A 112,467-nucleotide genomic window follows, 5' to 3' on the forward strand; every position below is an offset into this window, starting at 1 on the left:
CTCTCGCTCCGCGCGGGCGAAGGCGTAGATACTCGCACGAGAGCCGGGCCGTCGCGCAAGCCCCCTGCTACTGATGCGTATGCATGTCCGGTATGGGCAGCGGCCTTCTCTCGATCGCCGCCGCCATCACGTCCGGGAAGAGGTCGGGCGTGCAGGCGAAGGCCGGCGCGTCCAGGGCGGCGAGCGCCGCCGCGTGCTCGCGGTCGTACGCGGGCGCCCCTTCGTCGGACAGCGCGAGCAGCGTCACGAACTGCACCCCGGACGCCTTCATCGCCGCGACCCGCTTCAGCATCTCGTTGCGGATACCGCCTTCGTAGAGGTCGGAGATGAGCACGACCACGGTGTCCGCGGGGCGGGTGATCTGCGACTGGCAGTACGCGAGCGCCCTGTTGATGTCGGTGCCGCCGCCGAGCTGCGTGCCGAACAGCACGTCCACAGGGTCGTCGAGCTGGTCCGTCAGGTCCACGATGTTCGTGTCGAACACGACGAGCCGGGTGCTGATGGACCGCATCGAGGCGAGCACCGCCCCGAAGACGGAGGCGTACACCACGGACGCCGCCATCGAACCGGACTGGTCGACGCAGAGGATGACGTCCTTCTTCACGGACTGCGCCGCCCGGCCGTACCCGATGAGGCGTTCGGGGACGATCGTCTTGTACTCGGGCAGGTAGTTCTTGAGGTTGGCCGCGATGGTGCGGTTCCAGTCGATGTCGTGGTGGCGCGGCCTGCTGACGCGGGCGCTGCGGTCGAGGGCGCCGGTGAGGGTGGCCCGGGTGCGGCTCGCGAGCCGCTTCTCCAGGTCCTCGACCACCTTGCGCACGACGGCCCGCGCGGTCTCCTTTGTGGTCTCGGGCATCGCCTTGTTGAGGGAGAGCAGGGTGCCCACCAGGTGTACGTCCGCCTCGACGGCCTCCAGCATCTCTGGCTCCAGGAGCAGCGCGGAGAGGCCGAGGCGGTCGATGGCGTCGCGCTGCATGACCTGCACGACGGACGAGGGGAAGTACGTCCGGATGTCCCCGAGCCACCGCGCGACCGACGGCGCGGACGCCCCGAGCCCCGCCGAACGCTCCCGTCCGCGCCCCTTCTTCTCGCCGCCTCCGTAGAGCGACGCCAGCGCCCCGTCCATCGCGGCGTCCCGCCCGGCCAGCGCGCACCCGGTCCCGTCCGCGGCATCTCCCCCGAGCACCAGCCGCCACCGCCGCATCCGCTCCCCCACCCCACCATCGCCACCCGGGCCGGCGCCCTCGTCTGCGGCGCCCTCGTCTGCGGCGCCCGCGTCGACACCCGCGCCCACCGCGGCCCGCCCGACCGCAGCGCCCCTCACAGCAGGCGCGGGCCCTCTTCCGAGACCGGCGGAATCCAGCCCGTCCGGCGTTTGAGGACGAGGCCCGGAGGGCCGATAAAGGGGGGAGCGGGGGCGAAGCCCCCATGGTGCCTGGGGCCCAGACGAAGCACCCGCGTCCACTCCGGTCTCCACGTCCACCATCACGCCACCCCCACAAGCCGGTTCCGACTCCGTCCGGCGCCACCACCGGCGGCACCGCCCTGCCCAGCACGACCCCGCACCTGCCCGTCGCCGAGCCCCAACAGCAGGCCCACCACCGGAAGCACCGCGTCCGCCCGCTCCCGGTCCAGCTCCGCCGCGAACCCGGGCGCGCCCTCGGTCATGAGCGCCGCACCCGACTGCCCCGGCCCCCGGCGCACCAACTCGCCCAGGGTGCGCCGCACCCCTGGCTCGTACGCGGCGAACGTCCGCCGCAGCAACGGCAGTACGTCAACGAAGGCGTCCCCCGAAACCCCCGTCAGCCACGCGTCGACGAGCCCCAGCAGCCGCTCGTCGTGCACGAGCAGCATCCCGCCCCCGGCCCCGCCCCCGACGAACCCCTCGATCCACGCGGCGGCCTCCCCCGGCTCGGTACCGGGCGACAGGGCGAGCCCCATGAACCGCGCGGCCTCCCCCTCGGCGAGCACCCCGTCGTCCATCAACAGCCGCGCACACCGCCCCCGCACGACCCCGGCAACCCGCTCCCCACCAACAAGCCCCCGCAACACCCGCTGCCAACGCCCCCGAACGCCCCCGGCAAGCGGCGACTTCGGCAGCTGCGGCACCCCGGCCTCTGCCTCCACCGCTGTGGGCAATCGTCCCGCAGGGCGAGTGGGGCCTCCCCTGCTCGAGCAAGGTCGAGAGCTTGGGGAAGGGTGGGCACAGCCCACCTCGCCGGGCGCCTCTTCGTCCGACGTCGCCCCAGGCCCACCTGGGCCAGCCCCGCCGCCCTCGGCATCAGCCAGTTCCCCCAGCAACCCCACCGCCACATGCACCCCGTCGACATGCCCCCGCATAGCCGCCGCAGCGTCCGCGTCGAGCCCCGCGCACGCGGGAGCCAGCCCCACGAACACCCGCTCGGCCAGCCCGAGAGCGACCTCCCCCAAAGCCCCAGTGGACGTACCCCGCACATCCCCGTACCGCAACGACCGCACCAACGCGGGCAGCGCCTGCGCCAGATGCCCGACGTCCGCGTCGAGCGCGGCCCGGTCGGCGAGCACCCGCATCACCACGGGCAGCGCGTCCGGCAGGTCGGCCAGCAGACACCGCTCGGCCAGCGAGGTCACGTCGGCCAGCGCAGCCGCCCCCACCGCGTCCGCCTCGGCCTTGGCGGTGGCGGCGCCGACCACCGTGGTCCCCCACACCCCGGCTTCCGCGACCCGCACCGACAGCTCGGGCTCCCACCGCAGCCGCCAGGTCTCCCGGAACGTACCCGTGCTCCCGCGCGACTCCGCCGGCTCCCCCCAGCCGATCCCGAGCAGCCGCAACCGGTGCAGCAGCCGACTGCGCGCCGCGTCCGTCTCCTTGCGCAGGTCGAGCTCCAACTCCCGCTCCAGGGACTCCGGTTTGAGCCGGAGCCTGCGCTGCAGCCGGGTGAGGTCGCGCTGCAGCGGCACGGCCGGCGCCGACTCCGGCACTTCGCCGAGCACATCGCCGACCACCAGCCGGTCGTGCACCAGCGCCAGCGGCACGTCCGACCCCTCGCACATGACGGCCCGCACGGCGTCCATCGTCTCGGTGAGCCCCGGCAGCGGCCGCCCGCGCATCACGGCGAGCGTGTCGGCCAGCCGCACCGCCTCGATGACGTGCGCGGACGACACGAGCCTGTCCTCGTCCCTGAGCAGCCCCGCGACCTTCGTGAGCCAGCGCTCGACGGGCCGGTCGGGCGCGCCGAAGAGGTGGCCGTACCAGCCGGGCGAGTCGATGCCCGCCCCGTACCCGCTGTGCCGGGACAGCCGCCGGTGCGTCCACGGCACCCACGTCATGTCGACCTTGACCTTCGGGAGCCCCTTGAGGACCGCCCGGTCGGCGGCCACGGAGACCTTCTCGCGCAGCGCGGGCACATGCCAGGCCCCGCACACCACGGCGACGCCGTCACCCCCGAACTCCCGCTGCGCAGCCGGCAGTTGGAGCCGCATGTGTGCCTCGCGCAGCAGGTCCCGGTCGTGCCCGCCTCTGCCGTACGCCTCGCGCAGCGCCCCCATCGCCTCGCCGAGCGCGTCGAACGGCGCGAACGCGTCCCCACCGTCCGCCCGGTGCTCGACGACGTCCTCCCACCAGCGCTCCGGGTCGTCGTACCCCGCGGCCCCGGCGAGCGCCGCCAACGGATCGACCCGCACGGCCTCCTCCGCCGACACCGCGGACTCGGGCCCCGCGGCTTCTCCCGCGCCGCCCGGACCACGCGTCCCCGCAGGGGCACCGGCCGGATCCGTCGCACCCCCGTCGTCCGTACGCGAGCCCGCAGGCTCCGCCTCGCCGTCGGGGGCCGACGCCCCGCCGTCCGCGGACCCGGCCTCGTCGTCCGCTGCCCCGGTCTCGTCATCCGCGGGCGCAGCCACCTCGCCGCGCGCCAGCGCATGCGCGGCCGGCAGGTCCATGAAGCGCACCGGGACCCCGCGCCGCACCGCCCACTGGATCGCCACCCACTCCGGCGAGAACTCGGCGAGCGGCCAGAACGCCGAGCGGCCGGGCTCGTCCACGACGTGCGCGAGCAGGGCGACCGGCGGCCGCATGTCCGGCTCGGCGGCAAGACCGACGAGACCGTCCGCCTCAGGAGGCCCCTCGATCAGCAGCACCCGGGGCTCCGCCGCATCGAGCGCGGCACGCACCGCCCGCGCGGAGCCGGGCCCGTGGTGCCGCACCCCGAGCAGCAGCGGCCCGCCCGCCCCAACTCGGGAGGACCCGGCGGCACCGGCGCGCGCGGCCACACCGCGCCCGCGCTCCTCCTCCGTGGCCGTCATGCGCTCACCTCGCGGCAGGCGCGGTAGAAGTCCTTCCACCCGTCGCGCTCGCGCACGACCGCTTCCAGATACTCCTGCCAGATCACGCGGTCCGCCGCGGGGTCCCGCACGACCGCGCCGAGGATGCCCGCGGCCACGTCTCCGGGGCGCAGCACTCCGTCCCCGAAGTGCGCGGCCAGGGCGAGGCCGTTGGTGACCACGGAGATCGCCTCGGCCGTGGACAGCGTGCCGCTGGGGGACTTCACCTTCGTACGGCCGTCCGTCGTGATGCCGTCGCGCAGCTCGCGGAAGACCGTGACGACGCGGCGGATCTCGTCGATGCCCTCCGGTCCGGCCGGCAGGTCGAGGGAGCGGCCGATCTGGTCGACGCGGCGCGAGACGATGGCGACCTCGGCGTCGGCGCTCTCGGGCAGCGGCAGGACGACGGTGTTGAAGCGGCGGCGCAGCGCGCTGGAGAGGTCGTTGACGCCGCGGTCGCGGTCGTTGGCCGTGGCGATCAGGTTGAAGCCGCGGACGGCCTGCACCTCCTGGCCCAGCTCCGGTATGGGCAGGGTCTTCTCCGACAGGATCGTGATCAGCGTGTCCTGCACGTCGGCGGGGATGCGGGTCAGCTCCTCGACGCGCGCCGTCATGCCCTCGGACATGGCCCGCATCACGGGGCTCGGCACCAGCGCGTCACGGCTCGGGCCGTGCGCGAGCAACTGCGCGTAGTTCCACCCGTACCGGATGGCCTCCTCGGGAGTCCCGGCCGTGCCCTGCACGAGGAGCGTCGAATCGCCGCTGACCGCCGCCGCGAGGTGCTCGGACACCCACGTCTTCGCGGTGCCGGGAACGCCGAGCAGCAGCAGGGCGCGGTCGGTGGCGAGGGTGGTGACGGCGACCTCGACGATGCGGCGCGGCCCCACGTACTTCGGTGTGATCACGGTGCCGTCGGGCAACGTGCCGCCCAGCAGATACGTCGCCACGGCCCACGGCGAGAGCAGCCAGCGGGCGGGGCGCGGCCGGTCGTCCTGCGCGGCCAGCGCGGCGAGTTCGGCGGCGAAGGCGTCCTCGGCGTGCGGCCTCAGCGCCTGCCCGGCCTCCTCGGCCACGCCCGGCGCCGCCCCCGCGGACGTGGTGGCCTGCCCGGCCGGCTCCACGGAAACAGACATGGTGATCCCCCTCCAGCTCATGCACGCGACAGCGACGCGGCGCGACGCATGCGGCAGCAACGACGCGGTCTCGCCGACGGCTCGGCCGCGATGTGTTCCACCGTGCACCACGCCACTGACAATCGACCTCGGCACGGCACTGACCTGCGTAGATGACCGGAGCGTGACCGATTGTCAGTGCCGGGACCTACCTTCGACTCATGACTCAGCAGGGGGTTCGCTGGACGGCGGACCAGGTGCTGGCACTGGCACCTGACGCGTCGTCACAAAAGGCGGGAAGCAAGCTCGGCATCGCCGGGCCGTGGTCGCGAGCGGGCAGTTCGGGCGAGGGGGCCGTGTGGGGGCTGTGCAAGGGCAGCGGCAGCAAGCCGTATCAGACGGTGATAGACACCGCCGACGTGGCGGGACCGGCGTACAAATGCAGTTGTCCGAGCCGCAAGTTCCCGTGCAAGCACGCGCTCGGCCTGCTGCTGCTCTGGTCCGGCGAGGAGGACGGCCGGGCGGCCGTGCCGGACGGGGAGGCACCGCCGGACTGGGCGCAGGAGTGGCTGGAGGCGCGCCGCAACAGGGCAGAAGCAAAGCTGAGTTCACCCGCTCCCGGACCCGCCGCGTCGGCTGATCCGGACGCCGCGCGCAAGCGGGCCGAGCGCAGGGCGGAGCGGGTCACGGCGGGTGCGACGGAGCTGGAGCGGCGCCTGTCCGACCTGCTGCGCGGCGGCATGGCGGCGGCCGAGCAGGCGGGTTACGGCCTGTGGGAGGAGACGGCGGCCCGCATGGTCGACGCCCAGGCGCCCGGCCTTGCCGCGCGGGTGCGGGAGTTGGGCGCCATACCGGGCTCGGGCCCCGGCTGGCCCGCCCGCCTCCTGGAGGAGTGCGCGCTGCTGCACCTGCTCACCTCGGGCTGGCTGCGCCGCGACGAGCTGCCCGACGCCCTGGCGGCGACGGTCCGTTCCCGCACGGGCCTGCCCGCCTCGGCGCAGGGCCGCCACCTCCGGGACACCTGGCAGGTCCTCGCGCAGTACGACACGGCGGACAGCAAGCTGACCACGCGCCGCATATGGGTGCACGGCGAGCACTCCGGGCACACGGCCCTGCTCCTGTCGTACGGGGCGGCGGGCCGCGCCCCCGCCCTGGCCCTGCCGGTCGGCCTCGCCCTGGACGCCGAGCTGGTTCCGTACGCCGCCGACCCGGCGTCCCGGCAGCTCCGCGCGGACCTGGGCGAGCAGTTCACGGCGCCGAGCCCGGTCACGGGCCACCCGCCGGGGATACCGCCCGCCGAGGCGGCCGTCCGGTACGGCGAGGCGGTGCGCGACGATCCCTGGCTCGAGTCGTGGCCGGTCACCCTCGGCGGCGTCGTCCCGGTCCCGAACGGCGACGCGGGCTGGCAACTGGCCGACCCGGTCGGCGATCTGGCCCTGCCCATCGCCCCGTCCGCCGTGTCCCGCTCCGGCCTGTGGCGCCTGGTGGCCCTCTCCGGGGGCGCCCCCCTCACGGTCTTCGGAGAGTGCGGCCACCGGGGCTTCACACCCCTGGCGGCCTGGCAGCACGACAGGGCGGAGACCGTGCGGCTGTGACGTCCCGCAAAACCCCGGCAAGGACGAACCCGCGCAGCCCCGGCGAGCGAGAAGAGCGAGAAGCGGGTCCCGGAGTGACGCGTCAAGGCAGAAGCGAACCCCGGAGCGAAGCGTGAAGGCAGAAGAACACCGTGCAGGCAGAAGAACACAAGGAAAGGGAGGAGGGGAGATGACCGCACCCACCGCCGCCCACGCGGAGGCAGCCGGGCGCCACGCCCGCATCCCCTGGGAGGAGCTGGTCACGGCGGCACTCCTGGGCACGGACCGGCGCACCCCGCCGGTCGCCACCCCCGGCAGGGACGCCCCGGCGGCCCTCCTGGACGCCGCCGCCGTACAGACCGTGCGACGCCGGGCGGGCCTGCGCGCCGCCCCCGCGGCGGAGCGCCCCGAGCCAGCGCCCGAGGACGGCCGCCCCGTCGTACCGGCGGCGGCCCGGCGCAGGCTCGCGACGCTGCTCGCCGAGCACACGGGCGCGGGCGGCGGCCGCCGCGGCACCGCACCCGACCTGATGGAGCTGCTGCCCCAGTGGCTGGCCCTGGCCAACGACCGGGGCTTCACCGCGCCCCCGGAGCTCCTGCCCGCCCTCCTGAACGCGGCCCGCGGGCGCACCGACCTGCGCCCCCAGGCCCTGGCCTTCGCGGGCCCGCGCGCCCAGTGGCTGGCCCGGCTCAACCCGGACTGGAAGTTCGCGCTGCGCGCGGCACAGGGCCGCGCCCCCGCGTCCGGGCCGCGGCAGGAAGGTGAGATCCAACGCCGCTGGCAGGAGGGCCTGTTCGCGGAGCGTGTCGCACTTCTCGCCTCCCTCCGGGCCCATGAACCGGACGCCGCACGGGAGTTGCTGTCCAGTACGTGGACGACGGAGCGCGCCGAGGACCGGCTGATGTTCCTGGACTCGCTGCGTACGGGGCTGCGCCCGGCCGACGAGCCGTTCCTGGAGCGGGCACTGGGCGACCGGAGCCGCAACGTCCGCGCCACCGCGGCGGAGCTGCTCTCCGCACTGCCGGACTCGGCGCTCGCCGCCCGCATGGCGGACCGGGCCGCGTCCTGCGTGGCCCTGGACCGCACCGCGGGCACCCCCGCGCTCACCGTGGAGGCGCCGCACGAGTGCGACGCGGGCATGGAGCGGGACGGTGTCGCGCCGAAGCCGCCCGCCGGGCGGGGCGAACGCTCCTGGTGGCTCGGGCAGTTGGTGGAGGCCACTCCCCTGACGTCCTGGCAGAGCCGGCTCGGCGACCGCTCCCCGGCCGACATCGTGGCGCTGCCCGTGGCCGACGACTGGCGGAGCGAGCTGCACGCCGCGTGGTGCCGTGCCGCCGTCCGGCAGCGGGACGCGGAGTGGTCGAGAGCGCTGCTCGGCTCCCCGTCGTCGCCCGACGCCGCGGGCCCGGGGGCGGTGTCCCTCGCGGAGCGCGCCAAGCTCCTCACCACGCTGTCGGCGTCCGAACGGGCCGAGTGGGTCGCGGGGTTCATCGACGCGCACGGCCTGTCGGAGGCGTTCCAGTTGCTCGGGGTGTGCGGGGTGCCGTGGGCGCCCGCGCTGGGCCGCGCGGTGGTGGACGCGCTGAACATCGCCCGTGACGCGGGCAGCTACCCGTGGAGCTTCAGCGGGGTGATGGGCCTGGCGGAGCGCTGCCTGGACCCGGCGGAGGCGGTGCGCCTGGAAGCCCTGACGGCCGTACCGGACGAGCCCGAGGACGCCTCCCCCGGAGCGGGCGGCTACTGGTCGGAGGCCTTCCAGCGCCTCGTCAGCACGTTGCGCCTGCGCGCGGCGATGCGCGAGGAACTGGGCGGTTGAGGCGTGGGGCCGGGCGAGGGCCGCGTGGCGCGGGGGAGCGCACGGCACAGCCACCCCGGCCCCACGGCCGCACCAGCCGCACCAGCCGCACCAGCCGCACCAGCCGCACCAGCCGCACCAGCCGCACCAGCCGCACCAGCCGCACCAGCCGCACCAGCCGCACCAGCCGCACCAGCCGCACCAGCCGCACCAGCGTCAACGCCCTTGCGGCGCCCGAAGTCCCGTCCCCGGGACAAACGACGGCCCGGCCTCTGGGAGCACCAGGGACCGGGCACGACGCCCAGCGAGCCGGGGCCCGCCCCGACCCTCAGGAACCGCGGAGGCCTACGCCTCGGTCGGATGCCGCACGTTCTCGCGCACCCACTCCACGATGGCCGTCGTCGTCGCCCCGGGCGTGAAGATCTCGGCGACGCCCTTCTCCTTCAGGAGCGGGATGTCCTCCTCGGGGATGATCCCGCCGCCGAAGACCTTGATGTCCTCCGCGTCGCGCTCCTTGAGGAGCTCGATGACCCGGGCGAAGAGGGTGTTGTGCGCGCCGGACAGGATGGAGAGACCGATCGCGTCGGCGTCCTCCTGGATCGCCGTGTCGACGACCTGCTCGGGCGTCTGGTGCAGGCCGGTGTAGATGACCTCCATGCCGGCGTCGCGCAGCGCCCGCGCGATCACCTTGGCCCCGCGATCGTGGCCGTCGAGCCCCGGCTTGGCGACCACCACGCGGATCGGACCGGCTGCCACACCCATCACTGCCTCCATGTACAGAAAGCCGTCTGCGGAATTCCGGGAGCTCCAGGAATTCCGCCCGTGCAAGGAAAACCCGCTGTCCCGGCACGGTCACCCCGCGCCGCACCGGCCGGGCAGGTGAACGAACGTTATCTCCAGCATCGCGCAGCCCGCAGTTTCGTGGTGGAGAGCGAGGGGGAAATCACACGGTGGGACACGTTCGCTGCGCGCCGCTCCCGTTTCAGCCGGCAATCGGGCCGGATCCGCCCGGGCACCCGGGCCGCATCCCACCCGCCGCCGGGCCGCGTCGGGGGTCGCGCGAGGGGAGCCGCTTGCGAGGTCGCCGCACCACCGCGCCGTCAGCCGCACGGCGCGGTGGTGTCGGTGCGTCGCCCAGGAGCGCGCCACCGATGGCGCGCCGCACCGCGGGAAGGGCACGCCTCACTTCCGGCTTCCCATGAGAGGTACACGGGGGACAGAGGTGTCTTCCGCGTGCCGACCGGGAGGTCGACATGACGCTCACGAGGGTCCAGCCCTTTCGCCGCTGCAGCTCCTTGCTCCCCGCCACACTGGCGGGGCTCCCGCTCGCGCTGCTGAAGGCGACGGCGCTCGAACTCGCGATCCTCGCCGGACACCTCCTGCTCTATCCATCGGGCATCACGCAGGAGCGCAGGACGGCTCCCCCACCACCCCCACCGGACACCCCGTGCCTGCCCGCGCAGGACAAGCCCCCGGTCCTGCTCCTGCACGGCTTCATCGACAACCGCTCGGTGTTCGTGCTGCTGCGCCGCAACCTCGCCCAGCACGGCAGGCAGCACCTGGAGTCCCTCAACTACTCACCGCTGACCTGCGACATCCGCAGGGCCGCCGAGCTTCTCGGCCGCCACATAGAAGAGATATGCGAGCGCACGGGCCACTCCCGCGTCGACATCGTCGGCCACAGCCTCGGCGGACTCATCGCCCGCTATTACGCGCAGCGGCTCGGCGGCGACGTACGCGTACGCACCCTCGTCACCCTGGGCACACCGCACTCGGGCACCCGCGCGGTGCCGCTCGCGGACGCGCACCCAATCGTGCGCCAGATGCGGCCGGGTTCGGACGTCGTGGAGGAGCTGCGCGAGCCCGCGCCGGGCTGCCGCACGCAGTTCGTGAGCTTCTGGAGCGAGCTGGACCAGATCATGGATCCGGTGGAGACGGCCTGCGTCGACCACCCCGACCTGATCGCGCAGAACGTGCGCGTGTCCGGCATCGGCCATCTCGCCCTGCCCGTGCACCCCGCCGTCGCGGCGGCCATCCGCCAGGCCCTGGACCTCGCGGAGCCCGGCGTGGACACCGCCGCGCCCGCCAACGGCCTGACGGTCGCCTGACGACACACGGCATGGCGGAGCGGTCGGCTCCACCCGGCGGCTCACCAGGAGGCCTCGGCGAGCATTTCGCCGCCATCGACGTCCACTTCGCACCAATTCGATCCTGAAGACGCCGAGTTGGACGGTCCGTCGCCGGCTCATCGCGCCGGACCTGCGCGGCTTCGGCGCGTGACCCCCGTCTTCCGGAACGCGTTTCGTGGCCGTGCACGTCTTCCGGAACGCGATTCGTGCCCCGCCGGCCCGCGATTCCGTACCCCGCCGACGCGCGATTCCGCTTCCCGAACTCGAACGAATCTCGAACACAGAGCCAAAGCTGTGCCCGGGGACCGCCGAAAGGCGGCCGAATGCCCGTTTCCTGCGAGCGGGAAACCGGGCGAAGATTGTCGCGCCCTCATACCGCCGGGTACAGTCGCGGCACTGCTCTGCCAGCCCATGCTGTCGAGGCGAAAGAGAAGTTGGTGAACGACCGTCACCCGCCGGAGCCCCCCACTCCGGGCCCGGCACCCGACGCCGACTACGCGCCCTATGGGTCATACGACCAGCAGAGCGCGCAGCACGTCGGTTACACCGGGTACGACGGTTACGAGGGATATTCCACCGGCACCTTCTCCGCCACCGGTTTCAACGCCCCGGGCGGCTATGACGCAACGGGCGGCTACGACACTTCCGGTTCCGGTTTCGCCGTGCCCGCCTCGGGATTCGCCGCCGATCCGCTCTTCGGCGACATGCCGGGCGCCGGCCACGACACCGGCCAGTGGTCCACGACCGGCCCGCAGCCGACCCTCACGTACGACGCGTACGGCGCGCAGACCGCGTACGACACGGGCAGTCACGACACCACGGCCGCATGGGGCGGCGGGTATCAGCCGCTCGCGGACATCCCGTCCCAGCCGGGCCCCGACTCCACCGCCGCCTGGGGCGCCACCGCCTGGAACGAGGCACCGGCGACCGGCCAATGGCCCACCCAGGCCTTCGACACCGGCGCGTACGACGCCACCGCGTGGAACTCCGGCGGCCACGAGATGTACGACGGCCGGCAGCACGACCCGTACGAGGCGTCCCAGCAGAACGACGCCTACGAAGCCCCGCAGCACGACGCGTACGAGCGCGACACCACGTACGACGCGCAGGCGCAGGACAGGTACGACACCGGCGACGCCCCGCACGCGTTCGCGCCCGACGAGGTGCCCACCGACAGGCTCGGCGGCATCGAAGCGGGCACCGACCACGGGGACCCTGCCGGGCACCCGGAGGTCGCCGCCGCCGACCGCCCGGAACGCCCCCGCCCCTCCCGGTCGGGCGCGTCCCGCGGACGCTCCCGCGGACGCCGCTCCCCCGCCAAGCGTTCGGCGCTGTTCACCGTCGCCGTGCCCTCGGCGTGCGTGATGGGCGTCGCCGGTGTGGCCGCGGCGTCCGTCGGCAATTTCGGCGGCGGGGACGAGGACAAGGACGCACGGGCGTCCGCGCCGGACCCGGCGACCGTGAAGCCGTCCGCCGCGAACAACAAGCTCGACACCCAGTTGGCCAACCTCTCCGCGGACGCGGGCGACTTCGCGGACCGCGCGAGCCGCACGCAGGAGCGCATCGACCTCAAGGCGCAGAAGGAGGCGGCGCACAAGAAGGCCGTCGCGGAGGCCGCGCGCAAGGAGCGGCTGCGGCCCAAGTTCGCGCTGCCGGTCGCGCAGCGCGGCCTGAGCGCCTACTACGGGCAGGCGGGCATCAACTGGATGTCCGTGCACTCCGGGATCGACTTCCCGGTGTCGTACGGCACGGAGGTCAAGGCCGCGACCGACGGCACGGTCTCCACGAAGTACAACAGCGCCTACGGGAACATGGCGATAGTGACCGCCAAGGACGGCACGGAGACGTGGTACTGCCACCTCTCCACGCACAAGGTCGCCAGCGGGCCCGTGAAGGCGGGCGACACCATCGCCTACTCCGGGAACTCCGGCAACTCCACCGGCCCGCACCTGCACTTCGAGGTGCGCCCGGGCGGCGGCTCGGCGATCGACCCGCTGTCGTGGCTGCGCAGCCACGGGCTCGACCCGACGTAGGACCCCCCGACGTAGAACACCCCCCTGTGGGGGCAACTCCAGCCCCCGTCGCTGGAGTTGCCCCTTGAGAGTGTCTCCCGCGGCCCGCGGTGAGTGCTACAGCTTTTCTACCGGCGCATATCGCAGCAGCAGCCGCTTCGGCTTCTCCTCGCCGAAGTCCACCGTCGCCTCGGCGTTCGCCCCCGTGCCCTTCACGCCGACCACCGTGCCGAGGCCGAACTGGTCGTGCGTGACGCGGTCGCCGACCGCCAGCGAGACCACCGGCTTCTCCGACGCGCGGCGCGTGGCGAAGCCCTGCGCGCCGCCCGCGCGCGAGCGCGACGACGACAGCGAGGAGGCGACCGAGGCGGCGGGCCCGGACGACGCGGGCGCGCCGACGGAGCCCGTCCGCTTCCAGTCCAGATGGGCTTCCGGGATCTCCTCCAGGAAGCGCGACGGCGGGTTGTACGACGGCTGGCCCCAGGCGCTGCGCATGGAGGACCGCGTCAGATACAGCCGCTCCCGCGCGCGTGTGATGCCGACATACGCCAGGCGGCGCTCCTCCTCCAGCTCCTTGACCTGGCCGAGGGCGCGCATGTGCGGGAACACGCCGTCTTCCATGCCGGTGAGGAACACGACGGGGAATTCGAGGCCCTTGGCTGTGTGCAGCGTCATCAGCGTGATGACTCCGGAGCCGTCGTCCTCCTCGTCGGGGATCTGGTCGGAGTCGGCGACGAGGGCGACGCGCTCCAGGAAGTCGGAGAGCGACCCGGCGGGGGCGGCACCCTCCGGGGCCTGCGGAGCCTCCGGGGCTTCCGGGGTCTCCGCGCCCTCGGCGGCGGGGTTGGCAGCCTCGGCGGCGGGGTTGGCAGCCTCGGCGGCGGTGTTGTCCTGCTCGAACTCCAGGGCCACGGCGGCCAGCTCCTGGAGGTTCTCGATGCGCGTCTCGTCCTGCGGGTCGGTGGAGGACTGCAGCTCGGCGAGATAGCCGGTCCGCTCAAGCACCGCCTCCAGGACGACGGCCGGGCCCGCGCCGGACTCGACGACGGTGCGCAGCTCCTCCATGAGCGTGTTGAACCGCTTCACGGCGTTCGCCGAGCGGGCCGCCATGCCGTACGCCTCGTCGACGCGGCGCAGCGCCTGCGGGAAGGAGATCTTCTCGCGCTGCGCGAGCGCGTCGATCATCGCTTCCGCGCGGTCGCCGATGCCCCGCTTCGGTACGTTCAGGATGCGGCGCAGCGGGACGGAGTCCTCGGGGTTGGCGAGGACCCGCAAGTACGCGAGGACGTCGCGGACTTCTTTGCGCTCGTAGAAGCGGACGCCGCCGACGACCTTGTAGGGCAGGCCTACGCGGATGAAGATCTCTTCGAAGACACGGGACTGCGCGTTCGTGCGGTAGAAGATCGCCACGTCGCCGGCCTTGGCCTCGCCCGCGTCGGTGAGGCGGTCGATCTCGTCGGCGACGAACTGGGCCTCGTCGTGCTCGGTGTCCGCCACGTACCCGGTGATGCGGGCACCCGCTCCCGCGTTGGTCCACAGGTTCTTGGGGCGGCGGCTCTCGTTGCGCTCGATGACGGCGTTGGCGGCGGTGAGGATCGTCTGCGTGGAGCGGTAGTTCTGCTCCAGGAGGATCGTCGTCGCGTCCGGATAGTCCTCCTCGAACTGGAGGATGTTGCGGATCGTGGCGCCGCGGAAGGCGTAGATCGACTGGTCGGCGTCGCCCACGACGCACAGCTCGCCCGGCTCCTGGTCCTCTCCGGAGGGGCCCACCAGCTCGCGCACGAGGGCGTACTGCGCGTGGTTGGTGTCCTGGTACTCGTCGACCATCACGTGCCGGAAGCGGCGGCGGTAGTGCTCGGCGACGTCCGGGAATGCGCGCAGGAGGTGGACCGTCGTCATGATCAGGTCGTCGAAGTCGAGCGCGTTGGCCTCGCGCAGCCGCGACTGGTACATCGCGTACGCCTCGGCGAGGGTCTTCTCGAAGCCGTCGGCGGCCTGGGCGGCGAAGTCCTCCTCGTCGATCAGCTCGTTCTTCAGGTTCGAGATCTTGGCGCTGAAGGACTTCGGCGGGAACTTCTTCGGGTCCAGGTCGAGGTCGCGGCAGACCAGGGCCATCAGGCGCTTGGAGTCGGCGGCGTCGTAGATCGAGAAGGAGGACGTGAAGCCCAGCTTCTTGTACTCACGGCGGAGGATGCGCACGCAGGCGCTGTGGAACGTCGACACCCACATCGCGCCCGCGCGCGGGCCGACGAGCTGCTCGACGCGCTCCTTCATCTCGCCCGCGGCCTTGTTCGTGAAGGTGATCGCGAGGATCTGGCCGGGGTGCACACCGCGCTCCGCGAGGAGGTACGCGATGCGGTGGGTCAGCACGCGCGTCTTGCCGGAGCCCGCGCCGGCGACGATGAGCAGGGGGGAGCCGGCGTGCACGACGGCCGCGCGCTGGTTCTCGTTCAGGCCGTCGAGCAGCGCCGCCGGGTCGATCGCGGGACGGGGGGCGCCGTCCCTGTAGTACCCGTCCCGGGGTGCGGGCGCGTCGAACTTCCCGTGGAACAGGTCGTCCGGAATGGGCTCCGGGGCGCTGTCCTCGGGCGGCGGCGGGGGTTCTTCCTCGTGGCCCTGCGAGGGCTTGAGGTCCGCCAGGAAGCTGTCGTCAAAGAGGCTGCTCATCGCCTCCCGAGTCTAGGCGGCCCCACTGACAACCCGCCCCGGGTTCCGGCAGGCCGCCCAGGTTCCGGCCATCCCTGCGCTGCGCGCCCGGAGTGTCACGCTGCGCCACGACCGGGGCGGGCCCGCGTCAGGGCGGCGCCAAGGGCTTCGTAAAGTCACGAAAATGTATCGGGCATATCGAACATCAACCTTCCCTCGCGCCGCACGAGTTGGCTAGCGTGCTGCGCGGGCCGCACGTCCCCCCACCGGCGATCCCCGCCGGGCACGCGCGGCCTCCGCCGAGTCCGACGCGTTCGGAGCCGGGGACCCACCATGTTCCTGGGGTGAATCGGTCCCGTACGTAGTACGGGACGGTAGGGCAGCCTTCCGAAATACCCGCCCGAACCCGACAGCTAACCCGGTAGGCGGTCCACGGAAGGAGTCGCCAGCCTTGGCGTCGCACCGCAAGCCGCGCAGCCGCTCAGCCCTCATACGCACGACCCCGGCCCTCGGCATCACGACGGCCGCCCTCACGTCGGTGGCCCTGCTCTCGCAGAGCGCGAACGCCGCGCCGTCCGCCCCCGCCGAGCCCGGGAAGCCCAGCCTCGAAGAGGTCCAGAAGAAGGTCGACGACCTCTACCACCAGGCCGGAGTGGCCACGCAGAAGTACAACTCCGCCAAGGAGCGCACCGACAAGCAGCGCAAGAAGGTCGACCGGCTCCTGGACGACGTGGCCAAGCGCACGGACAGCCTGAACGAGGCCCGGCAGGAGCTCGGCTCCTTCGCCGCCGCGCAGTACCGCACCGGAGGCGTCTCCGAGACCGCCACCATGATGCTCGCCGACGACCCGCAGGGCTTCTTCGACCAGAACCACCTCGCCGACCGGCTCACCAGCCGCCAGAAGAAGGCCGTCGACGACTACCAGACGCAGCAGGCCGCCGCGACCAAGCAGCGCACGAAGGCCGCGAAGAGCCTGAAGACGCTCGGCGACTCGCGCGACGACCTGAAGGCGAGCAAGCAGACCGTCCAGACCAAGCTCACCAAGGCGCGCTCGCTCCTGTCGAAGCTGACCGCCGAGGAGAAGGCGCGGCTCGCCGCGATCGAGAAGCGGAAGGAAGAGGCCGCCAAGCGCAAGGCCGCCGAGCTGGCGCGCAAGCAGGCCGAGGCGGAGCGCAAGCGGAAGGCGGAGGAGGCCGCGGAGCGGCGCGAGCGGGAACGGGAGCAGGGGCAGGACCAGGGGTCCGGGTCGGGCTCGGGTTCCGGTTCCGGTTCGGACACCGGCTCAGGATCGGGGTCGGGCTCCGGGTCGGGCTCGGGCGCCACGGACGGCAGCTACGCCGCCAAGGCCGAGAAGGTCATCGCCTTCGCCGAGAAGCAGATGGGCAAGCCCTACGTGTGGGGCGCCACGGGGCCGGACTCCTTCGACTGCTCCGGCCTCACCCAGGCCGCCTGGAAGACCGCCGGCATCTCCCTGCCGCGCACCACCTGGGACCAGGTGAAGGTCGGCACGACCGTGCCGACCTCCAGCGCCAAGCCGGGCGACCTGGTCTTCTTCTACGACGACATCAGCCACGTCGGCATCTATATAGGCAACGGCAAGATGATCCACGCCCCGAAGCCGGGCGCGAACGTCCGGGTCGAGTCGATCTACTACATGCCGATCCACAGCGTGGTGCGGCCGGCGTAATCGCTGTCTCCGTAGAGGGGCCGACAGGAATCGGCGCCTCTACGGAGAGGGACGACACACGTGCGTGCACGCCCCGGGCCTCGCGAAGATGTCCACGCCACAAACCCCGAACCGCGCGCCACCACACCTGCGGAGGGTGAGCTGGCCCGGATACCCCGGTGGTCGTCACGGTCAAGTACCGCGGCTGGGAGCACGCCCACGCGCGCGTGGCCGACGATTTCCGGCGATCAGGTCGGCGGTCCGACGCTCACGTCCACAGCACGGCGATGAAAATGTTCGCCGTGGTCAGGCCGCCGACCGCCCCGAACATCCCCTTGTCGACCTTCTCCTCGTCCCGCTTCACGTACACGAGCGCGAGGATCACGATCAGCAGCGCGAGCTTGATGCCGATCTTGAGGTTGTTGACCGTGTTGTCGTCGGCCTGGTTGAGGCCGACCAGGGCCACGCCGGTGACCAGCATGGTCAGCGCGCCGTGCAGCATCGCGGGGCTGAACCGTGCCGTGCCCTCACCCATCGCCTTCATCTGGGTCAGGAAGCCGCCCAGGAGCGAGGCGATGCCGATGATGTGCAGGCCGACGAAGAGATGGATGAGTACGTCCATGGGGCGGAGCCTAATTCCCGGTCCGCGGCCGCGGCCGGGCGGGTCGGCCCCGGCCCGCCGACGGCCTTATCACCCCTCACCAGGCAAGCGGGTCACAAGCGCCACATCGGTCACGCACACCGCGAAACCGGTCGCCGAGGCCGCGTCGGGTCGCTCGCATTCGTTCAGCCGTCGCCCCGCATGCGTCGTTAGCGCACATCGGGTCACGAACCGGTGACGGTGAGGTTTAGCGTCCTCGCCAGGTGACCGGCTCCCCACCGTCGTCCGGACCAGGGACGGCAGTCGGCCACCTCCGCCGAGAAAGTCCGGCGGTGTCCCGCTCCCCCTGTGCGGGGCGCCGTCGGACCGGTGCCGCACCGGCCGTACGACGCGGTCGGCACCGGCGACGGACCCGGCCACAAGGAAGGACGTGGAGCCTCCGTGGCAGCGCACCGCAAGCCCAAGCAGCGCTCGCTCAGCGGCCATACGGCCCGTACGGCCGCCACCCTCGCGCTCGCGTCGGCCGCCACCGCGACCGCCTTCGAAGGCACCGGACACGCGGAGCCCAAGCTCAGCCCCGCCGAGGTGAAGGCCAAGGTCGACGAGCTCTACCGCGAGGCCGAGGTCGCCACCGAGAAGTACAACGGCGCCAAGGAGAAGGCCGACGGCGCCGAGCGGGCCCTCGGCGACCTGCGCGACGAAGCCGCTCGCCGGACGGACCGGCTCAACTCCGCGCGCCAGGGCCTGGGTTCCCTGGCCACCGCCCAGTACCGCGCGGGCGCCATCGACCCGTCGGTGCAGTTGGCGCTCTCCTCGGACCCGGACGAGTTCCTCGACCGGGCCAGTCGCGCCGACCGCGCGGGCCACCGCCAGGCGGCCACCGTCAGCGACGTACGGAAGCAACTCCGCGAGCTCGACCAGCTCCACACCGAGGCCGACGACACCCTCGCGGACCTCAAGTCCCGCCAGGCGGCCCTGCGGAAGCACAAGAAGACCGTGACCGGCAAGCTCGGCGAGGCGAGGCGGCTGCTCGCCCGGCTGACGGCCGAGGAGCGCGCCCGCGTGGCCGCCGCCGACGACGGCGGGCAGGGCGGGGCGCCTGATGCCCCCGACAGGGCCTCACGGACCGCCTCCCGCGCCCCCGCGCCCGGCGGGGCGAAGGCACCCAACTCCCGCGCCGCGGCGGCCGTCTCGTACGCCTACAAGGCGCTCGGCAGCCCCTACGTGTGGGGCGCCACGGGCCCCAACGCCTTCGACTGCTCCGGCCTCACCCAGGCCGCGTACCGCGCCGCGGGCGTCTCCCTGCCGCGCACGACCTACGCCCAGATCGACACCGGCCGCCGCGTCTCGCGCGCCGAACTCCAGCCGGGCGACCTGGTGTTCTTCTACTCGGGCATCAGCCACGTCGGCCTCTACGTCGGCGACGGCCAGATGATCCACGCCCCGAACCCGAGCGCACCGGTGCGGCTCGCACCCATCAGCCAGATGCCGTTCTCGGGGGCTGTGCGGGTGGCGTGAGGCGCGCGGAGCGCGGTGGTCTGCGGCTTCAGGCCCGCCGCCGTGCCGGTGCGTCGGGCCGGTCTGCTCAGACCAGCCTGCGCGCCGTCGCCCACCGCGTCAGCTCGTGCCGGTTCGAGAGCTGGAGCTTCCTCAGGACCGCCGACACATGCGACTCGACCGTCTTCACGGAGATGTAGAGCTGCTTGGCGATCTCCTTGTACGCATACCCGCGCGCGATGAGCCGCAGCACCTCGCGCTCGCGCTGCGTCAGGCGGTCCAGGTCCTCGTCGACCGGTGCCGCGTCCGTCGACGCGAAGGCGTCCAGGACGAAACCGGCGAGCCGCGGCGAGAACACCGCGTCGCCCTCCTGGACCCGGAAGATCGAGTCGACCAGGTCGGCGCCGGTGATCGTCTTGGTGACATAGCCGCGGGCGCCGCCCCGGATGACCCCGATGACGTCCTCCGCCGCGTCCGACACCGACAGCGCGAGAAACCGCACCGGGTCCTCCGTGTCCGCCATCAACGGCGCGCACCGGCGCAGGACTTCGACGCCGCCGCCGCCCGGCAGGTGCACGTCGAGCAGCACCACCTCGGGGCGTGTCGCCGTGATGACCGTGACCGCCTGGTCGACGTCCGCGGCCTCGCCGACCACCTCGACGCCCGTGCGCTCCGTCTGGCCGATCTCCGCCTGCACGCCCGTGCGGAACATCCGGTGGTCGTCGACCAGGACGACCCGCACACGGCGCCCGGCCTGGGCACCGCCCGCCGGACCACCCGGCTCGGCGTCGGCCCCCTCGGCCCCGCCCGCCCCAGCGGTCCCACCTGCCCCGCTCGACTCACTGGTCCCGGAGGCCCCGCTCGTCCCACTCGCTCCGGCGGCCGCACCGGCCCCGGCTGCCGGGCTCGCGGGCCCCGTCGTCCCGGTCGGCTCCGCGGGCCCGCCCGCCTCGGTCGCGTCGCTCATGTCGCCGCCGTCCTCTCCATCTCCAGCTCGACTTCCGTACCGCCGCCCGGCACCGCGCGCAGCCGCGCCGTACCGCCGTTGCGCTGCATGCGGCCGATGATCGATTCTCGTACGCCCATGCGGTCGTCCGGCACGGAGTCCAGATCGAAGCCCGGGCCGCGGTCCCGCACGGACACGAAGACCGTCTCCCCCTCGACCTCGGCGAAGACCTGCACCGCGCCGCCCTCGCCACCGTACTTGGCGGCGTTCACCATCGCTTCCCTCGCGGCCTGCATCTGTGCCGTCAGTCTCTCGTCGAGCGGGCAGTCGCCCACGACGACCACCTCGATCGGGACGCCGTGCTTGTCCTCGACCTCCGCGGCGTTGTGCCGGACCGCCTCGGCGAGGGTGTCGGGCTCCTCCGCCTCGTCCTTGCCGGTGCCCTCCGGCTTGTAGAGCCAGGCGCGCAGGTCGCGCTCCTGGGCGCGGGCGAGGCGGCGCACCTCGCCCGCGCTGTCCGCGTTGCGCTGGATCAGCGTGAGGGTGTGCAGCACCGAGTCGTGCACGTGCGCGGCGACCTCGGCGCGCTCCTGGGCGCGGATGCGCATCAGCCGCTCCTCGGAGAGGTCCTGCGTCATCCGCACGAGATAGGGACCGGCGAGCAGCGCGATGCCGACCAGCACGGCGAGCGCCGCCTGCAGTGCCGCCCCGAGGTCGGCGGCGGAGCCGCGCAGGACGAAGATGCCGGAGACTCCGACCCCGACGAGGAGCACGCCGGCCCCGGTCCGGGCGATCGTCAGCGTGCGCCGTCTGCGGCCCACCTCCATCCAGCGGGCCCTGCGGGCGTTGTCCGCCTGGCGCCAGACCAGGGCGACACCGGCGGCGACGAACAGGGTCGGCCAGAGATACGCCTGCGTCGGGCCGCCCAGGTCCACACTGCCGACGAAGACCGTGGCGACGACGACCATCGCGAGCAGCGCGACGATCTGGCCCTTGTCCGGCTTGCGCGCGACGAGCTTGCGGCGGCCGTCCGGCGCCGTCTCCGCGGTCACCACGGCCGGCCGCTGGCCCTGCGCGCCGACGCCGCCGACGCCCAGCGGGACGAAGAACCAGAACGCCGCGTACAACAGCGCGCCGAGGCCGTTCGCCAGGAACAGGCCGATGAAGATGACCCGCACCCAGATCACGGGCAGGCCGAGGTGCCCCGCGAGGCCGCGCGCGACCCCGCCGAGCAGGCGGCCCTCACCGCTGCGGTAGAGCTTCCGCAGCGGCCGCTCGTCTTCGATGGGTACGGCTGCGGCGTCCGGCATGTCTCCGATGTTCACACGCGGGCGCGGGCGGGGGCATCAGGGTCGAGCCCCGAGACTCCCCTGATCTCTGCCCCTGCCTCCCGGACGGCCGGGCACGGGGCGCGCGGTCCGGGTCCGGGCGCCCCGCAGTCGGGTCGGGGACGGAGGCTCCGGGGCCATCAGGGGCGATTTCAGGGTCGGGCCAGGGTTGTCCCGGCTGCCGCTGCCCGCTCGCGGCCGTCACCATGGAGTCATGACAGATCAGCAGCCCGCGCCGGGCCCGCCGGCCCCGCCGCGCGACCACCTGTCCGCCACGGCCGAGGAGCCGGGCGGACGGGAGGCCGTGCGCGAGCGCAAGCTCCGCCGCGACCGCCGGCACCGCAAGCTGGGCGGCGTGTGCGCGGGTCTGGGACGGCAGTGCGACATGGACCCGGTGATCTTCCGCATCGGCCTCGCGGTGCTGGCGATCACAAGCGGCCTGGGCCTGGTGTTCTACGGCTTCGCGTGGCTGTTCATCCCGTATGACGACGAGGAGGAGAACGAGGCGCGGCGGCTGCTCACCGGCCGCGTGGACGGCCACGCGCTGACGGCCGTGTTGTTCGCGCTCGTGGGCTGCGGAGTCTTCCTCACCCTGCTGAACAACAGCAGCGCGCTGACCTTCGCCGCCGTCCTGGCCCTGCTGCTCGCGGGCGCGGGGTATTGGTCACGGCAGCGCGGCGCCCCGGACCCCGACCCGGTGGCGGCCCAGGCCGTGGCGGACGCGCCGCCGGAGGCCAAGGCCCCGCCCGTGACCGGCGGCCCGTCCTGGTGGCGCGACCCCCTCACGAAGGGCGGCCCGCACGAAGAGGTGCCGAAGTACTTCTGGGGTCCGGACCCGATCGCGGTGGAGTATCAGCCGGACGCGCCGCACTCCCCCGCGGGACGCGGGGCGCCTTCGCCGGGGTCGCCCGGCCCGCGCGGACCGCGCTGGATCGGCGGCTGGGTGTTCCTCGCGGCCGTGCTCGCGGGCTGCCTCGGCTCGGCCCTGACCTGGGAGGACCAGCCGCTCGGCACGAGCTTGCAAACCGGCTTCGCCTGCGCGCTCGGCGTGCTCGGCCTCGGCATCGCGATCAGCTCCTTCCTCGGGCGCACGGGCGCGGGCTCGATCGTGCTCGCGGTGATCGTCGCGGCCCTCGTCGCGGGCTCCGCCGCCCTGCCGAAGACCATCACCACGGACTGGATACGCACGGACTGGCGCCCCGCGGCCACGGCGGACGTCCGCCCGAGGTACGAGCTGGGCACGGGCGTCGGCACGCTGGACCTGAGCCGGATCGACCTGCGCAAGGACCAGACGGTGACCACGCGCGCCGAAGTGGGCGCGGGCCGCCTGAAGGTGATCGTGCCGAAGGACGCCGAGGTGAAGCTGCGGGCCGAAGTGGGCGTCGGCGACATCCAGTTGCCGAGCGACAACAGCCAGGACGTGGACATCGCACCGGGCAAGACGCAGACGACGACTCTCGCCCCGCCCCGGGGCGCGAAGGACGGCGGCACGGTCGACCTGCGACTGGAAGTCGGCGTCGGACAGGTGGAGGTGGCACGTGCTGCGTCATGACTTCCAGCCCGGCAGGCTGATGGCGGGCTTCTTCCTGGCCCTGGCCGGCTTGGTGTACGCGGGCGACGCGGGCGGCCTGTGGGACACCCCCTGGTTCGCGATCATCCCGATGGTGATCGGTGGCCTGTGCCTCGCGGCCGCGACGGCCGCCGTGACCCATGGCATACGCAGGGCCCGCGGCCCGCGCGCCGGACGCGGGAGCCCCGCGGACAGCCCGGACGGCCTGGGACCCAGGAGACCGGACAGCCCGGCGGGCCCGGAGGACAAGGCACCGACGGCCGGGCCGGGGGCGGGCTAGGCCAGGGCGCGGGGCGACTTGGCTCGGGGCGCGGGACGACCTGGTCCGGGCGCGGGGCGACCTGGCTTGGGGGCGCGGGACGACCTGGCCCGGACGTAGGGCGACCTGGCTTGGGGGCGCGGGACGACCTGGCTCGGGGCGCGAGACGACCTGGTCCGGGCGCGGGGCGGGCGGCCTAGCCCAGGCCGAGGCCGCCGGCTCTGCGCCGCTCCTTGAGCCACGCGTCGGCGGAGAGGTAGGCCGCGCCGGCGAGGATCAGGGGAAGCCAGGCCATCAGGTACGGGAGGTCGTTGCCGTAGTAGTAGGGCTCTTCGTGCCAGCTCATGGTCAGCCAGAGACTGAGGGAGATGAGGGCGCCGCCGAGTGCGGCGATGCGGGCGAACAAGCCGATCAAGGTGCCGATGCCGACGGCCAGTTCACCGAGGGCGATGGCGTAGCCGAAGCCGACGGGGTTCTTCAGGGCCAGGTCGACGAGGTCGGGGAAGGCCGCGAGGTCGCGCACGCCGCGCATCGTCTCGCCGATCGAGCCGGTGCCGCTCTCCTTCATGAAGGCGCTGTCCGTGATCTTGTCGAGGCCCGCGTAGATGAAGGTGACGCCGAGGAAGATCCTCAGCGGGAGCAGGGCGTACCGAGTGGCGTTGTCGCGCCAGTCGTTCCGTCTGCCATAGCTGGTGTGGCTGTCCGAGCGCATGCCGTGAGCCATCGCTGTCCGCCGCCTCTCCCGCGCCTCGGCCGTTGACCCGTCAACTGACGATACGTACGGGAGGAGGCCGCTGCTCAGTGGTGTGCGGCGGATTCCTCGGCATCTTCCCGGAGACACCACGAGGTTCCAGAGCTCCGGGGCACACGGGAGGGGGACGTCCATGCGTCCATTCGGAGCGGTGCGGGCGGCCGTGCGGCGCGCGGCGGGGGCTGGGCGGCGGGCCGGTCAGTCGGTGACGTCGATCGTGCAGCGGTTGGTCTCGACGCCCGCCGCGGTGATCACTTGGACTTCGACGCGGCCGGGCTCGACGTCGACGGGTACGGGCACGGTCAGAACGGCGTCCGTGGGGTTGGTGAAACCGCCGGGGACGGGCACGAGCGGCACGTGGACGTGGACGGTGCCGATGCGGACGGCCATCCTGGCCAACCGGTCGGCGCTGCCCGCGCCGGGCGGGACGAAGCCGGCGCCGCGGATCTCGATGTCGTCGCCGGTGCGGATCGGGGCGTCCAGGTCGCCCGCCTCGCGGGAGCGGACGACGGAGAGGATGACGGGCCGGCCGCCTTCGGCGTACTTGCCGGCCAGGTACGTCGCGGCCGACACGAGCACCAGCAGGGCGAGGCCCCACGGCAGGTCGGGCAGCTGCTCGGGGCGGCGGGCGAGCCGGACGGCGACGAAGACCACGGCGACGGCGCTGACCAGGACGTACTGGACGTCGGCGAAGTGGCCGCGGCCCGAGTCGTCGGTGAGCAGGTCGGCGGCGCGCGGCCGGTGGGCGCGCACCTTCTGCAGCCGCTGGGCGAGGACGCGCACGCCGACGACGCGGCGTACGAGCACGGCGACGCCGCAGACGACGGCAAGGACGGTCAGCAGGCCCGCGGCCTGGGAGAGCCGGAGGCCGTCGACGAGGTCCTCGCGCGCGTCGTGGCCGGAGGCCGTCGCGAGCTCGCCCGCGAGGACGAGCACGGCGAAGACGACGAACAGCACCCAGCAGGCGGCCACGGCGCGCGAGGTGGAGAGCCGGTTGTCCTCGCCGATGACCGGGGCGATGACGCCGCCACGGGCGCGGTGCAGGTATGCGGCGCCGCTCAGGATCCCGCCCACGACGCCCGCGGCGAGCAGCCCGGCGGTGCGCCCGGCGCTCCAGCCCGTGCCGATGGCGGTGAGCGCCTGGACGAGCAGCAGGACGACGACGGCCGCCCAGACGGTGGCGAGTGTGCGCGGCCAGAGCCGGCCGAGCCAGGCCTCGCCCTCGGCGCGGCTGCGGTCGGCGACGGCCCGCGCGGACTGGGTCAGTTCGTCCGACACCCACTGGCGGGAGGCTCCCGCCGAGTGGACGACGGCCGCGGGCACGCCGTGCCCGGCCGCGAACTCGTCGCGCTTGGCGAGGAATTCGGCCACGGCTCGCCGGTGCCCCTCGCGCGTCCCGTGCGGGCAGTCGCCGCACGTGCAGCCGCCTCCGTGCGCCCCGTGCCTGGCTTCCTGGACCGCCACCGCGTATGCCGCCTTCCCCACCCTTGACCGAAGCCACCGCGGGACGCGCGTCCGGATCTGCGTTCGGTCGCGCGGCCGTGAACTTCCCTGCGATGTCTGGGAATTGTGCCGCACGGACGCCTGTGCGTGGTCCACGGGTCAGGTCAGCACGGGTGGTCCGGTGACACGCGGGTTGACGCGACGCGTACGTGGGTACGCGTGTGCGGCGAGTGGGGCGGGCGGGGGAGGTGAGGGTGACAACGGCGGGAAGGGAAGAAGGGCAGGTGGGGAGGCGTCAGGTGAGGAGGTCGGGTTCGCTGCGGCTGATGTCCTGCCACAGGGACTGGTAGTTGATCCAGGCCACGAGGTCGCTGCCGAGCTGTTCGCGGGTCCCGACGGCTTGCTTGTGCCCGATGAGCACGGGACGGCCGGCGGCGCGGGCGGCGAGCTGGACCTGGCAGGAGCGCTCCATGGAGATGAACCACCAGGCGGCGGCGTCGACGGAGCCGCCGAGGGTGAGCAGCCCGTGATTGCGCAGGACGAGGGCCTTGTGGTCGCCGAGCGCGGCGGCGATGAGGCGCCCTTCCTCGGCGTCGACGGTGACGCCGGTGTAGCCGTCGTACAGGGCGTGGCTCTCGTAGAAGGCGCAGGACTCCTGGGTGATCGGGTCGAGGAGTTCGCCGAGGGCGGCCAGGGCGCGGCCGTGCGTGGAGTGGCAGTGGGCGACGGCGACGGCGTCGGGGCGGGCCCGGTGGATCTGGGCGTGGACGGTGAAGGCGGCCTGGTTGACGTGGTGGCGGCCCTCGACGACCTGGCCGTCCCCGTTGGCGAGGACGAGGTCGCCGACGGTGATGTGCTTGAAGGCCATGCCGAACGGGTTCACCCAGAAGCAGTCGTCGTACTCGGGGTCGCGCGCGGTGATGTGCCCCGAGACGCCGTCCTCGTAGCCGAGGCGCCCGAAGATCCGCAGGGCGCCGGCGAGGCGCTCCTTGCGGTGGCGCCGTTCGTCCTCCGGCGTCTCGTGCACCGGCGGCATCGCGAACTGCAACCGCTCGACGGGTATCGGTGTGGGCGCCTGCATGTGTCCTCCGTCCATGGCCGTACGGAGCGGAAGTTACCGCCGGTCAGCGCAGGACGACAGAGGTCTCTTGTGAAGGGAGTCTGGAGCCGGGGCGAGGGGGCGGCGCAGGAGGCGATCCGGAAAACGCCTCGGGAAGCGATTCAGGAAGCGATCCGGGCAGCGATCCGGCGGGCGAGGCGGAAGGCGGTTCGGGGGCAGCGCGGGAAAGGCGACAGTACGTGTCGGGTTTCGGCGGCAGACTCGGCGCATGACGTTCAACTGGGCGGCCTTCTCGGCCGCGGAACCGGAGCTGGCGGCGACCGTCGAGGACCGCTTCAAGCAGTTCACGCACCACATCTTGGCGACACTCCGCAAGGACGGGTCGCCGCGCACGACGGGGCTCGAAGTGCGCTTCCTGAACGGGGAGTTGTGGCTCGGGATGATGCCGAACTCGCTGAAGGCGCTGGACCTGCGGCGCGATCCGCGGTTCGCGCTGCAGGCGAATCCGGGGGCGGACACGGGGATGGCGGGCGGCGACGTACGGATCGCGGGGCGGGCGGTCGAGGTGCGGGACCCGGAGACGGTCGCGCTGTACGCGGACGAGGTGAAGCCGCCGGACCCGACGGCGTTCCACCTGTTCCGTACGGAGCTGACGGAGGTCGTGCGGACGTACATCGAGGAGGAGAAGTACCTGGCGGTGCAGCTCTGGAAGCCGGGGCAGCCGGTGCGGAAGACCCGGCGGACCTGAGCCGGGGCGGGCGGCGCGCGGGAGGGGGAGCGGACGCGGGCGGGCGGCGCGCGGGAGCGGATGCGCGAACGCCGGTGCCGCCGCCCGGGTCAGGGGCGGCGGCACCGGCGTTCAGGCCAGGGAGCAGGCCGACAGGGCCGTGGCGGCCGCTCCCGCTCGGGCTACTCCCACTCGATGGTGCCCGGCGGCTTGCTCGTGACGTCGAGGACGACGCGGTTGACGTCGGGGACCTCGTTGGTGATGCGGGTGGAGATGCGGGCGAGCACCTCGTACGGCAGGCGGGACCAGTCGGCCGTCATGGCGTCCTCGGAGGAGACCGGGCGCAGCACGATCGGGTGGCCGTAGGTGCGGCCGTCGCCCTGGACGCCGACGGAGCGGACGTCGGCGAGCAGCACGACGGGGCACTGCCAGATGTCGCGGTCGAGGCCGGCCGTGGTCAGCTCCTCGCGGGCGATGGCGTCGGCTTCGCGCAGCAGGTCGAGGCGCTCGCGGGTGACCTCGCCGACGATGCGGATGCCGAGGCCGGGGCCCGGGAAGGGCTGGCGCTGGACGATCTCGTCGGGCAGGCCGAGCTCCTGGCCGACCATGCGCACCTCGTCCTTGAAGAGCTTGCGCAGCGGCTCGATGAGCTGGAACTCGAGGTCCTCGGGGAGGCCGCCCACGTTGTGGTGGGACTTGATGTTGGCGGTGCCGGTGCCGCCACCGGACTCGACCACGTCCGGGTAGAGGGTGCCCTGGACGAGGAACTCGACGGGCTGGTCCCCGGGCGCCTCCGCGACGATCTCGGCCTGGGCCTGCTCGAAGACGCGGATGAACTCGCGGCCGATGATCTTCCGCTTCTCCTCGGGGTCGGACACCCCGGCGAGCGCGGCGAGGAACCGCTCCTGGGCGTCGACGACCTTGAGCTGCACGCCCGTCGCGGCCACGAAGTCCTTCTCGACCTGCTCGGTCTCGTCCTTGCGCATCAGGCCGTGGTCCACGTAGACGCAGGTGAGCTGGGAGCCGATGGCCTTCTGGACGAGGGCCGCGGCGACCGCGGAGTCCACGCCGCCGGACAGGCCGCAGATGGCGCGCTTGGTGCCGACCTGGGCCTGGATCGCGGCGACCTGCTCGTCGATGACGTTGCCGGTGGTCCAGGACGGGGTCAGGCCGGCGCCCCGGTACAGGAAGTGCTCCAGGACCTGCTGGCCGTGCGTGGAGTGCATGACCTCGGGGTGGTACTGGACGCCGTACAGCTTCTTCTCGTCGTTCTCGAAGGCCGCGACCGGGACGACGTCCGTGGAGGCCGTGACGGTGAAGCCCTCGGGGGCGCCGCTGCAGGCGTCGCCGTGCGACATCCACACGGACTGCTCGTCCGGGGTGCCCTCGAAGAGGGTGGAGCCGGACTTCGACACGTGCAGGGGCGTGCGGCCGTACTCCCGGGCGCCGGTGTTGTCGACCGTGCCGCCGAGGGTCGTCGCCATCAGCTGGAAGCCGTAGCACATGCCGAAGACAGGGACGCCGGCCTCGAAGAGGGCGCGGTCCACCGACGGGGCGTATTCGGCGTAGACCGAGGACGGGCCGCCGGAGAGGATGATCGCCGCGGGGTTCTTGGCGAGCATCTCGGAGACCGGCATGGTGCTCGGCACGATCTCGCTGTAGACCCGGGCCTCGCGGACGCGGCGGGCGATGAGCTGGGCGTACTGCGCTCCGAAATCGACGACCAGGACGGTGTCGGGGGCGGCGGGCGGCGCTACTGGCACGGTTTGCCTTCCGGCGGTGAGCAAAGGGTGTGTGCTGCCGATTCTAACGGGGGGCGGGGTGGAGGTGCCCGCGGTGGGATTTCGCCCCCTCCGCCCCTGCCCTTCCCTTGCTTCTGGGGGCTGCGCCCCCTTGCCCCCGCCATCGGCCTTCGGCCTCGTCCTCAAGCTCCCCCAAGCTCTTAAAGAGCAGGGGGGACCCCCTCGACAGGCTGAATAGTGGCCGGGACTGGCTGAGTGGTAGCTGGCGTACACTTCCCGCATGCGTTCGCACTCGACCTTCGTCTTTACCTATGGCATCCGGCCCGCCGGCTGCCATGGTCGAGCTGCTTGACGTAACGCCAAGCGACTTCCCAGGCGCCCCGGGCCGACAAGGCCCGGGGCGTCCTGTCGTTTCCGGGCCGCCGTCGCCCCGGGGCACCGCCACCGGATCAAGGAGCCCACCATGAGTGCCACCACGACGACCGCCCCCTCGACGACCGCCCTCTCGCCGACCTCGACCTCCCCGGCGGAGAAGACCCCGACGGAGAAGACCGGCGCCCGCACCCCCGAGGCCGCCGAGCTGATCGGCGGTGCCCGTGAGCGCATCGACGCGCTCGACGACCGGATCATCGGCCTCGTCCAGGAACGGATGGCCGTCTCCGCGGTCATCCAGGAGGCGCGCATCGGCTCCGGCGGACGGCGTGTGAACCTCTCCCGCGAGATGGAGGTTCTCAGCCACTACAGGGACGCCCTCGGCAAGCCCGGTACGCAGCTCGCCATGACGCTCCTCGAGCTGTGCCGCGGCCGCGTCTGAGCCTCGCCTCAGCACCCGCCTGAGCACCTGCCCGAAGCACCTCCCCGAGCCCCTGGGAAAAGCCCGCGAAAGCCGGAACCGCTGCGCCACGGACCTGAGTTCGGATCTTCTCTCACCCGTACGGCGCGTGACCGGTTCCGGACGGGCTTCGTTGGTCCCGGTGTCCGTGCCAGCCAGGGGCGGGCCGCAAGAACCACGCGTGGCTCCGCTGGAGCGATGAGGCGTACGCATCGCGTGTGCGCCGTGGGACCTCGCTCCAGAGAAGTGACCGGACGGCAGGGGACAGCAGCCCGGTCACCCAGGGAACGGTCGGCTCCGGGGACGCCCGGGGCCGACCGGCCTTCGTCCCCTTCACCTCCGGTTTTCCCGCCCGCTCGGGCGTCCGTTCGCCGCCCGCCTTCCGCTCCGTTCCAAGATGTCGTCGAAACGGTTGCGCGGAGAACCGGCCATCCTCCACGATGCGTAGAGGAGACGGACTTCGGGCGCCGCTCTCCACAACTTGATTGCCAATGGTCTACACCAGTCGCGCGCCCCTTGCGCGCCGGGTCGGCCACCGGCTCCCTCGACCAGCGGCGCACTCCCCCCGGCGCCGCCCCGAGGCACCGACGCTGCCCTGACGTCGGTGCTGACAGCCAAGGGCCCCGCGGATCCGTCCCGCGGGGCCCTTCGCTCTGCCGGTCCAGGCCGGGCGCCCCGGCGCGCGGGCTACTTCACCTTGCCGAGCTGCGCGTCGATGACCGCCGACGGGACCTCGGGCGCGTCGTCCGCCTTGTCCGGCCCCGGGAGGTCCGGGCCGCCTCCGGACTGCTTGCCTTCCTCGTCGCTCGCCACGCCCGCCGGGTCGTAGAAGTTCGTCGCGGCGAAGGAGACGAGGGTCGACCCGTCGCGTACGACGACGACGGTCCGCCGCTTCACGTACTCGTCCTGATGGCTGCCCAGCCGGTACGCCACCGCCTCGTCGCCCTTGTCGGGCGCGGGCACGGACGCGACGCCGCTGTAGCGCATGGCGCCCGCGCGGAACGTCGCGCACTGCTTCGACTTCGTGGCCGCGCGCAGATCCTTGAGCGCCTTGCGTGCGGCGCCGGCGTCGTCGTACGCGAAGAGTTCGATGTCCGTCGAGGCGCTGTCGCGGTGGTCCTTGGCCGCCACCGTGCGGCCGAGGTGGGCTTCCGCCTTCGGCGGGGTGGCGGCGGCGAGCATGTCCGAGAGCGGGCGGCAGGCGGACGGGTTCGCCGGGGCGCCGTCCGACGCGGCCTCGAGCTTCGACTGCTCCTTGGCGAGCACGTCGTAGTCGTAGCGGTCGAGGTCGCCCTTGGCCAGGGCCGATACCGTCAGCTTCCGCGCGGCGGGCGACTCGCCACCGGAGCCCCCGGAACCGCCCGAGCCACCCGAGCCGCCGGACGCCGAGCCGCCGGAGCCGCCGGACGCCGAGTCCCCACCCCCGGAAGCCCCGCCCGAACCCTTCGGCTTCGCCTGTGACGTCGACGACTTGCCGCCGTCGCGGCCCTCGCCTCCGCCACCATCACCGTCGCCACCGCTGCACGCGGCGGTCAGGCCCAGAGCGGCCGCGACCGAGACGGCCACCACGACACGCGACACAGACTTCACGTTCCCCCACTTTCCTCGTGTGCCCCGCGCGGATCACGCCGCGCACACGCCTCGCACGTCCATGCGGAGTCACCCGCACCCCTTCTACGACTGAAGATCGCCGTCCGCGGTTCCCCCGCGCTGGTTCGGAACGCGCGGAGGCGGCGTACGCGGCCTACGAGACGTACGAGACGTACGAGGGCCAAGTGACGGGCAGGACGCGGCACACCGCGGCCAGGCCCGGCTGTCCGGGCCTCACTGCCACCACCAGAACCGGTAAGGACTCAGAAGCGCGATCACGAGGATCATGCAGCCTCCCACGATCACCACGCTGCGCACCTGCCGCCACCGCTCGGACCGTGCCGACGACCGCCGCGCCCCCGTGGGCGTCCCGCGCCACTCGTCGGGGCGCCAGGGCTGCGCGGACTCCTCCTTGCGCTTGCGCCGCTTGCGGCCGACGACGCCCTCGGCCTGCTGCCGGGCCGCCTCCTCGTCCAGGCGGCGCAGCCGTTCGGCGACCATGCGCGCCCGCGCGGACGGTTCCTTCGGCGCGGACGCCCGGATGTCCCGCTCGCTGTCCTCCTCGAACCTGCGCCACACGTCGTCGGGTATCGACGCCTCGTCGTCAGGCTCTCGCTCGGGCTCCTGCGGCGACTGCACGGACACTGTTTTCCCCCACATCCATTCCCGGCCGTCCTTCGGCCGCCCCCGGCCCGGCCCGCCTCACCCACGCGCCGGCCTCATCTCGCTTGCAAACGGGGGAAGTTCTACGACACCCCACGGCGGCCGCACAAGCCAAGTCCCTTCACGACCTCCGAACATGTGACCCAAACCACATAAATTTTCTGTGAGTCCCAGCGCAACCATTCACAGACGACGCAGGTCATCCATGCGTAACAACGGCCACTTCCGCGCCCGCCGCGGAGGCCTCCACCTCCGTACCGCGCGGCGCGCGGTGCGCCGGACTCTCTGAGGTCTTCATGAAGCTTCGCCGTGCTCTGGCCACCGCGGCCGCGACGGCAGCGATCGCCCCGCTCGCGCTGCTCTCGGCACCGGCCGCGTTCGCAACTGGGGACGCGAACACGACGCCGTCCGCGAGCACGACCGAGACTCCCCCGGCGGAGACACCCGGCCCGGAGGACCCCGCGAAGCCGGGCGACGACACGAAGCCCGAGGAGCCCACCAAGCCCGAGGACCCGGCCAGGCCCGGCGACGACACCAAGCCCGGGGACGGCGCGAAGCCCGGCGACACCAAGCCGGGAGACGACGGCGCCAAGCCGGGGGACGACACCAAGCCCGGCGGCGACCCGGCCGAGCCCGGCGACACCAAGCCCGGCGACACCGAGCCGGGGGACGAGGGCACCAAGCCCGGAGACGACGCCAAGCCCACGGACGAGCCCACCGAGTGCCCGGCCGACGAGGACACCGGCGAGGACGCCGAGAACAAGCTGGAGCTCGAACTCTCCGGCCTGCCCGGCAAGATCGTCGCGGGCAGCGGCTGGCACGAGTTCAAGCTGACCGCGGCCAACCCGAGCGACGAAGACCTCGGCGAGGTCGAGTGGCTCGCCGCCGTGGACAACTTCTCGCCGAGCGAGGACGAGAAGGACTGGCTGAGCACCTACGCGCGGATCCAGTTCTACGACCCCGAGGCCAAGGGCTGGAAGTCGATCGTCGACGAGGTCGAGAGCGGCGTCTCCTTCGGCACGACCACGCTCGGCGCCAAGGAGCAGGTCGAGATCAAGCTGCGCCTGAACATCAGCGCGAAGGCCCCGGCGGGCGACGGCTACGCGCTCGGCCTCGGCGGCTATCTGGACTCCGAGCTGAACTGCGTGCACAACGCGTTCGCGTTCTTCGACTTCACCGTCCTGAAGGCCGGCAGCGGGAACGAGAACCCCGGTGAGGCCAAGCCCAGGCCGGGCACGGTCGAGCCGCCGGTCATCGCCGACAAGAAGCCGCAGGGCGGCGCCAAGCAGATCAAGGACATCAAGACGGTCCCGGACGCCGTCGAGATCCCGCCCACCGGCAACCTCGCCGAGACCGGCTCCAGCTCCATGCTGCCGACCATCGGCATCGTCGGCGGCATCGCCGTCGTCGCGGGCGCGGGCGCCGTGTACGTCGTGCGCCGCCGCTCCCACTCGGACGCCTCCGCGTAGGCGACCGACCGGTACGCCGCCGCACCGGCGACGTACCCCCAAGACGCGAAGGACCTGCACTCGGAGGGGGGTGCAGGTCCTTTCGCGTACGTGGAGCGCAGGCGGCGCGACCGGGTCGCGTACACGGCGGCATGCGCCGCCCACTTCTCCGTACGCCACCGACGTCGCCGTACGCGGCCTACTTCTTCGGCGGCACCTCCGGTACCCCCAGGAACGGCAGCCGCAGCGCGCCGAAGGCGTGGGACGGCACCGTCGGGGACTTCGGCTCGACCGGCGCGATCCGCGCGTACGCGGTGCCCTGGGCCGGACGCGGGTCCGCCTCGCCCTTGTTGGGCCAGAACGACATGGCGCGCTCGGCCTGCGCGGTGATCGTGAGCGAGGGGTTCACGCCCAGGTTCGCGGAGACCGCGGCGCCGTCGACGACGGAGATGCCGGGGTGGCCGTAGAGGCGGTGGTAGGGGTCGATGACGCCGGTGTCGGGTCGGTCGCCGATGGGGCAGCCGCCGAGGAAGTGCGCGGTCAGCGGGGTGCCCATCAGCTCGCCGACGTTCGAGCCGGGGAAGCCGTTGATCTCCTCGGCGATGAGGGTCGCGGCCCGGGTGGCCTCGGGGATCTGGCCGGGGTTGGGCGCGCCGTGGCCCTGGCGGGCGGTGAGCAGGCCCTTGCCGATGCCCTTCTCCTTGCGGTACGTGGTCAGCGAGTTGTCCAGGGTCTGCATGACCAGGCCGATGATGGTGCGCTCCGACCAGCGGCGGTTGGACAGCGAGCGGACCGTGAGGAGCGGGTGGCGGGCGGAGTTGGCGAGCCAGCCGGCGACGCGGGCCTTGCCGCCCTTCATCGTGTACGGGACCTGGAGCAGCGTCATGCCGCCCATCGCGTTGGACTTCTTGCCGTAGCGGACGGGCTCGATGTGGGTCGTGTCGTTCGGGTGGATGGACGAGGTGATGGCCACGCCCTTGGTGAAGTCGACCTTGCCGCCGGCGCCGAGGAGGCCGCCGCCGTGCTGCTTGCGGTAGCGGCGGTCGGTCGTCTGGGCGCCCACCAAGGCCTCGGAGTTGGTGCGGGTCAGCTCGCCGAGGCGCCCGGAGATGCGGGGCAGCAGATGACTGTCCTTCATGCGGTGCAGCAGCGTCTGGGTGCCGTAGGTGCCGGCGGCGAGGACGACGCGCCGGGCGCGGAACGTGCGGCCCTTGCCCTTGCGCTTGTTGTCGGTGGGCAGAGTGCCCACCGCGTAGCCGCCGCGCGAGTCCTCGGTGAGGGTGACGACGGACGTCATCGGGTGGATGACGGCGCCGGCCTTCTCCGCGAGGTAGAGGTAGTTCTCGTTGAGGGTGTTCTTCGCGCCGTGGCGGCAGCCCGTCATGCACTCGCCGCACTCGGTGCAGGCGCGGCGCGCGGGTCCGGCGCCGCCGAAGTAGGGGTCGGGAACTTCCGTGCCGGGCTCGGCCGTTGACTCACCGGTGGCGTCCCGTCCGTCACCGAAGAAGACGCCGACCGGCGCCATGTGGAAGCTGTCGCCCGCTCCCATGGCCCGCGCGGCGGCCTTGAGATGGACGTCCGAGGGGGTGGTCGTGGGGTTGAGCCGCACGCCGAGCATGCGCTTGGCCTGCTCGTAGTACGGACGCAGCTCGTCCTGCCAGTCCGTGATGTCCTTCCACTGCGGATCGTTGAAGAACGCCGCAGGCGGTACGTAGAGCGTGTTCGCGTAGTTCAGCGATCCGCCGCCCACGCCCGCGCCCGCCAGGACCATCACGTTGCCGAGCAGATGGATGCGCTGGATGCCGTAAAGGCCGAGCGCCGGGGCCCACAGGTAGTTCTTGATGTCCCAGGAGTTCTTGGGCAGTTGCTCCCGCGTGAAGCGGCGGCCCGCTTCCAGGACACCGACGCGGTAGCCCTTCTCGGTGAGCCGCAACGCGGAGACGGAGCCGCCGAAGCCGGAGCCGACGACGAGGACGTCGTAGTCGTAGCCGTCATCGTCGCCCTGGTTCCGGGCAGAGTTCTCCTGTGCCATTGACTCTCCTCGTCGAGAACTGACGCGCTGAGTGCTTCGCTGGAAGTGCGGTGCCGAATCTGCGGGCCGTCTGTGGCTGGTCGCGCCCACGCGGCGGAGCCGCATATGGAAACAGCCCCGCGCCCCTTTGGGGCGCTCCCGTACCGCAGCGGACTCCACAGCGCCCACCTAGCGCAGGCGGAGGGCCTTCATGAGCCTCAGGCTCGTCGTCATGAACGCCGCGTACCTCTCGTCGTCCATGCCGAAGGACGGTGCGAGCGGGATGAGCCGCTGGTGGGCCACCGTCTGCGCCTCGGTGTACTTGAGGATGCCCTCGGAGCCGTGGCGGCGGCCGAGGCCCGAGTCCTTCATGCCGCCCATCGGCGACTGCACGCTGCCGTAGGCGGGCGCGTAGCCCTCGTTGACGTTGACGGTGCCGGTGCGAAGGCGGGCGGCGAGAGCGCGGCCGCGCCTGCCGTCCTTCGTCCAGACCGAGGAATTCAGACCGTAGGAGGTGGAGTTGGCGAGTTCGACGGCCTCGTTCTCGTCGGTGAAACGGTAGATCGAGACGACAGGGCCGAAGGTCTCCTCGGTGCACACCGCCATGGGCGACTCGACGCCGTCCAGGATGGTGGGCTCGTAGAAGTAGGGGCCGATGTCGGGCCGGGCCGCGCCGCCCGCCACCAGCGTGGCGCCCTTGGCGACGGCCTCGTCGACGTGCCGCTTGGTGGTCTCGAACTGCCGCTCGCCGACGAGCGAGCCCATCTCGGCGCCGTACGCGAGCGACCGCCCGAGGCGCAGGGCCCTGGTCTTCGCGGCGAACCGCTCGACGAAGGCGTCCGCGACGGCCTCGTGGACGTACAACCGCTCGATGGAGATGCACAGTTGACCGGCGGAGGAGAAGCAGGCGCGGACCGCGCCGGCGGCGGCCTTCTCCACATCGGCGTCGTGCAGCACCAGCATGGCGTTCTTGCCGCCGAGCTCCAGCGAGACGCCGACGAGGCGGGCGGCGGCGCCGGTGGCGACCTCGCGGCCGGTGCGGGTGGAGCCGGTGAAGGACACGTAGTCGGCGTGCTTGACGATCTCGGGGCCGATGACGGGGCCGTCGCCGAGCACGACCTGGAAGACCTCGGCCGGCAGGCCCGCCTCGATGATCAGGTCCCGGGCCCAGAGCGCCGTCAGGGCGGTCTCGGTGTCGGGCTTCATCACCAGGGCGTTGCCCGCGACGAGGGCGGGCAGGGCGTCGCCGATGGACAGTTCGAGGGGGTAGTTCCAGGGGGCGATCTGGCCGACGACGCCGCGCGGCTGGCGCAGTTCGGTGACCTTGGTGAGGGTCGGTACGACACCGGTGTGGCGCTTGGGGTTCAGATACGCGCCGGCGCGGCGGCCGTAGTGCCGGGCGGCGACGGTGACGGCCTGGATCTCCTCGTGCGCGTGCAGGCGCGCCTTGCCGGTCTCGAGCTGGATGAGGTCGAGGACCTCGGCCTGGCGCTGCAGCACGAGGTCGTGGAAGCGCAGCAGCACGGCGGCGCGTCGGCGCACCGGCGTGCGCGCCCACGCGACCTGCGCCGCGCGCGCCCGCTCGAAGGCGGTCGCCACGTCCTCGGGTGTGGACTCCGGCAGGTCGGCCAGCTTCTCGCCGGTGAACGGCGCGTGGTTGGCGGTCCGGCCCGAGCCGATCACCTCCCGGGTGAGCTGGGCGACCAGCTCCGGCGTGACCACGTCCGCGGCGGTCCGTACGCCGCTGGGGGCCGGGGCGACCGGGTTCGTACCGAGGGGCTTGGCGGGGGCCTGCGAGTCCGTCATGGACGTGAGCGTATGCCTGAGCGGACGCTTTGGGTACCCATGGGTAACGAGCTTTCACGGAGCAGGCACACATGCCCGCGAGCCGCCCTGATCCTTGCCAGTGCTTGCTGGCGACAAAGGTGCTGATCAGGGCGTTCCTGGGGCTCCTGGGGCCGGAGACGGGCGTGCCGGGCGCCCGTGGTCACGGCTTGGCGATCTCCAGGTTGTCGATCGCCGTCTTCGCGACCTCGCGCCCGCGCTCGGTGAAGTCACTCTTGGCCGGGTAGTCGATCCACAGCTTGTACATGTCGCCGGACGTGGTCCTGTAGTAGAAGACCTTGGCCTCGCGCGGGTACGTGACGTCGGTTTCCTTGTTGGTGTACGGGATCAGGTTCTCGGCGGACTGCCTGCCCTTGTACTCGCCCTGCGTCGTCTTCTTGCCCGCACCCAGCTCGTCCGGGCTGAACGAGCCCACCGAACTCCCGCTCTCCAGCGCCTTGATGTCCTCGTACGCCTCGGCCATCGAGGTGCCCGCGATGTTGTCCAGGTCGTCCTCGGACTTCTTGGAGAGCTCCAGGGTGATGGAGATACCGCCGCTCATGTCCGAGTACGTGACCCAGTGCTCCTTGGGCGTTTCGTCATTCGTGGTCTTGCGATACCCCTCCGGCACCGAAACCGTCGCCCCCAGCGCCTTCTCCTCGCGCTGCTTCCAGCCCTCCGTGTCCGACGAACCGCCGAACGGGTCCACTGCGAGCACCACCCCCGCGGCCACCGCCGCGACGCCCACGACACCCACGGCCACCAGCGCCTTGGGGCCGAGGAACACACCCTTGCCCCGGCCCGGCGCCGGAGCCGCCCCGCCCGCCGCGAACCCGGTCACGACCTGGGTGGCGGGAAGCTGCGGGGGCTGCGGCGGCTTGACGGCCTCTTCGAGGAGGGCGCGGACGCGGGCGGCGTTCGGGCGGTGGGCGGGGTCCTTGTGCAGCAGGCCGTTGATCGCGTCGGCGAGCGGGCCCTGCACGGACGCGGGCGCGGCGGGCGTCGCGTTGAGGACGGACTGGAGCGTCGCGGGCGTGTTGTTGCGGCGGAACGGGGACACGCCCTCCGTCGCCGCGTACAGGACGACGCCGAGCGACCACAGGTCGGAGGCCGGTCCGGGCCGCTGCCCGAGGACCCGCTCCGGGGCGATGAACTCGGGCGAGCCGACGAAGCCGCCGGTGTCCGTCAAGTTGGTCTCGCCCTCGATCTGGGCGATGCCGAAGTCGGTGAGGACCACGCGGTCGTGCTTGCCGAGCATCACGTTGTCCGGCTTCACGTCGCGGTGCAGGATGCCCGCCGCGTGCGCGGCCTCCAGGGCGCCGAGGACTTCGAGGCCGACCCGGGCCGCGTCGCGCGCGCCGAGCGTGCCCTCGTCCCGCAGCGCCGCGCCGAGCGAGCGGCCCTGCACGAACTCCATCACGATCCACGGCTGGCCGTCCTCGACGACGACGTCGTGGACGTTGACCACGGCCGGGTGGTCGAGCCGGGCGGCCGCGCGCGCCTCGCGGCGCATCCGCTCGAAGGCGTTGGCGCGTTCGCGCTCCGGCAGGTGGTCCGGGACGCGCGGCTCCTTGACGGCGACCTCGCGGTCCACCGTCTCGTCCTTGGCCCGCCACACCGTGCCCATGCCGCCGTGGCCGAGCTTCGACAGGAGCCGGTAGCGCCCGCCGACCAGCCGGCCCGAGCCGGGCTCGGCCTGCGTGACCTGGGTGGGCTGCGGCGGCTGCTGCGCGGGCTGCGACGGCTGCTGCGACGGCTGGGACGCCTGCGCGGGCTGAGATGGCTGATTCGGTACGGCAGGCGCGGGCTGTGCGTACGGATTGGGGTACGGCGCGCCGCCACCCTGCTGCGGGGGCTGCGGTGGCTGCAGGCCGTAGCTGGTGGTCTCGTTCGGGCCGTAGGAGGCTCCCCCGTCGTTACTCATGCCCCCATGACTACCGTGCGCGGCGCCTCGGGTTCCAGCCAGGGGGCCCACTTGTGACCGGGGTGATGCACGAACCGGGAACTTCGGGGACGTACGCCAGAGGACAGCGACGTACACCAGAGGACGTCAGCGAGGCACGCCGGGGACATCAAGGCCCCGCGGACAAAGGCCCCGCGGACATCAGCGCCGTACGAACGTATCCACTGCCGTGTCGAAGTACCGCCGCGCCTCCCGCGTGAGGCCCACCGGCGACGACACCCACACGTCGTACAGCCGGCCGCCCTCCTGCCAGCACAGGTCGTACGTGTGCCGGGCGCCCTCGTCGCTGGTGAAGCCGTCCCAGGTGAACTGCCACAGCGCGGCGGGGCGGCCGTTGCGGGTGGTCTCGGTGATCTCGGCGTCGCGGTAGCCGGGGTTGTTGCGCGGGCCCGCGGCGTCCGCGCGGCGCTGGACGCCGAGCGGGCCGCCCGGCTCGGGGGCGCTCTCCTTGATGCCGATGCGGAAGCTGCCGCCGGGTGAGGTGTAGAAGGTGCGCGGGCCGTCCGTCTTGCGGACGTAGCCCTTGGGGACGGCGAGGGCGAAGCCGCGCGGGTCCTTGGCGAGGCGGTAGCCCTTGGGGGCGTCGGGTGTGGAGGGGCGGGTGGTGTCGGGGGTCTTGGTGACCGTCGAGGTCGCCGTGGGCCGCGGACCGCCGGTCGTGGTGGGGGCGTCCGGCGACGCCGAACCGGTCGACGAGGTCCGGCCGCCGCCGTCCCCGTCGCCGTCCTGCCCGAGCAGCAGCGCGGCGGCCGACACCGCGCCGCCCGCCACGGCGGCGACCAGCGCGGCCGCGATCAGCATGGTGCGGCCCTGGCGCCGGCGCGCGTCCCCGGACATGCGCGCCGATACGCCGGGGGGCGCGGCGGACGGCGGCCGCGCGGGCGGGCGGCCGGGCTGTTCGCGCCCGGCGGGCGGATGGCGGCCGGGGAGCCCGGGGATCAGCGACAGGGTGGAGCGGCGGCCCGGCGGCGCGGGCCCGGCCGCCGCGTCGGGCAGCGGTGGCATCACGCCGGTCTCGATGTACGCGCGCAGCAGCCGCTCCGCGCCCGCCGCGTCCAGGCGGCGCCGCGGATCGCGTTGGAGGAGGCCGAGGACGACGGGGGCGAGCGGCGCCGCGGCGGGTGGCGGGCGTATCTCGTCGAAGACAACGGCGTGCAGCACCCCGCCGATCGAGTCTCGGCGGAACGGCGACTCCCCGCTGACCGCCGCCACGAGCAGCGCGCCCAGCGACCACAGGTCGGACTCAGGACCGGTGCGCTCGCCGGACATCCGCTCGGGCGCGGTGTACTCCGGCGAGCCTACGAACGACCCGACCTCCGTGAGCGTCGTCGCGCCCGAGACCTGCGCGATGCCGAAGTCCGTGAGCACGACCCGGCCGGTGGCCTCCTCCAGGAGCACGTTGGCGGGCTTGAGGTCGCGGTGCAGGACACCGGCGGCGTGCGCGGTGCCGAGCGCGCCGAGCAGATCGAGGCCGATGCGGGCGGCGGCGTGCGGGCCGAGCGGCCCCGACCTGCTGATCCGCCCGGCCAGCGAGCCGCCCTCGACCAACTCCATGACGATGCAGGGGCGTTCGTCGTGCACCACTACGTCGTGCACCACGATGATGTGCGGATGCCGCAACTGCGCGACCGCGCGCGCCTCGCGCAGCGTGCGCTCGCGCTGCTGCGCGGCCTCCTCCTCGGAGAGCGTCTCGTCCAGGGGCAGTTCCTTGACGGCGACGCGGCGGCCGAGGAGCTGGTCGGTCGCGCGCCAGACGACACCCATGCCGCCCCGGCCCAGCCGCGCCTCCAGGCGGTAACGGCCGGCGATCACACGGGCGTTGTCACCCAGGCTCCCCATGCGGCCATCATGCCCCACAGGTGTGGCCGCGGATCCTCCCCGATCGGGAAAGGGGCCAGTTCAGGCCCGTGTACGCCGGCGGGCGCCCCCCTTTCTCGTGCCCGTGCCGCCGGGCCCGCCGGTGTCAGTCGCGCCAGCCGCGCAGCACCGCGTCGAACTGCTTCCGTGTCTTGGCCCAGCTCCCCTCGGGCGCCGACATGTAGATGGCGTACTCGACGCCCCCACGGGTGATGTAGGTCTGCTCGATGGCGTGCCGCGGCCCCTTAGTGGTGTCGCTGGAGCCCGCCTTCCAGCTGAACTCCCAGAGGGCGCCGGGCTGGTCGCGGAAGGTGTTGGAGTTCAGGTGCAGGCGCCGGTACCCGGGCAGGTTGAGCTGCTTCTCCAGGTCGAGCTGGTGCGCGTACGGGCTGTCGAAGTCGGGGCTGCGGTCGACGCCGATGCGTACGAAGTGGCGGCCGCCGTCCGGGGTGTAGTCGATCTGGCTGCCGTCCACGCGCCGCTCCCAGCCCTTGGGCAGCATGAGGCTGAAGCCCTCCACGTCGTGCACGCGCACCCAGTCCGCGGGAATCCCACCGACAACGTTGCCCTCCCCCTTGCCGTCCTTGTCCTGACCGCTGCCAGACTCCGCGCGGGTGCCCCCGTCGTCACGGAGCTGCAGATAGCCGAACACCGCGCCCCCGCCGAGCAACGCAGCCGCGGCACACAGGGCGACGACCCGGGGCCAGCGGCGGCGCCCGGTCGTGGCGCCCGTGTGGTGCGGGGCGTGTGCGGCGTACGGGGATGACGCGCCGTACGAAGAGGAGGTGGCGTACGAAGGGGGCGTGCCGTAGGAGGACGGCGGGGTCGACGGGGAGAAAGGGTTCCCCGGGGCGGACTGGGCCGGTGACGCCGACGCGGTCGACGCGATGTGTGTCGGGGAAGTGCCGTACGGGGCCGATGGGGCACCGGAACCGGAGTCGTGACCGGGGTCGTGGCCGTGACCGGAGTCGCGACCGTGGCCGGAAAGCGACGTGTGCGCCGTCCGCGTCGGCCCCTCGTGCACCGTCGTCTGCACGTACGCCTGCGCCGCCCCGGGCCGCCGCCCCTCCGCGGCCTCCGCCAGCATCTGCTCCGCCTCGGCCGCCTCCGGCCGGGCCTCCGGATCCTTGCGCAGGAGTGCCGAGACGACGGGCCCGAGGGCGTCCGCGTACTCGGCCGGAGCGGGCTCCTCCGTCACCACGGCCTGCATCGTGCCGAGCGGGGACGTACGCCGGAACGGCGACCTGCCCTCGACCGCCGTGTACAGCGTGGCGCCGAGCGCCCACAGGTCGGCGGCGGGGCCGGGGTTCGCGCCGCTGACCCGCTCGGGCGCCAAGTAGTCGACGGAGCCGACCACTTCCCCGGTGCGGGTGATCGTCGAGTCGCCCTCGATCGAGGCGATGCCGAAGTCGGTGAGCAGCACCCGGCCGTCCTCGGCGAGGAGCACGTTGCCTGGCTTGATGTCGCGGTGCAGCACCCCGGCGCCGTGCGCGGCGCGCAGCGCCCGCAGCACCCACAGGCCGATGCGGGCGGCCTCGCGCGGCGCGATGCGCCCCTGGTCCCGGACGGCGTCCGCGAGCGAGTGGCCCTCGACGAGCTCCATCACGATCCACGGCCGGTCGTCGTACTCGAGTACGTCATGGACCGTGACGACGGCGGAGTGGTTGATCTGGGCCTGGGCGCGTGCCTCCGTCTGCGTGCGGGTGAGCAGCACCTCACGGTCGGCCTCCTGCACCCACTGGGCCGCCGTCAGTTCCTTGACGGCGACAGCGCGGTGCAGCACCTCGTCCCGCGCGCGCCACACGCGGCCCATGCCGCCGCTGCCGATGGTGTCACCGAGCCGGTACCGGCCGGCGAGGAGCAGGCCCTGCATCTGATTCACGTTCCCCCGCAGTTGGTCTTGACAGGGCCAGGTTCTTGAGGTTTGCCAGAGCCAGATTAAGGAGGGGCGCGCGCTCAGGGAACGGGAGGGGGTGATCGGAGACCGCACTGTGACGCGCGGGGCGGGGGCCCGGCGGGGACAGAGCGGGTGCGGAGCGGGTGCTCAGCGGATACCGAAGGGGCGGAGACGGGTCAGTTCCCGGCCCGGTACGACTTCGACGCCTGCTCGAACAGCCGGGTCACCTCGTCCCGTTCGGCCTCGGGACCGCGCACCTGCACCACGTGGTACTTCCCATCCACGACCATCGCGAGATTGCGTACGAAGACCTCGGCGCCGTCGGTGCCCTGCCAGGTGAACTGGCCCTCGGCCATGGGCCTGCCGCCCACATCGACGTTGCGCAGCCCGCTGGACGTGGCCCAGGAGGAGTCGCGGAACGGCTGGAGTTCGCGCTCGTCCTCCTTCTGGTACTTCATCGGGTCCGTGCCGTAGTCGCCGGTGCTGTCGCGGCCCGGGACGACGAGCAGTTCGAAGCGGCCGTGGGTGTAGAGGACCTGGCCGCGGCCGTTCTTGGGCTGCCGGTCCCAGCCGTTGGCCACCGCGACGCGGAAGCCCTCGGCGTCCTTGCGCACCGTGAATCCGGCGGCGACATCGGGGTCGGCGGTCTGCGGCTGCTGCGAACCGGGCGTCTTCTCCGGGGCCGGCGCGTCGCCGTCGCCCTTGTCGTCCTCGCCGGAACCGCCGCTGCCGCCGGGCTTGCCGTCCGGGCTCGGGCGGCCGCCGTCCGGCGCCGGGCTGACCTCGCCGGCGTTGCCGGTGCGTCCGGTGCCCGCCTTCTCCTCGGACTTGGGCATGAACAGCATCGCGTACGCGACGGCCGCCACGAGCCCGGCGAGGATCACCACGAGCAGGACCCGGCCCAGCGAACGCGGCGTCCCCGCGGCGCGTGGCGCCCGCTCGGGGCGCGACGCCTTCACCGGCCGGGTGTCCGGGCCGCGTTCGCGGCCGCGCTTGTGCTTGTGCCGGCCGTGGCCGTTGCCGGTGGGGACCGGCGCGGGCGGGCGGCGCTTGCGGACGACCTCGCCGCGGCGGCGTACGACGGGCAGCTTGCCGCCGTCGTACGGCGGCGCGGGCACCACGTGTGTGCCCGCGTCCGGCTCCGGCGCCGACCGCACGAGGGAGCGCAGCCAGCCGCTCAGTTCCTCGAAGTCGATGCGCTCGGTCGGGTCCTGACGCAGCAGCGACTCGACGACGGGCCGCAGCGGACCGCACTCCTCCGCGAACGCGGGCGGCTCCGCGCACACCAACTGCACCAGCTCGGCGGTGCTGTCCTCCGGATACGGGGCGTGGCCCTGGACCGCTCGGAACAGCAGCGCGCCGAGGCCCCACAGGTCGGTGGCGGGCCCGATGGGCGCGGCGAGCTGCCAGTTCTCGTGCACCGGCCCGGCCTGCTCCGGCGCCCACCGCTCGGTGACGGCCCCGACGACGGTCATCCGCGCGTGCCGGGCCCGCTCGGCGGCAAGCGCGGTGGCGGGGCCGCGCCGGGCCCGGACTTCCCCGTCGGGCTCACCCCAGCCGCCTTCGCGGGGGCGGGGGTTGGGGTCGGAGTCGGGGACGCCGGGGGCGCCTGCGCCTTGGGGCCGCCCGGGGGCGGGGGCGTGTGTGGGGTGGGCGGGGGCGGGCTGCGTCCGGGTGGGCGGGGCCTGCTTGGCCAGGGTGTGGGCGGGTGCAGCTTGGCCGAGGGGTGTGTTCCCTCCGAGGGATGCGCCCTCTGCGAGGGGTGCCCCCTGTCCGCCCGGAGCGCTCCGGGCTCCCGGGAAGTACGGTGCGCCCGCTGTGCGCTGCACGCCCCGAGTGCCTTGGGCTCCCGGGAAGTCCGGTGCACCCGGCGCGCCCTGAGTGCCTTGTGCGCTCTGCGCGTTCGGCGCACCCTGCGTGCCGGGTGCTCCGGGTGCGCCCTGCGCAGGCACCGCTCCGGCCCTCGGCACGGCCCCGTGCCACGGCTTCTTCTGCCGCTCCCGGACGCCGTACGGATCCGAGATATGCCCTACGGCACCGCCCGGACCGTCATAGGCCCCGCCGTCCGCGTCCGCGTCCGCGCCCTCGGCCGACCCCGACCCCGTCTCCGCGCCCCGCTCGGCCTCGCTCACCCGGGCCGCGGCGCGCGCCGCGCCCGCCCGGTACGCGGCGATGGCCCCGGCCCGCGCCGCCCGCAAGTCCCGCTCGGCGGCCGTGCCGTACGCGTCGTACGCGGACGCCTCGTCGTACGCCGACGTCTCACCCCGCGCCGAAGACTCCCCGTACTCCGCACCGCCGTACTCGGAATCCCCGTACGCAGAGTCCCCGTACTCGGAACCCCCATAAGCGGAGTCTCCGTACTCGACACCATCGGTCGCCCGGGGCGCCCCGGGCCCCAAGGCCCCCACGACGCTCGTCTGTTCCACCTGTTCAACAGGGTCGACCCGGCCGGCCGGGTCGGCCCCCGCGGGCGCCGTGAAGCCCGCGAAGTCGTCCTCCTCGGGCCGCGGGTCGTACCCGCACAGCGCCTCTTCCGCGGCGCCCGCCGCGAGCCCCGTCAGCATCACGCGCCCGTCGTCGCAGACGAGCACCGTGCGCGCGGTGATGTTCCGGTGCACCCAGCCGTGCGCGTGCAGCACGCGCAGGGCCGTGACGACGTCCGCCGCGACCTCCGCCGCGCGGAAGGGGTTCAGCGGCCGGTCGGCGAGTAACGCCGCGAGCGGCCGGGCCGCCACCAGTTCGCTCACTATCCACAGCGAGCCGTCCTCCGCGAACACGTCGAAGACCTGGTCGAGGCGCGGGTGGTCGGGGATGCGCGCGGCGGCCTGCGCGGCCTCGATGGCGCGCAGCACCGCCGGGTCGCTCGGCCTGCGCGTGGCGCGCGCCCCCGCGCGCCGGGCGCCGCCACGGCCCGCGCTCCCGCGCGCGCTCCGGAACCCCTCGGGCAGCCCGCCGGGAAGCACATCGCTCAGATCGCCGTCGCCGTACGCCTCGTCGCCGAGCACCTCCGCCTCGACGATCTCCGGCAACGGCACCTGCCGGACCAGGACTTCCTGGCCGGAGTAGGTGTCGAAGGCACGGGTCTCGGCGAGTTCGTACTCGTCGGCCGGGGGCAGCGGCAGGCGGTAGCGGTCGGCGAGAACCCGTCCCGCATAGTCGTCCACGATGCCTCCCCCATCCGCCCGGTGGTCAATTCCGTTCGTCTTACGGCTCGTTGCGGCTGCTTACCCTCCGCAAGCACTCACGATACGTGCCACAACCGAACCGTATTGAGGGGATGCCAGATCTCACCGGTCGTCGCCCGGCCATCCGGCCGGTCCCGCCCACCGTCACTTCTTCGGCTCGAAGGTCCGTGTGAACGTCCGCCAGGCCGTACGACGCTGATCGCTGCCCCAGTCGTCCGCTTTCGCGGTGTACATCATTCCGTAGCCCAGGCCGCCGTTGACGACGAAACCCCGGTCCACCGAGCGGTACTTGGTGCCGCCGTCCACGTAGGTGAATTCCCAGTCCGCCGTGTTCCAGCCGCGGAAGCCCACCTTCTCTATGCGGATCCGGTGGTACTGCGCCCGGCGCATGAACGATTCCTGGCTCTTCCAGTCCGCCACCGGGTTGTCCTTGGGCATCGTGGTCCAGCCGATGAGCAGCTTCTGCCCGTTCGGCCCGGTGAAGCGGGCGCCCGCGCGGTCGGTCGAGCTGAACTTCCAGCCCTTCGGCAGGCCGATCGAGAAGCCCTGGGAGTGCTTGTACGTCTCCTCGGCGCCGTCGTCCTTGCCCTTGCCGTCGCCGCCGATGGGCGCGCCCTGGCCGTCGTCCTTGCCGGAGTCCGAACCGGAGCTGTCGTCCTGCTCCTTGCCCTTGCCCTTGTCGTCGCCGGAGCCGCCCGAGCCGGAGTTGTCCTTGCCGGAGTCCGCACCGGCGTTGCCGTCCTTGCCGGCGTCCTTCTCCTTGCCCTCGCCGCCGGCGGTCGCGCCGCTGGACGAGGACTTGTCGCCGCCGCTGCTACCGCTGTTGCCGCCCTTGTCGCCCTCGTCGCCGCTGAGCGCGAAGGCGAGGACCGTGCCGAGCACGGCGAGCACGACGACCACCGCGATGATCACCAGTGTGCGCCGGGGCACCACATCCGTGAGGGGTGCCCGGGCGGCCTGTCTAGGCGGCGTGCCGGGCTGTCTCGGCGGCATACCGGGCTGCGCGGGGATCCGCGGCCCGCCGTGTGCCGCGCCCCCGGCGGCGGAATTCGTCCCGGCACCGGCGACCGTTCCAGCACCAGCGCCGACTCCGGCACCGGCGGCTGTCCCGGCGCCCACGCTTCCGGAACCCGTGCCCACACCCGAGGCAGAGCCTGTCCCCACACCGGCACCGGCACCCGAGCCGGACCCGCCGGCCCGCCTCGCGACACCAGCGCCACGCTCGTCCGCGCCGGAGGTACGTCCGCCCGGACCCGCACCGGCCGCCTCGGAAGCAGCCGTACCGGATGCGGTCGGCCCGGATGCGGTCCGCCCGCTCGCCGCCCCGGCAGCGGTGCCCACGGACCCACCGGTTCCACCCGTGCCTCGTTCGCTCACGCCGGTCCCGGTCCCGGTCCCGGTCCCGGTTCCGGTCCCGGCCGAAGCCCCGTGCGCGGCCCCGCTGTTCCCCGCGCCGCCATCACCCGCGGACGGACCGCGGGTCGCGGCGAAGCCACCGGCCGCGGCACCCCCGGCCGCACCGGCACCGGCACCAGTACCCGCACCCGCACCCGCACCCCGTGCCGTCGTCGCCGCGGCAGCCGCCTTCTTGCGGACCGAGCGGAACGCGCCCTTCAGCCGCTCCGCGGCCTCCTCGCCCTTGCGGCTCCCGGAGGAACCGGAGCCGGACGGCGGGGCCTGCGGCGGGATCGGCGGCAGCGGCACGACCTTCGTCGCGTCCGCCGGGTCCACCGCGTGCTTGTCCTCGGGGAGGTCCGGCGCGTTGATCACGTCCTGGAGCATCGCCCGCGCGCCCGCGTCGTCGAGCCGCTGCTCGGGGTCCTTCGCGAGCAGGCCGTAGATGACCTTCTCCAGCAACGGGCCCGCGTTCTGCGGCGGTTCGACCGCCTCGGTCATCACGGCGGTGAGGGTCGCGATCGCCGAGCCCTTGTCGTACGGAGGAACGCCCTCCACGGCCGCGTAGATCAGCCCGCCGAGCGACCACATGTCGGCCGCAGGGCCGGGCTTGTGGCCGCGCGCCCGCTCCGGCGAGATGTACGAGGGGGCGCCGACGAGCATGCCCGTCGACGTGATGGACGGGTCGCCCTCGACCTGGGCGATGCCGAAGTCCGTCAGGACGACGCGGCCGTCCTCGGCGATCAGCACGTTCGACGGCTTCACGTCGCGGTGCAGGATGCCCTCGCGGTGCGCCGAGCGCAGCACGTCGAGCACGGCGAGCCCGACCTCGGCCGCGCGCCTCGGCGTGAGCATCCCGTCCTCGCGGACGGCCTCGGCGAGGGACTTGCCCTCGACGAGCTCCATCACGATCCACGGCCGGTCGTCCTCGTCGACCACGTCATAGACCGTCACGGCGCCGGTGTTGCGGATCCGGGCGATCGCCTTGGCCTCACGCAGCGTCCGCGTGATGAGGCGGCGCTTCTCCTCCTCGTCGATGCTCGACGGGAAGCGCAGCTCCTTCACCGCGACCGTGCGGCCCAGCGTCTCGTCCTTCGCGCGCCAGACCGTGCCCATGCCGCCGCGGCCGAGCACGTCGCCGAGCCGGTACCGGCCCGCGAGGAGACGTGCGCTCTGATCCTGACGAGCCTCGCCCGTCTGCTCCGCCTCCGACATGCGTCCCCTCAACTACCCGCACAACCCGCCCTGACAGAGCCTTCATTGTCCCTCACCCCGGGACCGGTCAACGCCGCGGGTCCGACGTCCCACATCATGGACATTCCCGCCGCGTGAACCCCGGCGCACCACCCCAAACCTCCCTGGCCATACCCCCCTTGACCGCCCCCCTCCGGTCAAACCGCCCAGAACCCCTGGCCGTCGGGCTACAGCGGCACGATGTCCGGCGCCCCAAGGCGTGCCGCGTCCGCCGTCAGGTCGTCCGGCTGGCGCTGGGACTCGCGCTCGGCCTCGACCCGCTTCTCGTAGTGCTGCACCTCCCGCTCGATCTGGTCCTTGTCCCAGCCGAGCACCGGCGCCATCAGCTCCGCGCACTCCCGGGCGCTGCGGGTGCCGCGGTCGAAGGTCTCGATGGAGATGCGCGTGCGCCGCGTGAGCACGTCGTCCAGGTGGCGGGCGCCCTCGTGGGACGCGGCGTAGACGACTTCGGCGCGCAGATAGTCCTCGGCGCCGCCCAGCGGCTCGCCCAGGCTCGGGTCGGCGGTGACGAGTTCGAGCACTTCCTCCGCCAGCGCGCCGAACCTGTTCAACAGGTGCTCCACGCGCACCACATGGAGTCCCGTGCGCGCCGCGATGCCCGCGCGGGCGTTCCACAGCGCGCGATAGCCCTCGGCGCCGACCAGCGGGATGTCCTCGGTGACGCACTCCGCGACGCGCTGGTCCAGGCCGTGCACCGCCTCGTCCACGGCGTCCTTCGCCATGACCCGGTACGTCGTGTACTTGCCGCCCGCGACGACGACCAGGCCGGGCGCGGGGTGCGCGACCGTGTGCTCGCGCGAGAGCTTGCTGGTGGCGTCCGACTCCCCGGCGAGCAGGGGCCGCAGGCCCGCGTACACCCCCTGCACGTCGTCGCGCGAGAGCGGCACCGCGAGCACCGAGTTCACATGCTCCAGGAGATAGTCGATGTCCGCGCTGGACGCGGCCGGGTGGGCCTTGTCCAGGTCCCAGTCGGTGTCCGTGGTCCCGATGATCCAGTGCCGGCCCCAGGGGATCACGAAGAGGACGCTCTTCTCCGTGCGCAGGATGAGTCCGGTGGAGGAGTTGATCCGGTCCTTGGGCACGACCAGATGGATGCCCTTGGACGCCCGGACGTGGAACTGACCGCGCTCGCCGACCATCGCCTGGGTGTCGTCGGTCCACACGCCCGTGGCGTTCACGATCTGCTTGGCCCGGATCTCGTACTCCCCGCCGGCCTCGACGTCCTGGACGCGGGCGCCGACGACGCGCTCGCCCTCGCGCAGGAAGCCCGTGACCCGGGCGCGGTTGGCGGCCTTGGCGCCATAGGCCGCGGCGGTGCGCACGAGGGTGGCCACATAGCGGGCGTCGTCCATCTGCGCGTCGTAGTACTGCAGGGCGCCGACCAGGGCGTCCTTTTTCAGGCACGGGGCCACGCGCAGGGCGTGACGGCGGGTCAGGTGACGGTGCATGGGCAGGCCGCGGCCGTGGCCGCGGGCCATCGACATGGCGTCGTACAACGCGACGCCGGAGCCCGCGTACACCCGCTCCCAGGCCTGGTGCTGGAGCGGATACAGGAACGGGACCGGCTTGACCAGGTGCGGCGCGAGCCGCTCGAGGAGCAGGCCGCGCTCCTTGAGTGCCTCGCGGACCAGCGCGAAGTCCAGCATCTCCAGATAGCGCAGGCCGCCGTGGATCAGCTTGCTGGACCGGCTGGACGTGCCGGACGCCCAGTCCCTGGCCTCGACGATGCCCGTGCTCAGGCCGCGGGTGACGGCGTCGAGCGCCGTGCCCGCGCCGACCACGCCCGCGCCCACGACGAGAAGGTCCAGCTCGTGCTCGGCCATGCCCGCGAGTGCCCCGGCACGCTCCGCCGGTCCCAGAGTCGCTGTCCTCACCGCTGCCTCCCGTTGGTTTTCGGGTGTGGTCGCGCTCACATCATGCCCAGATTCTTGTCGCGCCCGCCGAGTTCGGCCACGCGACCTGTGGAAAACGCGCGCAAGACACCGCCAACACTCCGGCGCCGCAAGGAGTCCAATCCCGCAAATCGGTCATATTTACTCCTAGTCTGACATTGCACTCGCCCATCTTGTCCACAGGGCTTGCGCGATCGCCCCGCTTTGGCTATATCCGCCCGGCTATTGGGAAGGACGGCTCACCGCCATGCCAGCAGACCTCGCCGTCATCGGTCTCGGCCACCTCGGCCTGCCTCTCGCCCAGGCCGCCGCCGCCTGCGGCATCGCCACCATCGGCTACGACCCCGTCCGGGCACCCGACCTGGCCGGGGGCCGCCTTCCGGGCGACGGCACCGAAGGCACCCTCACCGCGGCCGACGTCCGCCGGATGCTCTCGGGGGGCTTCCGGCCGACCACCGACCCCGCCGAGCTCGGCCGCGTCCGCACCGCCGTCATCTGCGCCCCCACGCCCCCGGCCGCGGACCGCTCGCTCGACCTCGGCCAAGTGGCCGACGCCGCCCGCGCCCTGGCCGGGCGCCTGCGCCCGCACACCACGGTCATCCTGGAGTCACCCGCGTACCCCGGAACCACCGAGGAATTCCTGCGCCCCCTCCTCGAAGAGGGCTCGGGCCTGCGCGCCGGCCGCGACTTCCACCTCGCCTACTCCCCCGCCCGCCTCGACCCCGGCAACCGCAGCCACGGCTACGCCGGCACCCCCAAGGTCATCGGCGGCCTCACCCCCGCCTGCACCGAGTCGGCCGCCGCCTTCTACGGCCGCCTCACCGACAAGGTCGTCCGCGCGCGAGGCCCCCGGGAGGCCGAGACCGTGCACCTCCTGGAGACCAACTACCGGCACGTGAACATGGCGCTGGTCAACGAGATGGCCGTGCTCTGCCACGACCTCGGCATCGACCTGTGGGACGTCATCCGCTGCGCCGAGACCAAGCCCTTCGGCTTCCAGGCCTTCCGCCCCGGCCCCGGCGTCGGCGGCCACGGCGTCCCCCTGGACGTGCCAGGACCCGCGCGCGGCGCCCGCCCGCTGCGCATCGTCGAGCTCGCCCAGCAGGTCAACGACCGCATGCCGGGCTATGTGATCCAGCGCGCCGCGACCCTGCTCAACGAGCACGGCAAGTCCGTGCGCGGCGCCCGCGTGCTGCTCCTCGGCGTCACGTACAAGCCCGACGTCGCCGACCAGGAGGCCGCCCCCGCCCAGGAGATCGCGGTCCGCCTCATGGAGCTGGGCGCGGCCGTCAGTTACCACGACCCGTACGTCGCGCACTGGAGCGTTCTCGGCCACCCCGTCCCCCGCGCGGACACCCTCTACGAAGCCGCCGCCGACGCCGACCTGACGATCCTGCTCCAGCACCACCGCACGTACGACCTCCAGGGCCTGGCCGTGAAAGCCCAGCTCCTGCTGGACACCAGGGGCGCGACCCCGGCCGGCGCCGCCCACCGTCTCTGATCCCACACACAACCCCCTGGGGCCCTCCGCTCGCTGCTGCTACCGTGCGGATCCAGTCACTTACCGCACACCAGTGCACTCACGTCCCAGACGCCAGTGCACTCACGTCCCAGGGGGAAACCAGATGACCCAGCCCACGCCTCCAGGCCAGGGCGGACAGCCGTACGGGCAGCAGCCCTACGGCCAGCAGCAGTACGGCGGCGGCCAGCCCGGATACGGCTATCCGCAGCAGCAGCAACAGCCCTACGGCCAGCAGCCGCAGCAGCCGTACAACTCCTTCCCGCAGCAGCCGCAGCCCGGTGGCTTCCCGCCGCCGCCCGCTCCGGCCGCCCGGGGGAACATCGGCCTCGGCGTGGCCGTGGCCTTCGTGGCCGCCCTGGTCGCCGCGGGCATCTACGGGGCCATCATCGGCGCCACCGAGCACGAGATCGGCTGGGCGGCGGTCGGCGTCGGCTTCGTCGTGGGCCTGGTCGCGGGCAAGGTCGGCGGCTCCAACCCGGCGGTCGGCGTCCTCGCCGGGCTCTTCTCGCTCGGCGCGGTGTACATGGGCCAGCTGGTCGGCGCCTCCATGATCATCGCCGACAAGGCGAAGATCGACTTCACCGAGGTGTTCTTCGACAACTTCGACATCGTGCAGGAGGCGTGGAAGCACGAGGCCGACGCGATGACGTACGTGTTCTTCGCGATAGCGGCCGTCGCGGCCTTCGGCAGCGCCAAGCGCGCCGGGCAGTAGCAGGCACGCCGTAGCAGGCGCGCGAAACGGCCTGGGGCCGGCCACCCGAAGGTGGCCGGCCCCAGGCCGTTCAGGTTCCGTACGGCCGTTCAGGCTCCGTACGAGGGTCAGCGGCGGTGCTGCGAGTCCGCCACGGTGACCTCGACGCGCTGGAACTCCTTGAGCTCGCTGTAGCCCGTCGTGGCCATGGCCCGGCGCAGCGCTCCGAAGAAGTTCATCGAGCCGTCCGGGATGTGCGAGGGACCCGTGAGGATCTCCTCGGTGGTGCCGACGCTGCCGAGGTCGACCTTCTTGCCGCGCGGCACGTCCTCGTGGACGGCCTCCATGCCCCAGTGGTGGCCCTTGCCGGGCGCGTCCGTGGCGCGCGCAAGCGGCGAGCCCATCATCACGGCGTCCGCGCCGCACGCGACGGCCTTGGGCAGGTCGCCGGACCAGCCCACGCCGCCGTCGGCGATGACGTGGACGTAGCGCCCGCCGGACTCGTCCATGTAGTCGCGCCGGGCGGCGGCCACGTCGGCCACGGCCGTCGCCATCGGCACCTGGATGCCGAGGACGTTGCGCGTGGTGTGCGCGGCGCCGCCGCCGAAGCCGACGAGGACACCGGCCGCGCCGGTACGCATCAGGTGCAGCGCGGCGGTGTACGTGGCGCAGCCGCCGACGATCACCGGCACGTCGAGTTCGTAGATGAACTGCTTCAGGTTCAGCGGCTCGGCGGCACCGGAGACGTGCTCGGCCGACACCGTCGTACCGCGGATCACGAAGATGTCCACGCCCGCGTCCACGACGGCCTTGGAGAACTGCGCGGTGCGCTGCGGCGACAGGGCGGCGGCGGTGACGACTCCGGAGTCGCGCACCTCCTTGATGCGCTGCCCGATCAGCTCTTCGCGGATGGGCGCGGAGTAGATCTCCTGGAGGCGTCGCGTTGCCGTCTCGGCGGGCAGCTCGGCGATCTCGTCGAGCAGCGGCTGCGGGTCCTCGTAGCGCGTCCAGAGGCCTTCGAGGTTCAGCACGCCGAGGCCGCCGAGCTCACCGATGCGGATGGCCGTGGCCGGCGAGACCACGGAGTCCATGGGGGCCGCGAGGAAGGGCAGCTCGAAGCGGTAGGCGTCGATCTGCCAGGCGATCGAGACCTCCTTGGGGTCCCGGGTGCGCCGGCTCGGTACGACGGCGATGTCGTCGAAGGCGTACGCCCGGCGGCCGCGCTTGCCGCGCCCGATCTCGATCTCAGTCACGTGTGTGGCCCTTCAGCTTTCTTCGGCTCTCACTCGGCCCGTTGTCCGGCACTCGGTCTTCCCGTCCAGTATCACCGACACGCGCGCGTGGGGGCGGCCCCGGGAACCCCGGGGCCGCCCCCACGCGCGCGTGCGCAACGATTCAGCGGGCCTCGACCGGCGCCGTCAGCCGCGCTTGTTGGTGTAGTTCGGCGCTTCGACGGTCATCTGGATGTCGTGCGGGTGGCTCTCCTTGAGGCCCGCGGAGGTGATCCGTACGAAACGGCCGCGCTCCTGGAGCTCGGGCACCGTGCGCCCGCCCACGTAGAACATCGACTGGCGCAGGCCGCCCACGAGCTGGTGCACGACGGCCGACAGCGGGCCGCGGTAGGGCACCTGGCCCTCGATGCCCTCGGGGACCAGCTTCTCGTCGGAGGCGACGCCCTCCTGGAAGTACCGGTCCTTGGAGAAGGACTTCGACTCGCCGCGCGTCTGCATGGCGCCGAGCGAGCCCATGCCCCGATACGACTTGAACTGCTTGCCGTTGATGAACATCAGCTCGCCCGGGGACTCCTCGCAGCCGGCGAGCAGCGAGCCCAGCATGACGGTGTCCGCGCCGGCGACGAGCGCCTTGGCAATGTCTCCGGAGTACTGCAGGCCGCCGTCGCCGATCACCGGGACACCGGCTTCCTTGGCGGCGAGCGACGCTTCGTAGATGGCCGTTACCTGCGGTACGCCGATGCCGGCGACGACGCGGGTGGTGCAGATGGAGCCGGGGCCGACGCCGACCTTGATGCCGTCGACACCGGCGTCGATGAGCGCCTGGGCGCCGTCACGGGTGGCGATGTTGCCGCCGATGACGTCCACGCCGCCGGAGTTCGACTTGATCTTGGCGACCATGTCGCCGACGAGGCGGGAGTGGCCGTGAGCGGTGTCGACGACGATGAAATCGACGCCCGCCTCGATGAGCGCCTGGGCGCGGTCGAAGGCGTCACCGGCGACGCCGACGGCGGCGCCGACGAGCAGGCGGCCCTCGGAGTCCTTGGCGGCGTTCGGGTACTTCTCGGCCTTCACGAAGTCCTTGACCGTGATGAGGCCCTTGAGGACGCCGGCGTCGTCGACGAGCGGCAGCTTCTCGATCTTGTGGCGGCGCAGCAGTTCCATCGCGTCGACGCCGCTGATCCCGACCTTGCCGGTGACGAGCGGCATCGGGGTCATGACCTCGCGCACCTGGCGCGTGCGGTCGGCCTCGAAGGCCATGTCGCGGTTGGTGACGATGCCGAGCAGCTTGCCCGCGCCGTCGGTCACCGGGACGCCGCTGATGCGGAACTTGGCGCAGATCGCGTCGGCCTCGCCGAGCGTGGCGTCCGGGTGCACCGTGATCGGGTCGGTCACCATGCCGGACTCCGACCGCTTCACCAGGTCGACCTGGTTCGCCTGGTCGGCGATCGACAGGTTCCGGTGCAGCACGCCGACGCCGCCCTGGCGGGCCATGGCGATGGCCATCCGGGCCTCGGTGACCTTGTCCATCGCCGCGGACAGCAGCGGGACGTTCACCCTGACGTTCTTCGAGATGGACGAGGCGGTGTCGATGTCACCGGGCGCCATGTCGGACGCGCCCGGGAGCAGCAGCACGTCGTCGTAGGTCAGCCCGAGTGTCGCGAATTTCTCGGGCACTCCGTCGACGTTTGCAGTCATGACACCTTCCCCAAATGGCCTTGATCGGTGCGGATGTCCATGCTAACGGGAAGCATGGCTCTCTCATTCCACGGTGCCCGCGGGGCCGGGGGTTCGTAGGTTTCTACAGCTCCGCTGGGGTTCGCCGGGCGGGGTGCCCTTTCCGGGCCGGGGCGGGCTTGGCACCGCCGGGCTACGCCGTCTCAGTTGCGCGCCGCTGCGACGGAAGAAACAACCCCCCGCGGCGGGAGCCAGCAACCGCCCCCACCCCTCGGCCACGCTCCGCCCCCCCAAAGGGTGGCGAAAGTCTCCCCAGACACCACCGACACACCCCAGCCCACCCGGCACCAGCCCAGCCCGTCCGGCACCTGCCCCAGCCCGCCCGGGCGCCTCCTCGCCCCGCCCAGCACCTATTCAGCCCGGCGCCCGGGCACCCACTAAGCCCGCCCGTCGCCGTCTCGGCCCGCCCGGCACCCACTCGGCCCGCCCGGCACTCTCGCGGCCCACCCCGGCACGTACCCAGCCCGTCCGGCGCCTGAGGACGAGCGCGCAAGCGCGACACACCCCCACCGCCCCGCACCCATCCAACCCGCCCAGGCCCAGGCACCCACTCGCCCCGCCCAGCACCTATCCAGCCCGGCGCCGGGCACGCACCCAGCGCACCCGGCCACCCACTCAGCCCGCCCGGGCGCACACTCATCACGCCCGGCAATCCATCCAGCCCGTCCGGCGCCTGAGGACGCGCGCGCGAGCGCGATGGAAAGGGCGGGTGGGCGGGGGAAAAAGCTACTGCTCGGCCAGCGCGCGCAGGCGGCTCAGGGCGCGGTGCTGGGCCACCCGGACCGCCCCGGGGGACATGCCGAGCATCTGCCCGGTCTCCTCCGCGGTGAGCCCCACCGCGACCCGGAGCAGCAGCAGCTCCCGCTGGTTCTCCGGCAAGTTGGCGAGCAGCTTCTTGGCCCACTCGGCGTCACTGCTGAGCAGCGCCCGCTCCTCGGGCCCGAGCGAGTCGTCCGGCCGCTCGGGCATCTCGTCCGAGGGCACGGCGGTCGACCCGGGATGCCGCATCGCGGCCCGCTGCAGATCGGCGACCTTGTGCGCGGCGATCGCGAAGACGAAGGCTTCGAAGGGCCGCCCCGTGTCCCGATAGCGCGGCAGCGCGAGCAGCACCGCGACGCAGACTTCCTGCGCGAGGTCCTCGACGAAGTGCCGTGCGTCACCCGGAAGTCGGGAGAGGCGGGTGCGGCAGTACCGCAGCGCGAGCGGGTGAACGTGGGCCAACAGGTCGTGCGTGGCCTGCTCGTCCCCCTCCACGGCGCGTAGGACGAGGGCACCGATCACCGTCGTCTTGTCATCGCGCATCGGTCCATGGTGCCTTGGCGCCGACTGATCCGCGGCACCACGTCCATAGTTGTGCACCGAAGCGTTATGAGCGGGTGCGCCGGAACTCATCTCCCGCACCCTCCCCTCCCGCTCGGCCGACTCGTCCCCAAGGAACTCCACACCTCAAGGATGCGGCATCGGCGGCGAAGCGCCACAAGCCGCTCCCGAGGAGGGTGGTGACGGGGCCTCCATGGCCCCGCCCGCCACACGGCGGGCGGGAAACACCATGCCCCCGCCAGGACCCACTCAGCGAACCAGACCCCAGCGGAAGCCGAGCGCCACCGCGTGCGCCCGGTCCGAGGCGCCGAGCTTCTTGAACAGGCGCCTGGCGTGCGTCTTCACCGTGTCCTCGGAGAGGAAGAGCTCGCGGCCGATCTCGGCGTTCGACCGGCCGTGGCTCATCCCTTCGAGAACCTGGATCTCACGCGCGGTGAGCGTGGGCGCGGCGCCCATCTCGGCCGAGCGCAGCCGGCGCGGGGCCAGCCGCCAGGTCGGGTCGGCGAGGGCCTGCGTGACGGTCGCGCGCAACTCGGCGCGCGAGGCGTCCTTGTGCAGATAGCCGCGGGCCCCGGCGGCGACCGCGAGCGCGACCCCGTCCAGGTCCTCGGCGACCGTGAGCATGATGATGCGCGCTCCGGGATCGGCCGAGAGCAGCCGCCGCACGGTCTCCACGCCGCCCAGTCCGGGCATGCGTACGTCCATCAGAATCAGGTCCGAGCGGTCGGCGCCCCAGCGGCGGAGGACTTCCTCGCCGTTGGCCGCTGTCGTCACGCGCTCGACGCCGGGCACGGTCGCGACCGCGCGGCGCAGCGCCTCTCGGGCGAGCGGGGAGTCGTCGCAGACGAGGACGGATGTCATGGCCGTCCTCCGCAGCTGATGCGCGTCACCTTGAGCCTCCAGGCTGGTACAAGTCGTCACCTGTGCGGTTGACGCACTCGGACATCTGCCCGAGCGCTTGTTCTTTCAACCGCCTCCGCACTCTCAACGACGGTCACTCGAAAGAGTTACGGGGTCAGACTGCCACCTTCGGCACTCTACGTGAGGGCGCGGACACGGCACAGAAGGCGCGGACGGATGCGCCCGCCCGCCGGGCGTCGACCGGCTCCCGACCGGCCCAGCCAAGAGCTATGCCCCATTTAGCGGCTTTTCTTCCCTTTTCCTGGTGTCTGTGGCTAGATTCGCAATGAGTCATATTTTCATCTCCTTAGACAGTAGATGTACGGTCATGGGCACCGTATCGGCGTCAGAACGGCAATCAGGAGACACGCAATGGCAGATTTCTCCCGCCTTCCCGGACCGAACGCAGATCTGTGGGACTGGCAGCTCCTCGCGGCCTGCCGCGGGGTGGACAGCTCGCTCTTCTTCCACCCGGAGGGCGAGCGCGGCGCGGCACGGAGCGCGCGCGAGAACTCGGCCAAGGAGGTCTGCATGCGGTGCCCGGTGCGCGCGGAGTGTGCCGCGCACGCGCTCGCGGTACGCGAGCCGTACGGCGTGTGGGGCGGGCTGACCGAGGACGAGCGCGAGGAACTGATGGGCCGGGCCCGCAACCGCCTGGTCACCACGGCGGGCGGCGGCACGGCCCCCTGAAGGAACGTTTCTGCACAGCCCCGCACAGCCCGCGCACAGAGCCCCGCAGGGCCCCACGCGGGCGGGCTCGGTCCCGCTCAGGCGTGCCCGGACACCTCGGCCGCGCTCAGCGAGCCGCGGCCCGCGCCAGGTGGTCGAGCGTGGCCGCGACCGCCGGCACCTGCGCCAGGTCCGGCAGGGTGAGCGCGACGATCTCCCGCCGCACGGCAGGCTCCACCGTCACCGCGCGGGCCCCCTTCGGACGTACCGACTCGATCGCGAGCTCGGGCAGCACCGCGACCCCGAGCCCCGCCCCGACCAGGCCCACCACCGCCGGATAGTCGTCCGTCGCGAAGTCGATGCGAGGCACGAAGCCCGCGCTCTCGCAGACCTCCACCAGCTGACGGCGGCAGCGCGGACAGCCCGCGATCCACGACTCGTCGGCCAGCTCGCCGATCGTCACGCTCGAAGCCTTCGCCAGGCGGTGCTCCTCCGGTACGAGACCGACGAGCCGGTCGGCGAGCAGGGGCCGCACGACCAGGTCCTGCCACTCCTCCGCGGCGGCGGCCCCCGCGTACCGGAAAGCGAGCGCCACGTCGCAGTCGCCCTCGCGCAGCATCTCCACCGAGCGCGGCGGCTCGGCCTCCTCCAAGGAGACCCGGGTGCCGGGGTGTTCGGCGCGCAGAGCGGCGAGGGCGCACGGCACCAGGGTCGAGGAACCGCTCGGGAAGGAGACGAGGCGGACGCGGCCCGCGCGGAGGCCCGCGATGGCGGCGACCTCCTCCTCGGCCGCGGTCAGTCCGGCCAGGATGCCCGCGGCGTGCCGGACCAGGGCCTCGCCCGCCTGCGTGAGGCGCATCTCGCGGCCGGTGCGGATCAGCAGCGGCGTGCCCGCCGACGCTTCGAGGGCCTTCATCTGCTGGCTGACGGCGGGCTGGGTGCAGCCGAGCTCGCGGGCCGCCGCCGAGAAGGAGCCGGTGGCGGCCACGGCGCGCAGGACACGGAGATGACGGGCCTCGATCATGAGTCGATCATAAGCGACACTTGGGACCGGCGCCCAATATTGCGTGGCAGCTTTGAGGAGCGCTCGCTTAGCCTGGCCGTATGAAGCTTCTCTCCGTGAACGTGGGCCGCGCCAAGTCCGTCGACTACACCGATACGCCGGGCGGCAGCACGGGGATCGACAAAGAACCTGTCGACGGACCCGTCCGGGTGACGGCGCCGGGCCCGAAGGGCACGGGCGGCAGCGGCGTCAGCGGGGACACCATCTGCGACCTGCGCCACCACGGCGGCAACGACCAGGCGGTGTACGCCTTCGCGCGCGAGGACCTCGACGAGTGGGAGCGCCTGCTCGGCAGGACGCTGCGCAACGGCGGCTTCGGCGAGAACCTCACGACGTCCGGCGTGGACGTGAACGGCGCGCGGATCGGCGAGCGTTGGCGCGTCGGCCCGGACCTGCTCCTCGAAGTGACCTCCTCGCGCATTCCGTGCCGTACGTTCCAGGGCCACGTGGGCGAGAAGGGCTGGGTGCGGCGGTTCACGCAGACCGTGCTGCCGGGCGCCTATCTGCGGGTGCTCGAGCCGGGCGAGATCCGGCCGGGCGACCAGGTCGAGATCGTGCACCGCCCCGACCACGAGATCACCGTCGCCCTGCACTTCCGGGCGGTGACGACGGAGCGGGCGCTGCTGCCGCGGCTGCTGGAGGCCGGGGACGCGCTGCACCCTGAGGCGACGGCGAAGGCGCTCAAGTACCTCAACCGCGCCGAGACGCAAGGAAACTGACGGTCCGGGGCCGCGCCGGGCGCACGAGGCCGCGCGTCGCGCACACAGGGCCGGGAGCACGAAGTCGCGCGCACAGGGCCGGGAGCGTGGCGCGCGGACGGTCCGGGCCTCACTAGCCTTGGTCCATGACTACGGCTCTCATCACGGGTTCGACCGCGGGCATCGGCGCGGCCTTCGCGCGGCGCCTGGCCGCCGACGGCCACAATCTCGTCCTGGTGGCACGCGACACGAAACGGCTGCGGGAGCAGGCGACCGAGCTGCACGACCGGCACGGCATCGAGGCGGAGGTCCTGACCGCCGACCTCGCCACGGAGGACGGCATCGCGGCCGTCGAGGAGCGGCTCGCCCGCCGTCGCGACGGGGTCGACCTGCTGGTCAACAACGCGGGCTTCGGCAACAAGGGCCGCTACTTGGAGGTGCCTCTCGCCGACGAGCTGACGATGCTGAAGGTGCACTGCGAGGCGGTGCTCCGGCTGACGTCGGCGGCGACGGACGCCATGCGCGAGCGGGGGCGCGGCGGTGTGGTCAACGTCGCGTCGGTCGCGGCGTTCGTGCCGCGCGGGACGTACGGCGCGTCCAAGGCGTGGGTCGTGCAGTTCACCCAGGGCGCGGCGCGGGACCTGGCGGGCTCCGGGGTGCGGCTGATGGCGCTGTGCCCCGGCTTCGTCCGTACGGAGTTCCACGAGCGGGCCGGCATGGGCACCGACAACATCCCCAAGTGGATGTGGCTCGACGCCGACAAGCTGGTCGCGGCGGCCCTCGCCGACCTGGCCCGCGGCAAGTCCCTCTCGGTCCCCGACCCCAGGTACAAGGCCCTGATGGGCGTGGTGAAGGTGACGCCGAGGAAGTTGCTGGGCGGGGTGACGTCACGGACGGGCCGCAAGTACGGCCCGCAGTAGCCCTCTGGTGGAGCCTCAGCAGGAGCGCCCTGAAGGGGCGCGGGGAACTGCGCGAGGACGCACCACAAGCCGCACCCGGCAACGCAACAGAACCCGGCAGACGCGATGCCGAAACGGCTGAGGCCCGACTCCCCGCGACGGGGAGTCGGGCCTCAGCGGCAGCTCAGGTCAGGTCAGTGGGCGTGACCGTGGCCACCGTGACCGGCGTCAGCCTCTTCCTCCGCCGGCTTCTCGACGACCAGGGTCTCAGTCGTCAGCAGCAGCGAAGCGATGGACGCGGCGTTCTCCAGGGCGGAGCGCGTCACCTTGACCGGGTCGATGACGCCGGCCTTGACCAGGTCGACGTACTCACCGGTCGCGGCGTTGAAGCCGAAGCCCTTGTCCAGCTCCGCCACCTTGGTGGTGATGACGTAGCCCTCGAGGCCGGCGTTCTCGGCGATCCAGCGCAGCGGCTCGACGACGGCGCGGCGGACCACGGCGACACCGGTGGCCTCGTCGCCGGTCAGGCCGAGGTTGCCCTCGAGGACCTTCGCGGCGTGCACGAGCGCGGAGCCACCACCGGAGACGATGCCCTCCTCGACCGCGGCGCGGGTCGCGGAGATGGCGTCCTCCAGACGGTGCTTCTTCTCCTTCAGCTCCACCTCGGTGGCGGCGCCGACCTTGATGACGCACACGCCGCCGGCCAGCTTCGCGAGGCGCTCCTGGAGCTTCTCGCGGTCCCAGTCGGAGTCCGTGGCCTCGATCTCGGCCTTGATCTGCGCGATGCGGCCCTCGACGTCACCGGAGTTGCCCCCGCCGTCGACGATGGTCGTGTCGTCCTTGGTGATCGTCACGCGGCGCGCGGTGCCGAGCACGTCCAGGCCGACCTGGTCGAGCTTGAGGCCGACCTCCTCGGCGACGACGGTGCCGCCGGTGAGGGTGGCCATGTCGCCGAGCATCGCCTTGCGGCGGTCGCCGAAGCCGGGGGCCTTCACCGCGACGGCGTTGAAGGTGCCGCGGATCTTGTTGACGACCAGGGTCGACAGGGCCTCGCCCTCGACGTCCTCGGCGATGATCAGCAGCGGCTTCGAGGAGCCGGCCTGGATGACCTTCTCCAGGAGCGGCAGCAGGTCCTGGATGGAGGAGATCTTGCCCTGGTGGATCAGGATGTACGGGTCGTCGAGGACGGCCTCCATACGCTCCTGGTCGGACACCATGTACGGCGACAGGTAGCCCTTGTCGAAGGCCATGCCCTCGGTGAAGTCCAGCTCGAGGCCGAAGGTGTTGGACTCCTCGACGGTGATGACACCGTCCTTGCCGACCTTGTCCATCGCCTCGGCGATGAGCTCGCCGACCTGCTGGTCCTGGGCGGAGAGCCCGGCCACGGCGGCGATGTCGGACTTGTCGTCGATCGGACGGGCGTTGGCGAGGAGGTCCTCGGAGACCGCCTTGACCGCGGCGTCGATGCCCTTCTTCAGGGCGGCCGGGGACGCACCGGCGGCGACGTTGCGCAGGCCTTCCTTGACCAGGGCCTGGGCCAGCACGGTGGCGGTGGTGGTGCCGTCACCAGCGATGTCGTTGGTCTTGGTCGCCACCTCCTTCACCAGCTGGGCGCCGAGGTTCTCGTACGGGTCCTCGACCTCGACCTCGCGGGCGATGGTCACGCCGTCGTTGGTGATGGTCGGGGCGCCGAACTTCTTGTCGATGACGACGTTGCGGCCCTTGGGGCCGATCGTCACCTTGACCGTGTCGGCAAGCTTGTTGACGCCGCGCTCAAGGGCGCGACGGGCGTCCTCGTCGAACTTCAGGATCTTCGCCATGGGAGCGATTCAGCCCTCTCGGAAAACTCGGGTGAACGAACTGCGCCCCTCGCCGCCCGGCAATCAGCGGGGTGACCAGGGGCGCAGCGCAAAGCAAATCTGCAGATGAGGCAGATGAAGCCGGTACGGCTGACTACTTCTCGATGATCGCGAGCACGTCGCGGGCCGAGAGGACGAGGTACTCGTCGCCGTTGTACTTCACCTCGGTGCCGCCGTACTTGCTGTAGAGCACGACGTCGCCGACCTTCACGTCGAGCGGCAGGCGCTCGCCGTTCTCGAAGCGGCCCGGGCCCACGGCGAGGACAGCGCCCTCCTGGGGCTTCTCCTTCGCGGTGTCCGGGATGACCAGGCCAGAGGCCGTGGTCTGCTCGGCGTCGAGCGGCTGGACCACAATGCGGTCCTCAAGCGGCTTGATGGCAACCTTGGAGCTGGCGGTCGTCACGATCCGACCTCCCCCTTCGGAGATCTCGCGGGGTTAACTGATCTGAGGTGGCGACCAGGTCGATCCGTCGTCGCGGGTGCCGGACCTGCCCGTCGCTGTTGGCACTCTCCAGTGGGGAGTGCCAGGCCTGAGACTAGGACGACGATTAGCACTCGGTCAAGCGGAGTGCCAATTGACTGCCGTCGGCTCAGCGGGGCTCGGCGGCGCGGGGCACCGGGGAGCTGTCCTGTCGTGGGCAACGTTTCACGTCCGGGGACGGTTCCGCGCCCCACGGGCGCCCGCAACCGGGGGACATCTTCTCCGCGGCCTTCCGCCCCAGCCTCTCGATCGGGTCCACCGACTGGGCGCATCCGGTGAGCAGCGCCAGGAACACCGCCGCGGCCGCGGCACGCCTCACAGGTAGTCCTCCAGGCGCGCCACCGCGTACCCCTTGGCAGTGATCGTCTTCAGGACCGTGCGGACCATGTCCGGCATGGTGCCCTTCCAGTCCTCGCGGCCGCGGAAGTGCGTGAGGACGATGTCGCCCGGGTGCAGGTCCTTGTCCCATTCGCGCCACTCCATGTGGTCGGCGAAGCCCTCGGACGCCCACAGCGGCACCGCCTTGATGCCACAGGTCTTCGCGGCCCGCAGGGTGTCGCGGTTGTAGTTCCCGTAAGGCGGCCGGAACAGCTCGGGCCGCTTCCCGTACCGCTTCTGGATGACGTCCTGCATCCCGCAGATCTCCCGCCGCTGCCCCTCGTAGGAGAGCCCCGGCAGATAGCGGTGGTTGAGGGTGTGGTTGTTCAGTACGACGCCACGCTTCTGCATCCGCTTGAAGTAGCCGTAGTCCTCCTTGACCAGGTAGTCGCTGAGGAAGGCGGTGTACGGGATCTTCAGGTCGGTCATCATCCGCAGGAACGCCGGGTCCTTCTCGGCGCCGTCGTCGACGGTCAGGAAGACGACCTTGTCCTTGGTCGGGACGGTGGTGAACACCGGCGGCAACTGCGCCTGCCCCTCGACCTCGAAGCCCTTGCGGGTGGTGAGGCGCGGCTTGACGGCGGGCGCGGGCGGCGCGGCCAGCGGGGTCTGCGCGAGCCCCCAGCGTTTGGCCGCCGCGGCCCGCGCGGCCTGCTTCGCCCGGAGGTCGTCGGCGTACTGCCGCATCATCTCGGCGGGCGGGCCGAGCTTCCGCTGCTGGCCGTGCGCGCCGGCGCGCCCGTCGGTGTCGGAGGCGCAGCCGGAGGCGATCGCGGTGGCGACGACGGCGGCGCTGAGGGCCCCGGCGGCGAGCTTGCCCTTCCCCGGCCTGCGCGCAGATTGTTCGTTTTGTCGTACTAGTCGCATGGCGCCGGATCCTCGCAGTACGGGCGCCCCGCGCCGGGCCGACACCGCCGCCGTACCCGCACCTTCCACCGACTGGCCCACAATGGGCGGCGTGAACGATCCGCTTGCCTCCTTCGCCGCGCTCCGCACCGACGAGGGCCGCTCCCTCCTCGAAGCCGTACGGGACGTCGAACCGAGCCAGGAGCTGGCGGCCGCCACCCGGCTGCGCCGCGACCACCCCGCCGAGCTGGTGTCCGCCGCGCTCGCGCAGGCACGCCTTCGGCAGCGGGCGGTCGCGAAGTTCGGCGCCGCGGACGCCGCCCGGATGTTCTTCACCCCGAACGGCGTCGAGCAGTCCACACGCACGTCCGTGGCGACGTACCGCGCGCGGCGCTTCAAGGACCTCGGTGTGCGCTCCGTCGCCGACCTCTGCTGCGGCATCGGCGGCGACGCGATCGCGCTGGCGCGGGCCGGGGTTGAGGTCCTCGCCGTCGACCGGGACCCGCTGACCTGCGCGGTCGCCCGCGCCAACGCTGAGGCACTCGGCCTCTCAGACCTCATCGAAGTCCGCGAGGCCGATGTGACGGACGTCGACACGTCCTCGTACGACGCCGTGTTCGTCGACCCCGCGCGGCGCGGTGGACGCGGCCGGATCTTCGACCCCGAGGCGTACTCGCCGCCTCTCTCCTGGGCCGTCGAGGCCGCCCGCAAGGCGCCGCGTGCCGCGCTGAAGATCGCCCCCGGCATTCCGCACGATGCCGTGCCCGGGGAGGCGGAGGCCGAGTGGATCTCGGACGGCGGGGACGTGAAGGAGGCCGTGCTGTGGTTCGGCACCGGCGCGCCTGCCTCGCACCGGGCCACGCTGCTGCCCTCCGGGGACACCCTGGCGTCCCCCCTCGCCACGATGCTCCCCGACCCGGAAGTCCGGCCCGTCGGGCGTTTCCTCTACGAGCCCGACGGTGCCGTCATCCGCGCCCACCTCGTCGCCGAGGTCGCCGCCCGCGTCGGGGGCGGGCTCATCGACGAGACCATCGCGTACGTCACGTCCGACGCGGCCGTCGCCACGCCGTACGCCGCCGCCTACGAGATCACCGATCAACTGCCCTTCAACGTCAAGAAGTTGAAGGCGTTGCTGCGGGAGCGGGGGGTCGGTGTCCTCACCGTGAAGAAGCGAGGTTCGGCGGTGGAGCCGGAAGAACTCCGCCGCAAGGTAAAGCCCCAAGGGCCTGGGTCAGCCACAGTCTTCCTCACCCGGGCCGGGGGCGCCCCCACGATGCTGGTGGGCCACCCATCCGCGTAACCGCCCTGGGGGCTCCGCCCCCAGCCCCCCGCTCCTCAAACGCCGGAGAGGCTATCTCCCCCACCCACCCGCCCCACCCAGAAGACCAACAGGCAGTCGGCACATCACCCACAACCCACACCCCCTCAGCCCATCCGGCACTGAAGGACGAGCCCGAAGCCCGACCGACGGCAGACCGCCCCACCCACCCGCCCGCCGATTGAGGGCCCCCTCCCAGCCCGTCCGCCACTCAAGGACAAGACCGAAGACGAACAGCACCACCCACCCCACTCCGCCCGCAGGGCGAAAAGGGCGGGCGGGTGGGAAAAAGCCCGTCCGGCGCTTGAGGACGAGCCGCGAAGCGGCGATCGGCGGGGCCCGTCCCACCCGAACGGGACACCCACCCCCATCCCCCTCCCAACCCGCCCGGCATCCATGAGCGAGCGGGTAGGAAATAGCCCGTCCGGCGATTGAGGACGAGCCGCGGAGCGGCGATCGGCGGGGGGGCCGTCCCACCCGAACGGGACATCCAACCCCGGGGGTCCGGGGGCGGAGCCCCCGGTTGCGGGAAGGGGCGGGCTTGGGGAGCCCCCCGCAGGGCTACCCCCCGCACGCCTCCGCCCGCCCCAACAACAGCTCCCGCTCCCGCGCATTCCCCGTAAGGGCGGCCGCGCGCTCGAACTCCGCGCGGGCCTCCGCGTGGCGGCCGAGGCGGGCGAGGAGGTCGCCTCGGACGCTGGGAAGCAAGTGGTAGGAGCGCAGGGCGGGTTCGGCGGCGAGGGCGTCGACGAGGGCGAGCGCGGGCTCGGGCCCGTCGGCCATGGACACGGCGACGGCCCGGTTCAGCTCGACGACGGGAGACGGCGTCCGGGCGGCGAGCAGGTCGTAGAGGGCGGCGATGCGAGGCCAGTCGGTGTCGTCGTACGAGCGCGCGTGGGCGTGACACGCGGCGATGGCGGCCTGAAGGACGTAGGGCCCGCGCGGCCCCCGGGCCACCTCCTCGGCCCGCTCGAGCGCGGCGAACCCCCGCCGGATCAGAAGCCGGTTCCACCGCCCCCGGTTCTGGTCCTTGAGCAGCACGGGCTCCCCACGGGCCCCGGTCCGCGCGGCGGTACGCGACGCCTGGAGCTCCAACAGCGCCGCGAGCCCGTGCACTTCGGCCTCCTTCGGCATGAGGGAGGCGAGCTGCCGGGCCAGCCGCAAGGCGTCCTCGCACAGCCCGGGCCGCACATGGTCGTCGCCGGCCGTGGCCGCGTACCCCTCGTTGAAGATCAGGTAGATGACGTCGAGGACCGAGCCGAGCCGGGCCTCGCGGTCGGGGCCGTAGGGCACTTCGAAGGGGACGTTCTTCGCGGCGAGGGTGCGCTTGGCGCGCACGATGCGCTGGGCGACGGTCGGCTCGGGGGCGAGCACCGCGCGGGCGATCTCGGCGGTCGTCAAGCCACCGAGCAGACGGAGCGTCAGGGCGACCCGGGCCTCGGCGGAGAGCACCGGGTGGCAGGCGGTGAAGACGAGGCGCAGCAGGTCGTCGTCGATGGCGTCCGGGTCCTCGACGAGGTCCGGGATGTCGTCCAGGTGCGGCGGCGCGGCCTCCAGGTCCCGGCCCATCTCCGCGAGTTTGCGCGCATAGCGCTCACGGCGGCGTACGAGGTCGACGGCGCGGTGCTTGGCGGTGGTCATGAGCCAGGCGCCGGGGTTGTCGGGGACACCGGACCGCGGCCACTGCTCCAGGGCGGCCACCAGCGCGTCCTGCGCGAGCTCTTCGGCGATGCCGACGTCTCGTACGATCCGCGCGACACCGGCGATGACGCGCGGGGCCTCCATCCGGAAGACGGTCTCGACGTCGTCCTCGACGGCGCGGCGGGGGTGCTCGGGCGCGTGGTCCACGACCACACATCTGAGCACCCCCACGACGTCTCCGCAAAGGGACGGGGCTCCGCGAAGGGACAGTTCTCCGCAAAGGGACAGGATCAGGCCTGCGCGCCGACCCCCGGCATGTCGGGCTCGGAGATCTCCCTGACCTCCACGGTGATCGTCCAGTACTCCTCGTGGACCTTCAGGAACCGCTTGGTCCACTCGACCGCCTCGGCCTTGTCCTTGGCCTGGACGATGGAGTAGCCGCCGATGACCTCCTTGGCCTCGGTGAACGGCCCGTCCGTGACGGACAGCCGTCCCTTCTCCCAGTGCACCCGGGTGCCCTCCGACGTCGGCGCGAGGCCGGCGGTGTCGAGCAGCACGCCCGCCTTGGTCATCTCCGCGAGCAGCTCGCCCATGCGCTCCTCCAGCTCGGGGCTGGGACCACCGCTCTCCGGCAGGTCGTTCTCGTCGATGCGGATCATCGTCAGGTAGCGCGGCATGGCGTGTCTCCGTTCAGTCGGTGGGCGGGGGCTCTCCCCGCCGCTGTTCTCTTCTCACTGATGCGTCGAACGGGAGGCGCCCGGATCGACACCCTCGCCGAGATTCTTCGAAGATTTCGAAGTTTTCTCGGACGGGTGCGTTTCCGCAGGTCGCGGGCGCGTCGGCGACGGCAACCCGGGCGCGGGCACAGACGTACGCCGCCCGTGCAGCACCGCCGTCGCCAGCGCCGCCGCCACCAGCAGTCCCGCCGCCACGGCGAACGCCGCCGCGTACCCGTCCGCGAGCGCCCCGGGCCCGTCCCCCGCCCCGGTGGCACTCGACGCGACCGTCACCAGGACCGCCAGGCCGATCGAACCGCCCAGCTGGCGCGAGCTGTTGAGCAGGCCCGACGCCATGCCGGTCTCCTCCGCCGCCACCCCCGAGGTCGCCGCCGTGCCGAGCGGCACGAAGCACATGCCGATGCCCACACTGGCCACCAGCGACGGGCCCAGGACGGACCCCGCGAACGTGCCGCCCGCCCCGACCGCCAGCGCGAACCACCCGAACCCGGCCGCGCCGAGCAGCCCGCCCGCCACAAGGAGCACCCGCTCCCCGACCCGCCCCACGGCCCGGGTCGCGACCACCGTCCCCGCGACGACGCCCACGCAGAACGGCAGGAACGCCACTCCGGCGCGCGTGGGTCCGTACGCCATGACCTCCTGGAGGTAGAGCGACGTGAAGTAGAACGCGGCGAACTGGCCCGAGGACATCAGGAGCGAGAAGACGTTCGCGGAGAGCACCGGGCGGTGGGCGAGCAGGCCGAGCCGGAGCAGCGGCCCACGTGCGCGCCGTTCGCCGCGTATCTCGACCGCGCAGAAGGCGCCGAGCAGCGCGGCCGCCGCCGCGAGCGTGCCGGCGGTCGCCGCCGAACCCCAGCCCTCGGTCTCGGTGCGGACCAGGCCGAGCACGAGCACGCTCGTCCCCGCCGTGACCAGGAGCGCGCCCGCCACGTCGAGGCGCGGGGCATCCGCCCTGCGTCGGTCGGCGGGAATGCCGGGCCGGACGGCGGCGAGCGCCGCGAGCACCACCGGGACGTTGATCAGCATCACCGAGCGCCAGCCCACCCAGTCCGTGAGCAGTCCGCCCGCCATGATCCCGACGGCGCCGCCGAGCGCGCCCGACGCGCCCCACAAGCCGAGCGCCCGGGCCCGCGCCCTGCCCTCCGGGTAGTGGACGGTGATCAGCGCGAGCGCCACCGGCGCGAGGGCGGCGGCGCCCGCGCCCTGCACCGCCCGCGCCGCGACGAGCTGGCCCGGGCTCTGCGCGAGCCCGCCCGCGAGGCTCGCCGCCCCGAACACCACGAACCCGGCGACGAGGGTGCGCCGCCGGCCCATCAGGTCGGCGAGCCTCCCGCCGAGCATCAGCAGGCCGCCGAACGCGAGCGCGTACGCGTTGACGACCCAGGTCAGCGACTCGGGCGCGAAGCCGAGGTCGGCGCCCATGTCGGGCAGGGCGATGTTGACGACCGACATGTCCAGGGAGACGAGGAACTGGACGGTGAGGAGGACGGGGAGCAGGAGAGGGCCGCGCGAGGGCGGGCCGCCGGTGGGCGAGTGCGTCATGCGTCGCAGATTATTATACGCGTATAGAAAACGGCTATACGCGTAAAGAAATTAACGCCCCGGGTCGGTCGCCGCGTACGCGGACGGGACAATGACCACGTGGCAGCGCGAGCGAAGGACGAAGACCCCGGCACGGCCGGGCAGAAGCGGCGCGTCGGGCGGCCCCGGCGGATCGAGCCGGAGGCGATCGTCGACGTGGCGCGGCGCATCCTCCAGGAGGAGGGCGTCGCGGCGCTCAGCATGCGGCGCGTCGCCAAGGAGATCGGCGCCACGCCCATGGCGCTGTACCACCATGTGCGCGACAAGGACGAGCTGTTGATGCTCACCCTGGCCGGGACGGCCGCGACGCTGCCGCGCCCCGAGCTGCCCGACGACCCCCGCGACCGGCTGCTCGCCGTGTCCCTGCACATGCACGGCATCCTGCTGCGGCTGCCCTGGGTGGTGGAGGTGCTGAGCCTCGGCGACCTCACCGACAAGGGCGCGATGTGGATGGTCGACGAGATCATCGGCGCGGGCGTCGGCTGCGGCCTCTCCCCCGAACAGGCCGTGCACGCCTACCGCACCATCTGGCACTGCGTGTACGGCGACCTCGCCTTCCGGCACACGATGGCCCGCCGCGCCGAAGAGCCCGACCGCAAGCGGTACTTCCCCGACATGCTCACCGACGCGGACACCGCCGACTTGCCCCACGTCGCCCCGCTGACCTCCCGCTGGGCCGAGCTCAGGGAGGCGTACGACTTCGCCGACCAACTGAGCGCGGTGGTGGACGGACTGCTCTCCCGGGCCACCGGACCCGGCCGCCCGACGCCGTCGCACCCGCAAGCCGATACGCCGTAGACAACGCGGTTGCCACCGACTACACAGGGCCCTGCACGTCACGCACGGCACACCGGCCGTGCACAGACGGAAACCAGAAAACGGGGGCACGCATGGCCGTTTGGGGTCAGGGCGGAACAGGGGCAGGGGCAGGACAGGGCATACCGGGGCGCGTCGCACCGCGCGACGCGCCCGCGCTGCAGTGGGCGGGCGCCGCCGTCCTGCTGTACGCGCTCGTGGCCGTGGTCTGGATCGGCTACGAGGCCGAGAAGGCCACCGACGGCTCGTCCTCCGGCTACACCAGCTACTCCGGGTACTCCTTCAAGGCCCTGTACGACCCCCGGGAATCCCTCACGCTGGTGGCGCAGACCCACTACGACTGGGCGTTCCTCGTGGCCGCCCTCGTCGTCGGCGCCCTCGCGCTCGGGCGGCGCCGGGTGGCGCGCGGGGCGCTCGCGCTGCTCGCCGCGCTCCTGATCTGCCTGTGCCTGCGCGAGGTGGTCGGCCTGATGGCCTCGGACGAGTACGGCGACCGCCTCACCGACATCGGCTACGGCAAGGCGCTGCTCACCTTCCGGTTCACGGGCCTCGTCCTGGGGTGCGTGCTGTGGGCGGTCGTCGCGCGCACCCGCGGCACGGCGAGCGGCGCCTCGAACCCGCCGCCCCTGGCCGCCCCGGCGTACTCGGCGGCCCCGCCCCAGCCCGCGTACGCCGACACCCCGCCGCCACCCGCGTACGCCCCGTACAACGTCCCCTACGCCCCGCCGCCGGGCACCGGCCGCCGGGTGCGGCCGGGCTTCGTGGCGGCCGGCGTCGCGCTGCTGCTGTGCGGCGCGATCGCGCTGGGCTGGCTGATCTACATCCTCAGCCGGGACAACGTCTACTTCATGGGCGGTGCGCCGGACGACGGCCCGGGCGATTTCTTCCGGGCCGTCGCCGACGCCTCACGGGGCTTCCCGCTCCCGCACGCCTTCTACAACCTGTTCATGGTGGCCGCGCCGCTGCTCGTCGGCGTCCTGCTGCTCGCCGGGCGCCCGGCGGCCCGCGGCGCCGCGCTCGCCCTGGCGTTCGTCTCGACCTACTTCGACGTGCGCGCCCTGGTCCCGGCCTTCGACGACGGCTTCGACCGCTACTGGGACTCGACGGTCGCAACGCTCAGCATCCTGACGCCGTTCGCCACGATCCCGCTCCAGCTCGTGGTGGTGATCGCGCTCCTCGCGACACCGGCGGAGCAGCCGGTTCCGAGGCCGTACGGGAGTCAGCCCTCGCCGAGGGACTCGAACCGCCACCGGTGAGGCGTCCGGGCCGCCAACTCCTCCGGCGGATCGGCCAGTTCGGGCAGGTCCGCCTCGGGCGCCGCGTCCCACCACGTGATCACGAGGACCCGGTCCTGCGGGGCGCGGAACGTCTCCCGGCGCAGGGGCGCGGGCGCCAGGTCCTGGGCCCGCGCCCACGCGACGAGTTCGGGCCCCCGGCCCTCGGCCGCCCGCGCCTCCCACATCAACGCGACGCTCATGAGTAGAGGTTGTCCTTGCTGACCTCGTGCACGTGGTCGTGATCGTGGCTGTGGCCGTGCGCCCCGTGGGCCCCCGGCACGTGCGGCTCCGTCACCGGCAGCGACGAGTCCGCCGAGAGTCCCAGGTCCGACGCCGCCCGGTTCCGGGCGACCATCTCCGCGCCGAGCGCGGCCACCATCGCCCCGTTGTCCGTGCACAGCTTGGGCCGCGGGACGCGCAGTCGGATCCCGGCCGCCTCGCACCGCTCCTGCGCCAGCGCCCGCAGCCGCGTGTTCGCGGCCACCCCGCCGCCGATCATCAGGTGCTCCACGCCCTCGTCCTTGCAGGCCCGCACCGCCTTGCGGGTCAGCACGTCCACGACGGCCTCCTGGAACGACGCCGCCACGTCCCGCACCGGCACGTCCTCCCCCGCCGCCCGCTTCGCCTCGATCCAGCGCGCCACCGACGTCTTGAGCCCGGAGAAGGAGAAGTCGTACGCCGCGTCGCGCGGGCCCGTCAGGCCGCGCGGGAAGGCGATGGCGTCCGCGTCGCCCTCGCGCGCGTAGCGGTCGATGACCGGGCCGCCGGGGAAACCCAGGTCCAGCACGCGGGCGATCTTGTCGAACGCCTCCCCCGCCGCGTCGTCGATCGTCGACCCCAGGGGACGTACGTCCGAGGTGATGTCGGTGGACAGCAGCAGCGAGGAGTGGCCGCCGGACACCAGCAGGGCCATCGTCGGCTCCGGCAGCGCCCCGTGTTCCAGCTGGTCCACGCAGATGTGCGACGCCAGGTGGTTCACGCCGTACAGCGACTTGCCCAGCGCGTACGCGTACGCCTTCGCCGCCGAGACGCCGACGAGCAGCGCGCCCGCGAGGCCGGGGCCCGCGGTGACCGCGATGCCGTCCAGGTCGGAGGCCGCGACACCGGCCTCCTTCAGGGCCCGCTGGATGGTCGGGACCATCGCCTCCAGGTGGGCGCGGGACGCCACCTCCGGCACCACGCCGCCGAAGCGCGCGTGCTCGTCGACGCTGGACGCGACCGCGTCCGCGAGCAACGTCGTGCCGCGGACGACGCCCACGCCCGTCTCGTCGCAGGAGGTTTCGATGCCGAGGACGAGGGGCTCGTCACGGGAGTCAGCCATGGATCTCGGTTCCTTGTACGCCGTTCAGCGGGCCAGGGGCCTGGCCGTCGGTGGGGCCGCCGGACGAGCCGTCGGCCGCGGAGTCGGGGGCGCCGTTCACGGACTCGGCCGGGACGGCGGAGGGGTCGGACAGGCGCATCACCAGCGCGTCCACGTTGCCGGGCTGGTAGTAGCCGCGGCGGAAGCCGATCGGCTCGAAGCCGAAGCGCTCGTACAGCTTCTGTGCCCGCTCGTTGTCCACGCGCACCTCGAGCATCACCTCGGTGGCCTCGAAGGCCGTGGCGTGCCGCAGCAGCTCCGTGAGCAGCCGGGCGCCGAGGCCGGTGCCCCAGTGGTCGCGGGCGACCGCGATGGTCTGCACGTCGGCGGCCACCGCCGCGCCACCGTCCGAGTCGGTGCCGGCGACGGCGAGCCCGCCGTAGCCGACGAGGCGGTCGCCTTCGTACGCCACCAGATAGCGGCGCGTGGAGCCGGGCCCGCGCGCGTGCGCGAGCTCGGACCAGAACATGCCGCGCGACCAGGCGTCGTCCGGGAAGAGCTCCTTCTCCAGGGCGAGCACGGGGTCGATGTCCCACCAGCGCATCTCGCGCAGCACGGCGGCGTGGGACAGCGTCGCGGGGGGTTCGGGGGGCACGGTGGTCACTGGGGCGTGACCACCTTGTAGTTCTTGGGGACCTGCGCGTCCGGGCGGCGCAGGTACAGCGGGCGCGGTTCGAGGAGTTCCTCGCCCGCGGCCAGCTTCTCCGCGGCCAGCGAGGCGAGCGCGGCGGCCGTGACGTGCTCGGGGCCGCGCGCGTCCGGAAACGTGTCCGGGTAGAGCGCCGCGCCCGCGCCGACGGCCGGCACGCCCGCGACCTCCTCCGCGATGTCCGCGGGCCGGTCCACGGCGGGACCGCTCACGCGGGTGCGCGCGTCCGCGTACCGCGCCCAGTAGACCTCCTTGCGGCGCGCGTCCGTCGCCACGACGAACGGGCCGTCCTCGATGCCCGACGCGTACGCCAGGCCGTCCAGCGTGCACACCCCGTGCACCGGGACGCCGAGGGCCAGGCCGAAGGTGTCGGCGGTCATCAGGCCGACGCGCAGTCCGGTGTACGGACCGGGGCCGACGCCGGCGACGACGGCCGTGACCGCGTCGAGTCTCAGGCCCGCGTCGGCGAGGACGCGGTGCACGGCCGGGAGCAGCAGCTCCCCGTGGCGGCGTGCGTCGACCTGGCTCGATTCGGCGACGACGGACGTGCCGTCGTGCAGGGCGACGGTGACGGCGGGGGTGGCGGTATCCAGAGCGAGCAAGAGCACGCAAACAGCCTACGGCTCCGGCGCCCGGCGCACGGCCGCCCCGGGCAGCCGCACGCCTGCTGCTACCGTCACCCCATAGCCGTACGTAGGAGAGGTGGCGCAGTGTCCAGGAGCAGCTCGGGATTCGTGGCCGGGCTCACCGCGGCGGCGCTCGCCGTGGTCGGCTTCCTCGCCTACCAGGCCTCCGCGAACGCCCCGGACGACCTCAACGCCCGCCCGGACAAGTCCCCGACGGCCCCGTCGCGCTCCCCCAAGGACAAGGACCCGCTGAAGCTGCCCGCCGCGTCCGGCGACGGCAAGCGCGTCGTGTACTCCCTGGGCGGCGACCGGGTGTGGCTGGTCGGCGACTCCGGCAAGGTGAAGCGCACGTACCGGGTGACGCCGAGCACCGTGGACCCGGCGACCGGGTCGTACACCGTCTCCTCGCGCACGGGGCAGGTCGTCGGCTCGGACGGGGTGCAGATCGAGCACGTCGTGCGGTTCACGTCGGTCGACGGCATAGCGGTCGGGTTCAGCGCGGCGCTCAGCGGCTCGACGCAGAAGCCGGACCCGGCGAAGAAGACGGGCGGCATCCGCTCGTCCCGCGCGGACGGCAACGCGATGTGGGACTTCGCGCTGATGGACACGAAGGTCGTCGTCATCAAGTAGGACGCCGAGGTCGCCGCCATCAAGCAGCGCGCCGACCAAGCCCGCGTACCCCTGGCGACCAGGCCTGCTGTCCCCGCCGAACAGGCCTGCCTACGCGGCGTCGCGCCGCCGCTCCTCGGGCCGGACGGCCTCGGGGTGCTCTGGTGCCGCGGGCGGCGTGGACACCGCGCTCGCGGCGGCGCAGGACGCCAGCAGATCACTCATCGAGCAGCCGGACGGGCCACGGGGGACGGACGACTGCGCCGGCCGCGCCGGAAGCCCCTGCGGCTGAGACTGCGCATCACGTTCTGAAGCCGGCATGGACGCCTCCTGGGGGCTCCGGGGGCATACGTGGTTAGGTAGACCTAACCAGGACCTGGTATCCATGTGACCACGCGCGACGCTTGCCGCGCAACATCTTGCCGACGGCTTGTCGGAAAGTTCGGGTGAAGCGACGAGAACGCGTCGGCCGGGCGGACCGCCGGGCCGGGGTGCACCGGGTCGCGGCGGACCGCCGGGCCGGGCCGCGCTCAGGCCGACAGGACCGTCAGGTCCGCCCCCGCCCAGCGCTCACCGAGCCCGTGCAGCGTGACGTGACGTACCTCGTCCGTGGTATCTCCGACAGCCCGGTGGATGACGACGTGCAGGCGGTCCTCCGAGAGCTCCTCGACCTTGCCCTCGCCCCACTCGACGACGACCACGGAGTCCGGCAGGGACACGTCGAGGTCCAGGTCCTCCATCTCGTCGAGCCCGCCGCCCAGGCGGTACGCGTCCACGTGCACCAGGGGCGGACCGTCGCCGAGGGACGGGTGCACGCGGGCGATGACGAAGGTCGGCGAGGTCACGGCGCCGCGCACGCCGAGGCCCTCGCCGAGGCCGCGGGTCAGCGTCGTCTTGCCCGCGCCGAGCTCGCCGCTGAGCAGGACGAGGTCGCCGGGGCGCAGGATCTTGGCCAGGCGGCGGCCCAACTCGCCCATCTGGTCCGGCGAGTTGACGGTGATCTTGAGGGTGGTGGCGGGGGCCGGGCTGTGCGGTGCTTCCATGACGGCCACGTTAGCCGCTCGACGTGCGCGCTCCGTCCGCCTCCGGCATGGCGCCCGCGCGCACCAGCAGGTCCGCGATGCGGTCGGTCACCGCTTCCGGGTGCTCCAGCATGACCAGGTGCCCGGCGTCGGGGACGAGCACCAATTCGGCGTCCGGCAGCAGGCCCGCGATGGCCTCGCTGTGCTCGCTCGGGGTGACGAGGTCCTTGTCACCCGCGAGGACGAGCACGGGCAGCCCGGCGAAGTGCACGAGGGCCTCGGCCTTGTCGTGCTCGGCGAAGGCAGGGTAGAACTCCGCGACGACATCGATGGGCGTGGACTCGATCAGCCGCTCGGCGAACCGGGCGATCGCCGGGTCGACGTCCCGGGAGGCGAACGAGTAGCGCTTGATGATCCCCGCGAACAGGTCGGCGGTGGCCCGCCGCCCCTTCTCCACCAGGTCGGCCTGGGAGCCCAGCGCCTTCAGGACGCCGGGCAGCACGCGCCGGATGGCGTTCATCCCCGCCACCGGAAGCCCGAAACTGACCTCCGCGAGCTTCCCGGACGAAGTCCCGACGAGAACAACACCCGCAACCCGCTCCCGAATCAACTCGGGAAACTGATCGGCGAGAGCCATGGTCGTCATCCCGCCCATGGAGTGGCCGACGAGCACCAGCGGGCCCTCGGGCGCGGCGGCGTCGATGACGGCCTTCAGGTCGCGGCCGAGCTGGTCGATGGAGACCGGCTTGCCGTCGTGGAGCTGGGTCACGCCGCGGCCCGAGCGGCCGTGGCTGCGCTGGTCCCAGAAGACGCACCGCACCACGCCCCGCAGCGCGGCCCGCTGGAAGTGCCAGGAGTCCTGGCCGAGGCAGTAGCCGTGGCTGAAAACAACAGTGACGGGAGCGGGTGCCTTACGCCCGAAGAGCCGCCGCCTGCGCGGCGACTGCGCCCCCTCACCCAGCCCCGGCTCCACCTCCTCCACCTCGTACGCCAGCTCCGTGCCGTCGTCCGCGTACGCCTTGCCGGGCATGCCGCGCAGCGAGCCGTAGGGCCCCGAGGCGTCGAGGGCGAGGCGGGCCTTCCTGCGGATGCCGCGCCCGACCGTCATCCGCTCGATGGCGACGCCCGCCGCGGCGCCCGCGGCGACGACCCCTATCGCGGCGCCCGCGAGCCCGGCCCGCCGCCAGGTCGTGCCCGCCGACCCGGCCGCCTCGGCCACCGCTTCCACGGCGGCCGCCCCCGTGCTGCCCTCGCCCACGTGCCCGCTCCTCTGCTAGTCGTCCGTCGGCCGGCCTCAGTCGCGGCTGCCGCCCGGCTCCTCGTTCACATAGACGCGCGGAACGCGTGAACCGATGCGGGTCACGATCTCGTACGCGATGGTGCCGGCCGCGCGCGCCCAGTCCTCGGCGGTCGGCTCGCCGCGGTCGCCGGGGCCGAAGAGCACGGCCTCCGTGCCGGCCGCGGGCTCGTCGCCGCCCAGGTCGACGACGAACTGGTCCATCGCGATGCGCCCGGCGGCCGTGCGCCACTTGCCGTCCACGAGGACAGGACCGGTGCCGGAGGCGTGCCGGGGGATGCCGTCGCCGTACCCGGCCGGGACCAGGCCCAGGGTCGTGGCGCCGGGGGTGGTGTAGTGATGCCCGTAGCTCACGCCGTGCCCCGCCGGGGCGTGCTTCACGGAGGCCAGGGCGGCGGCGACGGTCATGACGGGGCGCAGGCCGAAGTCCTGCGGGGTGCCGATCTCGGGGCTCGGCGAGACGCCGTACATGGCGATGCCGGGGCGGACGAGGTCGAGGTGGGTGTCCGGCAGGGCGAGGGTGGCCGGGGAGTTGGCGATGTGCCGCACCTCGGGGCGTATCCCGCGCTCTTCGGCGTACGCCACCATCTCGTGGAAGACATCGAGCTGGCCCTGGATGGACGGATGTCCGGGTTCGTCGGCACAGGCGAAGTGGGACCACAGCCCGGTGACTTTCACGAGCCCAGCAGCCTCAGCGCCCAACGCCTCCCGGACCAACTCGGGCCAGTCGTCCGGCATGCAGCCGTTGCGGCCGAGGCCGGTGTCGGCCTTGAGCTGGACGCGGGCGGTGCGGCCTGCTGCGCGCGCGGCCTCGGTGACCTCGCGCAGGGCCCACATGCCGCTCACCGTCACGTCCAGGTCGGCCTCGACGGCCTCGCGCCAGGGGCCGCCCGGGGTCCACAGCCAGCACATCACGCGGCCACCGATGCCGGCCGCGCGCAGCGCGAGCGCCTCTTCCGGGGTGGCGGTGCCCACCCAGGTCGCGCCCGCGTCCAGGGCGGCGCGGGCGCACGGGATCATTCCATGGCCGTAGCCGTCCGCCTTCACCACGGCCATGAAGGCGGCGTGCGGGGCGCGGGCGCGCAGGGCACGCACGTTGCCCCGCAGGGCGGCCAGGTCGATCTCCGCGCGGACCCGCGGCAGCACAGTCTCAGTCATCGCACCCAAGTCTCTCAGAGCCACCCCATCCCAACGCCGACCGCACCCACCCCCGACACGGAGCCCCAAACCGCCCCACCGACCTGGGCAATCCCCCTTCCCTCACATACCGACACCGTCGGCCTGGGCTGTGCCCACCCGTTCCGCCCTGCGGAACGACTGCCCACAGCAGGAGCGAGCGGCCCGGTCCGGCCAGACGAACCGACCCCACCCACGCCCACAGCGGGGAGCGAGCCGCCGGCCCAGGCCAGACGAACCGGCCCACCCACAGCAGGGAACCGGGCAGCGGGAAGCGGGAAGCAGACCGGCACCCCCACCGGGGCGCGGGAAGCAGTGCCGCAACCCCCACCGGAGGGGAAGCCGCCCACGGACCGGAGGGGACGTGGCGGTATGTCCGCGCGCAGCTCGCCCGGCCACGCCGTCCGTACAGGCAACGCATCCGGCGCCCCAGGCGCGAGCACGGACATACCGCCGCGGCCCCGCCCCACAACCGAACAATGGGCGGCGCAACCCCCACCGAGGGGAAAGCAGCCGAACGCCCCCCCGGCCGCCCCGGCCCTGAGCCCGCCCCGCCCCCCGGGCTACCCGCGTACGTCCCGCCAAGCCAACGGCACCGCGTCCGCCACGTCCTGGGCCGCCACCGGCGCCCCGTCCGCCGCGAGCCGGGCCGCGAGGCCGTGCAGGAACGCGCCCACCGCCCCGGCGTCCCGCGCCCCGAGCCCCGCCGCGAGCAACGCCCCGGCAAGACCCGACAGCACGTCCCCGCTCCCGGCCGTGGCCAGCCACGAAGTCCCCGTCGGGTTGACCCGCACCGCGGCACCCCCGCCCGGCACCGCGACCAACGTGGTGGACCCCTTGAGCAGCACCGTCGCCTCGTACCGCGCGGCCAGCTCCCGCACGGCGTCGAGCCGCCCCGCCTCGACCTCGCCCCGGGACACCCCGAGCAGCGCGGCCGCCTCCCCGGCGTGCGGAGTGAGCAGCGTCGGCGCGGTGCGCGCACGCACGGCGTCGCGGTCGACGAGCCGCAGCCCGTCGGCGTCGATCAGGACGGGCACATCGGCGTCCACGACGTCACGCAGCCGGGCAGCGTCGTCCCCGAGCCCCGGCCCGGCGACCCAGGCCTGCACCCGCCCGGCCTTGGCGGGCGGCCCGGCGGAGACGAGGGCCTCCGGGAAGCGGGCGATGACGGCGTCGGCGGCGGGCCCCACGTACCGGACGGCGCCGGCGCCCCCGCGCAGCGCACCGGCGACGGAGAGCACGGCGGCGCCCGGGTAGCGCGCGGATCCGGCGACGACGCCGACGACCCCGCGCCGGTACTTGTCGCTCTCGGCGGCGGGCACGGGCAGCAGCCGTTCGACGTCGGCGTACTGGAGGGCCTCCAACTCGGGATCGTACGCGGCGAGTTCACCGTCGAGACCGATGTCGACGAGCCGCAGGGCCCCGGCGTGCTCACGGGCGGGGTCGATGAGCAGGCCGGGCTTGTACGTACCGAAGGTCACGGTGGCGTCGGCGCGCACGGCGTCCCCGCGCACCTGCCCGGTGTCGGCGTCGACGCCGCTCGGCAGGTCGACGGAGACGATCAGGGCGCCGGAGTCCTCGGCGGCGCGCACGAGCCGGGCGGCCGGGGGCCGCAGCCCGCCCTTGCCGCCGATGCCGACGATCCCGTCGACGACGAGCCGGGCCCGCGCCACGGCGACGAGCGCCTCCTCTGCAAGGTCACCGCCCCCACCGGAACCCGCACCGCCCCCGGAACCGGAACCCGCGCCCGCGGAACCCGCACCACCCCCACCGGAGCCGGAACCACCCCCGGACCCGGCCTCCCCCACCGCAGCGTCGACAACCCGCCCCCCAGCCCCCCGCAACGCGGCAAGCCCACCCGCGTGCACCCGCTCCGGGGCGAGCAGCACGGCCGTCACCCCGGCCCCGCGCCGCGCGAGCCGGGCCCCGGCGTACAGCGCGTCACCCCCGTTGTCCCCGCTCCCGACGAGGAGCACGACGCGCGCCCCGTACACCTTCCCGAGCAACTGGCCGCAGGCCACGGCGAGCCCGGCGGCGGCCCGCTGCATCAGGGCGCCCTCCGGCACGCGGGCCATCAGCGCGCGCTCGGCCGCCCGGACGCTCTCCACGCAGTACGCAGTACGCATCCCGCAAGTCTCCCCCACCACCTACCCCTCCGCGATGACCACCGCCGAAGCCACTCCCGCGTCATGGCTCATCGACACATGCCACCCCCGCACCCCCAACGCCTCGGCCCGCGCGGCCACCGTCCCCGAGACCCGCACGCGGGGCTGCCCGCTGTCCTCGACGTACACCTCCGCGTCGACCCAGCGCAGCCCCGCGGGCGCGCCGAGCGCCTTGGCGAGGGCCTCCTTGGCGGCGAACCGCGCGGCGAGGGAGGCGATCCCGCGCCGCTCCCCGTCGGGCAGGAACAACTCCCGCTGGACGAAGATGCGTTCACGCATGCCGGGCCTGCGCTCCAGCGACAGCGCGAACCGATCGATCTCGGCCACGTCGATACCCACCCCAATGATCACAAGCACTCCACCATCACTGTCACCGACAACTCACCAGCACCGCACCCGACAACGCACGGACAACGCACCAGAACCGTACGAGCGCCGCCGCAACGCCCTCATTCCACAGTCACGGACTTGGCCAGGTTCCGCGGCTGATCCACCTCATTGCCCCGAGCCACGGCCAGCTCGCAGGCGAAGACCTGCAACGGCACCGTGGTCACCAGCGGCTGAAGCAGCGTAGGCGTCACCGGAACCCACACCACAAAATCGGCGTACGGGACCACAGCCTCGTCGCCCTCCTCCGCGATCACGATCGTGCGGGCGCCGCGGGCCCGGATCTCCTGGATGTTGGAGACGATCTTGTCGTGCAGCACCGAACGCCCGCGCGGCGAGGGCACGACCACGACGACCGGAAGCCCCTCCTCGACCAACGCGATGGGCCCGTGCTTCAACTCGCCCGCGGCGAACCCCTCCGCGTGCATGTACGCGAGTTCCTTGAGCTTCAGCGCGCCCTCCAGGGCGACGGGGTACCCCACGTGCCGCCCGAGGAACAGCACGGTCCCGGCGCCGGCCAGGGACCGGGCGAGCGCGCGCACGGGCTCCATGTCCGCGAGGACCCGCTCCACCGCCCCGGCGATGTCGGCCAGGTCCCGCACCACGCCGAGGACTTCGTCGCCCCACTTGGTGCCGCGCGCCTGGCCCAGGTACAGGGCGACCAGATAGCAGGCCACCAGCTGTGTCAGGAACGCCTTGGTCGAGGCGACGGCGACCTCGGGACCGGCGTGCGTGTACAGCACCGCGTCCGACTCGCGCGGGATCGTGGAGCCGTTGGTGTTGCAGATGGCGAGGACGCGGGAGCCCTGCTCGCGGGCGTGCCGCAGCGCCATCAGGGTGTCCATGGTCTCGCCGGACTGCGAGATGGCGACGACCAGGGAGCGGGCGTCCAGGATCGGATCGCGGTAGCGGAACTCGCTGGCCAGCTCCACCTCGCAGGGGATCCGCGTCCAGTGCTCGATGGCGTACTTGGCGATGAGCCCGGCGTGGAACGCGGTCCCGCACGCGACCACCACGACCTTGTCGACCTCGCGCAGCTCGGCGGCGGGGATGCGCAGTTCGTCGAGGAGCAGCTCGCCGTCCGCGCCGATCCGGCCGAGCAGCGTGTCCGCGACGGCCCGCGGCTGCTCGGCGATCTCCTTGTGCATGAAGGAGGCGTGGCCGCCCTTCTCGGCGGCGGCCGCGTCCCAGTCGACGCGGTAGTGCCGTACGTCGGCGGGCCGCCCGTCGAAGTCCGTCACCACGACCTCGTCCCGGCGCACCTCGACGACCTGGTCCTGGCCGAGCTCGATCGCCGACCGGGTGTGCGCGATGAACGCGGCCACGTCGGAGGCGAGGAACGCCTCGCCCTCCCCCACGCCCACCACGAGCGGCGAGTTGCGGCGCGCCCCCACGACCACGTCCGGCGCGTCGGCGTGCACCGCGACCAGCGTGAACGCGCCCTGCAGACGGCGGCAGACAAGGCGCATGGCCTCGGCGAGGTCCGCGCAGCCGGAGAACTCCTCGGCGAGCAGGTGCGCGACGACCTCGGTGTCCGTCTCGGAGTTCAGCGCGTGCCCGCGCGCGGCCAGCTCCGTCCGCAGCTCCGCGAAGTTCTCGATGATGCCGTTGTGGACGACGGCGACGCGCCCCGCGTTGTCGAGGTGCGGGTGCGCGTTGGCGTCCGTGGGCCCGCCGTGGGTGGCCCAGCGGGTGTGTCCGATGCCGGTGGCGCCCGCCGGGAGCGGCGCGTCGACCAGGGCCTTCTCCAGGTTGGCGAGCTTGCCGGACTTCTTGGCCGCGGCGATCCCGCCGTCGGCGATGACGGCCGCTCCGGCCGAGTCGTAGCCGCGGTACTCCAGGCGTCGCAGCCCGGCAAGGACCACTTCGAGCGCCGACTGCGAGCCGACGTATCCGACGATTCCGCACATGTCGGGAAGCGTACGTCTCTGTTTGCCCCGGAACGCGTACGTCGCGTACGGCGCGTGCGCCCAAGGTGACGCACCCCACCCGCCGTCCCGTTCAAACAGCCGTAACAATGGACTGTGATCTCTTCGGTCTCAGCGCCCGCGAAGGCGCCACGGGGCGCCCACCGGCACAAGCCGGAGGCGACCCCCTACGTCGATCTCACCCGATCCGAGTGGAGCGCGCTGCGCGAGAAGACGCCGCTCCCCCTCACCGCCGCCGAGGTCGAGAAGCTGCGCGGCCTCGGCGACGTCATCGACCTCGACGAGGTCCGCGACATCTATCTGCCGCTGTCCCGTCTGCTGAACCTGTACGTCGGCGCGACCGACGGCCTGCGCGGCGCCTTGAACACCTTCCTCGGCGACACCGGCGAGAAGGCCTCGCAGTCCGGCACGCCCTTCGTGATAGGCGTCGCGGGCTCGGTGGCCGTCGGCAAGTCCACGGTCGCCCGCCTCCTGCAGGCCCTGCTGTCCCGCTGGCCCGAGCATCCGCGCGTGGAGCTGGTCACCACCGACGGCTTCCTGCTGCCCACCAAGGAGCTCCAGGCCCGCGGCCTGATGTCGCGCAAGGGCTTCCCGGAGTCGTACGACCGGCGGGCCCTGACCCGCTTCGTCGCCGACATCAAGGCCGGCAAGGACGAGGTGACGGCACCCGTCTACTCGCACCTGATCTACGACATCGTGCCCGGCCAACGCCTCACGGTCCGCCGCCCGGACATCCTCATCGTCGAGGGCCTGAACGTCCTGCAGCCCGCCCTGCCCGGCAAGGACGGCCGCACCCGCGTGGGCCTCGCCGACTACTTCGACTTCAGTGTGTACGTGGACGCGCGCCCCGAGGACATCGAGCGCTGGTACCTGAACCGCTTCCGCAAGCTGCGCGCGACGGCCTTCCAGAACCCGTCCTCGTACTTCCGCAAGTACACCCAGGTCTCCGAGGAGGAGGCCCTGGACTACGCGCGCACGACCTGGCGGACCATCAACAAGGTGAACCTCCTTGAAAATGTGGCCCCCACCCGCGGCCGCGCCACCCTCGTCGTCCGCAAGGGCCCCGACCACAAGGTGCAGCGGCTGAGCCTGCGCAAGCTCTGAGGGGGCCTGTCAGGCCCGTTAAGGTGCGGGCATGCTGCATCTGCGCCTGATCACTCCGGCGGACAAGACCGACGCCGTGGTGCGCCTCATCGAGAAAACCGCGGGTGCCACGCATCTGGCCGTCGTACCGGGCGCGGCCCGCAACCCCTCGGGCGACATCGTCATGTGCGACGTCGCCCGGGAGGCGGGCGACGAACTGATCGACGGGCTGCGCGCCCTGGAGATCCACAAGCACGGCTCGATCGCCCTGGAGAACATCGACCTGTCGCTGTCCCTGCGGGCCGACAAGGCCGAGGACGAGGCGCCGGGCGAGGGCGCGGACGCGGTCCTGTGGGAGCACCTGACGGACGCCACGCACGAGGAGTCGACGCTCTCCATCACGTACGTCGCCTTCATCACGCTCGCCACGATGATCGCCGCGTGCGGTGTGGTCCTGGACAACGCGATCCTGATCGTGGGCGCGATGGCGGTGGGCCCGGAGTTCGGGCCGCTCGCGGGCTTCTGCACGGCGCTCGTCCAGCGCGCCCCGCGCCTCGCCGTGCGTTCGCTGATCGCGCTGCTCGTGGGCTTCGCGGTGGCGATGCTGGTGACGGTGTGCTTCAGCTACTTCATGGACGCGGTTGCGCTCTTCGACCGCGACGCCGTGGGCGCCGCGCGCCCCAACACCCACTTCATCTACCGGCCCGACTGGTTCTCCTTCGTCGTGGCCGTCCTCGCGGGCGCCGCGGGCACGCTCTCGCTGACGTCCGCGAAATCGGGGGCCCTGGTGGGCGTCGCGATCTCGGTGACGACGGTCCCGGCGGCGGCGAACGCCGCGGTCGCCTTCAGCTACGGCAAGTACAGCCAGGCCCGGGGCTCCAGCGAGCAGCTGCTCCTGAACCTGCTCGCCATCGTCCTTGCCGGTACGTTGACGCTGCTCGCCCAGAAGCTGCTCTGGACGAAGCAGCGCGAACGTTCCGCGAGGAAGCGCGCGCCGGCCTAGGGGGTGTCCGATGGGTCCGGCCGACCATGTTCGGGATGCCCTTTCATCAGGGCCGAGCGGTGTCTGGTGCGTGCAGCTGCAAGGCGGAGGAGGGCGTCGACGCGGAGCGTCGGCAACCGACGACAACGCCGCAGATGCGCGTGCCAGACACCGCGACGTCGGCCGGACCCATCGGACACCCCCTAGCCCGCCCGCGCCCCGACCGGCCTATCCCAGGGCCGACTTCACCACGTCCGCGAGGCGTCCCGCGACCGAGCGGGCCTGTTCGATGTCGGCGGCCTCGACCATGACGCGCACCAGCGGCTCGGTGCCGGAGGGGCGCAGCAGCACCCGGCCGGTGGCGCCCAGCTCGCGCTCGGCGTCGGCGACGGCGGCGGACAGCTCGGCCGAGGTCTTCACCCGGGACTTGTCGACGTCGGGGACGTTGATGAGGACCTGCGGCAGGCGCTCCATGACGGCGGCGAGCTCGGCGAGGCCCCGGCCCGTCTCGGCGACGCGGGCGGCGAGCAGCAGACCGGTGAGGGTGCCGTCGCCGGTGGTGGCGTGGTCCAGGACGATGACGTGGCCGGACTGCTCGCCGCCGAGGGCGTAGCCGTGCTCCTTCATCGACTCCAGGACGTACCGGTCGCCGACGGCCGTCTGCACCAGGGACAGTCCCTCGCGCTCCATGGCGAGCTTGAAGCCCAGGTTGGACATGACCGTCGCGACAACGGTGTCCTGGCGCAGCGCGCCGCGCTCGCGCATGGCGAGGGCGAGGACGGCGAGGATCTGGTCGCCGTCGACCTCGGCGCCGGTGTGGTCCACGGCCAGGCAGCGGTCGGCGTCGCCGTCGTGCGCGATGCCGAGGTCGGCGCCGTGCTCGACGACGGCGGCCGTCAGCAGGTCCAGGTGGGTGGAGCCGCAGCCGTCGTTGATGTTCAGGCCGTCCGGCTTGGCGCCGATCGTGATGATCTCGGCGCCGGCCCGCGCGAACGCTTCGGGCGAGACCCGCGCGGCCGCGCCGTGCGCCTCGTCCAGGACGACCTTGAGGCCGTCGAGGCGGTTGGGGAGCACGCCGATGAGGTGGGCGACGTACTGGTCGAAGCCTTCGTCGTACGTCGTCACGCGGCCGACGCCCGCACCCGTCGGGCGCTGCCACGGAGCCCCGGTGCGGTGCTCCTCGTACACGGACTCGATCCGGTCCTCCAGCTCGTCGGCGAGCTTGTGGCCGCCGCGGGCGAAGAACTTGATGCCGTTGTCGGGCATCGCGTTGTGGCTGGCGGAGAGCATCACGCCGAGGTCGGCGCCCAGCGCACCGGTGAGATGGGCCACCGCGGGGGTGGGCAGCACACCGACGCGCAGGACGTCCACGCCCGCGCTGGCGAGGCCCGCGACGACCGCGGCCTCCAGGAACTCCCCGGACGCCCGCGGGTCTCGCCCGACCACCGCCGTCGGGCGATGGCCCTCGAAGGTGCCCGCTTCGGCGAGCACATGCGCCGCGGCGACCGAGAGCCCGAGCGCGAGCTCGGCCGTCAGATCCGCGTTGGCGACACCGCGCACACCGTCCGTGCCGAAGAGTCGTCCCACTGCTGTCCTCCGAACATTGAGTGTCGGCTGGTTCTTGCGGACGCGGTGATCTCAGCAGCTCCACCGCGCGGCCTCAGCCGCCGCCCAGCCTGTCGAACTTCTACCCCAGATCATGGGGTGCCGATATACGAACGCCCCGACGGCACACAGGGTGCCGCCGGGGCGTTCGGGAAGTACTAGCAGGCAGCGGTGTTTAGCGCTTGCTGTACTGCGGGGCCTTGCGGGCCTTCTTGAGACCGGCCTTCTTGCGCTCGACCGCACGGTCGTCGCGCTTGAGGAAGCCGGCCTTCTTGAGGGCGCCGCGGTTGTTGTCGACGTCGGCCTCGTTCAGGGCGCGGGCGACACCGAGACGGAGCGCACCGGCCTGGCCGGAGACGCCGCCACCCGCGATGCGGGCGATGACGTCGTAGCGGTCGTCGAGCTCGAGCACCTTGAAGGGCTCGTTGACTTCCTGCTGGTGGACCTTGTTCGGGAAGTAGTCCTCGAGCGTGCGCCCGTTGATCTTCCACTTGCCGGTGCCCGGGACGATCCGGACGCGGGCGATGGCGTTCTTGCGACGGCCCAGGCCGGCGGCCGGCTGCGGGTCGCCGAAGCGCGCGGCGTTGGACTCCGAGGTGTACTCGCCCTCGATGGGGCCCTCGGACTCGGTGGTGTACTGCTCGACGTCGACGGTCTCGGCGGTCTCGTCGAGCGGCTGCTCAGCGGTGGTCTCGGCCACGATGCTCCTCAGATTCTTTTTCGTCTTAGGGGGTGGCCGGAACTACTGCGCGACCTGGGTGATCTCGAACGGCTGCGGCTGCTGCGCGCCGTGCGGGTGCTGGTCGCCCGCGTAGACCTTCAGCTTCGAGAGCATCTGACGGCCCAGGGTGTTCTTGGGGAGCATGCCCTTGACGGCCTTCTCGACGGCCTTCTCGGGGTTCTTCTCCAGCAGCTCGTCGTAGCGCACCGAGCGGAGGCCGCCCGGGTAGCCGGAGTGGCGGTAGGCCATCTTCTGGGTCCGCTTGTTGCCGGACAGGTGCACCTTGTCGGCGTTGATGATGATGACAAAGTCACCAGCGTCGACGTGCGGCGCGTAGATCGGCTTGTGCTTGCCCCGCAGGAGGGTGGCGGCAGTCGTCGCCAGGCGTCCCAGGACAACATCCTGGGCGTCGATGACGTGCCACTGGCGGGTCACATCGCCGGGCTTGGGGCTGTACGTACGCACGGTTCGTAGCCTTCGCTTCTTCAGAGGTGGGGTTTCCCTCGGTTCAGCTCGAACCTCGGGAAAGGGTCCTGACAAGGCCACCTCGGACGATGGACGACAGCCTTGGCGGACCTCGGTGACGCAACCGAGTCCTGCCGCTGGTCATCGGCCCGGTGGGCCGGTGTAAGGGCCCCTCACGTGAGAATGAGAAAGCCAATACACATAACGAACAGGCAGAATACCCGCCGTGCCCCGTACGGGTCAAAACGACGACGACGCCGCCCTCGCGGGCAGGAGCCGTCTCCTACCTCCGCCACGCCCCGTACGCCGCGCTGGGCGCCCCCTTTCCCCGCCGCTCCGCGGCGGGTTCTTCCCACCCACCCACCCTTCCCAGTCCTACGACACGCAGTCGGCACATCACCCCACCCACCCTCTTCCAGCCCGCCTCGGCACATTTCAGCCCGTCCGGCGTTTGAGGACGAGCCGCGAAGCGGCGACAGCGGGGGCCATCCCACCTACCCGCGGCCCCACCCTCCTTCTAGCCCGTCCGGCGATTGAGGACGAGCCGCGAAGCGGCGACAGCGGGGGCCATCCCACCTACCCGCGGCCCCACCCTCCTTCTAGCCCGTCCGGCGATTGAGGACGAGCCGCGAAGCGGCGACAGCGGGGGTCCAGGGGGCGGAGCCCCCTGGTTACGGGAAGGGGCGGGACTGGGGAAGCCTCCGGCAGGGCCCACCCACCCGTCACGGACACGACAGCGCCCAGCAACAGCACACCCCCAGAACACCACCCCCGCCAGCACACACAACGTAAACGCGTCCTTGAAGGCCCGCTGAGGCAGCGCCTCCACCCCCACCCACACAAACCCGGGTACCTGCGGCACCAGCGCCACCCAGAACCACACCCCCCGCACCACGGACCCCACCCCCAGGCCCCCGGCCAGCACCAGCGGCAGCACGACCAGCAGATAGTGGTCGTACGAAGGCCGGGACACGAGAAACGCGGCCAGCATCAACGCGGCCGCACTCTCGACAACCCGCCCCGCCTCGGGCCCCCCGCCCTCGGCCCCCCGGGCCCCCGCCCAAGGCCCCCCGGCCAGCCACCGCCGCCAGGCGCACCACACCCCACCACAAGCCGCCGCAGCGGAAAGCAGGGAGGCTAGAACCGCAGGCACCCCCACCCGGGGCAGCACAGCCGCAGGCGACGCCTCGTACAGCCGCACGAACCGATCCTCCCCGCGCAGCAGAAACGGCAGCGTCCGCGTGAAGAACGCCCCGGGATCCGGCAGCACCAGCGCGGCGAGCACCGACACCACCACCGGCACAAGGACCGCCACCCCCAGCGCCCGCCACTTCCGCGCGAACACGAACAGGAGCAGCACCGGCACGAGCAGCGGCTTCACCGCGACAGCAGCCCCGATCACAGCCCCGGCGGCCACCCACCGCCCCCGGCACACGCACAGCAACGCCACCGGCAGCGCCACCGCCGAAGCCACGGTCCAGTTGCCGAGCTCCACGAGGTGGATGAAGGGCGCGAACCCGAGGACCAGCCCCAGCAGCCCGAACACAGCGAACCGGCTCCGCCGGGCCACGCCGTGAATCCGGAGCGCACACGCCCACCCACAGGCCAGCGCAGCCACCACCCCCACCGGCACGAGCACCCGCGCCGCCTCCGGGAACACCGCCTGCGGCACCGCCGCGAGCACGGCCCCCGGGAGATAGAGGAAGTGCCGGTCGGCGTACGGGGACCGCCCCTCCAGCCACGCCTCGGCCGCCCGCACGACGATCGCGTTGTCCATCCCGCCGTCCGGCACCCGGTACGCGATCCGCAGCGCCGCCGCCCCGAGCACGACCCCGAGCACGGCCCACGCCTGCCACCCGGCGGGCCGCAGCAGCCACCCAGCAAGACCCGAAAAGGCGCCTTTATCTGATTTACCCGAATCCATGCGGGTCAGGCTAGGCCGAGATCGCCCCACAACCCCGGCTCAACATCCCCACCGCCCCGTCTAAGATGCGCCCCATGAGCTTTGGGCAAGGGGGACCCCAGTGGGGTCCGGGGGGCCCGCAGACCCCCGACTGGGCGGCGCTCGCCGAAGCGTCCGAGGCACGTGCCCGCCGCCGCAAGTGGCTGCTGATCGGCGGCGGCGCGCTCGCCACGGCCGGCGTCGCCGCGGCCGTCGCCATCGGCGTCGTCTCCGCGAACAGCGACGACGCCTCGGCCTCCAACAAGCCCGCGAGCGAGCTGCCCACCAGCGCGGACATCCCGGGCGCCAGCACGCCCGCCGAGCCGTCCTTCGAGGCGACCACACCCCCGCCCCCGCCGGACCCGAAGGACTACATCTCCAGCGCCAAGAAGGACAAGGCCCCGCTCAGCCCGGAGTCCTTCTTCCCGGGCACGAAGCTGACCTCCGGGGAGCGCGTCTACAAGAAGGGCGCGACGGCCGCCACGAAGAAGTGCGCCTCCGTCGCCCAGCCGGTTCTGGCCAACATCCTGACGAAGAACAAGTGCACCGAGGTGCTGCGCGCCACCTACGCCCGCAAGGGCATCGCGGTCACCGTCGGCGTCGCCGTCTTCGACACCGAGGCGCAGGCCACCCGGGCCAAGAAGCAGGCCGACGAGGGCCTGGTCACGTCCCTGCCCGGCAAGGGCGTCTCCCCGTTCTGCCGTACGACGGTCTGCCGCGGCACGTACAACGCGTACGGCCGCTACGCGTACTTCACGACGACCGGCTTCCTCAACGGCAAGGACGTCACGACGAAGGACCGGGGCGCGTACGAGGTCGGCGACGACCTCGCCCGCTTCACCTTCCACCAGATCAACCGCCGCGGCGAGGCCCAGGCGTCGGCGGCGGCCAACAACCCGGAGTAGCCCCGCCCGCATCCCGGAGCAGCCCCGACCGGCGCGGGCGCCCTCAGCAGCACCCGGCCGAACCGGCGCCCCCGGGCAGCGTCCGCTTGTTGCGCGCCTCCACGCTCCGGGCGGCAAGCAGCTCGTCGGCCGGATAGCCGACCTCCTCCAGCGTCAGCCCGTGCGGCCGCACCACGTGCACGGCCGAGTCCCGCACACCGGCGGCCAGGACCTTGCCCGGCCAGTCCGGCGGCCGGTGCCCGTCCCCGACGAACAGCATCGCCCCGACGAGCGACCGCACCATGTTGTGGCAGAACGCGTCCGCCTTCACGGTCGCCTCGAGAATCCCGTCGGGAAGCCGCTCCCAGCGCAGCTCCTGCAGCGTACGAATGGTCGTGGCGCCGTCGCGCCGCTTGCAGTACGCGGCGAAGTCGTGCTCCCCGAGCAGCGCCTCGGCGGCGGTGTTCATGGCGTCGACGTCCAGCGTCCAGTCGTGCCACAGCACGTGCCCGCGCAGCAGCGGGTCGACGCCGCCGGGGTGATCGGTCACGCGGTACGCGTACCGCCGCCAGATCGCCGAGAACCGCGCGTTGAACCCGGCGGGCGCCTCGGCCACCTGCCAGATCCGCACATCGTGCGGCAGCCGCCCGGCGAGCCGCCGCAGCAGCTTCTCCCGGTGCTCGGCCCACACGCTCTCCGGCAGGTCGACATGCGCGACCTGCCCGCGCGCGTGCACCCCGCTGTCGGTCCGCCCGGCCACGGTCAGCTCGTACGTCTCCCGCGACCGCGTCACCGTACGCAGCGCGTCCTCGATCTCCCCCTGGACGGTCCGCTGCCCCTCGCGCTGCTTGGCCCAGCCGGAGAAGTCCCGGCCGTCGTACGACAGATCCAACCGCACCCGGACGAACCCGGGCTCCACTTCCTCGCTCACACCGCAATCCTCTCAGGCATACGAAAGCGGGCCCGCCCCGAAGGGCGGACCCGCTCACGAAGGCTCAGCCTCAGGCGTCCTTGCTGGACTCCTCGGCCGGGGCCTCGACGGCCTCGTCGGACTTGGCCTCGGTCTCGACCGGAGCCTCGTCCTTCTTCAGGGCGTCTTCCTTGACGGCACGCTTGGTGGCCGCCTCGGCCTCACCGGTGGCCTGCTGGGCCACGGTCAGGGCCTCCACCAGCTCGATGACGGCCATGGGCGCGTTGTCGCCACGGCGGTTACCGATCTTGGTGATGCGGGTGTAGCCACCCGGGCGGTTCTCGTAGCGCGGGCCGATCTCCGTGAAGAGCGTGTGGACGACGCTCTTGTCGGTGATGACCTGGAGGACCTGGCGGCGGTTGTGAAGGTCGCCCTTCTTCGCCTTGGTGACCAGACGCTCCGCGTAGGGACGCAGACGACGGGCCTTGGCCTCGGTGGTGGTGATGCGGCCGTGCTCGAAGAGATCCTTGGCGAGGTTCGCCAGCATCAGCTTCTCGTGCGCGGCACTGCCGCCCATACGGGCACCCTTGGCGGGCTTCGGCATGGTGTATCTCCTAGTGATCTGCCCCGGCCGTATCAGGTACCGGGGTCAGCGGTACCCGCGCCCCGTAAGGGGCGCGGGGCTGTATTGACTTGCGGCTCCGCCGCGTGGGCGCGCCCAGCGACAACGGCCCCGCAGCCAAAACGAACCGTCAGTCCCGAGCTCTTAGTACTGCTCGGTCTCGACGAACCCGGCGTCCGCGTCGTCGTCGGCGCCAAAGGCGTCCGCGGCGGCGGTCGGGTCGAATCCGGGCGGGCTGTCCTTGAGGGCAAGACCCATCCCGTTGAGCTTCATCTTGACCTCGTCGATGGACTTCGCACCGAAGTTGCGAATGTCGAGGAGGTCCGCCTCGGAGCGGGCAACGAGCTCACCCACGGAGTGGATGCCCTCACGCTTGAGGCAGTTGTACGACCGAACGGTGAGCTCCAGCTCCTCGATCGGCAGCGCCAGATCAGCGGCGAGCGCGGCGTCCGTCGGGGACGGACCCATGTCGATGCCCTCGGCGTCGATGTTCAGCTCGCGGGCGAGACCGAACAGCTCGACCAGCGTCTTGCCGGCGGACGCCATGGCGTCGCGCGGCCGCATGGCCTGCTTGGTCTCGACGTCGACGATCAGCTTGTCGAAGTCGGTGCGCTGCTCGACACGCGTGGCCTCGACCTTGTACGTGACCTTCAGCACCGGCGAGTAGATGGAGTCGACCGGGATGCGGCCGATCTCCTGGCCGACCTGCTTGTTCTGCACGGCGGAGACGTAGCCGCGACCGCGCTCGACGGTCAGCTCCATCTCCAGCTTGCCCTTGCCGTTGAGCGTGGCGAGGACGAGGTCGGGGTTGTGCACCTCGACACCGGCCGGGGGCGCGATGTCAGCGGCGGTGACCAGACCCGGGCCCTGCTTGCGCAGGTACATCACGACCGGCTCGTCGTGCTCCGAGGAGACGACGAGCTGCTTGATGTTGAGGATGAGGTCGGTGACGTCTTCCTTGACGCCCGGCACGGTGGTGAACTCGTGCAGGACACCGTCGATACGGATGGACGTGACGGCCGCACCCGGGATCGAGGACAGAAGAGTCCGGCGGAGGGAGTTGCCGAGGGTGTAGCCGAAGCCCGGCTCCAGCGGCTCGATGACGAACCGGGAGCGGAACTCGTCGACGACCTCTTCGGTCAACGAGGGACGCTGAGCAATCAGCATGCTGTGATCCTTCAGTCATGGGCGCCCGCTATTTGACGCCCTACTGCAATGACAAGGGTACGGGCGGTACGGCCCCCGAGGGGTACGTACCGCCCGAATCCTCAAGGCAACCGCGCGAGCGGCACCGAGTCCGACGCGAAAACGTCAGACTCCCGACGCAGAAGCGTCAGACGCGGCGACGCTTCGGCGGACGGCAGCCGTTGTGCGGGGTGGGGGTGACGTCCTGGATCGAACCGACCTCGAGGCCCGTGGCCTGGAGGGAGCGGATCGCGGTCTCACGGCCGGAGCCGGGACCCTTCACGAAGACGTCGACCTTGCGCATGCCGTGCTCCTGCGCGCGACGCGCGGCCGACTCGGCGGCCATCTGCGCGGCGAACGGGGTGGACTTGCGCGAGCCCTTGAAGCCGACGTGGCCGGCGGAGGCCCAGGAGATCACGTTGCCCGTGGGGTCCGTGATCGAGACGATCGTGTTGTTGAACGTGCTCTTGATGTGCGCGTGGCCGTGAGCGACGTTCTTCTTTTCCTTGCGGCGCACCTTCTTGGCAGCGCCCTGACGACCCTTGGGGGGCATCTATAACTCCTACGGGAGGTGGTCGGTCCTGCAGCAACAGCTGTCGATAGACCGCTGAGCGAGGACTACTTCTTGCCCGGCTTCTTCTTACCGGCGATGGCGCGACGCGGGCCCTTGCGGGTGCGGGCGTTGGTGCTGGTGCGCTGACCGCGGACGGGCAGGCCACGGCGGTGACGCAGACCCTGGTAGCAGCCGATCTCGACCTTGCGGCGGATGTCGGCCTGAATCTCGCGACGGAGGTCACCCTCGGTCTTGATGTTCTGGTCCACGTACTCGCGGATCTTGACCAGGTCCTCTTCGGACAGGTCGCGAACGCGGGTATTGCGGTCGACACCAGTGGCGTCCAGGGTCTCCTGGGACAGCGTCCGGCCGATGCCGAACACATAGGTGAGGGCGACCTCAATGCGCTTGTCGCGCGGGAGGTCGACGCCTTCAACGCGTGCCATTCATGGCTCCTGTTGATACTCGGAGGTCTTCAGCAGAACCGCTCCCGACCGCCGTTCCCTTGTCGCCGAAGCCGCTGGGGCAGTCACCGAAAAGAGTTGGTACGAACCGGGTCCCCGGCCTCCGACCGGGGGTGTCGCCCTCCATTACCTGCGAATGGATCTGAAGAGGGACGGGTCCTGCATATGTGCTGTTACGTGCGTCGCGCGAAAATCTGCGAGTGCAGTACGTGCGTCAGCCCTGGCGCTGCTTGTGGCGCGGGTTGTCGCAAATGATCATGACCCGGCCGTGACGGCGGATCACCCTGCACTTGTCGCAGATCTTCTTGACGCTCGGCTTGACCTTCATTGGGTGAGGTTCTCCGGGTCAGTGCCACCACCCCACCGGAGCGGGGTGCGGGCAAGATCTACTTGTACCGGTAGACGATCCGGCCACGCGTCAGGTCGTACGGAGACAACTCCACCACGACCCGGTCGTCAGGGAGGATGCGGATGTAGTGCATGCGCATCTTGCCGCTGATGTGTGCCAGGACCTGGTGGCCGTTCTGGAGCTCCACCTTGAACATGGCGTTCGGAAGAGACTCGACGACAGTGCCTTCGATCTCGATGGCACCTTGCTTCTTGGCCACGCTTCGCCCTTCGAATCGACTACCTTGATCGACTCCGTGAGCGTTACGCAGACATGCGAATGCACGAGAGCCGACGCGTCAGTCTACGTCAGTGCACTCGGAAAGACGAATCGGGTATGCCTGCCCGCCAACGAAGATCCTTAAGCAAGCCGCTGGCCGCCGCCCCGCCGCTGTCAGCCGATGGGGTCTCCCCTGGTCCTTAAGACCTTGGGGAAGGATCCGGCGCCGCCGTGATCCCGTACTCCGCCAGCTTCGCCTTGCCGCCGACGATTCCTCTTGACGCAGCCCTCGCGGGCTCGGCGCTGGCGCGCCTCACAAGCTTCGGACTGCTGCGTCGGACTCCGTCCGCCGGTCCTGACTCAGGCGGTCCTCAGCCCAGCGGGTCCGGAGCTGCCTCGATCCCGTACTCGGCCAGCTTCGCCTTGCCACCGTCGGGCGCCGTCAGGACCAGCGGGCCCTTCTCGGTGAGGGCCACGCTGTGCTCCCAGTGCGAGGACCAGGTGCCGTCCGTCGTGATCACGGTCCAGTCGTCCTCGAGGACCTCGGTCTTCGCGGTGCCGAGGGACACCATCGGCTCGATGGCCAGGCAGAAGCCGGGGACCAGCTTGGGGCCGCGGCCGCGGCGGCGCTCCACGTAGTTCAGCAGGTGCGGGTCCATGTGCATCTCGGTGCCGATGCCGTGGCCGCCGTAGTCCTCGATGATCCCGTACTTGCCGCGGGCCGGGCGGGGCTGGCGGCGGATGTACGTCTCGATGGCGCGGGAGATGTCGACGAGCCGGTTCCCCTGCTTCATCGCCGCGATCCCGGCCCACATCGACTCCTCGGTCACCCGGGAGAGCTCGACCAGCTCCGGAGCGTGACCGCTGCCCACGAAGGCCGTGTACGCCGCGTCGCCGTGCCAGCCGTCGATGATCGCGCCGGCGTCGATGGAGATGATGTCGCCGTCCTGGAGGACCACGTCCTCGCTCGGGATGCCGTGGACGACGACCTCGTTCTTGGAGGTGCAGATGGTCGCGGGGAAGCCGCCGTACCCGAGGAAATTGGGCTTGGCGTCGTGCTCGGCGAGCACCTTGCGCGCCACGTCGTCCAGGTCCTTGGTGGTGGCCCCCGGCACGGCCGCCTCGCGCGTGGCCTTGTGCATGGCGGCGACGACAAGCCCCGCCGCACGCATCTTGGCGATCTGCTCGGGAGTCTTGATCTGCACCATGTCTGGCCTGAGCCTTTCTGAACCTACGGATACGACCTGCGGGGACCTGCAGGGCACCCACAACGATACGGCCGCGGGCAGAGCCTCCGCGCCCCGTCCACAGCTGGGCCGCGGCACCCACCCGGGGTGCCGCGGCCCAGTCACAGCCAAGCTCTGTCAGGCATCCTCGCCCGAGAGCGCCGACATCGCGCGCTTCGTGACCTCGTCCACCTTGCCGAGCGCCGAGATCGTGACCACCAGGCCCTGGGCCTTGTAGTAGTCGATGATCGGCTCGGTCTGCGAGTGGTAGACCTCCAGGCGCTTGCGGACGGTGTCCTCCGAGTCGTCCTCGCGCTGGTAGAGCTCACCGCCGCACACGTCACAGACGCCGTCCGCCTTCGGCGGGCTGTACGTCACGTGGAAGACGTGGCTGGAGTCCTTGCGGCAGATGCGGCGGCCCGCGATGCGCTTGACGACCTCGTCCTCGGGGACCTCCAGGTCCAGGACGGCGTCCAGCTTCATGCGCTCGGACTTGAGCATCTCGTCGAGCGCCTCGGCCTGCGACACGTTCCGCGGGAAGCCGTCGAGCAGGAAGCCGTTCTCCGCGTCGGGCTGCTCCATGCGGTCCTTGGCCATCCCGATGGTGACCTCGTCGGGGACCAGGTTCCCGGCGTCCATGTAGGACTTGGCCAGCTTGCCGAGCTCGGTCTGCTGACTGATGTTGGCCCTGAAGAGGTCGCCCGTGGAGATGTGCGGGATCGACAGGTTCTTGGCAAGGAACGCGGCCTGCGTTCCCTTGCCGGCACCGGGCGGCCCGACGAGGACGATTCGCATCAGCGGAGGAACCCTTCGTAATTGCGCTGCTGGAGCTGGCTCTCGATCTGCTTCACGGTCTCCAGACCCACACCCACGATGATCAGGATGCTCGTCCCGCCGAACGGGAAGTTCTGGTTGGCCCCGAAGCCCACCAACGCCATCGTTGGCACAAGAGCGATCAGCCCCAGATACAGCGAGCCCGGCCACGTGATCCGGTTGAGTACGTAGCTCAAGTACTCAGCGGTCGGGCGGCCAGCCCGGATGCCCGGGATGAAGCCACCATACTTCTTCATGTTGTCCGCGACTTCCTCCGGGTTGAACGAGATCGCCACGTAGAAGAAGGCGAAGAACACGATCAACACGAAGTAGGTGACGATGTAAATCGGGTGGTCACCCTTGGTCAGGTTCTGCTCGATCCAGGTCTTCCACCCGGACTGCCCACCCGCGAACTGGGCGACCAGCGCGGGAATGTAGAGCAGCGACGAGGCGAAGATCACAGGGATGATGCCCGCCTGATTGACCTTCAGCGGGATGTACGTCGACGTACCCCCGTAGGACCGGCGGCCGATCATGCGCTTCGCGTACTGCACCGGGATGCGGCGCTGGGCCTGCTCGACGAAGACGACCAGGCCGACCATGAACAGACCGACCAGGATGACGGTGCCGAACTCGATCCAGCCGCCCGCCAGATCGCCCTGCTTCTTGATGCCCCAGAGGGCGGCGGGGAAGGTGGCGGCGATCGAGATGAACATGAGGATCGACATGCCGTTGCCGATGCCGCGGTCGGTGATGAGCTCACCGAGCCACATCACACAGGCCGTACCGGCGGTCATGGTGATGACCATGGTGATGGTGACGAAGATCGACTGGTCGGGGACGATCTCCGAGGCGACCGGGCAGCCGCTGAACAGCGTGCCGGTGCGGGCGGTGGCGACGAGGCCGGTGCCCTGCAGGATCGCGAGCGCGATGGTCAGATAGCGCGTGTACTGCGTGATCTTGGCCGTGCCGGCCTGGCCCTCCTTCTTGAGGGCTTCCAGGCGTGGGATCACCACGGTCAGGAGCTGCAGGATGATGCTCGCCGTGATGTACGGCATGATGCCGAGCGCGAAGATCGTGATCTGCAGGAGCGCGCCACCGCTGAACATATTGACCAGACCGAACAGGCCCTGGTTGGCATTGGCCGCGTCGATACAGGTCTGGACGTTCTTGTAGTCAACACCGGGAATCGGGATATGCGTCCCGAGCCGGTAGATCACGATGATGCCGAGCGTGAAGAGCAGCTTCTTGCGCAGGTCGGGCGTCTTGAACGCCCGGGCGAACGCGGTGAGCACGGTGCCTCCTGCGACCCCCGCGCTACTGCGTCAGAGGTGACGATGGTGGGTCCGACGGATAAGTACGTAACAGGCAAGACCGCACGACCTGTCGCGAGGACAGACCGCGCGGAAAGTTAACAGTGCACGCCACCTTACCGGCGACCGTGCCCCCCTTGGAACGACCAACCGGGGATGCCCCTTTTGTGGGGCATCCCCGGTCGGGATCGCTCAAGTCATCGAGACGCCTGGGAAATTCAGACGAGCTCGGTGACGGTACCGCCGGCGGCGGTGATCTTCTCCTTGGCGGAGCCGGAGACGGCGTCAACCGTCACCTGCAGCGCCACGGTGACCTCACCCTGGCCGAGGACCTTGACAAGGCTGTTCTTGCGAACGGCGCCCTTGGCGACCAGGTCGGCCACCGTGACCTCGCCACCCTCGGGGTAGAGGGCGGTGAGCTTGTCCAGGTTCACGACCTGGAACTCGGTCTTGAACGGGTTCTTGAAGCCCTTCAGCTTCGGGAGACGCATGTGGAGGGGCATCTGCCCGCCCTCGAAGCGCTCCGGAACCTGGTAACGGGCCTTGGTGCCCTTGGTACCACGACCGGCCGTCTTACCCTTCGACGCCTCACCACGACCGACACGGGTCTTCGCGGTCTTGGCGCCCGGGGCGGGACGGAGGTTGTGGATCTTGAGCGGGTTGTTCTCCGCCATGATCAGTCGACCTCCTCGACCGTCACGAGGTGGCGGACGGTGTGCACCATGCCGCGGAACTCGGGACGATCCTCCTTGACGACCTGCGTGTTGATGCCCTTGAGACCAAGGGAACGCAGGGTGTCGCGGTGGTTCTGCTTACTGCCGATGTACGACTTCGTCTGCGTGATCTTGAGCTGAGCCATGATTACGCACCCGTTCCCGCACCGGCACGCGCACGCAGCAGAGCCGCAGGGGCGACGTCCTCGAGGGGCAGACCACGGCGAGCCGCGATCTCCTCGGGACGCTGCAGACCCTTGAGGGCAGCCACGGTCGCGTGCACGATGTTGATCGCGTTCGACGAACCGAGCGACTTCGACAGGATGTCGTGCACGCCCGCGCACTCGAGCACGGCGCGCACCGGGCCACCGGCGATAACACCGGTACCGGGGGAAGCCGGCTTGAGCAGGACGACGCCCGCAGCCTTCTCGCCCGTGATCGGGTGCGGGATGGTGCCCTGGATACGGGGGACCTTGAAGAAGTGCTTCTTGGCCTCCTCCACACCCTTGGCGATGGCGGCCGGCACCTCCTTGGCCTTGCCGTAACCGACACCCACGGTGCCGTCACCGTCGCCCACCACGACCAGCGCGGTGAAGCTGAAGCGACGACCACCCTTCACAACCTTGGCGACGCGGTTGATCGCGACAACGCGCTCAACGTACGCGGTCTTCTCGGCGGCAGCTGCGCCACCGTCGCGACCCTTCCGGTCCCGCCGCTCGCCGCCACCGGCACCGCCACCGCGGCGCTGGGGTCCAGCCATTGGAATTACCTCTCTCTGTTTCCGCTAGCTACGCAGTGACACTTGGTCGCTGCGCGACGGACGACTCAGAACTTGAGTCCGGCTTCGCGGGCGGCGTCCGCCAGAGCGGCGATGCGCCCGGCGTACTGGTTACCACCACGGTCGAACACGACAGTCTCGACACCGGCGGCCTTGGCGCGCTCGGCGACCAGGGCGCCGACCTGCTTGGCCTGCGCGGACTTGTCGCCCTCGCCACCGCGGATCGTCGTGTCCAGGGTGGACGCCGACGCGAGGGTGTGACCCTTCACGTCGTCGATCACCTGGGCGACGATGTTGCGGTTGGAGCGCGTCACGACCAGGCGCGGACGCTCGGCCGTACCGGAGATGTGCTTCCGGATACGAATGTGACGGCGCTTGATGGCAGCACGCTTGTAAGCGTCGCCCTTAGCAATCTTGACACCGTATGCCATGGCTTACTTACCCGCCTTTCCGACCTTGCGGCGGATGACTTCGCCCTCGTACTTGACGCCCTTGGCCTTGTACGGGTCAGGCTTGCGCAGCTTGCGGATGTTGGCCGCAACCTCGCCGACCTTCTGCTTGTCGATGCCCTCGACCGAGAACTTGGTCGGCGACTCGACCTTGAACGAGATGCCCTCGGGCGCCTCGACCAGGATCGGGTGGCTGTAGCCGAGCGAGAACTCCAGGTTGGAGCCCTTCGCCAGGACGCGGTAACCGACACCGCTGATCTCGAGCTTCTTCACGTAACCCTGGGTCACGCCGGTGATCATGTTCGCCACCAGCGTGCGGGACAGGCCGTGCAGGGCCTTGTTCTGACGCTCGTCGTTGGGGCGGGTGACGCTGAGCACGCCGTCCTCACCCTTAGCGATCTCGATCGGCGCGACAACGGTGTGGCTCAGGGAACCCTTGGGGCCCTTCACCTGGACCGTCTGGCCATCGATGGTGACGTCCACGCCGGCGGGAACCGTGATGGGGAGCTTGCCAATACGCGACATAGCTGTTTCCTCCGTTCCCTTCCGCTACCAGACGTAGGCGAGGACTTCCCCACCCACGCCCTTCTTGCCCGCCTGCTGGCCGGTGAGCAGACCGTGCGACGTGGAGATGATGGCCACGCCCAGGCCGCCGAGCACCTTCGGCAGGTTGGTGGACTTCGCGTACACGCGCAGACCAGGCTTCGAGATCCGCTTGATGCCCGCGATGGAGCGCTCACGGTTCGGCCCGAACTTGAGCTCGAGAACGAGGTTCTTGCCGACCTCGGCGTCCTCGACCTTCCAGCCCGTGATGAAACCCTCCTGCTGGAGGATCTCCGCGATGTGCGACTTGATCTTGCTGTGCGGCATCGCCACGGTGTCGTGGTACGCCGAGTTCGCGTTCCGCAGACGCGTAAGCATGTCTGCGATCGGATCAGTCATGGTCATGAATTGGCCTTCGGCCTCTCTCGCCGGGGTTTCCTGTATGCGCCATCCCTCTCCCCACTCAGAGGCGGGACGGGTGCGGCGCGGGGACCTACGGCGTAGTAAGTCGTACGAGGGCGGCAGGCGCCCAACCACACAAGCCTAAGCCATGTGTGGTGGGCCACCCGCCAACCTCATTGCTTACCGAGAGCTTCAGGTAATCCCAATCCAACCAGTCGGCCCGAAGGGCCGCCCTTGAGGGGCGGTGGTCGGGCGACGGGTGGGCGGGATTACCAGGAGCTCTTGGTCACGCCCGGCAGCTCGCCACGGTGAGCCATCTCACGAAGGCACACGCGGCACAGGCCGAACTTGCGGTACACGGAGTGCGGACGGCCGCAGCGCTGGCAGCGGGTGTACGCACGCACACCGAACTTGGGCTTACGAGCAGCCTTGGCAATCAGAGCCTTCTTCGCCATCTCGCTCACGCCTCCTTGAACGGGAAGCCGAGGTGACGAAGGAGCGCCCGGCCCTCAGCGTCGTTGGTCGCCGTGGTGACCACGGTGATGTCCATACCCCGGACACGGTCGATCTTGTCCTGGTCGATCTCGTGGAACATGACCTGCTCCGTGAGACCGAAGGTGTAGTTGCCACGGCCGTCGAACTGCTTGGGGGACAGACCACGGAAGTCGCGGATGCGCGGCAGCGCGAGCGACAGGGTGCGGTCCAGGAACTCCCACATGCGGTCGCCACGGAGCGTGACGTGGGCACCGATCGGCTGACCCTCACGCAGCTTGAACTGCGCGATGGACTTCCGGGCCTTGGTGATGGCCGGCTTCTGACCGGTGATCGTGGTCAGGTCACGGACGGCACCGTCCATGAGCTTGGAGTCACGGGCGGCGTCGCCGACACCCATGTTCACCACGATCTTGACGAGACCGGGGATCTGCATGACGTTCTCGTACGAGAACTCCTCCTGCAGCTTGCCCTGGATCTCCTCGCGGTACTTCGTCTTGAGGCGCGGAGTGGTGGTGGTCGTCATCAGATGTCCTCACCCGTCCGCTTGGCAACGCGGATCTTGTTGCCCTCGTCGTCGAAGCGGTAACCGACGCGCGTGACGACCTTGTTGCCGTCCTTCTCCACGACCAGCTGGACGTTGGAGACGTGGACGGGGGCCTCGGTGGTCACGATGCCGCCGGCCTGCGAGCCGCTGGCCGTCGGGCCGGCCTTCGTGTGCTTCTTGACCCGGTTGACACCCTCGACCAGGACGCGCTCCTCGCGCGGGTAAGCGGCAATGACCTTGCCCTGCTTGCCCTTGTCCTTGCCGGTGATGACCTGAACCAGGTCGCCCTTCTTGATCTTCATGCTTACAGCACCTCCGGCGCGAGCGAGATGATCTTCATGAACTTCTTCTCGCGCAGCTCACGGCCGACCGGGCCGAAGATACGGGTGCCGCGAGGGTCGCCGTCGTTCTTCAGAATGACGGCGGCGTTCTCGTCGAAGCGGATGTACGAGCCGTCCGGACGGCGGCGCTCCTTGACGGTGCGAACGATGACCGCCTTGACGACGTCACCCTTCTTCACGTTGCCACCGGGGATCGCGTCCTTGACGGTGGCGACGATGACGTCACCGATGCCCGCGTAGCGGCGACCCGAGCCACCGAGAACACGGATGGTGAGGATTTCCTTCGCACCCGTGTTGTCGGCGACACGAAGTCGCGACTCCTGCTGGATCACGTCTATCTCCTGTTTGTCTGCCGGTTCCCGGCAGGGGCCTTATCCCTTACGGGAGTTGGGCCCCTGCCGAGCCTGGCGGAACGAACCCTGAGGGATACCCCTCAGAGCTGTACTTGTTGGAATTCCCTTGCGGGAATTACCTACTTGGCCTTCTCGAGGATTTCGACGACGCGCCAGCGCTTCGTCGCGGACAGCGGCCGGGTCTCCATCAGGAGGACACGGTCGCCGACGCCCGCGGCGTTCTGCTCGTCGTGGGCCTTGAGCTTGTTCGTACGGCGGATGACCTTGCCGTACAGCGCGTGCTTGACGCGGTCCTCGACGGCGACGACGACGGTCTTGTCCATCTTGTCGCTGACGACGAGACCCTCACGGGTCTTGCGGAAGCCGCGCGCGGCCTTCGTCTCTTCAGTCACGTTGCTCTCGCTCATCAGGCGCTCTCCACCGTCTCGATGCCCAGCTCGCGCTCACGCATCAGGGTGTAGATCCGCGCGATGTCCTTACGGACGGCCTTCAGCCGGCCGTGGTTCTCGAGCTGACCCGTCGCCGCCTGGAAGCGGAGATTGAACAGCTCTTCCTTGGCCTCGCGGAGCTTGTTGAGGAGCTCCTCGTTGCCCAGCTCGCGCAGCTCAGACGCCTTGGTACCGGCCGACATCACGCTTCACCTGCCTCGCGCTTGACGATCCGGCACTTCATCGGCAGCTTGTGGGCTGCGCGAGTGAGAGCCTCACGCGCAATCTTCTCGTTCGGGTAGGACAGCTCGAACATCACCCGGCCCGGGTGCACGTTCGCGACCCACCACTCGGGGGAACCCTTACCGGAACCCATGCGGGTCTCGGCGGGCTTCTTGGTCAGCGGGCGGTCCGGGTAGATGTTGATCCAGACCTTGCCGCCACGCTTGATGTGGCGGGTCATCGCGATACGGGCCGCCTCGATCTGGCGGTTGGTCACGTACGCCGGGGTCATGGCCTGGATGCCGTACTCGCCGAACGCAACCGTCGTACCACCCTTGGCCATACCGCGGCGCTTGGGGTGGTGCTGCTTGCGGTGCTTGACCCTACGGGGGATCAGCATGTCGGTCAGGCCTCCGTTCCAGAGCTCTCAGCCGGAGCGGCAGCGGCGGCGGGAGCCTCGGCCTTGGGGGCCTCGGCAGCCGGCGCGGACTGCTGCTGCGGCTTGCGACCGCGGCCGCCACGCTCGCCACCGCGGCCACCACGGGCCGGGCGGTCGTTGCCACCACGGGCCGGGCGGTTGCCGGCGCGGGCAGCGGCGTTCTCGGCGCGGACCTCGGCGATGTTCTTGACGTCGCCCTTGTAGATCCAGACCTTCACGCCGATGCGGCCGAAGGTCGTCTTGGCCTCGAAGAAGCCGTAGTCGACGTTCGCGCGGAGCGTGTGCAGGGGCACACGGCCCTCGCGGTAGAACTCCGAGCGCGACATCTCGGCGCCGCCGAGACGGCCGCCACACTGGATCTTGATGCCCTTGGCGCCCGCCTTCATCGCCGACTGCATGCTCTTGCGCATGGCACGACGGAAGGAGACGCGGGAGGACAGCTGCTCCGCAACGGCCTGGGCCACGAGCTGAGCATCCGTCTCGGGGTTCTTGACCTCGAGGATGTTCAGCTGGACCTGCTTGCCCGTGAGCTTCTCGAGGTCACCGCGGATGCGGTCGGCCTCGGCGCCACGGCGGCCGATGACGATGCCGGGACGCGCGGTGTGGATGTCCACCCGCACGCGGTCACGGGTGCGCTCGATCTCCACCTTCGAGATGCCGGCGCGCTCCATGCCGGACGTCATCATCCGACGGATGGCGACGTCTTCCTTGACGTAGTCCTTGTACAGCTTGTCGGCGTACCAACGCGACTTGAAGTCGGTCGTGACACCGAGCCGGAACCCGTGCGGGTTTACCTTCTGGCCCATTACCGGGTTCCTTCCTTGCTGCTGACGACCACGGTGATGTGGCTGGTCCGCTTACGGATCCGGTAGGCACGGCCCTGGGCACGCGGACGGAACCGCTTCAGGGTCGGGCCCTCGTCCACGTACGCCTCGCTGATGACCAGCGAAGAGGCGTCGGTGTGGTCGTAGTTGTGCGCGGCGTTGGCAATGGCGCTGTCCAGCACCTTGCCGACCGGCACGCTCGCGGCCTGCGGGGCGAAACGCAGGACCGCCTGAGCCTCCGTGGCATCCATGCCACGGATGAGGTCCACCACGCGGCGGGCCTTCATGGGCGTGACGCGGATGTACCGCGCCTGGGCCCTGGCTTCCATGGTTGTCCCTTCGGTGTTAGTCATAGTCGTTCCACCCCGCTTAGCGGCGCTTCGACTTCCGGTCGTCCTTGACGTGGCCGCGGAAGGTGCGAGTCGGCGAGAACTCGCCGAGCTTGTGGCCGACCATCGACTCGGTGACGAACACCGGGATGTGGGTCTTGCCGTTGTGCACCGCGATCGTGTGGCCCAGCATCGCCGGGACGATCATCGAGCGACGGGACCAGGTCTTGATGACGTTCTTGGTGCCTGCTTCGTTCTGTACGTCCACCTTCTTGATCAGGTGGTCGTCGACGAAGGGCCCCTTCTTGAGACTGCGCGGCATCTAAACCCGCTCCTAGCGCTTCTTGTTCGTCTTGCGGCGGCGGACGATGTACTTGTTACTCGCCTTGTTGCGATCACGAGTACGCATTTCCTTCTTGCCCCAGGGCGAGACCGGGTGGCGACCACCGGAGGTCTTGCCCTCGCCACCGCCGTGCGGGTGGTCGACCGGGTTCATCACGACACCACGCACGGTCGGGCGAACGCCCTTCCAGCGCATACGGCCGGCCTTGCCCCAGTTGATGTTCGACTGCTCGGCGTTGCCGACCTCGCCGACCGTGGCGCGGCAGCGCACGTCGACCAGGCGGATCTCACCGGACGGCATACGAAGGTGGGCCATCGAGCCCTCCTTCGCCAGCAGCTGCACGGAGGCACCCGCGGAGCGGGCGAACTTGGCGCCACCACCCGGACGGAGCTCGATCGCGTGGATCGTGGTACCGACCGGGATGTTGCGGAGCGCGAGGTTGTTGCCGGGCTTGATGTCGGCGCCGGGGCCGTTCTCAATCCGGTCACCCTGCGACAGGCCGCGCGGAGCGATGATGTAGCGCTTCTCGCCGTCTGCGTAGTGCAGCAGCGCGATGCGCGCGGTGCGGTTCGGGTCGTACTCGATGTGCGCGACCTTCGCCGGCACGCCGTCCTTGTCGTGCCGACGGAAGTCGATCACGCGGTAGGCGCGCTTGTGTCCGCCACCCTGGTGGCGAACGGTCACACGACCGGCGTTGTTACGGCCGCCCTTGCTGTGCAGCGGGCGGACCAGCGACTTCTCCGGCGTGGACCGCGTGACCTCGACGAAGTCGGCGACGGAGGAGCCACGGCGGCCCGGCGTCGTCGGCTTGTACTTGCGGATTCCCATTTCTCAGTCCTCGTCCGATATTCGGACCAGGGCGCTCCGTTAGGAGGCCTGGCCGAAGATGTCGATACGGTCGCCCTCGGCGAGGGTCACGATCGCGCGCTTGGAGTCGGCACGCTTGCCGAAACCGGTGCGAGTGCGCTTGCGCTTGCCCTGCCGGTTGAGCGTGTTGACGCCGGTGACCTTGACCGAGAAGACCGCCTCGACGGCCTGCTTGATCTGGGTCTTGTTGGCGCCGGGCGCCACGACGAAGGTGTACTTGCCCTCGTCGAGCAGCGCGTAGCTCTTCTCGGAGACGACCGGCTTGAGGAGGACGTCACGGGGGTCCGTGAAGCTCTTGCTCAGCGGCGTCTCAACGGTGTTCTTGCCCTCGGCGGCGTGACGACGCGCCTTGGCGACGCGCGCGGCCTTGGCGGCCTTGGCCGCCTTCGAGGCGATAGCGGGGTGACGGATAGCCATCAGGCCTCGCTCCCTTCGGTGTCAGTGGCCTTCGGGCCGGACACGAAGGACTCGAGCGCGGCCTGGGTGAAGACCACGTCGTCCGAGACGAGAACGTCGTACGTGTTGAGCTGGCCCGGCTCCAGGATGTGGACCTGGGGCAGGTTGCGCGCGGACAGCAGCGCGGCCTCGTCCGAGCGCTCGATGACCAGGAGCACGTTCTTGCGCTCGCTGATCTTGCCGAGCAGGCTCTTCGCGGCCTTGGTCGACGGGGTCTCGCCCTCGACCACGCCGGAGACGACGTGGATGCGAGCGTTGCGGGCCCGGTCGGTGAGGGCGTGGCGCAGGGCCGCGGCCTTCATCTTCTTCGGGGTCCGCTGCGAGTAGTCACGCGGCACGGGACCGTGCACGACGCCACCACCGGCGAACTGCGGCGCGCGGGTCGAGCCCTGACGGGCGCGACCGGTGCCCTTCTGGCGGTACGGCTTCTTGCCACCGCCGCGGACTTCGCCACGGGTCTTGGTCTTGTGCGTGCCCTGACGGGCAGCGGCCAGCTGGGCGACAACGACCTGGTGGATCAGCGGGATGCTGACCTTCTCGACGTCGAAGATCTCCGAGGGGAGCTCGACGGTCCCGGCCTTGTCGCCTGCCGGCGAAAGGATGTCAATGGTGCTCATCGGTTCCTCAAGCCCCCTTGGCCGCGGTACGGACCAGGACGAGGCCGCCGTTCGGACCGGGCACCGCTCCCTTGATGAGGAGCAGACCCTTCTCCGCGTCAACGGCGTGAACGGTCAGGTTCTGGGTGGTGACCCGCTCGTTGCCCATGCGGCCCGCCATGCGGAGGCCCTTGAACACACGGCCAGGGGTGGCGCAGCCACCGATGGAACCGGGCGAGCGGTGCTTGCGCTGCGTGCCGTGGCTGGAGCCGAGGCCACCGAAGTTGTGGCGCTTCATGACACCGGCGAAGCCCTTGCCCTTGCTCTTGCCGGTCACGTCGACCTTGACGCCGGACTCGAAGGTCGCGGCGGTCAGCTCCTGGCCGAGGGTGTACTCGCCGGCGTCGGCGGTACGGATCTCGACGAGGTGGCGGCGGGGGGTCACGTCGGCCTTGGCGAAGTGACCCTTGAGGGGCTTGTTCACCTTGCGCGGGTCGATCTCGCCGAAGGCGATCTGGACCGACTCGTAGCCGTCGATGTCATTCTTACGGACCTGGGTAACGACGCAGGGCCCGGCCTTGACCACGGTCACCGGGACGACACGGTTGTTCTCGTCCCAGACCTGGGTCATGCCGAGCTTCTCGCCCAGGATGCCCTTGATCTGCTTGGTCATCTCTTCCGTGCCTCTCAGAGCTTGATCTCGATGTCGACGCCGGCCGGAAGGTCCAGGCGCATCAGCGAGTCAACGGTCTTGGGCGTCGGGTCGAGAATGTCGATCAGGCGCTTGTGCGTGCGCATCTCGAAGTGCTCGCGCGAGTCCTTGTACTTGTGCGGCGACTTGATGACGCAGTACACGTTCTTCTCAGTGGGCAGCGGCACCGGGCCCGCGACCGACGCACCAGTGCGAGTCACCGTCTCGACGATCTTCTTCGCCGAAGAGTCGATGACCTCGTGGTCGTAGGCCTTGAGCCGGATGCGGATCTTCTGTCCCGCCATGGCTACTTAGTAGTCCTTTGTCTCGAACGCTCTGGCACCTCAGGAGGCCCTGTTTTCTACTTCCATCCGACCCACGCGGTCGGGCGTGTCGCAGTCCCGCTCACACAGATCTCCCGAAGGATTTCCCTGCTAGGGGCTGCGGCCCTGGAAACGACCGCGGGTCCGGGGGAAGAAACCCACCGGGCGCCTGGTCGAGCCACCTTGCCGCACTTCCCGGAAGATTCCCGTACGTCCGCCTCAGCGCTGCCTTACGGCAGTTGGGGCGACGAGTACCGTGGGACTCGCTTCCAGTCCTCCCGGCGGGAGGCGCGCAGCATCGGCACTCAACCGAGCAACCTGAACAGTGTGCCATAGGTGGGACGACGAAGGCCAATCGAGCCGCTTGTCAAGCGGCACGGCCGTCCCGGACCCCCCGGACACGACAAGAGGCCCCACCCGCCGTAAGGGCGCGTGGGGCCTCTCGCTGCGCTCAGTTCAGAGCAGCCGGGTCTCCCCGACCAGCAAGCAAGGGAACCTTACTTGTTGATCTTGGTGACCTGGCCGGCGCCGACGGTCCGGCCACCCTCACGGATGGCGAACTTCAGGCCCTCTTCCATGGCGACGGGCTGGATGAGCTCCACCTTCATCTCGGTGTTGTCACCCGGCATGACCATCTCGGTGCCCTCGGGGAGGGTCACGACGCCGGTCACGTCCGTCGTACGGAAGTAGAACTGCGGGCGGTAGTTGTTGAAGAACGGGGTGTGACGGCCACCCTCGTCCTTCGACAGGATGTACGCCTGCGCCTCGAACTCGGTGTGCGGGGTGACCGAGCCCGGCTTGATGATGACCTGGCCGCGCTCGACGTCCTCGCGCTTGATGCCACGGAGGAGCAGACCGACGTTCTCACCGGCCTGGCCCTCGTCGAGCAGCTTGCGGAACATCTCGATGCCGGTGACCGTGGTGGTGGTCTTCTCGGTCTTGATGCCGATGATGTCGACGGTCTCGTTGACCTTGAGGACACCACGCTCGATACGACCGGTGACGACGGTGCCACGACCGGTGATCGTGAAGACGTCCTCGATCGGCATCAGGAACGGCTTGTCGACGTCACGCTCGGGCTGCGGGATGGACTCGTCGACGGCCTTCATCAGGTCGAGGACGGTCTTGCCCCACTCGGCGTCGCCCTCGAGCGCCTTGAGCGCCGAGACCTTGACGACCGGGACGTCGTCGCCCGGGAACTCGTACTCGGAGAGGAGCTCACGGACCTCGAGCTCGACGAGCTCCAGGATCTCCTCGTCGTCCACCATGTCGGCCTTGTTGAGCGCAACAACGATGTACGGAACGCCGACCTGGCGGGCCAGGAGCACGTGCTCCTTGGTCTGCGGCATCGGGCCGTCGGTGGCGGCGACCACGAGGATCGCGCCGTCCATCTGCGCGGCACCGGTGATCATGTTCTTGATGTAGTCCGCGTGACCGGGGCAGTCGACGTGGGCGTAGTGGCGCGCCTCGGTCTGGTACTCGACGTGCGCGATGGAGATGGTGATACCGCGCTGGCGCTCCTCGGGAGCCTTGTCGATCTGGTCGAAGGCCGAAGCCTCGTTCAGGTCGGGGTACGCGTCGTGCAGCACCTTGGTAATGGCGGCCGTGAGGGTCGTCTTACCGTGGTCGATGTGACCGATGGTGCCGATGTTGACGTGCGGCTTAGTCCGCTCGAACTTCGCCTTCGCCACTGGGGTCCTCCTGTGGAGTGGTTCTGTACGCCTTACTTCATCGGCGCCAGGTGATCTTTGCTGGGGTGCCGACCGCCGGGGCATTCCTCACGGATTGCGGGGTTTGCCCCGGCAGACGGTGTCAAGCCTAAAGCGTGTACTCGGGTGAGTTACTCGCCCTTGGCCTTCGCGATGATCTCCTCGGCGACGTTCCGCGGAACCTCGGCGTAGGAGTCGAACTGCATCGAGTAGCTTGCGCGACCCGACGTCTTGCTGCGGAGGTCTCCGACGTAGCCGAACATCTCCGAGAGGGGCACGAGGCCCTTCACGACGCGAGCGCCGCTGCGCTCCTCCATGGCCTGGATCTGGCCACGGCGGGAGTTGATGTCGCCGATGACATCGCCCATGTAGTCCTCGGGCGTGGTGACCTCGACGGCCATCATCGGCTCGAGGAGCACGGGGCTGGCCTTGCGCGCGGCCTCCTTGAAGGCCTGCGAGCCGGCGATCTTGAAGGCGAGCTCCGAGGAGTCGACCTCGTGGTACGCACCGTCGATCAGCGTGACGCGGACACCGGTCATCTCGTAACCGGCGAGGATGCCGAACTGCATGGCCTCCTGGCAGCCGGCGTCGACCGAAGGGATGTACTCCTTCGGGATACGACCACCGGTGACCTTGTTCACGAACTCGTACGAGGCGTCGCCGCCCTCGATCGGCTCGATCGCGATCTGCACCTTGGCGAACTGACCGGTACCACCGGTCTGCTTCTTGTGGGTGTAGTCCACGCGCTCGACCGTCTTGCGGATGGTCTCGCGGTACGCGACCTGCGGCTTGCCGACGTTGGCCTCGACCCGGAACTCACGGCGCATGCGGTCGACGAGCACCTCGAGGTGCAGCTCGCCCATGCCGCCGATGATGGTCTGGCCGGTCTCCTCGTCCGAGTGCACCCGGAAGGAGGGGTCCTCCTCCGCGAGACGCTGGATGGCGACACCCAGCTTCTCCTGGTCACCCTTGGACTTGGGCTCGATGGCGACCTCGATGACCGGCGCCGGGAAGTCCATGGACTCCAGGATGACCGGGTTCTTGTCGTCGCTCAGCGTCTCACCGGTGGTGGTCTGCTTCAGGCCCATGACGGCGACGATGTCGCCGGCGCCCACCGACTCGATCTCCTCACGCTTGTTCGCGTGCATGCGGTAGATCTTGCCGATGCGCTCCTTCTTGCCCTTGACGGAGTTCAGCACCGCGGTGCCGGACTCCAGGCGGCCGGAGTAGATCCGGACGAAGGTGAGCTTGCCCAGGTGCGGGTCGCTCGCGATCTTGAACGCCAGCGCGGCCAGCGGCTCCTCGTCGGACGGCTTGCGCTTGACGACCTCCTCCGGGTCCTTCACGCCGTGGCCCTCGATGGCCTCGACGTCAAGCGGGGAAGGCAGGTAG

The 112,467-nt window shown here is 71.5% G+C and carries 103 protein-coding genes and 1 riboswitch (1 of these 104 cut by a window edge); of the genes, 23 read left to right on the forward strand and 80 right to left on the reverse strand.

Annotated features, from left to right (window positions below; translation table 11 throughout):
• Positions 1 to 67: 67 nt before the first annotated feature.
• The 3 genes from AC0KTA_RS14740 to AC0KTA_RS14750 all read right to left on the reverse strand — a co-directional run bounded on the left by AC0KTA_RS14740 (position 68) and on the right by AC0KTA_RS14750 (position 5,435).
• Complete coding sequence (locus tag AC0KTA_RS14740) at positions 68 to 1,204, reverse strand: VWA domain-containing protein (protein WP_481056426.1); 1,137 nt, start codon at positions 1,202 to 1,204, stop codon at positions 68 to 70.
• A gap of 281 nt (positions 1,205 to 1,485) precedes the next feature.
• A complete protein-coding gene (locus AC0KTA_RS14745) occupies positions 1,486 to 4,284 on the reverse strand; it encodes a DUF5682 family protein (RefSeq protein ID WP_481055595.1) in 2,799 nt (932 codons plus the stop codon).
• Positions 4,281 to 5,435, reverse strand: coding sequence for an ATP-binding protein (locus tag AC0KTA_RS14750; protein ID WP_481055596.1), 1,155 nt, complete (start codon positions 5,433 to 5,435; stop codon positions 4,281 to 4,283). Before AC0KTA_RS14750 ends, AC0KTA_RS14745 begins: the two co-directional genes overlap by 4 nt.
• 200 nt (positions 5,436 to 5,635) lie before the next feature.
• Between AC0KTA_RS14750 and AC0KTA_RS14755 the strand changes: the two genes are divergently transcribed.
• Together AC0KTA_RS14755 and AC0KTA_RS14760 are read left to right on the forward strand one after the other, a co-directional pair.
• Complete coding sequence (locus tag AC0KTA_RS14755) at positions 5,636 to 7,009, forward strand: SWIM zinc finger family protein (RefSeq protein ID WP_481055597.1); 1,374 nt, start codon at positions 5,636 to 5,638, stop codon at positions 7,007 to 7,009.
• Between the two features lie 169 nt (positions 7,010 to 7,178).
• Positions 7,179 to 8,804, forward strand: a complete 1,626-nt coding sequence (locus AC0KTA_RS14760; protein ID WP_481055598.1) for a DUF5691 domain-containing protein — start codon at positions 7,179 to 7,181, stop codon at positions 8,802 to 8,804.
• A 324-nt stretch (positions 8,805 to 9,128) separates the two neighbouring features.
• On the opposite strand, the gene icmB is transcribed toward AC0KTA_RS14760, so the two are convergent.
• Positions 9,129 to 9,545 (reverse strand): coenzyme B12-dependent isobutyryl CoA mutase small subunit, encoded by a 417-nt coding sequence (icmB, locus tag AC0KTA_RS14765; protein ID WP_037657649.1) that lies wholly within the window; start codon positions 9,543 to 9,545, stop codon positions 9,129 to 9,131.
• 491 nt (positions 9,546 to 10,036) lie between these two features.
• On the opposite strand from icmB, the gene AC0KTA_RS14770 reads away from it, so the two are divergent.
• Positions 10,037 to 10,891: an esterase/lipase family protein gene (locus tag AC0KTA_RS14770; RefSeq protein ID WP_481055599.1), complete on the forward strand. Its 855-nt coding sequence runs from the start codon at positions 10,037 to 10,039 to the stop codon at positions 10,889 to 10,891.
• 458 nt (positions 10,892 to 11,349) lie between these two features.
• Positions 11,350 to 12,945, forward strand: a complete 1,596-nt coding sequence (locus AC0KTA_RS14775) for a M23 family metallopeptidase (RefSeq protein WP_481055600.1) — start codon at positions 11,350 to 11,352, stop codon at positions 12,943 to 12,945.
• A 96-nt stretch (positions 12,946 to 13,041) separates the two neighbouring features.
• Here AC0KTA_RS14775 and AC0KTA_RS14780 read toward each other — a convergent pair whose 3' ends face one another.
• Complete coding sequence (locus AC0KTA_RS14780; protein WP_481055601.1) at positions 13,042 to 15,591, reverse strand: ATP-dependent DNA helicase; 2,550 nt, start codon at positions 15,589 to 15,591, stop codon at positions 13,042 to 13,044.
• 266 nt (positions 15,592 to 15,857) lie between these two features.
• Positions 15,858 to 16,013, forward strand: a riboswitch (cyclic di-AMP (ydaO/yuaA leader).
• Positions 16,014 to 16,021: 8 nt separating this feature from the next.
• On the opposite strand from AC0KTA_RS14780, the gene AC0KTA_RS14785 reads away from it, so the two are divergent.
• Complete coding sequence (locus tag AC0KTA_RS14785; protein ID WP_481055602.1) at positions 16,022 to 17,257, forward strand: C40 family peptidase; 1,236 nt, start codon at positions 16,022 to 16,024, stop codon at positions 17,255 to 17,257.
• Between the two features lie 247 nt (positions 17,258 to 17,504).
• On the opposite strand, the gene AC0KTA_RS14790 is transcribed toward AC0KTA_RS14785, so the two are convergent.
• Positions 17,505 to 17,858: a hypothetical protein gene (locus AC0KTA_RS14790; protein ID WP_481055603.1), complete on the reverse strand. Its 354-nt coding sequence runs from the start codon at positions 17,856 to 17,858 to the stop codon at positions 17,505 to 17,507.
• Between the two features lie 420 nt (positions 17,859 to 18,278).
• Between AC0KTA_RS14790 and AC0KTA_RS14795 the strand changes: the two genes are divergently transcribed.
• A complete protein-coding gene (locus AC0KTA_RS14795; RefSeq protein ID WP_481055604.1) occupies positions 18,279 to 19,355 on the forward strand; it encodes a C40 family peptidase in 1,077 nt (358 codons plus the stop codon).
• Between the two features lie 67 nt (positions 19,356 to 19,422).
• Here the strand turns inward: AC0KTA_RS14795 and AC0KTA_RS14800 are convergent, their stop codons facing one another.
• Both AC0KTA_RS14800 and AC0KTA_RS14805 read right to left on the reverse strand, forming a co-directional pair.
• Positions 19,423 to 20,301, reverse strand: a complete 879-nt coding sequence (locus AC0KTA_RS14800; RefSeq protein WP_481055605.1) for a LuxR C-terminal-related transcriptional regulator — start codon at positions 20,299 to 20,301, stop codon at positions 19,423 to 19,425.
• Positions 20,298 to 21,590, reverse strand: a complete 1,293-nt coding sequence (locus AC0KTA_RS14805) for an ATP-binding protein (RefSeq protein WP_481055606.1) — start codon at positions 21,588 to 21,590, stop codon at positions 20,298 to 20,300. The genes AC0KTA_RS14800 and AC0KTA_RS14805 overlap by 4 nt, the downstream gene beginning before the upstream one ends.
• 232 nt (positions 21,591 to 21,822) lie before the next feature.
• Between AC0KTA_RS14805 and AC0KTA_RS14810 the strand changes: the two genes are divergently transcribed.
• On the forward strand, positions 21,823 to 23,160 hold the full coding sequence (locus tag AC0KTA_RS14810) for a PspC domain-containing protein (protein ID WP_481055607.1): 1,338 nt from the start codon (positions 21,823 to 21,825) through the stop codon (positions 23,158 to 23,160).
• The gene (locus AC0KTA_RS14815) at positions 23,147 to 23,458 is read left to right on the forward strand and encodes a hypothetical protein (RefSeq protein WP_481055608.1); all 312 of its coding nucleotides are present in this window, start codon (positions 23,147 to 23,149) and stop codon (positions 23,456 to 23,458) included. The genes AC0KTA_RS14810 and AC0KTA_RS14815 overlap by 14 nt, the downstream gene beginning before the upstream one ends.
• Positions 23,459 to 23,633: 175 nt before the next feature.
• Here the strand turns inward: AC0KTA_RS14815 and AC0KTA_RS14820 are convergent, their stop codons facing one another.
• The 3 genes from AC0KTA_RS14820 to AC0KTA_RS14830 all read right to left on the reverse strand — a co-directional run bounded on the left by AC0KTA_RS14820 (position 23,634) and on the right by AC0KTA_RS14830 (position 26,727).
• Complete coding sequence (locus AC0KTA_RS14820; RefSeq protein WP_481055609.1) at positions 23,634 to 24,161, reverse strand: DoxX family protein; 528 nt, start codon at positions 24,159 to 24,161, stop codon at positions 23,634 to 23,636.
• A 225-nt stretch (positions 24,162 to 24,386) separates the two neighbouring features.
• The gene (locus AC0KTA_RS14825) at positions 24,387 to 25,652 is read right to left on the reverse strand and encodes a hypothetical protein (RefSeq protein WP_481055610.1); all 1,266 of its coding nucleotides are present in this window, start codon (positions 25,650 to 25,652) and stop codon (positions 24,387 to 24,389) included.
• Positions 25,653 to 25,926: 274 nt separating this feature from the next.
• Positions 25,927 to 26,727 (reverse strand): class II aldolase/adducin family protein, encoded by an 801-nt coding sequence (locus tag AC0KTA_RS14830; protein ID WP_481055611.1) that lies wholly within the window; start codon positions 26,725 to 26,727, stop codon positions 25,927 to 25,929.
• A 232-nt stretch (positions 26,728 to 26,959) separates the two neighbouring features.
• Between AC0KTA_RS14830 and AC0KTA_RS14835 the strand changes: the two genes are divergently transcribed.
• On the forward strand, positions 26,960 to 27,439 hold the full coding sequence (locus tag AC0KTA_RS14835) for a pyridoxamine 5'-phosphate oxidase family protein (protein WP_481055612.1): 480 nt from the start codon (positions 26,960 to 26,962) through the stop codon (positions 27,437 to 27,439).
• Between the two features lie 161 nt (positions 27,440 to 27,600).
• Here AC0KTA_RS14835 and guaA read toward each other — a convergent pair whose 3' ends face one another.
• Positions 27,601 to 29,181 (reverse strand): glutamine-hydrolyzing GMP synthase, encoded by a 1,581-nt coding sequence (guaA, locus tag AC0KTA_RS14840; RefSeq protein ID WP_481055613.1) that lies wholly within the window; start codon positions 29,179 to 29,181, stop codon positions 27,601 to 27,603.
• A gap of 442 nt (positions 29,182 to 29,623) precedes the next feature.
• On the opposite strand from guaA, the gene AC0KTA_RS14845 reads away from it, so the two are divergent.
• Positions 29,624 to 29,974, forward strand: a complete 351-nt coding sequence (locus AC0KTA_RS14845; RefSeq protein WP_481055614.1) for a chorismate mutase — start codon at positions 29,624 to 29,626, stop codon at positions 29,972 to 29,974.
• Positions 29,975 to 30,679: 705 nt separating this feature from the next.
• On the opposite strand, the gene AC0KTA_RS14850 is transcribed toward AC0KTA_RS14845, so the two are convergent.
• Positions 30,680 to 31,582 carry a hypothetical protein gene (locus AC0KTA_RS14850; protein WP_481055615.1) on the reverse strand — a complete coding sequence of 301 codons (903 nt, stop codon included), beginning with the start codon at positions 31,580 to 31,582 and terminating at the stop codon, positions 30,680 to 30,682.
• Positions 31,583 to 31,816: 234 nt separating this feature from the next.
• Positions 31,817 to 32,221, reverse strand: a complete 405-nt coding sequence (locus tag AC0KTA_RS14855) for a hypothetical protein (protein ID WP_481055616.1) — start codon at positions 32,219 to 32,221, stop codon at positions 31,817 to 31,819.
• Positions 32,222 to 32,541: 320 nt separating this feature from the next.
• Here AC0KTA_RS14855 and AC0KTA_RS14860 point away from each other — a divergent pair, with 320 nt between their 5' ends.
• Complete coding sequence (locus AC0KTA_RS14860; RefSeq protein WP_481055617.1) at positions 32,542 to 33,714, forward strand: LAETG motif-containing sortase-dependent surface protein; 1,173 nt, start codon at positions 32,542 to 32,544, stop codon at positions 33,712 to 33,714.
• Positions 33,715 to 33,892: 178 nt separating this feature from the next.
• On the opposite strand, the gene AC0KTA_RS14865 is transcribed toward AC0KTA_RS14860, so the two are convergent.
• The 8 genes from AC0KTA_RS14865 to AC0KTA_RS14900 all read right to left on the reverse strand — a co-directional run bounded on the left by AC0KTA_RS14865 (position 33,893) and on the right by AC0KTA_RS14900 (position 50,953).
• Positions 33,893 to 35,725 carry a GMC family oxidoreductase N-terminal domain-containing protein gene (locus tag AC0KTA_RS14865; protein WP_481055618.1) on the reverse strand — a complete coding sequence of 611 codons (1,833 nt, stop codon included), beginning with the start codon at positions 35,723 to 35,725 and terminating at the stop codon, positions 33,893 to 33,895.
• Between the two features lie 168 nt (positions 35,726 to 35,893).
• Entirely contained in the window at positions 35,894 to 37,510 is a 1,617-nt protein-coding gene (locus AC0KTA_RS14870; protein WP_481055619.1) for a succinic semialdehyde dehydrogenase, read from the reverse strand.
• A 181-nt stretch (positions 37,511 to 37,691) separates the two neighbouring features.
• Positions 37,692 to 39,452: a serine/threonine-protein kinase gene (locus AC0KTA_RS14875; RefSeq protein WP_481055620.1), complete on the reverse strand. Its 1,761-nt coding sequence runs from the start codon at positions 39,450 to 39,452 to the stop codon at positions 37,692 to 37,694.
• A 180-nt stretch (positions 39,453 to 39,632) separates the two neighbouring features.
• Positions 39,633 to 41,330, reverse strand: a complete 1,698-nt coding sequence (locus tag AC0KTA_RS14880) for a serine/threonine-protein kinase (RefSeq protein ID WP_481055621.1) — start codon at positions 41,328 to 41,330, stop codon at positions 39,633 to 39,635.
• A 124-nt stretch (positions 41,331 to 41,454) separates the two neighbouring features.
• The gene (locus tag AC0KTA_RS14885; RefSeq protein ID WP_481056427.1) at positions 41,455 to 43,221 is read right to left on the reverse strand and encodes a serine/threonine-protein kinase; all 1,767 of its coding nucleotides are present in this window, start codon (positions 43,219 to 43,221) and stop codon (positions 41,455 to 41,457) included.
• A gap of 200 nt (positions 43,222 to 43,421) precedes the next feature.
• Complete coding sequence (locus AC0KTA_RS14890; protein ID WP_481055622.1) at positions 43,422 to 46,409, reverse strand: protein kinase; 2,988 nt, start codon at positions 46,407 to 46,409, stop codon at positions 43,422 to 43,424.
• A 165-nt stretch (positions 46,410 to 46,574) separates the two neighbouring features.
• Positions 46,575 to 49,040, reverse strand: a complete 2,466-nt coding sequence (locus AC0KTA_RS14895; RefSeq protein WP_481055623.1) for a serine/threonine-protein kinase — start codon at positions 49,038 to 49,040, stop codon at positions 46,575 to 46,577.
• A 206-nt stretch (positions 49,041 to 49,246) separates the two neighbouring features.
• Positions 49,247 to 50,953, reverse strand: a complete 1,707-nt coding sequence (locus AC0KTA_RS14900; RefSeq protein ID WP_481055624.1) for a glycerol-3-phosphate dehydrogenase/oxidase — start codon at positions 50,951 to 50,953, stop codon at positions 49,247 to 49,249.
• A gap of 265 nt (positions 50,954 to 51,218) precedes the next feature.
• Between AC0KTA_RS14900 and AC0KTA_RS14905 the strand changes: the two genes are divergently transcribed.
• Together AC0KTA_RS14905 and AC0KTA_RS14910 are read left to right on the forward strand one after the other, a co-directional pair.
• The gene (locus tag AC0KTA_RS14905; RefSeq protein WP_481055625.1) at positions 51,219 to 52,472 is read left to right on the forward strand and encodes a nucleotide sugar dehydrogenase; all 1,254 of its coding nucleotides are present in this window, start codon (positions 51,219 to 51,221) and stop codon (positions 52,470 to 52,472) included.
• Positions 52,473 to 52,596: 124 nt separating this feature from the next.
• Positions 52,597 to 53,205: a hypothetical protein gene (locus tag AC0KTA_RS14910; RefSeq protein WP_481055626.1), complete on the forward strand. Its 609-nt coding sequence runs from the start codon at positions 52,597 to 52,599 to the stop codon at positions 53,203 to 53,205.
• A 107-nt stretch (positions 53,206 to 53,312) separates the two neighbouring features.
• Here AC0KTA_RS14910 and AC0KTA_RS14915 read toward each other — a convergent pair whose 3' ends face one another.
• From AC0KTA_RS14915 to AC0KTA_RS14930, 4 genes are all read right to left on the reverse strand, one after another.
• The gene (locus AC0KTA_RS14915; RefSeq protein WP_481055627.1) at positions 53,313 to 54,437 is read right to left on the reverse strand and encodes a GuaB3 family IMP dehydrogenase-related protein; all 1,125 of its coding nucleotides are present in this window, start codon (positions 54,435 to 54,437) and stop codon (positions 53,313 to 53,315) included.
• A gap of 165 nt (positions 54,438 to 54,602) precedes the next feature.
• A complete protein-coding gene (guaB, locus tag AC0KTA_RS14920) occupies positions 54,603 to 56,114 on the reverse strand; it encodes an IMP dehydrogenase (protein ID WP_481055628.1) in 1,512 nt (503 codons plus the stop codon).
• A gap of 765 nt (positions 56,115 to 56,879) precedes the next feature.
• Positions 56,880 to 57,455 (reverse strand): sigma-70 family RNA polymerase sigma factor, encoded by a 576-nt coding sequence (locus AC0KTA_RS14925; protein WP_016642708.1) that lies wholly within the window; start codon positions 57,453 to 57,455, stop codon positions 56,880 to 56,882.
• A 267-nt stretch (positions 57,456 to 57,722) separates the two neighbouring features.
• Positions 57,723 to 58,334, reverse strand: coding sequence for a response regulator transcription factor (locus AC0KTA_RS14930; RefSeq protein ID WP_003948568.1), 612 nt, complete (start codon positions 58,332 to 58,334; stop codon positions 57,723 to 57,725).
• Between the two features lie 411 nt (positions 58,335 to 58,745).
• Here AC0KTA_RS14930 and AC0KTA_RS14935 point away from each other — a divergent pair, with 411 nt between their 5' ends.
• Positions 58,746 to 59,063, forward strand: coding sequence for a WhiB family transcriptional regulator (locus AC0KTA_RS14935; RefSeq protein WP_481055629.1), 318 nt, complete (start codon positions 58,746 to 58,748; stop codon positions 59,061 to 59,063).
• A 106-nt stretch (positions 59,064 to 59,169) separates the two neighbouring features.
• Here AC0KTA_RS14935 and AC0KTA_RS14940 read toward each other — a convergent pair whose 3' ends face one another.
• A complete protein-coding gene (locus tag AC0KTA_RS14940; RefSeq protein WP_481055630.1) occupies positions 59,170 to 60,066 on the reverse strand; it encodes a LysR family transcriptional regulator in 897 nt (298 codons plus the stop codon).
• Positions 60,067 to 60,146: 80 nt separating this feature from the next.
• Here AC0KTA_RS14940 and AC0KTA_RS14945 point away from each other — a divergent pair, with 80 nt between their 5' ends.
• Together AC0KTA_RS14945 and AC0KTA_RS14950 are read left to right on the forward strand one after the other, a co-directional pair.
• Complete coding sequence (locus AC0KTA_RS14945) at positions 60,147 to 60,824, forward strand: MOSC domain-containing protein (RefSeq protein WP_481055631.1); 678 nt, start codon at positions 60,147 to 60,149, stop codon at positions 60,822 to 60,824.
• A 125-nt stretch (positions 60,825 to 60,949) separates the two neighbouring features.
• On the forward strand, positions 60,950 to 61,723 hold the full coding sequence (locus tag AC0KTA_RS14950) for an SDR family NAD(P)-dependent oxidoreductase (RefSeq protein WP_481055632.1): 774 nt from the start codon (positions 60,950 to 60,952) through the stop codon (positions 61,721 to 61,723).
• A gap of 173 nt (positions 61,724 to 61,896) precedes the next feature.
• Here AC0KTA_RS14950 and groL read toward each other — a convergent pair whose 3' ends face one another.
• The 3 genes from groL to AC0KTA_RS14965 all read right to left on the reverse strand — a co-directional run bounded on the left by groL (position 61,897) and on the right by AC0KTA_RS14965 (position 65,287).
• Positions 61,897 to 63,522, reverse strand: coding sequence for a chaperonin GroEL (gene groL, locus AC0KTA_RS14955; protein WP_481055633.1), 1,626 nt, complete (start codon positions 63,520 to 63,522; stop codon positions 61,897 to 61,899).
• A gap of 133 nt (positions 63,523 to 63,655) precedes the next feature.
• A complete protein-coding gene (gene groES / locus AC0KTA_RS14960; protein WP_004955293.1) occupies positions 63,656 to 63,964 on the reverse strand; it encodes a co-chaperone GroES in 309 nt (102 codons plus the stop codon).
• Between the two features lie 393 nt (positions 63,965 to 64,357).
• On the reverse strand, positions 64,358 to 65,287 hold the full coding sequence (locus tag AC0KTA_RS14965) for a polysaccharide deacetylase family protein (RefSeq protein ID WP_481055634.1): 930 nt from the start codon (positions 65,285 to 65,287) through the stop codon (positions 64,358 to 64,360).
• An 82-nt stretch (positions 65,288 to 65,369) separates the two neighbouring features.
• Here AC0KTA_RS14965 and AC0KTA_RS14970 point away from each other — a divergent pair, with 82 nt between their 5' ends.
• Positions 65,370 to 66,566: a class I SAM-dependent methyltransferase gene (locus AC0KTA_RS14970; protein WP_481056428.1), complete on the forward strand. Its 1,197-nt coding sequence runs from the start codon at positions 65,370 to 65,372 to the stop codon at positions 66,564 to 66,566.
• A 579-nt stretch (positions 66,567 to 67,145) separates the two neighbouring features.
• On the opposite strand, the gene AC0KTA_RS14975 is transcribed toward AC0KTA_RS14970, so the two are convergent.
• From AC0KTA_RS14975 to AC0KTA_RS14985, 3 genes are all read right to left on the reverse strand, one after another.
• Positions 67,146 to 68,369 (reverse strand): RNA polymerase sigma factor, encoded by a 1,224-nt coding sequence (locus AC0KTA_RS14975; protein WP_481056429.1) that lies wholly within the window; start codon positions 68,367 to 68,369, stop codon positions 67,146 to 67,148.
• 146 nt (positions 68,370 to 68,515) lie between these two features.
• Positions 68,516 to 68,902: a YciI family protein gene (locus tag AC0KTA_RS14980; protein ID WP_481055635.1), complete on the reverse strand. Its 387-nt coding sequence runs from the start codon at positions 68,900 to 68,902 to the stop codon at positions 68,516 to 68,518.
• 54 nt (positions 68,903 to 68,956) lie between these two features.
• Positions 68,957 to 70,504: an MFS transporter gene (locus AC0KTA_RS14985; protein WP_481055636.1), complete on the reverse strand. Its 1,548-nt coding sequence runs from the start codon at positions 70,502 to 70,504 to the stop codon at positions 68,957 to 68,959.
• Positions 70,505 to 70,603: 99 nt separating this feature from the next.
• Between AC0KTA_RS14985 and AC0KTA_RS14990 the strand changes: the two genes are divergently transcribed.
• On the forward strand, positions 70,604 to 71,341 hold the full coding sequence (locus tag AC0KTA_RS14990) for a TetR/AcrR family transcriptional regulator (protein ID WP_481055637.1): 738 nt from the start codon (positions 70,604 to 70,606) through the stop codon (positions 71,339 to 71,341).
• Between the two features lie 92 nt (positions 71,342 to 71,433).
• Complete coding sequence (locus AC0KTA_RS14995) at positions 71,434 to 72,615, forward strand: hypothetical protein (RefSeq protein ID WP_481055638.1); 1,182 nt, start codon at positions 71,434 to 71,436, stop codon at positions 72,613 to 72,615.
• Here the strand turns inward: AC0KTA_RS14995 and AC0KTA_RS15000 are convergent.
• From AC0KTA_RS15000 to tsaB, 4 genes are read right to left on the reverse strand one after another with little or no spacing between them, the layout of a single operon-like run.
• The gene (locus AC0KTA_RS15000) at positions 72,579 to 72,836 is read right to left on the reverse strand and encodes a hypothetical protein (RefSeq protein WP_481055639.1); all 258 of its coding nucleotides are present in this window, start codon (positions 72,834 to 72,836) and stop codon (positions 72,579 to 72,581) included. The two genes, AC0KTA_RS14995 and AC0KTA_RS15000, sit on opposite strands and share 37 nt — an antisense overlap.
• Positions 72,833 to 73,957, reverse strand: a complete 1,125-nt coding sequence (gene tsaD, locus AC0KTA_RS15005; RefSeq protein WP_481055640.1) for a tRNA (adenosine(37)-N6)-threonylcarbamoyltransferase complex transferase subunit TsaD — start codon at positions 73,955 to 73,957, stop codon at positions 72,833 to 72,835. Before tsaD ends, AC0KTA_RS15000 begins: the two co-directional genes overlap by 4 nt.
• Positions 73,950 to 74,540, reverse strand: coding sequence for a ribosomal protein S18-alanine N-acetyltransferase (gene rimI, locus AC0KTA_RS15010; protein ID WP_481056430.1), 591 nt, complete (start codon positions 74,538 to 74,540; stop codon positions 73,950 to 73,952). Before rimI ends, tsaD begins: the two co-directional genes overlap by 8 nt.
• A gap of 56 nt (positions 74,541 to 74,596) precedes the next feature.
• Entirely contained in the window at positions 74,597 to 75,253 is a 657-nt protein-coding gene (tsaB, locus tag AC0KTA_RS15015; protein WP_481055641.1) for a tRNA (adenosine(37)-N6)-threonylcarbamoyltransferase complex dimerization subunit type 1 TsaB, read from the reverse strand.
• 102 nt (positions 75,254 to 75,355) lie between these two features.
• Here tsaB and AC0KTA_RS15020 point away from each other — a divergent pair, with 102 nt between their 5' ends.
• Positions 75,356 to 75,901 carry a hypothetical protein gene (locus AC0KTA_RS15020; protein WP_481055642.1) on the forward strand — a complete coding sequence of 182 codons (546 nt, stop codon included), beginning with the start codon at positions 75,356 to 75,358 and terminating at the stop codon, positions 75,899 to 75,901.
• Positions 75,902 to 76,410: 509 nt separating this feature from the next.
• Here the strand turns inward: AC0KTA_RS15020 and tsaE are convergent.
• The 6 genes from tsaE to glmS form a co-directional block, all read right to left on the reverse strand.
• Positions 76,411 to 76,923, reverse strand: coding sequence for a tRNA (adenosine(37)-N6)-threonylcarbamoyltransferase complex ATPase subunit type 1 TsaE (gene tsaE, locus AC0KTA_RS15025; protein WP_481055643.1), 513 nt, complete (start codon positions 76,921 to 76,923; stop codon positions 76,411 to 76,413).
• Positions 76,924 to 76,933: 10 nt separating this feature from the next.
• A complete protein-coding gene (locus AC0KTA_RS15030) occupies positions 76,934 to 78,160 on the reverse strand; it encodes an alpha/beta fold hydrolase (RefSeq protein ID WP_481055644.1) in 1,227 nt (408 codons plus the stop codon).
• Between the two features lie 36 nt (positions 78,161 to 78,196).
• Complete coding sequence (gene alr / locus AC0KTA_RS15035; protein WP_481055645.1) at positions 78,197 to 79,357, reverse strand: alanine racemase; 1,161 nt, start codon at positions 79,355 to 79,357, stop codon at positions 78,197 to 78,199.
• A gap of 581 nt (positions 79,358 to 79,938) precedes the next feature.
• The gene (locus tag AC0KTA_RS15040) at positions 79,939 to 81,501 is read right to left on the reverse strand and encodes an NAD(P)H-hydrate dehydratase (RefSeq protein ID WP_481055646.1); all 1,563 of its coding nucleotides are present in this window, start codon (positions 81,499 to 81,501) and stop codon (positions 79,939 to 79,941) included.
• A 21-nt stretch (positions 81,502 to 81,522) separates the two neighbouring features.
• Positions 81,523 to 81,891: a holo-ACP synthase gene (locus AC0KTA_RS15045; RefSeq protein ID WP_481055647.1), complete on the reverse strand. Its 369-nt coding sequence runs from the start codon at positions 81,889 to 81,891 to the stop codon at positions 81,523 to 81,525.
• A gap of 98 nt (positions 81,892 to 81,989) precedes the next feature.
• Positions 81,990 to 83,837 (reverse strand): glutamine--fructose-6-phosphate transaminase (isomerizing), encoded by a 1,848-nt coding sequence (glmS, locus tag AC0KTA_RS15050; protein ID WP_481055648.1) that lies wholly within the window; start codon positions 83,835 to 83,837, stop codon positions 81,990 to 81,992.
• Positions 83,838 to 83,951: 114 nt separating this feature from the next.
• Between glmS and coaA the strand changes: the two genes are divergently transcribed.
• Both coaA and AC0KTA_RS15060 read left to right on the forward strand, forming a co-directional pair.
• Entirely contained in the window at positions 83,952 to 84,959 is a 1,008-nt protein-coding gene (gene coaA, locus AC0KTA_RS15055) for a type I pantothenate kinase (protein WP_481055649.1), read from the forward strand.
• A gap of 31 nt (positions 84,960 to 84,990) precedes the next feature.
• Complete coding sequence (locus AC0KTA_RS15060; protein ID WP_481055650.1) at positions 84,991 to 85,941, forward strand: DUF389 domain-containing protein; 951 nt, start codon at positions 84,991 to 84,993, stop codon at positions 85,939 to 85,941.
• Between the two features lie 207 nt (positions 85,942 to 86,148).
• Here the strand turns inward: AC0KTA_RS15060 and glmM are convergent, their stop codons facing one another.
• The 4 genes from glmM to AC0KTA_RS15080 all read right to left on the reverse strand — a co-directional run bounded on the left by glmM (position 86,149) and on the right by AC0KTA_RS15080 (position 90,635).
• Positions 86,149 to 87,507: a phosphoglucosamine mutase gene (glmM, locus tag AC0KTA_RS15065; RefSeq protein WP_481055651.1), complete on the reverse strand. Its 1,359-nt coding sequence runs from the start codon at positions 87,505 to 87,507 to the stop codon at positions 86,149 to 86,151.
• Between the two features lie 193 nt (positions 87,508 to 87,700).
• Positions 87,701 to 88,225, reverse strand: a complete 525-nt coding sequence (gene rpsI, locus AC0KTA_RS15070) for a 30S ribosomal protein S9 (protein ID WP_481055652.1) — start codon at positions 88,223 to 88,225, stop codon at positions 87,701 to 87,703.
• A gap of 42 nt (positions 88,226 to 88,267) precedes the next feature.
• Complete coding sequence (rplM, locus tag AC0KTA_RS15075; protein ID WP_016645713.1) at positions 88,268 to 88,711, reverse strand: 50S ribosomal protein L13; 444 nt, start codon at positions 88,709 to 88,711, stop codon at positions 88,268 to 88,270.
• A gap of 517 nt (positions 88,712 to 89,228) precedes the next feature.
• Positions 89,229 to 90,635 carry a glycosyltransferase 87 family protein gene (locus AC0KTA_RS15080; protein ID WP_481055653.1) on the reverse strand — a complete coding sequence of 469 codons (1,407 nt, stop codon included), beginning with the start codon at positions 90,633 to 90,635 and terminating at the stop codon, positions 89,229 to 89,231.
• Between the two features lie 74 nt (positions 90,636 to 90,709).
• Here AC0KTA_RS15080 and AC0KTA_RS15085 point away from each other — a divergent pair, with 74 nt between their 5' ends.
• Positions 90,710 to 91,558 carry a hypothetical protein gene (locus AC0KTA_RS15085; RefSeq protein WP_481055654.1) on the forward strand — a complete coding sequence of 283 codons (849 nt, stop codon included), beginning with the start codon at positions 90,710 to 90,712 and terminating at the stop codon, positions 91,556 to 91,558.
• A gap of 43 nt (positions 91,559 to 91,601) precedes the next feature.
• Here AC0KTA_RS15085 and truA read toward each other — a convergent pair whose 3' ends face one another.
• The 33 genes from truA to fusA all read right to left on the reverse strand — a co-directional run.
• On the reverse strand, positions 91,602 to 92,468 hold the full coding sequence (gene truA, locus AC0KTA_RS15090; protein WP_481055655.1) for a tRNA pseudouridine(38-40) synthase TruA: 867 nt from the start codon (positions 92,466 to 92,468) through the stop codon (positions 91,602 to 91,604).
• 70 nt (positions 92,469 to 92,538) lie between these two features.
• Positions 92,539 to 93,051 carry a 50S ribosomal protein L17 gene (gene rplQ, locus AC0KTA_RS15095; protein ID WP_481055656.1) on the reverse strand — a complete coding sequence of 171 codons (513 nt, stop codon included), beginning with the start codon at positions 93,049 to 93,051 and terminating at the stop codon, positions 92,539 to 92,541.
• Between the two features lie 162 nt (positions 93,052 to 93,213).
• A complete protein-coding gene (locus tag AC0KTA_RS15100) occupies positions 93,214 to 94,236 on the reverse strand; it encodes a DNA-directed RNA polymerase subunit alpha (protein WP_016645160.1) in 1,023 nt (340 codons plus the stop codon).
• A 166-nt stretch (positions 94,237 to 94,402) separates the two neighbouring features.
• On the reverse strand, positions 94,403 to 94,807 hold the full coding sequence (gene rpsK, locus AC0KTA_RS15105; protein WP_003948617.1) for a 30S ribosomal protein S11: 405 nt from the start codon (positions 94,805 to 94,807) through the stop codon (positions 94,403 to 94,405).
• Positions 94,808 to 94,872: 65 nt separating this feature from the next.
• Positions 94,873 to 95,253 carry a 30S ribosomal protein S13 gene (gene rpsM, locus AC0KTA_RS15110; protein WP_189728839.1) on the reverse strand — a complete coding sequence of 127 codons (381 nt, stop codon included), beginning with the start codon at positions 95,251 to 95,253 and terminating at the stop codon, positions 94,873 to 94,875.
• Positions 95,254 to 95,485: 232 nt separating this feature from the next.
• Positions 95,486 to 95,599 (reverse strand): 50S ribosomal protein L36, encoded by a 114-nt coding sequence (gene rpmJ, locus AC0KTA_RS15115; RefSeq protein ID WP_003948619.1) that lies wholly within the window; start codon positions 95,597 to 95,599, stop codon positions 95,486 to 95,488.
• 58 nt (positions 95,600 to 95,657) lie between these two features.
• A complete protein-coding gene (infA, locus tag AC0KTA_RS15120) occupies positions 95,658 to 95,879 on the reverse strand; it encodes a translation initiation factor IF-1 (RefSeq protein ID WP_003948620.1) in 222 nt (73 codons plus the stop codon).
• Between the two features lie 370 nt (positions 95,880 to 96,249).
• A complete protein-coding gene (gene map, locus AC0KTA_RS15125; RefSeq protein ID WP_481055657.1) occupies positions 96,250 to 97,086 on the reverse strand; it encodes a type I methionyl aminopeptidase in 837 nt (278 codons plus the stop codon).
• Between the two features lie 156 nt (positions 97,087 to 97,242).
• Entirely contained in the window at positions 97,243 to 97,899 is a 657-nt protein-coding gene (locus tag AC0KTA_RS15130) for an adenylate kinase (protein WP_481055658.1), read from the reverse strand.
• The gene (gene secY / locus AC0KTA_RS15135) at positions 97,899 to 99,212 is read right to left on the reverse strand and encodes a preprotein translocase subunit SecY (protein ID WP_481055659.1); all 1,314 of its coding nucleotides are present in this window, start codon (positions 99,210 to 99,212) and stop codon (positions 97,899 to 97,901) included. The genes AC0KTA_RS15130 and secY overlap by 1 nt, the downstream gene beginning before the upstream one ends.
• A gap of 236 nt (positions 99,213 to 99,448) precedes the next feature.
• On the reverse strand, positions 99,449 to 99,904 hold the full coding sequence (rplO, locus tag AC0KTA_RS15140; RefSeq protein WP_481055660.1) for a 50S ribosomal protein L15: 456 nt from the start codon (positions 99,902 to 99,904) through the stop codon (positions 99,449 to 99,451).
• A 2-nt stretch (positions 99,905 to 99,906) separates the two neighbouring features.
• Complete coding sequence (rpmD, locus tag AC0KTA_RS15145; protein ID WP_005481207.1) at positions 99,907 to 100,089, reverse strand: 50S ribosomal protein L30; 183 nt, start codon at positions 100,087 to 100,089, stop codon at positions 99,907 to 99,909.
• Positions 100,090 to 100,091: 2 nt separating this feature from the next.
• Entirely contained in the window at positions 100,092 to 100,703 is a 612-nt protein-coding gene (gene rpsE / locus AC0KTA_RS15150; RefSeq protein ID WP_481055661.1) for a 30S ribosomal protein S5, read from the reverse strand.
• A 65-nt stretch (positions 100,704 to 100,768) separates the two neighbouring features.
• A complete protein-coding gene (gene rplR / locus AC0KTA_RS15155) occupies positions 100,769 to 101,152 on the reverse strand; it encodes a 50S ribosomal protein L18 (RefSeq protein WP_481055662.1) in 384 nt (127 codons plus the stop codon).
• A gap of 3 nt (positions 101,153 to 101,155) precedes the next feature.
• On the reverse strand, positions 101,156 to 101,695 hold the full coding sequence (gene rplF / locus AC0KTA_RS15160) for a 50S ribosomal protein L6 (protein WP_037664023.1): 540 nt from the start codon (positions 101,693 to 101,695) through the stop codon (positions 101,156 to 101,158).
• Between the two features lie 24 nt (positions 101,696 to 101,719).
• Positions 101,720 to 102,118 carry a 30S ribosomal protein S8 gene (gene rpsH / locus AC0KTA_RS15165; RefSeq protein ID WP_018528360.1) on the reverse strand — a complete coding sequence of 133 codons (399 nt, stop codon included), beginning with the start codon at positions 102,116 to 102,118 and terminating at the stop codon, positions 101,720 to 101,722.
• A gap of 266 nt (positions 102,119 to 102,384) precedes the next feature.
• Positions 102,385 to 102,570, reverse strand: a complete 186-nt coding sequence (locus AC0KTA_RS15170) for a type Z 30S ribosomal protein S14 (protein ID WP_003956452.1) — start codon at positions 102,568 to 102,570, stop codon at positions 102,385 to 102,387.
• Between the two features lie 5 nt (positions 102,571 to 102,575).
• A complete protein-coding gene (gene rplE, locus AC0KTA_RS15175; protein WP_016645173.1) occupies positions 102,576 to 103,133 on the reverse strand; it encodes a 50S ribosomal protein L5 in 558 nt (185 codons plus the stop codon).
• Entirely contained in the window at positions 103,133 to 103,456 is a 324-nt protein-coding gene (gene rplX, locus AC0KTA_RS15180) for a 50S ribosomal protein L24 (RefSeq protein ID WP_030685463.1), read from the reverse strand. Before rplX ends, rplE begins: the two co-directional genes overlap by 1 nt.
• A 2-nt stretch (positions 103,457 to 103,458) precedes the next feature.
• Entirely contained in the window at positions 103,459 to 103,827 is a 369-nt protein-coding gene (gene rplN, locus AC0KTA_RS15185) for a 50S ribosomal protein L14 (RefSeq protein WP_003974257.1), read from the reverse strand.
• A 140-nt stretch (positions 103,828 to 103,967) separates the two neighbouring features.
• Positions 103,968 to 104,255: a 30S ribosomal protein S17 gene (rpsQ, locus tag AC0KTA_RS15190; protein ID WP_030039759.1), complete on the reverse strand. Its 288-nt coding sequence runs from the start codon at positions 104,253 to 104,255 to the stop codon at positions 103,968 to 103,970.
• Entirely contained in the window at positions 104,255 to 104,479 is a 225-nt protein-coding gene (gene rpmC, locus AC0KTA_RS15195) for a 50S ribosomal protein L29 (RefSeq protein WP_010036720.1), read from the reverse strand. The genes rpsQ and rpmC overlap by 1 nt, the downstream gene beginning before the upstream one ends.
• Positions 104,479 to 104,898: a 50S ribosomal protein L16 gene (gene rplP, locus AC0KTA_RS15200; RefSeq protein ID WP_005313579.1), complete on the reverse strand. Its 420-nt coding sequence runs from the start codon at positions 104,896 to 104,898 to the stop codon at positions 104,479 to 104,481. Before rplP ends, rpmC begins: the two co-directional genes overlap by 1 nt.
• Before the next feature lie 5 nt (positions 104,899 to 104,903).
• The gene (rpsC, locus tag AC0KTA_RS15205) at positions 104,904 to 105,743 is read right to left on the reverse strand and encodes a 30S ribosomal protein S3 (RefSeq protein WP_481055663.1); all 840 of its coding nucleotides are present in this window, start codon (positions 105,741 to 105,743) and stop codon (positions 104,904 to 104,906) included.
• Positions 105,743 to 106,090, reverse strand: coding sequence for a 50S ribosomal protein L22 (gene rplV, locus AC0KTA_RS15210; protein WP_004571827.1), 348 nt, complete (start codon positions 106,088 to 106,090; stop codon positions 105,743 to 105,745). Before rplV ends, rpsC begins: the two co-directional genes overlap by 1 nt.
• 40 nt (positions 106,091 to 106,130) lie before the next feature.
• Complete coding sequence (gene rpsS / locus AC0KTA_RS15215) at positions 106,131 to 106,412, reverse strand: 30S ribosomal protein S19 (RefSeq protein ID WP_003948639.1); 282 nt, start codon at positions 106,410 to 106,412, stop codon at positions 106,131 to 106,133.
• A 12-nt stretch (positions 106,413 to 106,424) separates the two neighbouring features.
• Entirely contained in the window at positions 106,425 to 107,261 is an 837-nt protein-coding gene (gene rplB / locus AC0KTA_RS15220) for a 50S ribosomal protein L2 (protein WP_016645178.1), read from the reverse strand.
• Positions 107,262 to 107,300: 39 nt separating this feature from the next.
• Positions 107,301 to 107,717, reverse strand: a complete 417-nt coding sequence (gene rplW, locus AC0KTA_RS15225) for a 50S ribosomal protein L23 (protein WP_481055664.1) — start codon at positions 107,715 to 107,717, stop codon at positions 107,301 to 107,303.
• Positions 107,717 to 108,373, reverse strand: a complete 657-nt coding sequence (gene rplD / locus AC0KTA_RS15230) for a 50S ribosomal protein L4 (RefSeq protein ID WP_481055665.1) — start codon at positions 108,371 to 108,373, stop codon at positions 107,717 to 107,719. The genes rplW and rplD overlap by 1 nt, the downstream gene beginning before the upstream one ends.
• 7 nt (positions 108,374 to 108,380) lie before the next feature.
• Positions 108,381 to 109,025 carry a 50S ribosomal protein L3 gene (rplC, locus tag AC0KTA_RS15235; protein WP_481055666.1) on the reverse strand — a complete coding sequence of 215 codons (645 nt, stop codon included), beginning with the start codon at positions 109,023 to 109,025 and terminating at the stop codon, positions 108,381 to 108,383.
• 14 nt (positions 109,026 to 109,039) lie between these two features.
• Positions 109,040 to 109,348 carry a 30S ribosomal protein S10 gene (gene rpsJ / locus AC0KTA_RS15240; RefSeq protein WP_003948644.1) on the reverse strand — a complete coding sequence of 103 codons (309 nt, stop codon included), beginning with the start codon at positions 109,346 to 109,348 and terminating at the stop codon, positions 109,040 to 109,042.
• Between the two features lie 515 nt (positions 109,349 to 109,863).
• Complete coding sequence (gene tuf / locus AC0KTA_RS15245) at positions 109,864 to 111,057, reverse strand: elongation factor Tu (protein ID WP_481055667.1); 1,194 nt, start codon at positions 111,055 to 111,057, stop codon at positions 109,864 to 109,866.
• A gap of 149 nt (positions 111,058 to 111,206) precedes the next feature.
• A protein-coding gene (gene fusA, locus AC0KTA_RS15250) for an elongation factor G (protein ID WP_481055668.1) crosses the window boundary here: on the reverse strand, positions 111,207 to 112,467 show its 3' portion. It continues 869 nt past the right edge of the window; the window shows 1,261 of its 2,130 coding nt (coding positions 870–2,130); its start codon lies beyond the right edge, outside the window; its stop codon occupies positions 111,207 to 111,209.

The sequence above is a fragment of the Streptomyces sp. Y309 genome, assembly GCF_056712025.1.

What these genes read in the sequence shown, in the direction of transcription:
- AC0KTA_RS14740 (WP_481056426.1), bottom strand. Translation starts at nt 1,204, where the DNA reads ATGCGGCGGTGGCGGCTGGTGCTCGGGGGAGATGCCGCGGACGGGACC.
- AC0KTA_RS14745 (WP_481055595.1), bottom strand. Translation starts at nt 4,284, where the DNA reads ATGACGGCCACGGAGGAGGAGCGCGGGCGCGGTGTGGCCGCGCGCGCC.
- AC0KTA_RS14750 (WP_481055596.1), bottom strand. Translation starts at nt 5,435, where the DNA reads ATGTCTGTTTCCGTGGAGCCGGCCGGGCAGGCCACCACGTCCGCGGGG.
- AC0KTA_RS14755 (WP_481055597.1), top strand. Translation starts at nt 5,636, where the DNA reads ATGACTCAGCAGGGGGTTCGCTGGACGGCGGACCAGGTGCTGGCACTG.
- AC0KTA_RS14760 (WP_481055598.1), top strand. Translation starts at nt 7,179, where the DNA reads ATGACCGCACCCACCGCCGCCCACGCGGAGGCAGCCGGGCGCCACGCC.
- icmB (WP_037657649.1), bottom strand. Translation starts at nt 9,545, where the DNA reads ATGGGTGTGGCAGCCGGTCCGATCCGCGTGGTGGTCGCCAAGCCGGGG.
- AC0KTA_RS14770 (WP_481055599.1), top strand. Translation starts at nt 10,037, where the DNA reads ATGACGCTCACGAGGGTCCAGCCCTTTCGCCGCTGCAGCTCCTTGCTC.
- AC0KTA_RS14780 (WP_481055601.1), bottom strand. Translation starts at nt 15,591, where the DNA reads ATGAGCAGCCTCTTTGACGACAGCTTCCTGGCGGACCTCAAGCCCTCG.
- AC0KTA_RS14790 (WP_481055603.1), bottom strand. Translation starts at nt 17,858, where the DNA reads ATGGACGTACTCATCCATCTCTTCGTCGGCCTGCACATCATCGGCATC.
- AC0KTA_RS14800 (WP_481055605.1), bottom strand. Translation starts at nt 20,301, where the DNA reads ATGAGCGACGCGACCGAGGCGGGCGGGCCCGCGGAGCCGACCGGGACG.
- AC0KTA_RS14805 (WP_481055606.1), bottom strand. Translation starts at nt 21,590, where the DNA reads ATGCCGGACGCCGCAGCCGTACCCATCGAAGACGAGCGGCCGCTGCGG.
- AC0KTA_RS14810 (WP_481055607.1), top strand. Translation starts at nt 21,823, where the DNA reads ATGACAGATCAGCAGCCCGCGCCGGGCCCGCCGGCCCCGCCGCGCGAC.
- AC0KTA_RS14820 (WP_481055609.1), bottom strand. Translation starts at nt 24,161, where the DNA reads ATGGCTCACGGCATGCGCTCGGACAGCCACACCAGCTATGGCAGACGG.
- AC0KTA_RS14830 (WP_481055611.1), bottom strand. Translation starts at nt 26,727, where the DNA reads ATGGACGGAGGACACATGCAGGCGCCCACACCGATACCCGTCGAGCGG.
- AC0KTA_RS14835 (WP_481055612.1), top strand. Translation starts at nt 26,960, where the DNA reads ATGACGTTCAACTGGGCGGCCTTCTCGGCCGCGGAACCGGAGCTGGCG.
- AC0KTA_RS14845 (WP_481055614.1), top strand. Translation starts at nt 29,624, where the DNA reads ATGAGTGCCACCACGACGACCGCCCCCTCGACGACCGCCCTCTCGCCG.
- AC0KTA_RS14860 (WP_481055617.1), top strand. Translation starts at nt 32,542, where the DNA reads ATGAAGCTTCGCCGTGCTCTGGCCACCGCGGCCGCGACGGCAGCGATC.
- AC0KTA_RS14865 (WP_481055618.1), bottom strand. Translation starts at nt 35,725, where the DNA reads ATGGCACAGGAGAACTCTGCCCGGAACCAGGGCGACGATGACGGCTAC.
- AC0KTA_RS14870 (WP_481055619.1), bottom strand. Translation starts at nt 37,510, where the DNA reads ATGACGGACTCGCAGGCCCCCGCCAAGCCCCTCGGTACGAACCCGGTC.
- AC0KTA_RS14875 (WP_481055620.1), bottom strand. Translation starts at nt 39,452, where the DNA reads ATGAGTAACGACGGGGGAGCCTCCTACGGCCCGAACGAGACCACCAGC.
- AC0KTA_RS14880 (WP_481055621.1), bottom strand. Translation starts at nt 41,330, where the DNA reads ATGGGGAGCCTGGGTGACAACGCCCGTGTGATCGCCGGCCGTTACCGC.
- AC0KTA_RS14885 (WP_481056427.1), bottom strand. Translation starts at nt 43,221, where the DNA reads ATGCAGGGCCTGCTCCTCGCCGGCCGGTACCGGCTCGGTGACACCATC.
- AC0KTA_RS14895 (WP_481055623.1), bottom strand. Translation starts at nt 49,040, where the DNA reads ATGTCGGAGGCGGAGCAGACGGGCGAGGCTCGTCAGGATCAGAGCGCA.
- AC0KTA_RS14905 (WP_481055625.1), top strand. Translation starts at nt 51,219, where the DNA reads ATGCCAGCAGACCTCGCCGTCATCGGTCTCGGCCACCTCGGCCTGCCT.
- AC0KTA_RS14910 (WP_481055626.1), top strand. Translation starts at nt 52,597, where the DNA reads ATGACCCAGCCCACGCCTCCAGGCCAGGGCGGACAGCCGTACGGGCAG.
- guaB (WP_481055628.1), bottom strand. Translation starts at nt 56,114, where the DNA reads ATGACTGCAAACGTCGACGGAGTGCCCGAGAAATTCGCGACACTCGGG.
- AC0KTA_RS14925 (WP_016642708.1), bottom strand. Translation starts at nt 57,455, where the DNA reads ATGCGCGATGACAAGACGACGGTGATCGGTGCCCTCGTCCTACGCGCC.
- AC0KTA_RS14930 (WP_003948568.1), bottom strand. Translation starts at nt 58,334, where the DNA reads ATGACATCCGTCCTCGTCTGCGACGACTCCCCGCTCGCCCGAGAGGCG.
- AC0KTA_RS14935 (WP_481055629.1), top strand. Translation starts at nt 58,746, where the DNA reads ATGGCAGATTTCTCCCGCCTTCCCGGACCGAACGCAGATCTGTGGGAC.
- AC0KTA_RS14940 (WP_481055630.1), bottom strand. Translation starts at nt 60,066, where the DNA reads ATGATCGAGGCCCGTCATCTCCGTGTCCTGCGCGCCGTGGCCGCCACC.
- AC0KTA_RS14945 (WP_481055631.1), top strand. Translation starts at nt 60,147, where the DNA reads ATGAAGCTTCTCTCCGTGAACGTGGGCCGCGCCAAGTCCGTCGACTAC.
- AC0KTA_RS14950 (WP_481055632.1), top strand. Translation starts at nt 60,950, where the DNA reads ATGACTACGGCTCTCATCACGGGTTCGACCGCGGGCATCGGCGCGGCC.
- groL (WP_481055633.1), bottom strand. Translation starts at nt 63,522, where the DNA reads ATGGCGAAGATCCTGAAGTTCGACGAGGACGCCCGTCGCGCCCTTGAG.
- AC0KTA_RS14965 (WP_481055634.1), bottom strand. Translation starts at nt 65,287, where the DNA reads ATGCGACTAGTACGACAAAACGAACAATCTGCGCGCAGGCCGGGGAAG.
- AC0KTA_RS14970 (WP_481056428.1), top strand. Translation starts at nt 65,370, where the DNA reads ATGGGCGGCGTGAACGATCCGCTTGCCTCCTTCGCCGCGCTCCGCACC.
- AC0KTA_RS14975 (WP_481056429.1), bottom strand. Translation starts at nt 68,369, where the DNA reads ATGGAGGCCCCGCGCGTCATCGCCGGTGTCGCGCGGATCGTACGAGAC.
- AC0KTA_RS14980 (WP_481055635.1), bottom strand. Translation starts at nt 68,902, where the DNA reads ATGCCGCGCTACCTGACGATGATCCGCATCGACGAGAACGACCTGCCG.
- AC0KTA_RS14985 (WP_481055636.1), bottom strand. Translation starts at nt 70,504, where the DNA reads ATGACGCACTCGCCCACCGGCGGCCCGCCCTCGCGCGGCCCTCTCCTG.
- AC0KTA_RS14995 (WP_481055638.1), top strand. Translation starts at nt 71,434, where the DNA reads ATGGCCGTTTGGGGTCAGGGCGGAACAGGGGCAGGGGCAGGACAGGGC.
- AC0KTA_RS15000 (WP_481055639.1), bottom strand. Translation starts at nt 72,836, where the DNA reads ATGAGCGTCGCGTTGATGTGGGAGGCGCGGGCGGCCGAGGGCCGGGGG.
- tsaD (WP_481055640.1), bottom strand. Translation starts at nt 73,957, where the DNA reads ATGGCTGACTCCCGTGACGAGCCCCTCGTCCTCGGCATCGAAACCTCC.
- rimI (WP_481056430.1), bottom strand. Translation starts at nt 74,540, where the DNA reads ATGCGCTGGTGGGACATCGACCCCGTGCTCGCCCTGGAGAAGGAGCTC.
- tsaE (WP_481055643.1), bottom strand. Translation starts at nt 76,923, where the DNA reads ATGGAAGCACCGCACAGCCCGGCCCCCGCCACCACCCTCAAGATCACC.
- alr (WP_481055645.1), bottom strand. Translation starts at nt 79,357, where the DNA reads ATGACTGAGACTGTGCTGCCGCGGGTCCGCGCGGAGATCGACCTGGCC.
- AC0KTA_RS15040 (WP_481055646.1), bottom strand. Translation starts at nt 81,501, where the DNA reads ATGCGTACTGCGTACTGCGTGGAGAGCGTCCGGGCGGCCGAGCGCGCG.
- glmS (WP_481055648.1), bottom strand. Translation starts at nt 83,837, where the DNA reads ATGTGCGGAATCGTCGGATACGTCGGCTCGCAGTCGGCGCTCGAAGTG.
- AC0KTA_RS15060 (WP_481055650.1), top strand. Translation starts at nt 84,991, where the DNA reads ATGCTGCATCTGCGCCTGATCACTCCGGCGGACAAGACCGACGCCGTG.
- AC0KTA_RS15080 (WP_481055653.1), bottom strand. Translation starts at nt 90,635, where the DNA reads ATGGATTCGGGTAAATCAGATAAAGGCGCCTTTTCGGGTCTTGCTGGG.
- AC0KTA_RS15085 (WP_481055654.1), top strand. Translation starts at nt 90,710, where the DNA reads ATGAGCTTTGGGCAAGGGGGACCCCAGTGGGGTCCGGGGGGCCCGCAG.
- rplQ (WP_481055656.1), bottom strand. Translation starts at nt 93,051, where the DNA reads ATGCCGAAGCCCGCCAAGGGTGCCCGTATGGGCGGCAGTGCCGCGCAC.
- AC0KTA_RS15100 (WP_016645160.1), bottom strand. Translation starts at nt 94,236, where the DNA reads ATGCTGATTGCTCAGCGTCCCTCGTTGACCGAAGAGGTCGTCGACGAG.
- rpsK (WP_003948617.1), bottom strand. Translation starts at nt 94,807, where the DNA reads ATGCCCCCCAAGGGTCGTCAGGGCGCTGCCAAGAAGGTGCGCCGCAAG.
- rpsM (WP_189728839.1), bottom strand. Translation starts at nt 95,253, where the DNA reads ATGGCACGCGTTGAAGGCGTCGACCTCCCGCGCGACAAGCGCATTGAG.
- rpmJ (WP_003948619.1), bottom strand. Translation starts at nt 95,599, where the DNA reads ATGAAGGTCAAGCCGAGCGTCAAGAAGATCTGCGACAAGTGCAGGGTG.
- map (WP_481055657.1), bottom strand. Translation starts at nt 97,086, where the DNA reads ATGGTGCAGATCAAGACTCCCGAGCAGATCGCCAAGATGCGTGCGGCG.
- AC0KTA_RS15130 (WP_481055658.1), bottom strand. Translation starts at nt 97,899, where the DNA reads ATGCGAATCGTCCTCGTCGGGCCGCCCGGTGCCGGCAAGGGAACGCAG.
- rplO (WP_481055660.1), bottom strand. Translation starts at nt 99,904, where the DNA reads ATGGCGGAGAACAACCCGCTCAAGATCCACAACCTCCGTCCCGCCCCG.
- rpmD (WP_005481207.1), bottom strand. Translation starts at nt 100,089, where the DNA reads ATGGCTCAGCTCAAGATCACGCAGACGAAGTCGTACATCGGCAGTAAG.
- rpsE (WP_481055661.1), bottom strand. Translation starts at nt 100,703, where the DNA reads ATGGCTGGACCCCAGCGCCGCGGTGGCGGTGCCGGTGGCGGCGAGCGG.
- rplR (WP_481055662.1), bottom strand. Translation starts at nt 101,152, where the DNA reads ATGGCATACGGTGTCAAGATTGCTAAGGGCGACGCTTACAAGCGTGCT.
- rplF (WP_037664023.1), bottom strand. Translation starts at nt 101,695, where the DNA reads ATGTCGCGTATTGGCAAGCTCCCCATCACGGTTCCCGCCGGCGTGGAC.
- rpsH (WP_018528360.1), bottom strand. Translation starts at nt 102,118, where the DNA reads ATGACCATGACTGATCCGATCGCAGACATGCTTACGCGTCTGCGGAAC.
- AC0KTA_RS15170 (WP_003956452.1), bottom strand. Translation starts at nt 102,570, where the DNA reads ATGGCGAAGAAGGCTCTGATTGCCAAGGCTGCTCGTAAGCCCAAGTTC.
- rplE (WP_016645173.1), bottom strand. Translation starts at nt 103,133, where the DNA reads ATGACGACCACCACCACTCCGCGCCTCAAGACGAAGTACCGCGAGGAG.
- rplX (WP_030685463.1), bottom strand. Translation starts at nt 103,456, where the DNA reads ATGAAGATCAAGAAGGGCGACCTGGTTCAGGTCATCACCGGCAAGGAC.
- rpsQ (WP_030039759.1), bottom strand. Translation starts at nt 104,255, where the DNA reads ATGAGCGAGAGCAACGTGACTGAAGAGACGAAGGCCGCGCGCGGCTTC.
- rpmC (WP_010036720.1), bottom strand. Translation starts at nt 104,479, where the DNA reads ATGTCGGCCGGTACCAAGGCGTCTGAGCTGCGCGAGCTGGGCAACGAG.
- rplP (WP_005313579.1), bottom strand. Translation starts at nt 104,898, where the DNA reads ATGCTGATCCCCCGTAGGGTCAAGCACCGCAAGCAGCACCACCCCAAG.
- rpsC (WP_481055663.1), bottom strand. Translation starts at nt 105,743, where the DNA reads ATGGGCCAGAAGGTAAACCCGCACGGGTTCCGGCTCGGTGTCACGACC.
- rplV (WP_004571827.1), bottom strand. Translation starts at nt 106,090, where the DNA reads ATGGAAGCCAGGGCCCAGGCGCGGTACATCCGCGTCACGCCCATGAAG.
- rpsS (WP_003948639.1), bottom strand. Translation starts at nt 106,412, where the DNA reads ATGCCGCGCAGTCTCAAGAAGGGGCCCTTCGTCGACGACCACCTGATC.
- rplB (WP_016645178.1), bottom strand. Translation starts at nt 107,261, where the DNA reads ATGGGAATCCGCAAGTACAAGCCGACGACGCCGGGCCGCCGTGGCTCC.
- rplW (WP_481055664.1), bottom strand. Translation starts at nt 107,717, where the DNA reads ATGGCTATCCGTCACCCCGCTATCGCCTCGAAGGCGGCCAAGGCCGCC.
- rplD (WP_481055665.1), bottom strand. Translation starts at nt 108,373, where the DNA reads ATGAGCACCATTGACATCCTTTCGCCGGCAGGCGACAAGGCCGGGACC.
- rplC (WP_481055666.1), bottom strand. Translation starts at nt 109,025, where the DNA reads ATGACCAAGCAGATCAAGGGCATCCTGGGCGAGAAGCTCGGCATGACC.
- rpsJ (WP_003948644.1), bottom strand. Translation starts at nt 109,348, where the DNA reads ATGGCGGGACAGAAGATCCGCATCCGGCTCAAGGCCTACGACCACGAG.